This window comes from Streptomyces sp. NBC_00029 (assembly GCF_045160505.1).
Taxonomy (GTDB): Bacteria; Actinomycetota; Actinomycetes; order Streptomycetales; family Streptomycetaceae; genus Streptomyces.
In genome coordinates, this window is record NZ_CP108292.1 from 2,520,001 (window position 1) to 2,632,800 (window position 112,800).

109 protein-coding genes, 1 pseudogene and 1 riboswitch (2 of these 111 cut by a window edge) are annotated in these 112,800 nt (G+C 72.2%); of the genes and pseudogenes, 47 read left to right on the forward strand and 63 right to left on the reverse strand.

What is annotated here, in order from left to right:
• From OG753_RS12100 to OG753_RS12110, 3 genes are all read left to right on the forward strand, one after another.
• Positions 1–551: the 3' portion of a sporulation protein gene (locus tag OG753_RS12100; RefSeq protein ID WP_327261810.1), read on the forward strand. 232 nt of this gene lie to the left of the window's left edge; only the last 551 of its 783 coding nucleotides appear in the window; the start codon falls outside the window, past its left edge; its stop codon occupies positions 549–551.
• A gap of 49 nt (positions 552–600) precedes the next feature.
• Complete coding sequence (locus OG753_RS12105) at positions 601–1,134, forward strand: YbhB/YbcL family Raf kinase inhibitor-like protein (RefSeq protein ID WP_327261811.1); 534 nt, start codon at positions 601–603, stop codon at positions 1,132–1,134.
• A 149-nt stretch (positions 1,135–1,283) separates the two neighbouring features.
• Positions 1,284–1,787, forward strand: coding sequence for an HNH endonuclease (locus OG753_RS12110; RefSeq protein ID WP_327261812.1), 504 nt, complete (start codon positions 1,284–1,286; stop codon positions 1,785–1,787).
• A 60-nt stretch (positions 1,788–1,847) separates the two neighbouring features.
• On the opposite strand, the gene OG753_RS12115 is transcribed toward OG753_RS12110, so the two are convergent.
• The 4 genes from OG753_RS12115 to OG753_RS12130 form a co-directional block, all read right to left on the reverse strand.
• Positions 1,848–2,618, reverse strand: coding sequence for a sulfite exporter TauE/SafE family protein (locus tag OG753_RS12115; RefSeq protein ID WP_327261813.1), 771 nt, complete (start codon positions 2,616–2,618; stop codon positions 1,848–1,850).
• A gap of 89 nt (positions 2,619–2,707) precedes the next feature.
• On the reverse strand, positions 2,708–3,694 hold the full coding sequence (locus tag OG753_RS12120) for an SPFH domain-containing protein (RefSeq protein ID WP_327261814.1): 987 nt from the start codon (positions 3,692–3,694) through the stop codon (positions 2,708–2,710).
• A gap of 84 nt (positions 3,695–3,778) precedes the next feature.
• Entirely contained in the window at positions 3,779–4,207 is a 429-nt protein-coding gene (locus OG753_RS12125; protein ID WP_327261815.1) for an NfeD family protein, read from the reverse strand.
• Between the two features lie 74 nt (positions 4,208–4,281).
• Positions 4,282–5,076 (reverse strand): ABC transporter ATP-binding protein, encoded by a 795-nt coding sequence (locus tag OG753_RS12130; protein WP_327261816.1) that lies wholly within the window; start codon positions 5,074–5,076, stop codon positions 4,282–4,284.
• Positions 5,077–5,214: 138 nt separating this feature from the next.
• Here OG753_RS12130 and OG753_RS12135 point away from each other — a divergent pair, with 138 nt between their 5' ends.
• Complete coding sequence (locus tag OG753_RS12135) at positions 5,215–5,997, forward strand: hypothetical protein (RefSeq protein ID WP_405788395.1); 783 nt, start codon at positions 5,215–5,217, stop codon at positions 5,995–5,997.
• An 87-nt stretch (positions 5,998–6,084) separates the two neighbouring features.
• On the opposite strand, the gene OG753_RS12140 is transcribed toward OG753_RS12135, so the two are convergent.
• The 4 genes from OG753_RS12140 to OG753_RS12155 form a co-directional block, all read right to left on the reverse strand.
• A complete protein-coding gene (locus OG753_RS12140) occupies positions 6,085–7,077 on the reverse strand; it encodes a beta-propeller fold lactonase family protein (protein WP_405788397.1) in 993 nt (330 codons plus the stop codon).
• A 134-nt stretch (positions 7,078–7,211) separates the two neighbouring features.
• A complete protein-coding gene (locus OG753_RS12145) occupies positions 7,212–7,457 on the reverse strand; it encodes a chaplin (protein WP_030012639.1) in 246 nt (81 codons plus the stop codon).
• A gap of 149 nt (positions 7,458–7,606) precedes the next feature.
• Positions 7,607–8,272, reverse strand: a complete 666-nt coding sequence (locus tag OG753_RS12150) for a response regulator transcription factor (RefSeq protein ID WP_327261819.1) — start codon at positions 8,270–8,272, stop codon at positions 7,607–7,609.
• A complete protein-coding gene (locus OG753_RS12155; protein ID WP_405788398.1) occupies positions 8,265–9,428 on the reverse strand; it encodes a GAF domain-containing sensor histidine kinase in 1,164 nt (387 codons plus the stop codon). Before OG753_RS12155 ends, OG753_RS12150 begins: the two co-directional genes overlap by 8 nt.
• Positions 9,429–9,585: 157 nt before the next feature.
• Here OG753_RS12155 and OG753_RS12160 point away from each other — a divergent pair.
• From OG753_RS12160 to OG753_RS12170, 3 genes and pseudogenes are all read left to right on the forward strand, one after another.
• Positions 9,586–10,278: pseudogene (locus OG753_RS12160) on the forward strand (SDR family NAD(P)-dependent oxidoreductase); the annotation flags it as partial.
• A gap of 137 nt (positions 10,279–10,415) precedes the next feature.
• Positions 10,416–11,525, forward strand: coding sequence for an S-adenosylmethionine:tRNA ribosyltransferase-isomerase (locus tag OG753_RS12165; protein WP_405788400.1), 1,110 nt, complete (start codon positions 10,416–10,418; stop codon positions 11,523–11,525).
• 297 nt (positions 11,526–11,822) lie between these two features.
• Complete coding sequence (locus OG753_RS12170; protein WP_327261821.1) at positions 11,823–12,512, forward strand: transglycosylase SLT domain-containing protein; 690 nt, start codon at positions 11,823–11,825, stop codon at positions 12,510–12,512.
• Between the two features lie 115 nt (positions 12,513–12,627).
• On the opposite strand, the gene OG753_RS12175 is transcribed toward OG753_RS12170, so the two are convergent.
• Positions 12,628–15,135, reverse strand: coding sequence for an FHA domain-containing protein (locus OG753_RS12175; RefSeq protein WP_405792620.1), 2,508 nt, complete (start codon positions 15,133–15,135; stop codon positions 12,628–12,630).
• A 253-nt stretch (positions 15,136–15,388) separates the two neighbouring features.
• On the opposite strand from OG753_RS12175, the gene OG753_RS12180 reads away from it, so the two are divergent.
• Positions 15,389–16,966 (forward strand): streptophobe family protein, encoded by a 1,578-nt coding sequence (locus OG753_RS12180; protein WP_405788402.1) that lies wholly within the window; start codon positions 15,389–15,391, stop codon positions 16,964–16,966.
• Positions 16,967–17,057: 91 nt separating this feature from the next.
• Positions 17,058–18,257, forward strand: a complete 1,200-nt coding sequence (gene serB / locus OG753_RS12185; protein WP_327261823.1) for a phosphoserine phosphatase SerB — start codon at positions 17,058–17,060, stop codon at positions 18,255–18,257.
• Between the two features lie 108 nt (positions 18,258–18,365).
• On the opposite strand, the gene OG753_RS12190 is transcribed toward serB, so the two are convergent.
• From OG753_RS12190 to OG753_RS12205, 4 genes are all read right to left on the reverse strand, one after another.
• Positions 18,366–18,887, reverse strand: a complete 522-nt coding sequence (locus OG753_RS12190; RefSeq protein WP_327261824.1) for a histidine phosphatase family protein — start codon at positions 18,885–18,887, stop codon at positions 18,366–18,368.
• 83 nt (positions 18,888–18,970) lie between these two features.
• Entirely contained in the window at positions 18,971–19,201 is a 231-nt protein-coding gene (locus OG753_RS12195) for a hypothetical protein (protein ID WP_327261825.1), read from the reverse strand.
• 153 nt (positions 19,202–19,354) lie between these two features.
• Positions 19,355–19,474 (reverse strand): SGM_5486 family transporter-associated protein, encoded by a 120-nt coding sequence (locus tag OG753_RS12200; protein ID WP_327261826.1) that lies wholly within the window; start codon positions 19,472–19,474, stop codon positions 19,355–19,357.
• Between the two features lie 5 nt (positions 19,475–19,479).
• Positions 19,480–20,793 carry a CynX/NimT family MFS transporter gene (locus tag OG753_RS12205; RefSeq protein WP_405788403.1) on the reverse strand — a complete coding sequence of 438 codons (1,314 nt, stop codon included), beginning with the start codon at positions 20,791–20,793 and terminating at the stop codon, positions 19,480–19,482.
• A gap of 57 nt (positions 20,794–20,850) precedes the next feature.
• Between OG753_RS12205 and OG753_RS12210 the strand changes: the two genes are divergently transcribed.
• Positions 20,851–21,561 carry a FadR/GntR family transcriptional regulator gene (locus tag OG753_RS12210; protein ID WP_327261828.1) on the forward strand — a complete coding sequence of 237 codons (711 nt, stop codon included), beginning with the start codon at positions 20,851–20,853 and terminating at the stop codon, positions 21,559–21,561.
• On the opposite strand, the gene OG753_RS12215 is transcribed toward OG753_RS12210, so the two are convergent.
• The 3 genes from OG753_RS12215 to fabG all read right to left on the reverse strand — a co-directional run bounded on the left by OG753_RS12215 (position 21,542) and on the right by fabG (position 23,673).
• Positions 21,542–21,850 carry a hypothetical protein gene (locus OG753_RS12215; protein WP_405792622.1) on the reverse strand — a complete coding sequence of 103 codons (309 nt, stop codon included), beginning with the start codon at positions 21,848–21,850 and terminating at the stop codon, positions 21,542–21,544. The two genes, OG753_RS12210 and OG753_RS12215, sit on opposite strands and share 20 nt — an antisense overlap.
• A 327-nt stretch (positions 21,851–22,177) precedes the next feature.
• The gene (gene fabI, locus OG753_RS12220; protein WP_327261830.1) at positions 22,178–22,948 is read right to left on the reverse strand and encodes an enoyl-ACP reductase FabI; all 771 of its coding nucleotides are present in this window, start codon (positions 22,946–22,948) and stop codon (positions 22,178–22,180) included.
• Between the two features lie 5 nt (positions 22,949–22,953).
• On the reverse strand, positions 22,954–23,673 hold the full coding sequence (fabG, locus tag OG753_RS12225; protein WP_327261831.1) for a 3-oxoacyl-[acyl-carrier-protein] reductase: 720 nt from the start codon (positions 23,671–23,673) through the stop codon (positions 22,954–22,956).
• A gap of 146 nt (positions 23,674–23,819) precedes the next feature.
• On the opposite strand from fabG, the gene OG753_RS12230 reads away from it, so the two are divergent.
• From OG753_RS12230 to tyrS, 3 genes are all read left to right on the forward strand, one after another.
• Positions 23,820–25,382, forward strand: a complete 1,563-nt coding sequence (locus OG753_RS12230) for a TldD/PmbA family protein (RefSeq protein WP_401702963.1) — start codon at positions 23,820–23,822, stop codon at positions 25,380–25,382.
• Positions 25,379–26,779, forward strand: a complete 1,401-nt coding sequence (locus OG753_RS12235) for a metallopeptidase TldD-related protein (RefSeq protein WP_405788405.1) — start codon at positions 25,379–25,381, stop codon at positions 26,777–26,779. The genes OG753_RS12230 and OG753_RS12235 overlap by 4 nt, the downstream gene beginning before the upstream one ends.
• A 70-nt stretch (positions 26,780–26,849) precedes the next feature.
• Positions 26,850–28,118 carry a tyrosine--tRNA ligase gene (gene tyrS, locus OG753_RS12240; RefSeq protein ID WP_327261834.1) on the forward strand — a complete coding sequence of 423 codons (1,269 nt, stop codon included), beginning with the start codon at positions 26,850–26,852 and terminating at the stop codon, positions 28,116–28,118.
• A 96-nt stretch (positions 28,119–28,214) separates the two neighbouring features.
• Here tyrS and OG753_RS12245 read toward each other — a convergent pair whose 3' ends face one another.
• Positions 28,215–28,490, reverse strand: a complete 276-nt coding sequence (locus tag OG753_RS12245) for a GlsB/YeaQ/YmgE family stress response membrane protein (protein ID WP_327261835.1) — start codon at positions 28,488–28,490, stop codon at positions 28,215–28,217.
• A gap of 239 nt (positions 28,491–28,729) precedes the next feature.
• On the opposite strand from OG753_RS12245, the gene OG753_RS12250 reads away from it, so the two are divergent.
• Positions 28,730–29,008: a DUF3099 domain-containing protein gene (locus OG753_RS12250; RefSeq protein WP_327266715.1), complete on the forward strand. Its 279-nt coding sequence runs from the start codon at positions 28,730–28,732 to the stop codon at positions 29,006–29,008.
• Positions 29,009–29,144: 136 nt separating this feature from the next.
• A complete protein-coding gene (locus tag OG753_RS12255; RefSeq protein WP_393851204.1) occupies positions 29,145–29,396 on the forward strand; it encodes a hypothetical protein in 252 nt (83 codons plus the stop codon).
• An 18-nt stretch (positions 29,397–29,414) separates the two neighbouring features.
• On the opposite strand, the gene moaA is transcribed toward OG753_RS12255, so the two are convergent.
• The 3 genes from moaA to OG753_RS12270 all read right to left on the reverse strand — a co-directional run bounded on the left by moaA (position 29,415) and on the right by OG753_RS12270 (position 32,572).
• Positions 29,415–30,404, reverse strand: coding sequence for a GTP 3',8-cyclase MoaA (gene moaA, locus OG753_RS12260; RefSeq protein WP_327261837.1), 990 nt, complete (start codon positions 30,402–30,404; stop codon positions 29,415–29,417).
• 177 nt (positions 30,405–30,581) lie between these two features.
• A complete protein-coding gene (locus tag OG753_RS12265; protein WP_327261838.1) occupies positions 30,582–32,210 on the reverse strand; it encodes a cation acetate symporter in 1,629 nt (542 codons plus the stop codon).
• The gene (locus OG753_RS12270; RefSeq protein ID WP_327261839.1) at positions 32,207–32,572 is read right to left on the reverse strand and encodes a DUF485 domain-containing protein; all 366 of its coding nucleotides are present in this window, start codon (positions 32,570–32,572) and stop codon (positions 32,207–32,209) included. The genes OG753_RS12265 and OG753_RS12270 overlap by 4 nt, the downstream gene beginning before the upstream one ends.
• Positions 32,573–32,829: 257 nt before the next feature.
• On the opposite strand from OG753_RS12270, the gene OG753_RS12275 reads away from it, so the two are divergent.
• On the forward strand, positions 32,830–34,383 hold the full coding sequence (locus OG753_RS12275; protein ID WP_405788408.1) for a S8 family serine peptidase: 1,554 nt from the start codon (positions 32,830–32,832) through the stop codon (positions 34,381–34,383).
• Between the two features lie 58 nt (positions 34,384–34,441).
• Here OG753_RS12275 and OG753_RS12280 read toward each other — a convergent pair whose 3' ends face one another.
• Genes OG753_RS12280 through OG753_RS12290 form a run of 3 tightly spaced genes read right to left on the reverse strand, consistent with a single transcriptional unit; the run spans position 34,442 to position 37,229 of the window.
• Positions 34,442–35,485: a zinc-dependent alcohol dehydrogenase family protein gene (locus tag OG753_RS12280; RefSeq protein WP_327261841.1), complete on the reverse strand. Its 1,044-nt coding sequence runs from the start codon at positions 35,483–35,485 to the stop codon at positions 34,442–34,444.
• Between the two features lie 56 nt (positions 35,486–35,541).
• A complete protein-coding gene (locus OG753_RS12285) occupies positions 35,542–36,252 on the reverse strand; it encodes a lysoplasmalogenase (protein ID WP_405788410.1) in 711 nt (236 codons plus the stop codon).
• Positions 36,249–37,229 (reverse strand): sterol desaturase family protein, encoded by a 981-nt coding sequence (locus OG753_RS12290; RefSeq protein ID WP_405788412.1) that lies wholly within the window; start codon positions 37,227–37,229, stop codon positions 36,249–36,251. Before OG753_RS12290 ends, OG753_RS12285 begins: the two co-directional genes overlap by 4 nt.
• Positions 37,230–37,343: 114 nt before the next feature.
• On the opposite strand from OG753_RS12290, the gene OG753_RS12295 reads away from it, so the two are divergent.
• Complete coding sequence (locus OG753_RS12295; protein ID WP_405788414.1) at positions 37,344–40,415, forward strand: NACHT domain-containing protein; 3,072 nt, start codon at positions 37,344–37,346, stop codon at positions 40,413–40,415.
• A 22-nt stretch (positions 40,416–40,437) separates the two neighbouring features.
• Here OG753_RS12295 and OG753_RS12300 read toward each other — a convergent pair whose 3' ends face one another.
• Genes OG753_RS12300 through OG753_RS12315 form a run of 4 tightly spaced genes read right to left on the reverse strand, consistent with a single transcriptional unit; the run spans position 40,438 to position 44,676 of the window.
• Positions 40,438–41,661 carry an amidohydrolase family protein gene (locus OG753_RS12300; protein ID WP_327261844.1) on the reverse strand — a complete coding sequence of 408 codons (1,224 nt, stop codon included), beginning with the start codon at positions 41,659–41,661 and terminating at the stop codon, positions 40,438–40,440.
• Positions 41,658–42,968, reverse strand: coding sequence for an amidohydrolase family protein (locus tag OG753_RS12305; protein ID WP_405788416.1), 1,311 nt, complete (start codon positions 42,966–42,968; stop codon positions 41,658–41,660). The genes OG753_RS12300 and OG753_RS12305 overlap by 4 nt, the downstream gene beginning before the upstream one ends.
• 12 nt (positions 42,969–42,980) lie before the next feature.
• On the reverse strand, positions 42,981–43,865 hold the full coding sequence (locus OG753_RS12310) for an SDR family NAD(P)-dependent oxidoreductase (protein WP_327261846.1): 885 nt from the start codon (positions 43,863–43,865) through the stop codon (positions 42,981–42,983).
• A 1-nt stretch (position 43,866) separates the two neighbouring features.
• Positions 43,867–44,676 carry an acetoacetate decarboxylase family protein gene (locus tag OG753_RS12315; protein WP_405788418.1) on the reverse strand — a complete coding sequence of 270 codons (810 nt, stop codon included), beginning with the start codon at positions 44,674–44,676 and terminating at the stop codon, positions 43,867–43,869.
• A gap of 126 nt (positions 44,677–44,802) precedes the next feature.
• Between OG753_RS12315 and OG753_RS12320 the strand changes: the two genes are divergently transcribed.
• The 6 genes from OG753_RS12320 (at position 44,803) to OG753_RS12345 (ending at position 51,246) form a co-directional block, all read left to right on the forward strand.
• On the forward strand, positions 44,803–45,483 hold the full coding sequence (locus OG753_RS12320) for a TetR/AcrR family transcriptional regulator (RefSeq protein WP_405788420.1): 681 nt from the start codon (positions 44,803–44,805) through the stop codon (positions 45,481–45,483).
• 152 nt (positions 45,484–45,635) lie between these two features.
• Positions 45,636–48,224, forward strand: a complete 2,589-nt coding sequence (locus OG753_RS12325) for an MXAN_6230/SCO0854 family RING domain-containing protein (protein ID WP_405788422.1) — start codon at positions 45,636–45,638, stop codon at positions 48,222–48,224.
• A 53-nt stretch (positions 48,225–48,277) separates the two neighbouring features.
• Positions 48,278–49,255: a DEDDh family exonuclease gene (locus tag OG753_RS12330; protein WP_327261850.1), complete on the forward strand. Its 978-nt coding sequence runs from the start codon at positions 48,278–48,280 to the stop codon at positions 49,253–49,255.
• A gap of 93 nt (positions 49,256–49,348) precedes the next feature.
• Positions 49,349–49,582: a hypothetical protein gene (locus OG753_RS12335; RefSeq protein WP_078938101.1), complete on the forward strand. Its 234-nt coding sequence runs from the start codon at positions 49,349–49,351 to the stop codon at positions 49,580–49,582.
• 107 nt (positions 49,583–49,689) lie between these two features.
• A complete protein-coding gene (locus OG753_RS12340) occupies positions 49,690–50,481 on the forward strand; it encodes an SURF1 family protein (RefSeq protein ID WP_327261851.1) in 792 nt (263 codons plus the stop codon).
• A gap of 9 nt (positions 50,482–50,490) precedes the next feature.
• Positions 50,491–51,246 (forward strand): SDR family oxidoreductase, encoded by a 756-nt coding sequence (locus OG753_RS12345; protein ID WP_405788424.1) that lies wholly within the window; start codon positions 50,491–50,493, stop codon positions 51,244–51,246.
• A 17-nt stretch (positions 51,247–51,263) separates the two neighbouring features.
• Here the strand turns inward: OG753_RS12345 and amaP are convergent, their stop codons facing one another.
• From amaP to OG753_RS12385, 8 genes are all read right to left on the reverse strand, one after another.
• Positions 51,264–51,818: an alkaline shock response membrane anchor protein AmaP gene (gene amaP, locus OG753_RS12350; protein ID WP_405788426.1), complete on the reverse strand. Its 555-nt coding sequence runs from the start codon at positions 51,816–51,818 to the stop codon at positions 51,264–51,266.
• Between the two features lie 5 nt (positions 51,819–51,823).
• Positions 51,824–52,378 (reverse strand): DUF6286 domain-containing protein, encoded by a 555-nt coding sequence (locus OG753_RS12355; RefSeq protein ID WP_327261854.1) that lies wholly within the window; start codon positions 52,376–52,378, stop codon positions 51,824–51,826.
• A complete protein-coding gene (locus OG753_RS12360; RefSeq protein WP_327261855.1) occupies positions 52,375–52,752 on the reverse strand; it encodes a hypothetical protein in 378 nt (125 codons plus the stop codon). Before OG753_RS12360 ends, OG753_RS12355 begins: the two co-directional genes overlap by 4 nt.
• Before the next feature lie 7 nt (positions 52,753–52,759).
• Positions 52,760–52,945, reverse strand: a complete 186-nt coding sequence (locus OG753_RS12365; RefSeq protein ID WP_030762666.1) for a hypothetical protein — start codon at positions 52,943–52,945, stop codon at positions 52,760–52,762.
• A 15-nt stretch (positions 52,946–52,960) separates the two neighbouring features.
• Positions 52,961–53,392: an Asp23/Gls24 family envelope stress response protein gene (locus OG753_RS12370; RefSeq protein WP_327261856.1), complete on the reverse strand. Its 432-nt coding sequence runs from the start codon at positions 53,390–53,392 to the stop codon at positions 52,961–52,963.
• Between the two features lie 127 nt (positions 53,393–53,519).
• Complete coding sequence (locus OG753_RS12375; RefSeq protein ID WP_327261857.1) at positions 53,520–54,299, reverse strand: enoyl-CoA hydratase/isomerase family protein; 780 nt, start codon at positions 54,297–54,299, stop codon at positions 53,520–53,522.
• A 160-nt stretch (positions 54,300–54,459) separates the two neighbouring features.
• Positions 54,460–54,681, reverse strand: a complete 222-nt coding sequence (locus tag OG753_RS12380; protein ID WP_030010789.1) for a helix-turn-helix domain-containing protein — start codon at positions 54,679–54,681, stop codon at positions 54,460–54,462.
• Positions 54,682–55,045: 364 nt separating this feature from the next.
• Positions 55,046–56,644 (reverse strand): ABC-F family ATP-binding cassette domain-containing protein, encoded by a 1,599-nt coding sequence (locus OG753_RS12385; protein WP_327261858.1) that lies wholly within the window; start codon positions 56,642–56,644, stop codon positions 55,046–55,048.
• 290 nt (positions 56,645–56,934) lie between these two features.
• Between OG753_RS12385 and OG753_RS12390 the strand changes: the two genes are divergently transcribed.
• Together OG753_RS12390 and OG753_RS12395 are read left to right on the forward strand one after the other, a co-directional pair.
• Complete coding sequence (locus OG753_RS12390; protein ID WP_405788430.1) at positions 56,935–57,825, forward strand: neutral zinc metallopeptidase; 891 nt, start codon at positions 56,935–56,937, stop codon at positions 57,823–57,825.
• Between the two features lie 63 nt (positions 57,826–57,888).
• On the forward strand, positions 57,889–58,284 hold the full coding sequence (locus tag OG753_RS12395; protein WP_327261860.1) for a VOC family protein: 396 nt from the start codon (positions 57,889–57,891) through the stop codon (positions 58,282–58,284).
• A 71-nt stretch (positions 58,285–58,355) separates the two neighbouring features.
• On the opposite strand, the gene OG753_RS12400 is transcribed toward OG753_RS12395, so the two are convergent.
• Positions 58,356–59,798 (reverse strand): hypothetical protein, encoded by a 1,443-nt coding sequence (locus tag OG753_RS12400; RefSeq protein ID WP_405788432.1) that lies wholly within the window; start codon positions 59,796–59,798, stop codon positions 58,356–58,358.
• A gap of 179 nt (positions 59,799–59,977) precedes the next feature.
• Positions 59,978–61,108, reverse strand: a complete 1,131-nt coding sequence (locus tag OG753_RS12405; RefSeq protein ID WP_327261861.1) for a hypothetical protein — start codon at positions 61,106–61,108, stop codon at positions 59,978–59,980.
• A 310-nt stretch (positions 61,109–61,418) separates the two neighbouring features.
• Here OG753_RS12405 and OG753_RS12410 point away from each other — a divergent pair, with 310 nt between their 5' ends.
• From OG753_RS12410 to OG753_RS12440, 7 genes are all read left to right on the forward strand, one after another.
• Positions 61,419–62,708 carry an anion permease gene (locus OG753_RS12410; RefSeq protein ID WP_327261862.1) on the forward strand — a complete coding sequence of 430 codons (1,290 nt, stop codon included), beginning with the start codon at positions 61,419–61,421 and terminating at the stop codon, positions 62,706–62,708.
• Positions 62,709–62,733: 25 nt separating this feature from the next.
• Complete coding sequence (locus OG753_RS12415) at positions 62,734–62,955, forward strand: hypothetical protein (RefSeq protein ID WP_327261863.1); 222 nt, start codon at positions 62,734–62,736, stop codon at positions 62,953–62,955.
• 119 nt (positions 62,956–63,074) lie between these two features.
• Positions 63,075–63,218, forward strand: a riboswitch (cobalamin riboswitch).
• A 37-nt stretch (positions 63,219–63,255) separates the two neighbouring features.
• Positions 63,256–64,218: a cobalamin biosynthesis protein gene (locus tag OG753_RS12420; protein ID WP_327261864.1), complete on the forward strand. Its 963-nt coding sequence runs from the start codon at positions 63,256–63,258 to the stop codon at positions 64,216–64,218.
• Complete coding sequence (locus OG753_RS12425) at positions 64,215–65,735, forward strand: cobyric acid synthase (protein WP_405788435.1); 1,521 nt, start codon at positions 64,215–64,217, stop codon at positions 65,733–65,735. Before OG753_RS12420 ends, OG753_RS12425 begins: the two co-directional genes overlap by 4 nt.
• A gap of 157 nt (positions 65,736–65,892) precedes the next feature.
• Entirely contained in the window at positions 65,893–68,034 is a 2,142-nt protein-coding gene (locus OG753_RS12430; RefSeq protein ID WP_405788437.1) for a putative cobaltochelatase, read from the forward strand.
• Positions 68,034–68,633: a cob(I)yrinic acid a,c-diamide adenosyltransferase gene (cobO, locus tag OG753_RS12435; RefSeq protein ID WP_161296251.1), complete on the forward strand. Its 600-nt coding sequence runs from the start codon at positions 68,034–68,036 to the stop codon at positions 68,631–68,633. The genes OG753_RS12430 and cobO overlap by 1 nt, the downstream gene beginning before the upstream one ends.
• Positions 68,627–70,018: a cobyrinate a,c-diamide synthase gene (locus OG753_RS12440; protein ID WP_405788439.1), complete on the forward strand. Its 1,392-nt coding sequence runs from the start codon at positions 68,627–68,629 to the stop codon at positions 70,016–70,018. The genes cobO and OG753_RS12440 overlap by 7 nt, the downstream gene beginning before the upstream one ends.
• Before the next feature lie 20 nt (positions 70,019–70,038).
• Here OG753_RS12440 and OG753_RS12445 read toward each other — a convergent pair whose 3' ends face one another.
• Positions 70,039–70,776: a ZIP family metal transporter gene (locus OG753_RS12445; RefSeq protein WP_327261868.1), complete on the reverse strand. Its 738-nt coding sequence runs from the start codon at positions 70,774–70,776 to the stop codon at positions 70,039–70,041.
• A 143-nt stretch (positions 70,777–70,919) separates the two neighbouring features.
• Here OG753_RS12445 and cobC point away from each other — a divergent pair, with 143 nt between their 5' ends.
• Together cobC and OG753_RS12455 are read left to right on the forward strand one after the other, a co-directional pair.
• Positions 70,920–72,341: an Rv2231c family pyridoxal phosphate-dependent protein CobC gene (gene cobC, locus OG753_RS12450; protein WP_327261869.1), complete on the forward strand. Its 1,422-nt coding sequence runs from the start codon at positions 70,920–70,922 to the stop codon at positions 72,339–72,341.
• Positions 72,342–72,466: 125 nt separating this feature from the next.
• A complete protein-coding gene (locus tag OG753_RS12455) occupies positions 72,467–73,720 on the forward strand; it encodes a CapA family protein (RefSeq protein ID WP_405788441.1) in 1,254 nt (417 codons plus the stop codon).
• Positions 73,721–73,912: 192 nt separating this feature from the next.
• On the opposite strand, the gene OG753_RS12460 is transcribed toward OG753_RS12455, so the two are convergent.
• From OG753_RS12460 to OG753_RS12505, 10 genes are all read right to left on the reverse strand, one after another.
• On the reverse strand, positions 73,913–74,839 hold the full coding sequence (locus OG753_RS12460) for an SCO1860 family LAETG-anchored protein (protein WP_405788443.1): 927 nt from the start codon (positions 74,837–74,839) through the stop codon (positions 73,913–73,915).
• Positions 74,840–75,122: 283 nt separating this feature from the next.
• A complete protein-coding gene (locus OG753_RS12465) occupies positions 75,123–76,226 on the reverse strand; it encodes an amidohydrolase family protein (protein WP_405788445.1) in 1,104 nt (367 codons plus the stop codon).
• 30 nt (positions 76,227–76,256) lie between these two features.
• On the reverse strand, positions 76,257–77,318 hold the full coding sequence (locus OG753_RS12470) for an aminotransferase class V-fold PLP-dependent enzyme (RefSeq protein WP_405788446.1): 1,062 nt from the start codon (positions 77,316–77,318) through the stop codon (positions 76,257–76,259).
• Positions 77,319–77,388: 70 nt separating this feature from the next.
• A complete protein-coding gene (locus tag OG753_RS12475) occupies positions 77,389–78,096 on the reverse strand; it encodes a DsbA family oxidoreductase (RefSeq protein ID WP_327261874.1) in 708 nt (235 codons plus the stop codon).
• Positions 78,097–78,204: 108 nt separating this feature from the next.
• Entirely contained in the window at positions 78,205–78,705 is a 501-nt protein-coding gene (locus OG753_RS12480) for a GNAT family N-acetyltransferase (protein ID WP_405788448.1), read from the reverse strand.
• Between the two features lie 62 nt (positions 78,706–78,767).
• Positions 78,768–80,216 (reverse strand): peptidoglycan D,D-transpeptidase FtsI family protein, encoded by a 1,449-nt coding sequence (locus OG753_RS12485; protein WP_405788450.1) that lies wholly within the window; start codon positions 80,214–80,216, stop codon positions 78,768–78,770.
• Positions 80,217–80,278: 62 nt separating this feature from the next.
• Positions 80,279–80,899 carry a response regulator gene (locus tag OG753_RS12490; RefSeq protein ID WP_383190285.1) on the reverse strand — a complete coding sequence of 207 codons (621 nt, stop codon included), beginning with the start codon at positions 80,897–80,899 and terminating at the stop codon, positions 80,279–80,281.
• Positions 80,900–80,958: 59 nt separating this feature from the next.
• Complete coding sequence (locus OG753_RS12495; RefSeq protein WP_327261877.1) at positions 80,959–82,239, reverse strand: histidine kinase; 1,281 nt, start codon at positions 82,237–82,239, stop codon at positions 80,959–80,961.
• Positions 82,236–83,234, reverse strand: coding sequence for a hypothetical protein (locus OG753_RS12500; protein WP_327261878.1), 999 nt, complete (start codon positions 83,232–83,234; stop codon positions 82,236–82,238). The genes OG753_RS12495 and OG753_RS12500 overlap by 4 nt, the downstream gene beginning before the upstream one ends.
• A gap of 156 nt (positions 83,235–83,390) precedes the next feature.
• On the reverse strand, positions 83,391–84,173 hold the full coding sequence (locus OG753_RS12505; protein ID WP_327261879.1) for an IclR family transcriptional regulator: 783 nt from the start codon (positions 84,171–84,173) through the stop codon (positions 83,391–83,393).
• Between the two features lie 128 nt (positions 84,174–84,301).
• Here OG753_RS12505 and OG753_RS12510 point away from each other — a divergent pair, with 128 nt between their 5' ends.
• From OG753_RS12510 to OG753_RS12520, 3 genes are all read left to right on the forward strand, one after another.
• Positions 84,302–85,825, forward strand: a complete 1,524-nt coding sequence (locus OG753_RS12510) for an aldehyde dehydrogenase (NADP(+)) (protein ID WP_327261880.1) — start codon at positions 84,302–84,304, stop codon at positions 85,823–85,825.
• Between the two features lie 276 nt (positions 85,826–86,101).
• Entirely contained in the window at positions 86,102–87,358 is a 1,257-nt protein-coding gene (locus tag OG753_RS12515; protein WP_327261881.1) for a TerD family protein, read from the forward strand.
• Positions 87,359–87,460: 102 nt separating this feature from the next.
• The gene (locus OG753_RS12520) at positions 87,461–87,637 is read left to right on the forward strand and encodes a hypothetical protein (protein WP_327261882.1); all 177 of its coding nucleotides are present in this window, start codon (positions 87,461–87,463) and stop codon (positions 87,635–87,637) included.
• Between the two features lie 39 nt (positions 87,638–87,676).
• Here OG753_RS12520 and OG753_RS12525 read toward each other — a convergent pair whose 3' ends face one another.
• On the reverse strand, positions 87,677–89,116 hold the full coding sequence (locus OG753_RS12525) for an alkaline phosphatase PhoX (RefSeq protein ID WP_327261883.1): 1,440 nt from the start codon (positions 89,114–89,116) through the stop codon (positions 87,677–87,679).
• 246 nt (positions 89,117–89,362) lie between these two features.
• On the opposite strand from OG753_RS12525, the gene OG753_RS12530 reads away from it, so the two are divergent.
• On the forward strand, positions 89,363–89,908 hold the full coding sequence (locus tag OG753_RS12530) for a hypothetical protein (protein ID WP_405788454.1): 546 nt from the start codon (positions 89,363–89,365) through the stop codon (positions 89,906–89,908).
• A gap of 122 nt (positions 89,909–90,030) precedes the next feature.
• On the opposite strand, the gene OG753_RS12535 is transcribed toward OG753_RS12530, so the two are convergent.
• A complete protein-coding gene (locus OG753_RS12535) occupies positions 90,031–91,530 on the reverse strand; it encodes a hypothetical protein (protein ID WP_327261885.1) in 1,500 nt (499 codons plus the stop codon).
• 396 nt (positions 91,531–91,926) lie between these two features.
• On the opposite strand from OG753_RS12535, the gene OG753_RS12540 reads away from it, so the two are divergent.
• From OG753_RS12540 to OG753_RS12550, 3 genes are all read left to right on the forward strand, one after another.
• A complete protein-coding gene (locus tag OG753_RS12540; RefSeq protein WP_327261886.1) occupies positions 91,927–93,768 on the forward strand; it encodes an endonuclease/exonuclease/phosphatase family protein in 1,842 nt (613 codons plus the stop codon).
• Positions 93,769–93,972: 204 nt separating this feature from the next.
• The gene (locus OG753_RS12545) at positions 93,973–94,227 is read left to right on the forward strand and encodes a hypothetical protein (RefSeq protein WP_405788457.1); all 255 of its coding nucleotides are present in this window, start codon (positions 93,973–93,975) and stop codon (positions 94,225–94,227) included.
• A 404-nt stretch (positions 94,228–94,631) separates the two neighbouring features.
• Positions 94,632–95,198, forward strand: a complete 567-nt coding sequence (locus OG753_RS12550) for an RICIN domain-containing protein (protein ID WP_383190165.1) — start codon at positions 94,632–94,634, stop codon at positions 95,196–95,198.
• A gap of 129 nt (positions 95,199–95,327) precedes the next feature.
• Here the strand turns inward: OG753_RS12550 and dapD are convergent, their stop codons facing one another.
• Both dapD and OG753_RS12560 read right to left on the reverse strand, forming a co-directional pair.
• Complete coding sequence (gene dapD / locus OG753_RS12555; protein ID WP_327261889.1) at positions 95,328–96,308, reverse strand: 2,3,4,5-tetrahydropyridine-2,6-dicarboxylate N-succinyltransferase; 981 nt, start codon at positions 96,306–96,308, stop codon at positions 95,328–95,330.
• A gap of 9 nt (positions 96,309–96,317) precedes the next feature.
• Positions 96,318–97,604: an MFS transporter gene (locus OG753_RS12560; RefSeq protein WP_405788459.1), complete on the reverse strand. Its 1,287-nt coding sequence runs from the start codon at positions 97,602–97,604 to the stop codon at positions 96,318–96,320.
• Positions 97,605–97,673: 69 nt separating this feature from the next.
• On the opposite strand from OG753_RS12560, the gene OG753_RS12565 reads away from it, so the two are divergent.
• Positions 97,674–98,549 (forward strand): winged helix-turn-helix transcriptional regulator, encoded by an 876-nt coding sequence (locus OG753_RS12565; protein ID WP_405788461.1) that lies wholly within the window; start codon positions 97,674–97,676, stop codon positions 98,547–98,549.
• An 85-nt stretch (positions 98,550–98,634) separates the two neighbouring features.
• Here OG753_RS12565 and OG753_RS12570 read toward each other — a convergent pair whose 3' ends face one another.
• On the reverse strand, positions 98,635–99,237 hold the full coding sequence (locus tag OG753_RS12570) for a TetR/AcrR family transcriptional regulator (RefSeq protein WP_405788462.1): 603 nt from the start codon (positions 99,235–99,237) through the stop codon (positions 98,635–98,637).
• Entirely contained in the window at positions 99,237–99,557 is a 321-nt protein-coding gene (locus OG753_RS12575) for a multidrug efflux SMR transporter (RefSeq protein ID WP_327261892.1), read from the reverse strand. Before OG753_RS12575 ends, OG753_RS12570 begins: the two co-directional genes overlap by 1 nt.
• A 125-nt stretch (positions 99,558–99,682) precedes the next feature.
• Between OG753_RS12575 and OG753_RS12580 the strand changes: the two genes are divergently transcribed.
• On the forward strand, positions 99,683–100,831 hold the full coding sequence (locus tag OG753_RS12580) for a hypothetical protein (protein ID WP_405788465.1): 1,149 nt from the start codon (positions 99,683–99,685) through the stop codon (positions 100,829–100,831).
• Between the two features lie 85 nt (positions 100,832–100,916).
• On the opposite strand, the gene OG753_RS12585 is transcribed toward OG753_RS12580, so the two are convergent.
• The 8 genes from OG753_RS12585 to OG753_RS12620 all read right to left on the reverse strand — a co-directional run bounded on the left by OG753_RS12585 (position 100,917) and on the right by OG753_RS12620 (position 107,518).
• Positions 100,917–101,261 carry a metal-sulfur cluster assembly factor gene (locus OG753_RS12585; RefSeq protein ID WP_030009139.1) on the reverse strand — a complete coding sequence of 115 codons (345 nt, stop codon included), beginning with the start codon at positions 101,259–101,261 and terminating at the stop codon, positions 100,917–100,919.
• Positions 101,258–101,719, reverse strand: coding sequence for a Fe-S cluster assembly sulfur transfer protein SufU (gene sufU, locus OG753_RS12590; protein WP_030292254.1), 462 nt, complete (start codon positions 101,717–101,719; stop codon positions 101,258–101,260). Before sufU ends, OG753_RS12585 begins: the two co-directional genes overlap by 4 nt.
• A gap of 22 nt (positions 101,720–101,741) precedes the next feature.
• Positions 101,742–102,998 carry a cysteine desulfurase gene (locus OG753_RS12595; protein WP_327261894.1) on the reverse strand — a complete coding sequence of 419 codons (1,257 nt, stop codon included), beginning with the start codon at positions 102,996–102,998 and terminating at the stop codon, positions 101,742–101,744.
• Positions 102,995–103,762 (reverse strand): Fe-S cluster assembly ATPase SufC, encoded by a 768-nt coding sequence (sufC, locus tag OG753_RS12600; RefSeq protein ID WP_030720347.1) that lies wholly within the window; start codon positions 103,760–103,762, stop codon positions 102,995–102,997. The genes OG753_RS12595 and sufC overlap by 4 nt, the downstream gene beginning before the upstream one ends.
• Positions 103,763–103,769: 7 nt before the next feature.
• Entirely contained in the window at positions 103,770–104,087 is a 318-nt protein-coding gene (locus OG753_RS12605) for a bifunctional 3-phenylpropionate/cinnamic acid dioxygenase ferredoxin subunit (RefSeq protein WP_030009135.1), read from the reverse strand.
• The gene (gene sufD / locus OG753_RS12610) at positions 104,087–105,265 is read right to left on the reverse strand and encodes a Fe-S cluster assembly protein SufD (RefSeq protein ID WP_327261895.1); all 1,179 of its coding nucleotides are present in this window, start codon (positions 105,263–105,265) and stop codon (positions 104,087–104,089) included. The genes OG753_RS12605 and sufD overlap by 1 nt, the downstream gene beginning before the upstream one ends.
• 79 nt (positions 105,266–105,344) lie before the next feature.
• Complete coding sequence (sufB, locus tag OG753_RS12615; protein ID WP_327261896.1) at positions 105,345–106,760, reverse strand: Fe-S cluster assembly protein SufB; 1,416 nt, start codon at positions 106,758–106,760, stop codon at positions 105,345–105,347.
• Complete coding sequence (locus tag OG753_RS12620) at positions 106,757–107,518, reverse strand: MarR family transcriptional regulator (RefSeq protein WP_327261897.1); 762 nt, start codon at positions 107,516–107,518, stop codon at positions 106,757–106,759. Before OG753_RS12620 ends, sufB begins: the two co-directional genes overlap by 4 nt.
• 469 nt (positions 107,519–107,987) lie before the next feature.
• On the opposite strand from OG753_RS12620, the gene OG753_RS12625 reads away from it, so the two are divergent.
• The 4 genes from OG753_RS12625 (at position 107,988) to OG753_RS12640 (ending at position 111,873) form a co-directional block, all read left to right on the forward strand.
• Positions 107,988–108,914: an ABC transporter ATP-binding protein gene (locus OG753_RS12625; RefSeq protein WP_405788469.1), complete on the forward strand. Its 927-nt coding sequence runs from the start codon at positions 107,988–107,990 to the stop codon at positions 108,912–108,914.
• Positions 108,911–109,678: an ABC transporter permease gene (locus tag OG753_RS12630; protein WP_327261899.1), complete on the forward strand. Its 768-nt coding sequence runs from the start codon at positions 108,911–108,913 to the stop codon at positions 109,676–109,678. Before OG753_RS12625 ends, OG753_RS12630 begins: the two co-directional genes overlap by 4 nt.
• A gap of 67 nt (positions 109,679–109,745) precedes the next feature.
• Positions 109,746–110,879: a hypothetical protein gene (locus tag OG753_RS12635; RefSeq protein WP_327261900.1), complete on the forward strand. Its 1,134-nt coding sequence runs from the start codon at positions 109,746–109,748 to the stop codon at positions 110,877–110,879.
• Positions 110,880–110,883: 4 nt separating this feature from the next.
• Complete coding sequence (locus tag OG753_RS12640) at positions 110,884–111,873, forward strand: COX15/CtaA family protein (RefSeq protein ID WP_327261901.1); 990 nt, start codon at positions 110,884–110,886, stop codon at positions 111,871–111,873.
• Between the two features lie 10 nt (positions 111,874–111,883).
• Here the strand turns inward: OG753_RS12640 and OG753_RS12645 are convergent, their stop codons facing one another.
• On the reverse strand, positions 111,884–112,800 hold the 3' portion of the coding sequence (locus OG753_RS12645) for an amidohydrolase family protein (RefSeq protein WP_405788471.1). The gene runs 193 nt beyond the window's last position; only the last 917 of its 1,110 coding nucleotides appear in the window; the start codon falls outside the window, past its right edge; its stop codon occupies positions 111,884–111,886.

Below are 112,800 nucleotides of genomic sequence, written 5' to 3' on the forward strand. Positions count from 1 at the left end.
TGGGCGGTGCCTTCAAGGTGCAGCCCGGCGCCCTTCACGTGGTGCCGTTCGGGCTGGAGATCCCCTGGGAGACGCCGATCACCCACTTCGGGGGTCAGCACCTGCACGGGATGAACATCGGGGTCAGCACCGAGCTGGAGATCGCGCGCGCCGTGGACGCCGGCGACCTCGACCCGATCAACGTGCACCCGGTGCCGGCGCAGCAGGCGATCCTGGACGCCTTCCGGCAGCTCGGCTTCACCTTCCGCAGTGCGGACATGGAGCGCGGCCACATCCGTGGGACGCGGCAGTCGCTGCCCTTCTACCAGGAGATCGAGTTCCTGCCGCCGTCGCAGTACCGCGGCCTGCACCAGGTCGAGCTCACCTTCATCTCGGACGGCCGGGAGATGGACGTCGTTCTGGAGATGGACAAGAAGCCGGGTCTGTTCACCGAGGGCAGTGACACCTACCGCTGCTTCCAGGTGGGTCTGCAGTCGTACCAGGACACTGACTGGGCGGCGTACCTGAATCAGTGGATCGCCTCTGTGGGTTCGCAGCGCAACTGGTTCTAGCCAGTCCTAGGCTCGGAGCCGTATCCGCGAGCGATCAGGAGGGTCAGCAGTGACCGAGCAGAACAGGCCGCCTCTTCCGCACGACTTCCACCCCGAGGTCCACGCCTTCACCGTGACCAGCACGGACCTCGCGCCCGGGGCCGATCTGGGCGAGGCGCAGGTGTACTCGGGTGGGAACGTCTCGCCGCAGTTGCGGTGGGAGGGTTTCCCGGAGGGGACGGAGAGCTTCGCCGTCACGTGCTTCGACCCGGACGCGCCGACGGGCAGCGGGTTCTGGCACTGGGTGCTCTTCGATCTGCCGGTCTCGCTGACCGAGCTGCCGGCCGGTGCGGGCAGCGGGAAGTTCGAAGGGCTGCCCGCCGGGGCCGTGCACGTGCGCAACGACTACGGGTCGCGCGACTTCGGCGGGGCGGCGCCTCCCGCCGGGGAGCGGCACCGTTACGTGTTCACGGTGTACGCGGTCGACCGGGCGAAGCTCGGTCCGGGTGCGGATGCCTCGCCGGCGGTCGTCGGGTTCAATCTGCGTTTTCACACGCTCGGGCGGGCCCAGTTGATCGGTGAGTACGAGGCGCCCGTCGGCTGATCGTTCTCCCGGTGTTTGCCCGGTCCTGGTCTAAAGAAGGCCAGGACCGGGCATTTTTATTGCGTTGTCCCGCGTGGCACGCGCGGCCAGAGTGGTCGCGGGCCCTGCCGCCATGGTGGTCGCGGGCCTGCACACGGGAGGTGGGCGAGATGCGGGACACGCTGGTGCTGAATGCGAGCTTCGAGCCGCTGTCGACGGTGACCCTGAACCGGGCTGTGGTCCTGGTGCTCCAGGACAAGGCCGTCGTCGAACAGTCGCACCCCGAGCTGCGTGTGCGCGCGGCCACCATGGATCTTCCGATGCCCAGGGTGATCAGGCTCTGCAGGTACGTCCGGGTGCCCTTCCGAAGACATGCTCCCTGGTCGCGGAGGGGGGTGCTGGTCCGGGACCAGCACCGTTGCGCGTACTGCGGGAAGCGCGCGACGACCGTGGACCACGTACTGCCGCGGGCCCAGGGAGGTGGCGACACCTGGCTGAACACGGTGGCGTCCTGCGCCGAGGACAACCACCGCAAGGCGGCCCGGACTCCGGAGGAGGCGGGGATGCCGCTCCTCCGGAAGCCCTTCGTGCCGTCGCCGGCGGACGCGATGCTGCTGGCCCTGGGGGTGGCCGGGCGGGAGGCGCTCCCGGAGTGGCTGGAGCGCACCGCCTAGGCGGATTCCCCGCTTTCGGTGGAGACGCCTGCGCTGGGCGACGTAGTTCTGCTACGTCGCTCAGCTGACGAGCAGTTGGACGATGGCGAGGATGCCCACCGTCACGATGACCGCCCGCAGGACGGTCGGCGAGAGTCGTCGGCCGACCTTGGCGCCGATCTGGCCGCCGATGGTCGAGCCGACGGCGATGAGGACGACGGCCGTCCAGTCGAACTCGGCGACGAAGAGGAAGAGGACGGCGGCGATGCCGTTCACCAGAGCGGCGATGACGTTCTTGACGGCGTTGATGCGCTGCATGTCCTCGCGGAGCAGCAGGCCCATCAGGCCGAGGTAGAGCACGCCCTGAGCGGCGCCGAAGTAGCCGCCGTACGCGCTGGAGAGCAGCATGCCGCCGAGCAGGGCCGGTCCGCCGTCGGGGTGGCCGGTGTCGCCTCCGGCGGCTTCCTGGCGTCGGCGCAGGGCGGCGGCGAGCCGCGGCTGGAGGATGACGAGGACGAGGGCCAGTCCGATCAGGACGGGCACGATCGTGTCGAAGGAGTCGGACGGCAGGGTGAGGAGCAGGATCGCGCCCGCGAGTCCGCCGACGAGGGAGACGGAGCCGAGCCGCAGGATGCGGGAGCGCTGGCCCTGGAGCTCCTTGCGGTAGCCGATGGCTCCGCTGATGGAACCGGGCACGAGGCCGAGGGTGTTGGACACGTTGGCGGTGACCGGGGGCAGGCCCGTGGCCAGCAGCACCGGGAAGGTGATCAGGGTGCCGGAGCCGACGATGGTGTTGATCGTGCCCGCGCCGATGCCGGCGGCGAAGACAGCGAGTGATTCCCAGATGGACATGGACTGTGCCATCCCCTTTGCATGAGTGAGTCGCCTCCCCGCCATGAAGGTCGAGGGGCCTCACCGATCATGCAGGAAGGGGTGGCGGGTCAGTCGATGGGGGGCTGTTCGCGGCGCTCCGCGCCGTCCTTGTCCCGTGCGGCCGGGATGCCTGCGCCGTCCTTGCCGGAGTTCCCCGGGTTGAAGCCCGAGCCGCCGCCCATGGGACCGAAGTTGCCCATGGCGCCGGACAGGCCCTTGAGGGCGTCGCCGATCTCGCTCGGCACGATCCAGAGCTTGTTGGCGTCGCCCTCGGCGATCTTCGGGAGCATCTGGAGGTACTGGTAGGCGAGGAGCTTCTGGTCGGCGTCGCCGGCGTGGATGGACTCGAAGACCGTACGGATGGCCTGCGCTTCACCCTCGGCGCGCAGGGCGGCGGCCTTGGCGTCACCTTCGGCGCGCAGGATGGAGGACTGCTTCTCACCCTCGGCGCGCAGGATCTCGGACTGACGGACACCTTCGGCCTGGAGGATCGCGGCGCGCTTGTCACGGTCGGCGCGCATCTGCTTCTCCATCGAGTCCTGGATGGAGGTCGGCGGCTCGATGGCCTTGAGCTCGACGCGGTTGACGCGGATGCCCCACTTGCCGGTGGCCTCGTCGAGGACGCCGCGCAGGGCCGCGTTGATCTCCTCGCGGGAGGTGAGGGTCCGCTCCAGGTCCATGCCGCCGATGATGTTGCGGAGCGTGGTGACGGTGAGCTGCTCGATGGCCTGGATGTAGCTGGCCACTTCGTAGGTCGCGGCGCGCGCGTCGGTCACCTGGTAGTAGATGACGGTGTCGATGTTGACGACCAGGTTGTCCTGGGTGATGACGGGCTGCGGCGGGAACGGTACGACCTGTTCGCGGAGGTCGATCCGGTTGCGGATGGAGTCGATGAACGGGACGACGATGTTGAGGCCCGCGTTGAGGGTGCGGGTGTAGCGGCCGAACCGCTCGACGATGGCGGCGCTGGCCTGCGGGATCACCTGGATCGTCTTGACCAGTGCGATGAAGACCAGAACCACCAGAATGATCAGGACGATGATGATCGGTTGCATGCGGTTCCCCGTGCCCTTCCGGCTGTCTGTGCTGCCCCGTTGATCGGAGTCTCGCAGACCTTGGGGCCGCGAGCAGGCTGGTTGTCACATGACGACGGCGGTCGCCCCGTCGATCTCCACGACGTCGACGGACTGGCCGGGCTCGAAACTGGTGTCCGCGTCGAGGGTGCGCGCGGACCAGACTTCACCGGCGAGCTTGATGCGGCCGCCGCTGCCGTCGACCCGTTCCAGGACGACGGCGGTTCTTCCCCTCAACGCGTCGATGCCGCTGCGGTGTTGGGGGCGCTGGTCGCGGTGCCGGTTGGCGATCGGGCGTACGACGGCGATCAGCGCGACCGACACGATGACGAAGACCAGGACCTGCGCCACCACTCCCCCGCCGACGGCAGCCGTGACGGCGGCCGCGACCGCGCCCACGGCGAACATGCCGAACTCCGGCATGGCGGTCAGGACGAGGGGGATGCCCAGTCCGACCGCGCCGATGAGCCACCACACCCACGCGTCGATGTCCACGTGGTCATGGTAGGTCGGGTGGGCGCGGTCGGGACAGGGTGCGGGACCCCGTGAGCGACGGTCCGGCCGGGGGCCTAACCGAGCGGCAGGCCCTGGGCGGTCCAGCGGTCGCTCCCGTTGCGCTCGACGACCAGCGGGAGGCCGAAGCAGAGGGAGAGGTTGCGGGACGTCAGTTCGAGGTCGATCGGGCCCGCGGTGACGACCTTGCCCTGACGGATCATCAGGACGTGGGTGAAGCCGGGGGCGATCTCCTCGACGTGGTGCGTGACCATGACCATCGACGGGGCGAGCGGGTCGCGGGCGAGGCGGCCGAGGCGGCGTACGAGGTCCTCGCGGCCGCCGAGGTCGAGACCGGCGGCGGGCTCGTCGAGGAGCAGCAGCTCCGGGTCGGTCATCAGCGCGCGGGCGATCAGCGTGCGCTTGCGCTCGCCCTCGGAGAGGGTGCCGAACTTGCGGTCGAGGTACTCGGTCATGCCGAGGCGGTCGAGGAAGGCGCGGGCGCGCTGCTCGTCGACCTCCTCGTACTCCTCCTGCCAGGTGGCCGTCATGCCGTAGGCGGCGGTGAGGACGGTCTGCAGGACGGTCTGCCGCTTGGGCAGCTTGTCGGCCATCGCGATGCCGGCGACACCGATGCGGGGGCGCAGCTCGAAGACGTCCACCTTGCCGAGGGTGCTGCCGAGGATGGTGGCGGTGCCCTTGGTGGGGAAGAGGTAGCTGGAGGCGAGGTTCAGCAGTGTGGTCTTGCCGGCGCCGTTGGGGCCGAGGATCACCCAGCGCTCCCCCTCCTTCACCGACCAGGAGACCTGGTCCACCAGAGCCCGGCCCTCGCGGACCACGGATACGTCCACCAGCTCCAGAACATCGCTCATGAGCGTGTTGTCACCCCTTGCAGTCACGGTTCGGCTCTCTGTGCGCCGGTAGACGCAGCCCCAGGGGAAAACCTACGCCACTCGGAGAGGCCTCCGGGGCCGGGGCCCGGTGCCGGGGCCGATCCGTAAAGTAGGGGGATGCTTTTCGAACCACGTTCAGGGCGCTTGGCCGCCTGGGGGAACGCACTGCTGGCCGGTCTGGTCTCGCCCGACGAGGCCGTGTTGTCGATCGTGGGCGAGGACGCCGTGCACCGGGTGGAGGGGCTGCCGGATGAGTCGGGCCCGGTGGGGCTCACCCTGGCGCTCGGCCGCCTGCGGGCGCTGGGGGCGACGGGGCTGCGGGTGGCGCTGCCGGCGCCCGGGCATCCGCTGGGGCTGAGCGGGCCGCCGGAGTTCAATGCGCGGGCGCTGGAGGCCGAGGAGGCGGTCGTCGCGGTGGGCTCGGCGCTGGGTCTGGTGCCGGAGGTGTCCGAGGCCGGGCCGCCCGGGGACGTGCACGTGTCGGTGACCTGGCACGTGCTGCCGGTACGGGAGGCTCCGCCGGCGGACGTGCCCTCGCTGAGCGAGGCGGAGCGGGAGCTGGCGGAGGCGCTGCGCGAGGCGACCGAGGTGCTGACCCGGCTGGACGTGGCGGGGTCGGGGCCGGTGGCGGAGGCCGCGCTGTCGGCGTACCGGGCGCGGGCGGAGGCCGGCCGGGAAGCGCTGGCGCCGGGGTATCCGCCGCGGGCGGTGCGGGTGCTGGCGCTGGCGCAGCGGGTGGACCTGATGGTGTCGCTGGCGTACGAGAACGGGCACGGGGGTGCGGTGGCCGCCTCGGAGATGGCGGCGCGGGCGGAGGCGTTGCGGCCGGTCGAGCGGGTCGCCCGGCGGGCGCTCGTGGCGGCGTACAACTCGGCCGTCGAGGCGCGCGAGCGGGGCTGAGCCCCGGGTCGCCCGGGGCCGGGGTCGATGCGCGGGCGGCCGCGGGCTGCGCCCGGGCTTTCGGGGCTCCGCCCCGGACCCCGCGCCTCAAGCGCCGGCGGGGCCGAGTGCGTGCGCCGCGACGCCGGTCGGGCCGTCTCCCACCGGGACGGTGGCCGTCGCGGACGTGCTGGTGTCGATCACCGACAGGGTGTCCGACTCGAAGTTGCTGACGTGGACGGTGCAGCCGTCCGGGCCGACGGCGAGGCCGTTGGGGCCGTCGCCCACGGGGACGGTGTCCGTGACGGTGCGGCTGCGGGTGCTGATCACCGACACGTCGTCCGACCCGAGGTTGGCGACGTAGACGCGGCGGCCGTCCGGCAGGACCCCGATGCCGGTGGGTTGGTCGCCGACCGGGATGCGGTCGGTCTCCGTGCCGTTCCGGGTGTCGACCACCGACACGTCGTCCGAGGTCAGGTTGGAGACGTAGAGGTGGCGGCCGTCCGGGGCGAGGGCCAGGGCGGTGGGTCCGCCGCCGACACGGAAGGCGCCGGTGACCGTGCCGGTGTCGGTGCGGACCACCGAGACGCTGTCGGCGCCGGCGTTGGCGACGTACAGGGTGCGGCCGTCCGGTGTCACCACCAGGCCCAGAGGTGCGTCGCCCACGGCGATGGTGTCCGTGACGGCGAGGGTGCGGGCGCTGATCACCGACACGGTGCCCGCGCCGACGTTCGCCACGTAGACGCTCCTGTGGTCCGGGGAGACGGTCACCCTGCTCGGTTCGCGCCCGACTCCGACGGTTTCGACGACCGCCCTGGTGCGGGTGTCGACCACGGAGACGGTGTCCGCCGCCGAGTCGGTGACGTAGAGGCGGGAGCCGTCGGGGCTGAGGGCCGCGCTGTCGGGTCCGTCCCCCACGGGGATGCTGTCCACGACGGTACCGGCGCGGGTGTCGACGACCGAGACCGTGTCGGAGTGGAGGTTCGCGACGTAGACGAGAGGACCGAGCCGCTCGGGCGGGGCGGCCGCCAGTCCCGTCAGGGCGATCGTCGCGCAGAGCACGGCGGTGGTCCGTCCTGCGATGTGCCGGTTCCTCGTCATGCGGGCAAAGCTAGGGCTGCCGGTGGCGCTGCGGGGTGAGGCTCGCGCCGGGGGTGCGCGACGGCCCCCGGATGCACCGACGCGGCCCCGCTTCCAGGGGAGAGGGGGAAGCGGGGCCGCAGGTCGGGGTGGGGTCAGGCGTTCACGCCGGTGTTGCCGAAGGCGCCGTTCAGCAGACCGATCACGTTGACGGTGTTGCCGACCACGTTCACGGGGACGTGCACGGGGACCTGGACCTGGTTCCCGGAGGCCACGCCGGGCGAGTTCAGGGCCTCGCCCTCCGCCGACGCACCGCCGTGCGCCGAGGAGACACCGGCGCCGGCGGCGAGGAGGCCGCCCGCGATCATGGTGACGGCTGCGGCCTTCTTGAAGTTCTTCACGTTCTCGTCCTCCAGTGCGTCTGCCGCGACCAGCCGTCGCGGCACGCCATGGAGAACGGCCGGCCGGTGTTCGGGATACGCCATGTGGGCTACATACACCCGACCGTATGAATCTCAGTCCGGAGCGAGACGATCCGATTTACCTCTGATCACTCGGCGATTCCGTGCCTGACCGCCCACAACGCGGCCTGGGTCCGATCGGAGAGGTCCAGCTTCATCAGGATGTTCGAGACGTGGGTCTTGACCGTCTTCTCGGACAGGACCAGGGCGCGGGCGATCTCCCGATTGGAGCGGCCGTCGGCGATCAGGCCGAGGACCTCGCGTTCCCGGTCGGTCAGCGAGCCGGGCCGGCCCGCCGAAGAGCCCTGCTCGTCCTGGGAGAGCAGGGCGAGGGCCACCTCCGGCTGGAGGAGGACGTGGCCCGCGTGGACGGAGCGGATCGCCGCCGCCAGCGCGTCGGGGTCGATGTCCTTGTAGACGTATCCCGCCGCGCCGGCCCGCAGGGCGGGGACCACGGTCCGCTGCTCCGTGAAGCTGGTGACGATCAGCACCCGGGCCGGATTCGCCAGCTCGCGCAGCCTGCGCAGCGCCCCGATGCCGTCCGTGCCCGGCATCTTGATGTCCATGAGGATCACGTCCGGCCGAAGTTCCTCGGCGTGGGTGATGCCCTCCTCGCCGTCCGATGCCTCGCCGACCACCTCGATGTCCTCCTGGATCTCCAGGAAGGTGCGCAGGCCCCGCCGGACCACCTGGTGGTCGTCGACCAGCAGTACACGGATGCCGTTGCCGCTGCCGCGGCCGGTGCTGTCAGCCACCGGGGACCTCCATCTCGATCGTGGTGCCCCGTCCGGGCTCCGAGTGCACGGCGAGCCGGCCGCCGACGCCGCTCGCGCGGTCCCGCATGGAGACCAGACCCAGGTGGCGGCCCGCCCGGCGGACGGTCCGGGGGTCGAAGCCGCTGCCGGTGTCGAGGACCTTCAGGACGGCGCCCCCGGCGGGGGTCCGGGCGAGGGTGACCTCGACGCGGTCGGCGCCCGAGTGGCGCAGGGCGTTGTGGAGGGCCTCCTGGGCGACGCGGAGCAGGGCTTCCTCCTGGGTCGCGGGCAGGGCCCGTACGCCGTCACAGGTGAAGGTGACGTGCGCGGTGTGGGCGCGGTCCAGTACGTGGACGTGCGTGCGCAGGGTGGCGACCAGCCCGTCCTCGTCCAGGGCGGCCGGGCGCAGCTCGGTCACGGCGGCGCGCAGTTCGTCGGCGGCCTCCGCGGCCAGGGCGGCCACCTGCTGGAGCTCGTCCTTGGCCCGGTCCGGGTCGCGGTCGACGAGGGCGGCGGCGGCCTGGGCGGTGAGACGGAGCGAGAAGAGCTTCTGGCTGACGGCGTCGTGCAGTTCGTGGGCGAGCCGGGAGCGCTCCTCGGCGATGGTGAGCTCGCGGCTGCGCTCGTAGAGCCGGGCGTTGGTGAGGGCGATCGCCGCGTGCTGGGCGAGGAGGGAGAGGAGTTCCTGGTCCTCGTCCGTGAAGCCCTGCCCGCCGCCCGGGGCGTCGCTGCGCTTGTTCGCGAGGAAGAGGGCGGCGAGGGTCTCCTCGCCGTCGCGTACGGGCATGCCCAGGAAGTCGGCCATGTCCGGGTGGGCGGACGGCCAGCCCTCGAAGCGCGGGTCCTCGCGTACGTCGGCCAGTCGCTCGGGGCCCTCTTCGTGGAGCATCGCGGCGAGGATGCCGTGCTGGCGGGGCAGCGGGCCGATCCGGCGCCACTGCTCGGCGCTGACGCCGTCCACGACGAACTGGGCGAAGCCGCCGTGGTCGTCCGGGACGCCCAGGGCCGCGTACTCGGCGTTCAGGAGCTCTCGGGCGGAGGCGACGATCGTGCGCAGGACGTCGCGGACCTCCAGGCGGCGGCTCATGGCGAGCAGTGCGGTGCTCACGGCGGCCAGGCCGCCGGTGGGCTCGCCGTGCGGGGGGCTACCGGTCATGGCCTCACCGTACCCGGGGCCGTGACCTGCGGGATCGGGCCTCGGACGTAGGTCCAACGGACGTGCGCGGGTGGGGCTCGTGGCCGACGCGGCAGGGGGTGGCCCGTTCCTAGGTTGGAGGCATCTGCTGATCGGAACGGAAGGCGAGGGTGTTGTCATGTCGGTGGCGATCGTGACGGGGGCGTCCAGGGGGCTCGGCCGGGCGCTGGCCGGGGAGCTGGCGGCGCGGGGCTGGGACCTGGTGCTGAGCGCACGGGGTGCGGCGGCGCTGGAGGAGACCGCGGCAGGGCTCGGGCGGCCCACCGGCGGGCGGGTGGTGGCGTTGGCCGGTGACGTGTCCTCGGCGGCGCACCGGGCGGCGCTGGTGGCCGCGGCGCGGGAGCTGGGCGGGCTGGACCTGCTGGTGAACAACGCGGGGGTGCTCGGGGCCGAGCCGTTGGTGCCGCTGGCGGAGCATGCGCTGGGCGGGCTGCGCGAAGCCTTCGAGGTCAATGTGGTGGGGCCGCTGGGGCTGGTCCAGGAGGGACTGCCGCTGTTGCGGGCCTCGCGGGCGGGCGTGGGCGCGGTGCTGAACATCAGCTCGGACGCGGCGGTGGTGCCGTACGCGACGTGGGGGGCGTACGGAGCGACGAAGGCGGCCGGGGATCTGGTGTCGGCCGTGCTGGCGGTGGAGGAGCCGGGGCTGCGGGTGTGGTGGGCGGACCCGGGGTCGATGCGGACGCGGATGATGGCGGCGGCCGAGCCCGGCGAGGACCTGACGGGGCTGCCGACGCCCCAGGAGGTGGCTCCGGCGCTGCTGCGGCTGGTGGAGCTCGGGCTGCCGAGCGGGCGGTACACGGCCGAGGAGCTGGCGGCGCGGACCACCCCCGGGGCGGCCTCGGAGCCGGGCGCCGAAGCAGGCACGGGGGCGGACGTGGAAGCGGACGTGGAAGCGGGTGCGGACCCGGGTGTTGAAGCGGGCGCCGGGACGGGTGTGGGGGCCGGGCGGTGAGCGGGCGCCGGGTCCTGCAGAAAACAGGACTGTATATAACGGACATACCCCCTCAATTGCTGGCCCGGGTTCCGGCCGAGCAGCGGGGCCCCGGGCTGGGGCGGGATGCCGTGCGGCTCCTGGTCTCCCGGGGCGGCGAACCGGTGTCCCTGCACCCCTTCCGGGAGCTGCCGGAGCTGATGCGGCCCGGGGACGTGCTGGTGGTGAACACCTCGACCACACTGGCGGCCGCCGTGGACGCCCGGCTGGGCGGCGAGGACCTGGTCGTGCACTTCTCCACCCGGGGCGACGGCGGCCGCTGGGCGGTGGAGCTGCGCACCCCGGCAGGCGGGGGCACGACCCGGCCGCGCCCCGGGGGCCCGGCCGGGGCGGTGGTGGAGCTGCCGGACGGGGGCCGCCTGCTCCTGGAGGAGCCGCTGGCGGCGGGAGCGGACCGGCTGTGGTGGGCACGGCCGCTCCCCGCGCCGTACGAGGTGCCGGCGCTGCTGCGCGCGTTCGGGCGGCCGATCCGGTACGCGTACACGGAGCGGGACCAGCCGCTCTCGGCCCACCAGACGGTGTTCGCGGTGCCGGCCGCCGACGGGTCGGGCTCGGCGGAGATGCCGAGCGCGGGCCGGCCCTTCACCGCAGAGCTGGTGGCGCGGCTGGTGAGCCGGGGGGTTCAGTTCGCCCCGCTGGTCCTGCACACGGGGGTGGCCTCGCAGGAGTCGCACGAGCCGCCGTACCCGGAACGGTACGAGGTCTCCCCCACGACGGCGGGGCTGGTGAACGCGGCCCGGGCCACCGGCGGGAGGGTGATCGCGGTGGGGACCACGGCGGTACGGGCCCTGGAGTCGGCCGCGGACGAAGCCGGGCGGGTGCGCCCGGCCGCCGGGTGGACCGATCTGGTGGTGACCCCCGAGCGCGGGGTACGCGTGGTGGACGGGCTGCTGACCGGGCTGCACGAGCCCGGCGCGTCCCATCTGCAGATGCTGGAGGCGGTCGCTGGGCGGGACGCCGTACGGCTCGGGTATGCCGAGGCACTGGCCCGTCTCTGCCTCTGGCACGAGTTCGGGGACGTCCATCTGCTACTCAAGGATGAGATCCGTAACCAACCGCATTGCTGAAGCAACGCACGGTGAGACCGCAACATGCCCGATGTGACCCCGCACATAGGACCCACATCACTTACGAAGCCGCCTAGTGGACGGATAAAGACCCTGTCAGCGCTGTCCCACCTAGCGCCGGGGCCCGAAATGGGGCCTCGGCGCCGGTGCGTGATCCACTAAGCGGGATCGTACGTCACACCTTTGCCACAGGATTTTGCCGCCGCTAAGAATTGCTCCCGTCGCACAGCACCGCGGATCCCCGGATCCACAAAGCGCCTTCCTGCGACTCCCGCTATTCGAAGAGGTTGCCCCGCCATGTCTGCTTCCCGCACCCCTGGTCACAGTCGTCTGACGAAGGCACACAAGCTGTCCATCGCCGGTGTCGCCACGCTGAGCGCCGCCGCCGTCGCCTTCTCCCTCGTCCCGGCCGACGCCGGTGAGGTCGAGACGGTCGCCGTCGCCCCCGTCGCCTGGACCCAGGCCGTGGGTGGCGCGCAGACGAAGACGCTGCAGGGCCACCTCTCCGCACAGCAGGTCATCGCCGACGCCAACGCGAAGGCCGCGGCCAAGATCAAGGCCGACGCCGCCGCCGCCGACGCCAAGGCCAAGGCCGAGGCCGCCGCGAAGAAGGCCCGCGAGCAGAAGGCTGCCGCCAGCCGTTCCGCCGCCCGCACCCCGGTCTTCGCGAACAACCTCGACGGCTGGATCAAGGAAGCCCTCTTCATCATGAAGAAGGAGGGCATTCCGGGCACCTACGCCGGAATCCACAAGAACATCATGCGTGAGTCCAGCGGTAACCCGATGGCGATCAACAACTGGGACATCAACGCCCAGAACGGCATCCCCAGCAAGGGTCTGCTCCAGGTCATCCTTCCGACCTTCAAGGCGTACCACGTCAAGGGCACCAAGTTCGACCAGTACGACCCGGTCGCCAACATCGTCGCCGCCTGCAACTACGCGGCCGACCGCTACGGCTCCATGGACAACGTCAACAGCGCCTACTAGGCCCTGGCGTAGCCAGACCCCATGCGCCTCAGGGCGGCACCCGGACTTCCGGATGCCGCCCTGAGGCGTTTGCCGTGCACGCGTGCGGTCGTTCCGCCCGCCCGCCCGGGTCCTGCTACTTGCCCGCGCGCATGACCTCGGGCTCGTGGCGGCGCAGCAGGCGCTGGACCGCGAAGCCGCAGGCGATGCCGAGGAGCAGCAGGATGGTGATGTTCAGGCTCCACTGCCCGACGGTGGCGTCCCAGAGCGGGTCGGTGTTGGTCGGGTTGTCGGCGTCCCACGGCGGCATCAGCGCGCCGAGGTTCAAGGTGGTGCCCGCGGCGGCGATGGCCCAGCGGGACGGCATCAGCCAGGCGAACTGCTCCAGACCCGGGGAGTCGTACACCTGGAAGAGGATGCCGGTGAAGACGACCTGGACGATCGCGAACATGACCAGCAGCGGCATGGTCTTCTCGGCGGTCTTCACCAGCGAGGAGATCACCAGGCCGAACATCATCGACGTGAAGCCGAGCGCGATCACCGACAGGCAGATCTCCACCGCGGGCGGCATGAGCAGGCCCTCGGCGGGCAGGTCGCGCGGGTAGAAGCCGATCCCGCAGATGATCACGCCCTGGATGGCCGTGATGACGCCGAGGACGATCACCTTCGACATGAGGTAGGCCGAGCGCGACAGGCCGGTGGCCCGCTCGCGTTCGTAGATGACCCGTTCCTTGATCAGCTCACGGACCGAGTTGGCGGCGCCCGAGAAGCACATGCCGACCGCGAGGATCAGCATGATCGTGCCCGCGTCGCCGTTGAAGCGGGACGGGGCCACGGGCGGGGCGAGCCCGAACTTCGCGGGGATGACCGTGGAGACCACGCCGAGGACGGCGGGCAGGATCAGCATCAGGCCGATGAAGCCCTTGTCGGAGGCGATCACCGAGACGTAGCGGCGGATCAGCGTCCACAGCTGCGAGCCCCAGCCCTGCGGCTTCGGCGGGCGCATCTGCTGGGCGGGCGGCATCGCGACCGACTGCGGGGCGACGGCGTCGATGTCGGCGGCGTACAGCTGGTAGTGCTGCGAACCCTTCCAGCGGCCGGCCCAGTCGTAGTCGCGGTAGTTCTCGAAGGCCGAGAACACGTCCGCCCACGTGGTGTAGCCGAAGAAGTTCAGCGCCTCGTCCGGCGGGCCGAAGTAGGCGACCGAACCGCCCGGGGCCATGACCAGCAGCTTGTCGCAGATGGCCAGCTCGGCGACCGAGTGGGTCACGACGAGGACGGTGCGGCCGTCGTCGGCGAGGCCGCGCAGCAGCTGCATGACGTCGCGGTCCATGCCCGGGTCGAGGCCCGAGGTGGGCTCGTCCAGGAAGATCAGCGAGGGCTTGGTGAGCAGCTCCAGGGCCACGGACACGCGCTTGCGCTGACCACCCGAGAGCGAGGTGATCTTCTTGTCCTTGTGGATGTCGAGCTTGAGCTCGCGCAGCACCTCGTCGACACGGGCGGCGCGCTCGGACTCGGCGGTGTCGCCCGGGAAGCGGAGCTTGGCCGCGTACTTCAGGGCCGTGCTGACCTTCAGCTCCTTGTGCAGGATGTCGTCCTGCGGGACCAGGCCGATGCGCTGGCGGAGCTCCGCGAACTGCTTGTACAGGTTGCGGTTGTCGTAGAGGACGTCGCCCTGGTCGGCGGGCCGGTAGCCGGTCAGCGCCTTGAGCAGGGTGGACTTGCCGGAGCCCGACGGTCCGATGACGCCGATCAGCGACTTCTCCGGCACGCCGAAGGTGACGTCCTTGAGGATCTGCTTGCCGCCGTCGACCGTGACCGTGAGGTGGCGGGCCGAGAAGGAGACCTCGCCGGTGTCGACGAACTCCTCGAGGCGGTCGCCGACGATCCGGAACGTCGAGTGGCCGACGCCGACGATGTCGTTCGGGCCGAGCAGCGCGGTGCCGGACTTCGCCAGCGGCTGGCCGTTGACGTAGGTGCCGTTGTGGCTGCCGAGGTCGTGGATCTCGAAGCGGCCGCCGGGCATCGAGCGGAACTCGGCGTGGTGGCGGGAGACCTGGAGGTCGGAGACCACCAGCTCGTTCTCCAGCGCACGGCCGATCCGCATGACGTGGCCCAGCGAGAGCTGGTGGAACGTCGTCGGGCTGCGGTCGCCGTAGGCCGGGGCTCCGCCCTGCGCCGGACGGGCCGCGCCGCCGCCCTGCTGGTGCGGGAGGTGGGCCTGCGGCTGCTGCTGCGGCTGCGCGTACTGCTGCTGCTGTTCCCAGGCCTGCTGCTGGGGCTGCTGCTGTTGCGGGGCCTGGTAGGCCGGGGCCTGCGGCTGGGCGTACGCCTGCGCCGGGGCCTGCTGGGCCACGGCGGGCTGCGGCGCGGCTGCGGCGCTCAGGTTCAGCCTCGGTCCGTCCGTCGCGTTGCCCAGGTGGACCGGCGTGCCGGGCACGAGCTCGGTCTGCTGGACCCTGGCCCCGTGCACGTAGGTGCCGTTGGTGCTGCCGTGGTCCTCGATGCCCCAACCCCGGCCGTTCCAGGTGATGGTGGCATGCCGCCACGACACCCGGGCATCGTCGATCACCACGTCTCCCTGGGGGTCGCGCCCCAGCGAGTACGACCTGGACGGATCGAGCGTCCAGGTCCTTCCATTCAATTCCAGTACGAGTTCCGGCACTCCAGCCCCACTTAAGTCCCCCGAGAATCCCCCATGACGTCAGGGAGTCTAGGGATGGCGAACATCCGGGGGAACTATTTCAGGCCCACCGCCGTATGTGGAATCCGGGCCTTGCCGGGGCGTCTACGTCTGCCCGTTGACGGGGTCGAAAGTCACCCGGAGAGTGAGATACGGGACTTCTCGCCCGGTGGTCCCGTCGCGTACCGCTCGGTAGGCATCGGGGGTTCACCGTATGCGCCGCATCCGTTGGGGAGACGTGCTGCTGTCCGCCGTCGCCGCCGTGGGCTGGGCCCTGATCGTGATGGCCGGGGTGGCCGGACTCGGCCTGCACCTGCTGGGCGCCGACGCGGCGGGAGGCTCGCTCGCGGCGATGACGGCCGCCGCCGTGGCCCTCGCGGTCGGCGGAACCGTGACCCCCTCGGGTGACGTCTCGGTCCTCGGAGTCACGGGGGCGAGCGCCGAAGCCTCCCTGGACGTGATGCCCTTGGGAGTGTCGCTGGCCGGGGCGCTGGTCCTGGCGTTCCTGTTCCTGCGTTCGCTGCGGGCCGGGGCGGGCCACGGCGAGACCGCGGCCAGGGTGGCGGCTCTCGCGGCGCTGTTCGTCGCGACGGCGGGCGCTCTGGCGTGGGCCGGGCACGACATGGTCACCCTCGACGGGACGACGCCGCTGCCGAGGACCCCGGCGAAGGTCGAGATCCCGGGGATCGGGGACATCGGCGGGCTGCTCCCCGACCGCGTCGGGGACCTGATCGGGACCCGGACCCGGGTCGGGTTCGCGGTGCAGACCGGGCCGACCCTGCTGGGTGCGGGGGTGTGGGTGCTCGCCGTACTGGCTCTCGCGCTGCTGGTCTCACGGCACGGGCCGGCGGCGACGGCCCGGCTGCGTCCGGCCGTCTCGGCCGCGGTGACGGTGCTGCTGGTCTCGGTGGCGGCCGCGTGGGCCGCGGCGGTGTGGGCGGCGCTGGGCGACGAGCATCCCCGGCGGGTGCTGGGCGGGGCGCTGCTGGGGGCGCCGAACGGAAGCGGGCTGGGGGTGCTGCTGGGGCTGTTCGTGCCGCTGCGCGGCGGGGTCACGGGGGCGCCGGCCGGGCTGCTGCCCGATCCGCTGGACGATCTGCTGGCCGGCTCCGCGCGGGAGCAGGTGACGATGGCGGGGCTCGCCGCGTACGACGAGCGGGTCTGGCTGCTGGTCGCGGGGGCGGCCCTGCTGCTGCTCGCCGCGGGGGTGCTGGCCGCCGTACGGACGCCCGTGCGCGGGATCCCCGGGTGTGCGGCGCGGCTGTCTGCGGTCACCGCGGTGACGCTGGCGTTGCTGGTGCGGCTGACGGGGTTCTCGGCCGGGGGAGCCTCTCCGGCGGTGCCGGGTTTGGGCCCGGTGGACGTGGGGGTGGAGCTGCGGGGGGACGTGTCGTACGCGCTGGTGCTGGGCGCGCTCTGGGGTGCGCTGGCCGGTGGGGCGGGCGCGCTGCTGACCCGTCGGCGGCGGGCGGCGGATCCGGCTGCCGGGGACGGCGGAGCGGGCCGGCGGGGGTGGCCGCAGGTCCCGGCCCCGGATGCGCCCACGGCCCCGTACGCGAGCGGCCCGGCCGGCCGGGGCGGGCAGGGGCCGCCGCCCGGGTGGGCGAACCCGTACCTGGATCCGGACGTCTCCTGGGACGTGACGGTCACCGGGATGCCGCCGCGCCCGCCGAGGCCCGCGCGGACCGCGCACCGGCCGCCCTTCACCCCGCCCCCGCCGCCGGGCGCCCCGCCGCCTCCCCCGAGGCCCCCCGGACCGCCGGGGCCGCCGAAGCCGCCCGGGCAGAGGTGACCCGTCGGCCCGCCCGGCCGGGCGACCGGTACGTTCAGGAAGTGGGACGGGGGTCCTGTCATGTGGGCCGGGAAGATACGGTGAGGGCACCATGAGCGCATCGCAGACCTCCGACGTCCCCACACTCCTCGTCAAGATCTTCGGCAAGGACCGTCCCGGGATCACCGCCGGGCTGTTCGACACCCTCGCCGCCTACTCCGTCGACGTCGTCGACATCGAGCAGGTCGTCACCCGTGGCCGCATCGTCCTGTGCGCCCTCGTCACCAAGCCCGCCAACGGCGCCGAGGGCGACCTGCGGGCCACCGTCCACAGCTGGGCCGAGTCCCTCAAGATGCAGGCCGAGATCCTCTCCGGTACCGGTGACAACCGGCCGCGCGGCGTCGGCCGCTCGCACGTCACCGTGCTCGGACACCCGCTCACCGCCGAGTCCACGGCCGCCATCGCAGCCCGGATCACCGCGACCGGCGGCAATATCGACCGTATCTTCCGCCTCGCCAAGTACCCGGTGACGGCGGTGGAGTTCGCCGTCTCCGGCGTCGAGACCGAGCCGCTGCGCACCGCGCTGGCCACCGCGTCCGCGCACATCGGTGTGGATGTGGCCGTGGTTTCGGCCGGGTTGCACCGCCGGGCCCAGCGCCTGGTCGTCATGGACGTGGACTCGACCCTCATCCAGGACGAGGTCATCGAGCTGTTCGCCGCGCACGCCGGGTGCGAGGCCGAGGTCGCCGAGGTCACCGAACGGGCCATGCGCGGCGAGCTGGACTTCGAGCAGTCGCTGCACGCCCGGGTGGCGCTGCTCGCGGGCCTGGACGCGTCCGTCGTGGACAAGGTCCGTGCCGAGGTGCAGCTCACCCCGGGCGCGCGGACCCTGATCCGCACGCTCAAGCGGCTCGGCTACCAGGTGGGCGTGGTCTCCGGCGGCTTCACCCAGGTGACGGACGATCTGCGGGAGCGGCTGGGGCTGGACTTCGCCTCGGCCAACACCCTGGAGATCGTCGACGGGAAGCTGACGGGCAAGGTCACCGGCGAGATCGTGGACCGGGCGGGCAAGGCCCGGCTGCTGCGCCGCTTCGCCGCGGAGGCCGACGTACCGCTGTCCCAGACGGTGGCCATCGGTGACGGCGCCAATGACCTGGACATGCTGAACGCGGCCGGGCTGGGCGTGGCGTTCAACGCCAAGCCGGTGGTCCGCGAGGCCGCGCACACCGCGGTGAACGTGCCCTTCCTCGACGCGGTGCTGTACCTGCTCGGGATCACCCGTGAGGAGATCGAGGCCGCCGACCTGGCCTGACCCCCGCACCCGCACGAGCGGGCCCCGGCAGCCGCATCGGCTGCCGGGGCCCGCTGGTGTCGTGGGGCCGGCGGTGTCGCAGGCCCACCGGTCTCGCGGGGCGTCCGGTCAGAGGCCCTTGGGGGTCCAGTAGTCGAGCAGTGTGCCCACACCGTGCTCCACGGACTTCCACGATCCGGTGAAGGAGACCACGGCGAGGGCCGCGGTCGGGAACCCCGTACGGGTCATCCGCGCGAGGGTGTCGCCCTCCGAGCGCCCGGAGAGGGCGTCGGCGAGGGCGTGCATACCGGGGTTGTGCCCGATGACGAGGAGGTCCGCGACCTCGTCGGAGGTCTCGTTGAGCAGGGCGATGAGCTCGCCCAGCGAGGCGTCGTAGAGCCTCTCCTCGTAGTGCGTCTTCGGCCGGTGCGGCATCTCCTGGACGGCGAGCTTCCAGGTTTCGCGGGTGCGGGCGGCGGTGGAGCACAGGGCCAGGTCGAAGACGATGCCGGTTTCGGCGAGCTTCAGACCGACGGCCGGCGCGTCCTTGCGGCCTCGTTCCGCGAGCGGGCGATCGTGGTCGGACACCTCGGGCCAGTCGGCCTTGGCGTGCCGGAGGAGGGCGATCCTGCGGGGTGTGTCGGCGCTCATGACTCCCAGCTTCGCATGAAACGAGCCATGGGGCGCAGGGTGTTGGGGGGGCTCACCCTCCCGGTCGAGGGGCGCGCGGGAGGTCAGCCGACGGCGCGCAGGAGCTGCTCGGCGACCTGGACGAGGCCCGGGACCTCGCCGGTGGCGGCGTGGGCCTCGCCGGATCCGGCGAGGAGCAGCAGCAGGAGCCCGAAGGCGAGGGCGGGCAGGGCCAGCGCCCACCAGTGCAGCCGGGTGCTGGCGCGGGTGGCCGCGCGGGCGCGGGGGCGGGACGGGCCCGACGGGAGGGGCCTGGTGTGCGTGGGGGCCGACATGGCCGCCTCCGTGGGTGTGGACCGGACTGACTCGCTGCCTACGAATCTATGGATCCGGGCCGGCGGTTCCCATCCGGGGCGCACCCCACTTCACCCTGAGCATTACCCCCTAGGGGGTGGTGGGGTTAGCCCCACCCTCCCGGGGGAGCGGGTTCACGGGGAGGCGATCGTGGCGATGACGGAGATGATCACGGTCACGGCGAGGATCGCGCCGAGCACGAGGCCGAGCTTCTTACGGCCGTCCTGCGGGTTCGGTTCAAGTACGGGCGACATGCAGGTCAGTCTCGCATGCCGCATTCGTCCTCGATCGTGCGGTCCCGTCCGGCGAGGACGCCGAGCGCGATCTGCGGGACGAGCAGGCCGGCCATCAGGGCGAGCGGCAGGTCCCAGCCCCCGCTGTGCTGGTAGAGGGCGCCGATGACGAGCGGGCCGGGGATGGAGATGAGGTAGCCGGTGCTCTGGGCGAAGGCGGAGAGCTTGACCACGCCGGCCGGGGACTTGGCGCGCAGCCCGATGAGGGTGATGACGAGGGGGAAGGCGCAGTTGGAGATGCCGAGCAGGAGCGCCCAGGCCCAGGCTCCGGCGGCGGGGGCGAAGTAGAGCCCGAGGTAGCCGGTGAGGCCGAAGAGGCCGAGGGTGACGGCGATGGCGCCCTGGTTCTTCATCCGGGCGGCCAGGCCCGGGATGACGAAGGCGAGCGGGACGCCCATGACCATGGTGACGGCGAGCAGCACGCCGGCGGTGGAGGCGGAGACCCCGGCGTCGCGGAAGATCTGCGGGAGCCATCCCATGGTGATGTAGGCGCCGGTGGCCTGGAGGCCGAAGTAGCAGGCCAGGGCCCATGCGGTGCGGCTGCGGACGACCCGCGGGCCGGTGTCGGCGCCCGCGCCGGACCGTGCGCCGGACGCGGCCGCGGCGGTCTCGGCCGCTCGGTCGGCCCGCCGGGAGGCGCGGGCGACGGGCAGCCAGGGCAGTACGGCGACCAGGGCGAGCACGGCCCAGACCAGCAGGCCGGTGCGCCAGCTGCCGCCGAGGGCGCCGGTCAGCGGGACGGTCGCGGCGGCGGCGAGCGAGGTGCCGGCGGCCAGGGACATGGAGTACAGGCCGGTCATGGTGCCGACGCGGTCCGGGAAGTAGCGCTTGACGATCACCGGGAGCAGCACGTTGGTGAGGGCTATGCCGGCCAGCGAGAGGGCGCTGGCGGCGAGGAAGCCGGTGGCGCCGGTCGCGAAGGGGCGGATCAGCAGGCCGGTGGCGACGGCGGCCATGCCGGCGCAGACGACGGCGGCCGGGCCGAAGCGGCGGGAGAGGCGGGGCGCGGTGACGCCGAAGACGGCGAAGCAGAGTGCCGGGACGGAGGTGATCAGTCCGGCGACCGTGCCGCTCATGCCGAGACCCGTGCGGGTCTCCTCGAAGAGGGCGCCGAGGCTGGTGATGGCGGGCCGCAGGTTGAGGGCGGCCAGCACGATTCCGACGATGAGCACCGGACCGAGCCAGGTCGGGGCGCCCTGAGCGGCAGCAGGAAGGTGCTGGTCAGGGGCGGTGCGCACGACCGCCGGGCGGTTCATGGTCTGGATTTCTTCGTCGGCCATTCAACCATCATAGAATCATGGGATGATTGGTTGTCCAGTCGCTCTCGAGAGGAACCCATGCCGCTGACCTCGCCCCGGCGCTCCGCGCTCGTCGATCAGGTGATCGCCCAGCTGCGGAACCAGATCACCTCCGGCGAGTGGCCGGTCGGCGCCCGCATCCCGACCGAGCCCGAGCTCGTCGAGCTGCTCGGCGTCGCCCGCAACACGGTGCGCGAGGCCGTGCGGGCGCTGGCGCACAACGGCCTCCTGGACATCCGGCAGGGCTCGGGTACGTACGTCATCGCCACCAGCGAGCTGGCCGGTGTCATGCACCGCCGCTTCGCCGGGGCCCAGCCGCGGCACATCGCCGAACTGCGGTCGACGCTGGAGTCCTCGGCGGCCCGGCTGGCGGCGGAGCGGCGCACCGAGCGGGACCTGGTACAGCTGGACGCCCTGCTGGCGCGCCGGGAGGAGGCCTGGGCGGGCGGGGACGCGGAGGTCTTCGTGGCGGCGGACGTGAGCCTGCACATGGCGGTGGTGACGGCCTCGCACAACGACGTACTGATCGAGCTGTACGCGGACCTCGGCGACCTGGTGGCCGACTGGCTGCGGGCGGACGTCGGCACCGAACTGCACCCTTCCGCGCACCTGGACCACGCGCGGCTGATCGAGGCGATCCGGCGGGGGGACGGGGACGCGGCGGCCTCTGAGGCGGCGGGCTACCCCTTCGCCTGTCTCGGCGGGAACCCGCAGGAGGACCGGGGCCCGCTCACGGGCGCCGGTGGCTGACCCAGGCCGAGCGGACCTCTTTCCAGCAGCGGCCGACGAGCTCGACCCGGCCGGCCGGCCCGACGGTCACGGCGACGCCGTCGCCGTCCACGTCCCACCAGCGGTCGCACTCGACGTGCAGCCGCACCTGGTCGGTCTCCGGGTAGGCGTTGTGGCAGTACGCCGTGACCTGCGAGCCCTGGATCGCGGTGTCGCAATCGGCGCCGAAGAGTTCACCGCCGGCGAGCGGCGCGGGCTGGGCGGGAGGCTCGGCGGGAAGGTCGGCGAGCTCCACGACGGCCGGGGCCACCGCCTCGGGGCCGGGCACGCTCTCGTCCTCCACGGGCTGCGCGGCCGCTCCGGGGACCAGGAGTCCGGTCACGATCACGGAGGTGACCAGCACGGATACGACTCGGCTCGGTCTCGCGCGCACTCCTACCTCCTCCCCGCAGGAGCCGAGAAGATCCCGGCATCGTCAGTTTGCAGGCATCTGTCCCGGTTTTCGACTCGGGAAGATCCGGTCGGCCGGTGAACATGCGATCGAGCGGGCCCCGCGGAACGCGGAACGGCGACGGCCGCGCCTCCCGGAGGGGAAGCGCGGCCGCCGCCGTACGGACACGGGAGAGCCGATCGGGGATCAGGCACCCATCGCGTGCAGGCCGCCGTCCACGTGGACGATCTCGCCGGTGGTCTTCGGGAACCAGTCGGACAGCAGGGCCACGACGCCCTTGCCCGTCGGCTCCGGGTCGCTCATGTCCCACTGCAGCATGGAGCGGCTGTTCCAGACCTCGGCCAGCTCGCCGAAGCCCGGGATGGACTTCGCGGCCATCGAGCCGATCGGACCGGCCGAGACCAGGTTGCAGCGGATGTTGTCCTTGCCCAGGTCACGGGCGAGGTAGCGGCTGGTGGCCTCCAGGGCCGCCTTGGCCGGGCCCATCCAGTCGTACTGCGGCCAGGCGAACTGCGCGTCGAAGGTGAGGCCGACGATGGCCGCGCCCTCTTCCGGGAACAGCGGCTTGCAGGCCATGGCCAGCGACTTCAGCGAGAACGCCGAGACGTGCATGGCGGTGGCCACCGACTCGAACGGGGTGTTCAGGAAGTTGCCGCCGAGGGCGTCCTGCGGTGCGAAGCCGATCGAGTGCACGACGCCGTCGAGGCCGCCGAGCTCGTCACGGACGAGGCCCTCCAGGCGGGCGAGGTGCTCGTCGTTGGTGACGTCGAGCTCGATCACCTTGACCGGCTTGGGCAGCTTCTTGGCGATGCGCTCGGTCAGGCTCGGGCGGGGCCACGCGGTGAGGATGACCTCGGCGCCCTGCTCCTGGGCCAGCCTGGCGGTGTGGAAGGCGATGGACGACTCCATCAGCACCCCGGTGATGAGGATGCGCTTGCCGTCGAGAATTCCGCTCATGGTGATCAGTGACCCATGCCCAATCCGCCGTCAACGGGAATGACGGCTCCTGTGATGTACGCGGCGTCGTCGGACGCCAGGAAGCTGACGGCTGCCGCGATCTCCTCGGGCTGCGCGTAGCGGGCGAGCGGCACCTGAGCCACGATGCCCGCGCGCTGCTCGTCCGTGAGCACCTTCGTCATGTCGGTGTCCACGAAGCCGGGGGCGACGACGTTGAAAGTGATGTTGCGGGAGCCCAGCTCGCGGGCGAGGGAACGGGCGAAGCCGACCAGCGCGGCCTTGGAGGCGGCGTAGTTGGCCTGGCCCGCCGAGCCCATGAGCCCGACGACCGAGGAGATCAGGACGACGCGGCCCTTCTTGGCACGGAGCATGCCGCGGTTCGCGCGCTTGACCACCCGGAACGTGCCGGTGAGGTTCGTGTCGAGGACCGAGGTGAAGTCCTCCTCGGACATGCGCATCAGCAGCGTGTCCTTGGTGATGCCGGCGTTGGCCACGAGGACCTCGACCGCGCCGTGCTTCTCCTCGATCTCCTTGTAGGCCTGCTCCACCTGCTCGGAGTCGGTGATGTCGCACCGCACCGCCAGAACACCGAGCGAGGTGAGCGCCTCCGGCGGCTCACCCGACCGGAACGTGATCGCGACCTTGTCGCCGGCCTCCGCGAAGGCTCGGGCGATGGCGAGGCCGATGCCCCGGTTTCCTCCGGTGACGAGAACCGAGCGGCTCAACGGATCACCCTTTCGCTAGCGGTCTTGAATACCAAAAACCTATAGGTCGCAGCCGTCCTACGGAGAATCGACCCCCGACAGGGCCTTGCGACGGGCTCTGTCGAGTCCCTACAGAAAGATGTAGGCACAAGGGCTCCGATCGCGACATGATCGGGGCGACCGGCTCCGACCACGGGAGGACTTCCGTGCCCCATTCCATCGATGCGGCCTTCACCGCGCTGCCCTTGCGGGCGCTCGCCGACGCGGCGCTCGCCCGGGCCCGCGCGCTGGGCGCCGACCATGCCGACTTCCGGCTGGAGCGGATCCGCAGCGCCTCCTGGCGCCTGCGGGACGCCAAGCCCTCCGGCGGGTCCGACACCACCGATCTCGGGTATGCGGTCCGGGTGGTGCACGGGGGCAGCTGGGGATTCGCCTCCGGTGTGGACCTGACCATGGACGCCGCCGCCAAGGTGGCCTCGCAGGCCGTGGCCATGGCGAAGCTGTCCGCCCAGGTGATCAAGGCCGCCGGTTCGGACGAGCGCGTGGAGCTCGCCGACGAGCCGGTGCACACCGACCGGACGTGGATCTCCGCGTACGACGTGAACCCCTTCGAGGTGCCGGACGCGGAGAAGGCGGCGCTGCTCGCCGACTGGAGCTCGCGCCTGCTGGCGGCCGACGGGGTCGCCCACGTGGACGCCTCGCTGCTCGCCGTGCACGAGAACAAGTTCTACGCCGACACCGCGGGCACCTCGACCACGCAGCAGCGGGTCCGGGTGCACCCGCAGCTGACCGCGGTCGCCGTGAACGGCACCACCGGCGAGTTCGACTCGATGCGCACCATCGCCCCGCCCGCGGGCCGCGGCTGGGAGTACCTGACGGGCACCGGCTGGGACTGGAACTCCGAGCTGGAGCAGATCCCCGGTCTGCTCGCCGAGAAGATGCGGGCGCCGAGCGTCGAGGCCGGGCGCTACGACCTGGTCGTCGACCCGTCCAACCTGTGGCTCACCATCCACGAGTCCATCGGCCACGCCACCGAGCTCGACCGGGCACTGGGCTACGAGGCGGCGTACGCGGGGACCTCCTTCGCCACCTTCGACCAGCTGGGCAAGCTCAAGTACGGCTCCCCGATCATGAACGTGACGGGTGACCGCACCGCCGAGCACGGGCTGGCCACCGTCGGCTTCGACGACGAGGGCGTCCAGGCGCAGAGCTGGGACCTGGTCAAGGACGGCACCCTGGTCGGCTACCAGCTGGACCGGCGGATCGCGAAGCTGACCGGCCTCGGGCGCTCCAACGGCTGCGCCTTCGCCGACTCCCCCGGGAACGTGCCCGTCCAGCGGATGGCGAACGTGTCCCTCCAGCCGGATCCGGGCGGGCTCTCGACCGAGGACCTGATCGGCGGGGTGGAGCGCGGGATCTACGTGGTCGGCGACCGCTCCTGGTCGATCGACATGCAGCGCTACAACTTCCAGTTCACCGGGCAGCGGTTCTTCCGGATCGAGAACGGCCGGCTGGCCGGGCAGCTGCGCGATGTCGCCTACCAGGCCACCACCACCGATTTCTGGGGCTCGATGGAGAAGGTCGGCGGTCCGCAGACCTATGTCCTGGGCGGCGCCTTCAACTGCGGCAAGGCCCAGCCGGGCCAGGTCGCGGCGGTCTCGCACGGCTGCCCGTCCGCGCTGTTCCGCGACGTGAACATCCTGAACACCACGCAGGAGGCCGGGCGATGAGCTCGTCGATTCGCATCACCAAGCCCCACGAGATCGTCGAGCGGGCCCTGGAGCTGTCCACCACCGACGGTTGCGTCGTCATCGCCGACGAGGGGTCGACCGCCAATCTCCGCTGGGCCGGCAACGCCCTGACGACGAACGGCGTGACCCGCGGCCGGACCCTGACCGTCATCGCCACGGTCGACGGCAAGGAGGGCACGGCCTCGGGGGTCGTCTCGCGCTCCGCCGTCACCGCGGACGACCTGGAGCCGCTGGTGCGTGCCGCCGAGGCGGCCGCCCGCGGGGCGGGCCCGGCCGAGGACGCCCAGCCGCTGGTCACCGGGACCCCGTCCTCGCCGGACTTCACCGACGCCCCGGCCGAGACCGGCTCCGCGGTGTTCGCGGACTTCGCCCCGGCCCTCGGCGAGGCGTTCGCCCGGGCCCGCGAGGGCGGCCGGGAGCTGTACGGCTTCGCCTACCACGAGCTGGTCTCCACGTACGTCGGCACCTCCACGGGCCTGCGGCTGCGGCACGACCAGCCGAAGGGCACCCTGGAGCTGAACGCGAAGTCCCCGGACCGGCAGCGCTCCGCCTGGGCGGGCCGCTCGACCCGGGACTTCAAGGACGTGGACCCGACCGTGCTGGACGCGGAGCTCGCCGTGCGCCTCGGCTGGGCGGAGCGGAAGATCGACCTGCCCGCGGGCCGGTACGAGACCCTGCTGCCGCCGACCGCCGTGGCGGACCTGCTGATCTACCAGATGTGGTCGGCGGCGGCCCGGGACGCGGTGGAGGGCCGTACGGTCTTCTCCAAGCCCGGCGGCGGCACCCGGCTCGGCGAGAAGCTCTCCGACCTGCCGCTCTCCCTGCGCAGCGACCCGAACGCGCCGGGCCTGGAGTGCGCCCCGTTCGTGATCGCGCACAGCTCCGGCGACGACGCCTCGGTGTTCGACAACGGCCTGCCGGTCCCGTCGACCGAGTGGATCGCGGACGGGCACCTGAACCGGCTGTCCACGACCCGGCACACCGCGGGCCTGACCGGCATGCAGCTCTCCCCCGGCTTCGGGAACCTGATCCTGGACGCCGGCGGCGAGAAGTCGCTGGAGGAGATGGTCGCGGGCACCGAGCGCGGACTGCTGCTGACCTGCCTCTGGTACATCCGCGAGGTGGACCCGGCGACGCTGCTGCTCACGGGCCTGACCCGGGACGGCGTCTACCTGGTGGAGAACGGCCAGGTGGTCGGCGAGGTCAACAACTTCCGGTTCAACGAGTCCCCCGTGGACCTGCTGTCGCGGGCCTCGGAGGCCGGCCGGACCGAGAAGACCCTCCCGCGCGAGTGGAGCGACTGGTTCACGCGCGCGGCGATGCCGGCGCTGCGCATCCCGGATTTCAACATGAGTTCGGTAAGCAAGGGCGTCTGACCACCTAGAATGTGCGGGTAACCCCCTCATCCACGTCCCTACTCACTCCATCCCAAGGAGAGTCACGACCGTGACTGACATCGTCGACGAACTGAAGTGGCGCGGGCTCTTCGCCCAGTCCACCGACGAAGAAGCGCTGCGAAAGGCCTTCGCGGACGGTCCGGTCACCTTCTATTGCGGCTTCGACCCGACCGCGGCCTCGCTGCACGTGGGGCACCTGGTCCAGGTGCTCACCGTGCGCCGGCTCCAGCAGGCCGGGAACCGGCCGCTGGCGCTGGTCGGCGGGGCCACGGGACAGATCGGCGACCCGCGACCGACGGCCGAGCGGACCCTGAACGACCCGGAGACGATCGCGAACTGGGTGACGCGCCTGCGCACCCAGATCGAGCCGTTCCTGTCGTTCGAGGGCGAGAACGCGGCCCTCATGGTGAACAACCTGGACTGGACGGCGGGCATGTCCGCCATCGAGTTCCTGCGGGACATCGGCAAGCACTTCCGGGTCAACAAGATGCTGACGAAGGACTCGGTCGCCAAGCGGCTCGACTCCGACCAGGGCATCAGCTACACGGAGTTCAGCTACCAGCTGCTCCAGGGCATGGACTTCCTGGAGCTGTACCGGCGCTACGGCTGCGTGCTGCAGCAGGGCGGCTCCGACCAGTGGGGCAACCTGACGGCAGGGCTCGACCTGATCCACCGGGTCGAGGCGGGCGCGGTCGTGCACGCGCTGGCGACCCCGCTGATGGTCAAGGCGGACGGCACCAAGTTCGGCAAGTCCGAGAGCGGGGCCGTGTGGCTCGACCCGGAGATGACCACGCCTTACGCGTTCTACCAGTTCTGGCTGAACGTGGACGACCGGGACATCTCCACCTACATGCGGATCCTGTCGTTCAAGTCCCGCGAGGAGCTGGAGGCGCTGGAGGCGCAGACCGCCGAGCGGCCGCAGGCGCGCGCCGCCCAGCGGGCGCTGGCCGAGGAGCTGACCACGCTCGTGCACGGCGCCGACCAGTGCGCCGCGGTCATCGCCGCGTCGAAGGCGCTGTTCGGCCAGGGCGACCTGGCCGAGCTGGACGAGGCCACGCTCGCCGCGGCCCTGTCCGAGCTGCCGCACGCCAAGGTGGCGGAGCTCGGCCTCGTGGTGGACCTGCTCGCGGAGACCGGCCTGGTCGCGAGCAAGTCGGCCGGCCGCCGGACCGTGAAGGAGGGCGGCGCCTACGTGAACAACGCGAAGGTCACCGCCGAGGACGCGGTCCCCGCCGTGGAGGAGCTGCTGCACGGGCGCTGGCTGGTGCTGCGCCGGGGCAAGAAGAACCTGGCTGCGGTGGAGGTCACCGGCGCCTGACGCGCCGTAGGACGCCACGGCACGCCGCGGAACACGGCGGAGGGGCCGGTTCGGACCACTCGGTCCGGCCGGCCCCTCCGTCATGACCGCGGCGGGTCACGTCATCTGCCGCTTCCCCTTGATCGCTCCGTACATCATCTCGCCGAGTCCGACGACGAGGACCGCCCCGACGATCTGCAGCAGGTGCCGGGTCCAGTCGATGCCCTTGGTCTCGCCGACGCCGATCCAGGTGGCCACCGCATTGCCGAGGACGGCACCGGCGATGCCGAAGAGGGTGGTCAGCCACAGCGGCTGGTGCTGCTTGCCCGGCAGGATGGCCTTGGCTATCAGCCCCAGCACGAAACCGACGATGATCGCCCACAACCAACCCATGTCGAGCCTCCTCCTGGCGCGTTGTGCGCACGTGGGCCCAGTTTCGGCCCATCCGGCGTACGGCGCATTCCGGACGGCGCCGTCAGGGGGTCCCCGCTCTCCGCGCGGGACGGGGGCGGGCGTACCGTGGGAGGGTCCGGGCCGGGAGTGCCCGGCGGGCGATCGGGTGGTGGAACGTGGAGCGGACGAAGCGGCAGAAGCGGAACGGGGCCGAGGTCTTCCGGATCACCGGCGCGCGGATGGGTCTCGCCGAGGACGTGCGGGGCCGTCAGCGCCGGTACGTGATCTCGATGGCGGTCAGGACCCTGTCGGTCATCGCCACCGTGCTGTTGTGGAACGTGCAGCGCCCGGTGGCCGTCGTGACGCTCGTGGCCGGCGCCCTGCTCCCGTACGTGGCCGTGGTCATCGCCAACGCGGGGCGCGAGTCGACGCCCTCGCTGCCTTCGCACTTCGTACCGGCCCCGGTACGCCCGGTTCTGGACGCCGGAAACCTCAAGAAAAGCTCAGATCAATCATGAAGTTCCGGTGCACTGTACCGGGTCCTGCGTGACATACTGCTCACGCGCTCCGCATCCCCCGTCGGAGCGACGGACCGACGCCGGGCAGCTCCCCCCGTGGCTGCTCGGCGTCGCCATTCCGTTCTAATGTGGGGCTGTGACTTCCTCCAGCGCCTCCGGCCCCGACGAGACCCCCACCTGCTCCGCCAAGGGCTGCCGCGACGCGGCCGTCTGGGTCCTGGCGTGGAACAACCCGACGCTGCACACGCCCGAGCGGCGCAAGACCTGGCTGGCGTGCGAGGAGCACCGCGAACACCTCTCCCAGTTCCTGGGGGTCCGCGGTTTCCTCAAGGACGTCGTGAAGCTGGACGAGTGGGTGCAGCCGGAGGGGTCGGAGCGCCTCCGCTGACCGCACCCGGCTCCCGGGTCAGCCGCCGATCGCCGACATCGGGCGGTCGGGCTGCAGGAAGGACGGGTCGTCGAGACCGGACCCGGCCTTCTTGCCCCACATCGCGACCTTCCACAGCCGGGCGATCTCCTCGTCCGGGGCGCCCGAGCGCAGGGCGGCGCGCAGGTCCGACTCCTCGGTCGCGAACAGGCACGTACGTACCTGGCCGTCGGCCGTGAGCCGCGTACGGTCGCAGGCGCCGCAGAACGGGCGGGTGACCGAGGCGATGACGCCGACGGTGGCCGGGCCCCCGTCGACCACCCAGCGCTCGGCCGGGGCGGAGCCGCGCTCGGCGGCGCCCTCCTCGGTGAGTGTGAAGCGGGTGCGCAGGGACTCCAGGATGTCCCCGGCGGTGATCATGCCGTCGCGCTTCCAGCCGTGCTGGGCGTCGAGGGGCATCTGCTCGATGAAGCGGAGCTCGTACTCGTTCTCCACGGCCCAGGCCAGCAGGTCGGGGGCCTCGTCGTCGTTGAGGCCGGGCATGAGCACGGCGTTCACCTTGACGGGGGTGAGGCCGGCGTCGCGGGCCGCGGCCATGCCCTCGATGACGTCCTTGTGGCGGTCGCGGCGGGTGAGGGTCTTGAAGACCTCGGGCCGCAGGGTGTCCAGGGAGACGTTCACCCGGTCCAGGCCCGCGGCCTTCAGGGCCTGCGCGGTGCGCTTCAGGCCGATGCCGTTGGTGGTCAGCGACATCCTGGGGCGGGGCTCCAGGGCCGCGCACTGCTCGACGATCCCGACCAGGCCGGGGCGCAGCAGCGGCTCGCCGCCGGTGAACCGGACCTCGGTGATCCCGAGCTGCGTGACCGCGATGCGGATCAGCCGGACGATCTCGTCGTCACTGAGCAGGTCCGACTTGCCGAGCCACTGCAGCCCTTCTTCGGGCATGCAGTAGGTGCAACGCAGGTTGCACTTGTCGGTCAGTGAGACGCGCAGGTCAGTGGCCACGCGGCCGTAGGTATCGAGAAGCACTGTGGGCCCCCTCCCCTGTCCGGAAGTAGAGGTACGCGCGGGATTGGATCTACTTCACGCGTTCTATTTCGAGACTACGTGACGCTCGTGCCATCCAGAGCTGCCCGAATGAACGAGACGTGACGTGGCCGCGTCGTAGGGATCTACGACGCGGCCACGTTACGTGTTCGGACGATGTCAGTGCGCCCCTGTTCCGGTGAGGGAGCGCACCTCCAGCTCGGCGAACTTCTGGGGGTCGGCCTTCTCCTTGGTGAGGACGGTTCCCAGCCAGCCCAGCAGGAAGCCCAGGGGGATCGAGATGATGCCCGGGTTCTCCAGGGGGAACCAGAAGAAGTCGGCGTCCTTGAACATCGAGGTGGGCTTTCCGGACACGACCGGGGAGAACAGCACCAGGCCGACCGCCGAGATCAGTCCTCCGTAGATCGACCAGAGCGCGCCCTGGGTGGTGAAGCGCTTCCAGAAGAGGCTGTAGAGGATCGTCGGGAGGTTCGCGGAGGCGGCGACCGCGAAGGCGAGTGCGACCAGGCCGGCCACGTTCAGGTCGCGGGCCAGCGCGCCGAGGCCGATGGCGACGGCTCCGATGACGACGGTGGACCAGCGGGCCGCGCGCATCTCCTCCTTCTCGGTGGCCTTGCCCTTGCGGATCACGTTCGCGTACAGGTCGTGCGCGAAGGACGAGGAGGAGGCGAGGGTGAGGCCCGCGACGACGGCCAGGATGGTGGCGAAGGCGACCGCGGAGATCACGGCGAGCAGGATGGCGCCGCCGGTGGAGTCGGGCCCGCCGCCGACGGCCTGGGCGAGCAGCGGGGCGGCGGTGTTGCCCGCCTTGTTGGACTTGATGATCTCGTCGCGGTCGAGCAGTGCCGCGGCGCCGAAGCCGAGGGCGATCGTCATCAGGTAGAAGCCGCCGATGATGCCGATGGCCCAGAGGACGGACTTACGGGCGGCCTGCGCGGTGGGCACCGTGTAGAAGCGGATCAGGATGTGCGGCAGGCCTGCGGTGCCGAGGACGAGGGCGAGGCCGAGCGAGATGAAGTCCAGCTTGGAGGTCGAGTCCTTGCCGTACTTGAGCCCTGGTTCGAGGAGCTTCGCCCCCTGTCCGCTGTTCTCGGCTGCCTTGCCGAGCAGGTCGGAGATGTTGAAGTTGAACTTCACCAGCACCAGGAAGGTGATCAGCAGGGCGCCCGCGATCAGCAGCACAGCCTTGATCATCTGGACCCAGGTGGTGCCCTTCATGCCTCCGATGGTCACGTAGACGATCATCAGTACGCCGACCAGCGCGACGACGGCCACCTTGCCGCCGTCACTGGTGATGCCCAGGAGCAGCGAGACGAGCACGCCGGCGCCGGCCATCTGGGCGAGCAGGTAGAAGATCGAGACCACGATGGTGGAGGTGCCGGCGGCGGTGCGGACGGGCCGCTGGCGCATCCGGTACGCGAGGACGTCGCCCATCGTGTAGCGGCCGGAGTTGCGCAGCGGTTCGGCGACGAGCAGCAGGGCGACCAGCCAGGCGACGAGGAAGCCGATGGAGTAGAGGAAGCCGTCGTAGCCGAAGAGGGCGATGGCTCCGGCGATGCCGAGGAAGGACGCGGCGGACATGTAGTCGCCGGAGATGGCGAGGCCGTTCTGGAAGCCGGTGAACTGGCGGCCGCCCGCGTAGAAGTCGGCGGCGCCCTTGGTCTGGCGGCCGGCCCAGACGGTGATGACCAGGGTGGCGACGACGAACAGCCCGAACAGGGTGATGATCAGCGGGCGGTGCTCGGAGGCGCCCGCGGCGAGCGTCGTCAGCGGGAGCGTGCTGCTCATTCGCCGGCCTCCATCCGTGCCTTGATGGCCTCGGCCTTGGGGTCGAGCTTCGCGGCGGCGTGGCGCGCGTAGAGCCAGGCGATCAGGAAGGTCGTCGCGAACTGGGCGAGTCCGAGCACGAGGGCGACGTTGATGTTGCCGAAGAGCTTGGTCCCCATGAAGCCGCCCGCGTAGTTGGACAGCAGGACGTAGAGCAGGTACCAGGCGATGAAGGCCACGGTGAGCGGGAAGGCGAAGGAGCGGTAGGAACTGCGCAGTTCGGCGAACTCGGCGCTCTGCTGGACGCTCGCGTAGTCATCGGCGGTGGGGCCCGCCACGGGCGTTCCCGCGCTGCCCGGCGGCGGCGCTGCTTCGGTGGTCACGGGGGGATCTCCTTGTGACGCGGGTGCGGTGGGGACGACGGACAAAACAACCTCCGTGTGGGGGACGGTGGCGCTGATCCCCCCTGTCCAACGGCACGGCCGGCGCGGCGGGACGGTTCAACACCCGGTGATTCTTGGGGAACTGATTTCTCGAACAGATGGCGCAGAGGGGAACGGCGACGCTAGGTTCCCTTGTCATGAACCCGCCCTACGCGACCGCGTACGGGCGGCTTTTTCGAAGATGATCTGGAGAACCCATGGATCAGCCGGGGTCACCTGCGCCCAAGAAGCGCGGCCGTGCTCTCGCCGTACCGGTCGGCCTGGCGCTCACCGCTTCGCTCGCCTTCCTGCCCGCGGTCTCGGCCTCGGCCGCCCCGCTGGGAACGGCCGAAGCGGCGACGGCATCGAAGGCCGACACCTCCGGCCCCAAGCTGTCGTACGTGGCCAACCTGAACACGTACGCCACGGTGAAGGCGGCGAAGAAGGCCGTCGAGCGGGCCGGTGGAACGGTGGTGACGGCCTATGAGCAGATCGGGGTCGTCGTCGCACACTCCCAGAACCCGGACTTCGCCAAGCAGCTTCGCGCCCAGCGCGGCCTGTTCGTGTCGGTCGGCGCCACCCGGACGGCCCCGATGTCGGCGGTGCAGACCACCGACGAGGGCGCGACCCAGCAGCTGAGCGCGGCGGACGCCGCCAAGGCGGCGGCAGCGGCCCAGGAGGGTCAGGAGCCGCTGGAACCCAACCAGTGGGACCTGCGGACGATCAAGGCCGACAAGGCTCACAAGATCAACGATGGCAGCCGGAACGTCACCGTGGGCATCATCGACACGGGTGTCGACGACACCCACCCCGATCTCGCCCCCAACTTCTCCAAGGGCCAGTCGGCGAACTGCGTGGGCGGCGTCGCCGACACCACCGAGGGCGCCTGGCGCCCGTACGCCGACGGCAGCGACCACGGCACGCACGTGGCCGGCACCATCGGGGCGGCGCGCAACGGGATCGGCGTCAGCGGTGTCGCGCCGGGCGTGCAGATCGCCGCGATCAAGGTGAGCGAGCCCGGGACCAGCCTCTTCTACACCGAGGCGGTCGTCTGCGGCTTCATGTTCGCCGCGGAGAAGGGGATCGAGGTGACCAACAACAGCTACTACGTCGACCCCTGGCTCTTCAACTGCAAGTCCGACGACGACCAGAAGGCGCTGGTGGAGGCCATCGGCCGGGCCACCAAGTACGCCGAGCGCAAGGGCACGCTCCACGTGGCCTCGGCGGGCAACTCCAACCAGGACCTGGCGGCCGACTCCCTCGTCGACGACACCAGCCCGAACGACACCACGCCGGTGCCCCGCACCATAGACCCGAAGGTCTGCCTGGACCTGCCCACGCAGCTGCCGGGTGTGGTCACCGTCTCTGCGACCGGCGACAAGGGCCTGCGCTCGTACTACTCCAGCTACGGCCTCGGGGTCGTGGACGTCGCCGCCCCCGGCGGCGACAAGTGGCAGGTCCCGGAGACCCCGGACGCCAACGGGCGCGTGCTCTCGACCGTCCCGGGCGGGCTCTACGGCTACAAGCAGGGCACCTCGATGGCCGCCCCGCACGTGGCGGGCGTCGCGGCGCTGCTCAAGAGCGCCCACCCGTCGGCCACGCCTTCGCAGCTCCAGGCGATGCTCAAGGCCCAGTCGACGAAGGCGGCCTGCCCGACGCAGATTTACGACGCCGCGGGCGCCCTGATCGACGCCACCACCTGCCAGAGCAAGTGGGGCCAGACCGGCTACTACGGCTACGGCGTGATCGACGCGCTCAAGGCCGTGAAGTAACGGCGTCCGCAACGCAGAGGACGGGCCGGGCGGGTCTTCCGCCCGGCCCGTCCCTCGTTCACGGCTTGATCATCACCTTGAGCGCGCTGCGGTCGTCCATCGCCCGGTAGCCGGCCGGGACCTCGTCCAGGGACACCGCCCGGTCGAAGACGGGCGCCGGATCGATCACGCCGCCGAGCACGTCCGCCAGCAGCTCCGGGATGTACGCGCGGACCGGGGCCACGCCCCCGCGCAGGGTGATGTTGCGGTCGAACATGACACCGAGGTCCAGGCCGGTGCCGCTGCCGTGCGGGACGCCGACGTAGCCGACGGACCCGCCGTCGCGGGTGATGTTCACGGCGGTGCGCATGGACTGCTCGGTACCGACCGCCTCGATGACCGCGTGCGCGCCCCGGCCGCCGGTGAGCTCGCGCACGGCCGCCTCGGCGGCCTCGCCGCGCTCGGCGACGACGTCGGTGGCCCCGAAGAGCTTGGCGATGTCGGTACGGGCGGTGTGGCGGCCCAGTGCGATGATCCGCTCGGCGCCCAGCCGCTTGGCGGCGAGGACGCCGCACAGGCCGACCGCGCCGTCGCCGACGACGGCGACGGTGGAGCCCTCGCGGACGCCGGCGCCCAGCGCCGCGTGGTGGCCGGTGCCCATGACGTCGGACAGTGCGAGCAGCCCGGTCAGCAGGTGGTCGTCGGAGACGGCCTCGGCGGGCAGCTTCACCAGGGTGCCGTCGGCGTGCGGGACGCGGACGGCCTCGCCCTGGCCTCCGTCGTGGCCGACCGAGCCCCAGAAGCCGCCGTGGTCGCAGGAGGTGAACAGCCCCTCGACGCAGTACTCGCAGGTGCCGTCCGACCACATGAAGGGCGCGACGACCAGGTCGCCGGCGCGCAGGCCCGACACGGCGGAGCCGGTCTCCTCGACGATGCCGAGGAACTCGTGGCCGATGCGCTGGCCGGGCTGACGCGCGGCCTCGCCGCGGTAGGCCCACAGGTCGCTGCCGCAGATACAGGCACGCAGGACGCGGACGACGGCGTCCTCGGGGCGCTGGATCGCAGCGTCGGGCACCTCCTCCACGCGTATGTCGTGCGGGGCGTGGATGACGGTGGCGCGCATGGTGGTGCAGTCCTCCGGATCGGGATCGTTCAGTCTTGTACGACTGTGGAACCGTCCTACCGTACGCCTGCTTCCCGATCGGTCGAACCAGTGGCCAGCAGGTACTGGGCGGCCAGGTAGGTGGCCATGATCCAGAAGTCCGGGCGGGGCAGCTGGGGCCACTCGGCGACACCCGACGCGATGAGGGTGTCGGAGAGCAGGAACAGCGCGCCGCCGATCCCGGCGCGCAGGCCGAGGGCGCTGGAGCGGAACGCCATGGCGGTGAGCAGCAGGCTGTATCCGGCCACGGGGATCCGCAGGTCGGCCGGCAGGTCGGACCACAGCAGGGCGACGGTGCCGAGGAGCGCGAGCAGGTACGCGCCCCCGAGCAGCGGGTTCGCGGGCCGCTTGCCGAAGAGGACGAGGTAGCAGACGTGCCCGACGGCGAAGGAGCCCATGCCGATGAGGAAGGCGGCCTCGGCGTCGAAGAGCAGGGCGAGGTCACCGCCCCAGCCGAAGAGCAGGGCGGCGAGCAGCAGGCGGGGTGCGCCGCGGGTGGCCATGTGGGTCACCAGCAGCGGCATCAGCAGCGGCTTGGCGATCACGTGGCCGAGGTGCCAGCCGGCCAGCAGCGAGACGAGGTCGACGGCAGCGGCCACGGCGAAGGCCACGAGGGCGAGGCGGCCGATGCGCGACCCGCCGGCGCTCTCGCGGTCGGCGACCCAGGAGGGGGCGGGCCGGCCCGCGGACTCGGCGGTGCTGCCGGCCGTGCTGTCTGCGGTGCTCACGCGGTGGTCTCCTGCACGGAGGGCCGGGTCTCGGCGGGTGCGGCGGCAAGGGTCTCGGAGGCGGGGGCGGCCGGGGCATCGACGGCCGGGGCCGGGGCGGCGGGTTCGACGGCCGGGGCCGGGGCCGGGGCGGCGGTCTGCCCGGCCGGTGCCGGCTGCCAGCCGGGGCCGCGGAAGACCCTGCCGGCGCGCTCGCTCCAGGTCCCGGCGGCACGCACGTCGCGGGCGATGGCGGCGTACTCGTGGGTGGCCACGCGCAGCGGGTTGTGGGTGCCGATGTTCTTGGTGAGCCCGTAGACGGGCTTGTCGGTCTCCCCCACCCAGGACCCGAACATCCGGTCCCAGAGGATCAGGATGCCGCCGAAGTTGCGGTCCAGGTAGCCGCCCTGCGAAGCGTGGTGGACGCGGTGGTGGGAGGGGGTGTTGAAGACGTACTCGTAGGGACGCGGGAGCTTCCCGATGCGCTCGGTGTGGACCCAGAACTGGTAGAGCAGATTGAGTCCGTAGCAGAACGGGATCGCCGCCGGGTGCACGCCGAGGGCCACCATGGGCAGGTAGAACCACCAGGTGGTGGCGCTGGTCCAGGGCTGGCGCAGGGCGGTGGTGAGGTTGAACCGCTTGCTGCTGTGGTGGACCACGTGGCAGGCCCACAGGATGCGGATGACGTGGTGGAGGCGGTGCTGCCAGTAGTACAGGAAGTCCTGGACGAGCAGCATCAGCAGGGCGGTCCACCACAGGAACGGCACCCGCAGCGGGGTCAGTTCGTAGACCGCGGTGAAGACTGCCACGACCGGGATCTTCCAGAGCAGGTCGAACCCGATGCTGCCGAGCCCCATGGTGATGCTCGTGGCGGCGTCCTTGGTGTCGTAGCCGGCGGCATCCTCGTCCGGATGGAGCCGGTAGCTCACCACCTCGATGACGGTGAGCAGCACAAAGGCAGGTATGGACCACAGCACGACATCGGGCAGGTTCGGCATGTGGGCACCATAGAGGCGCCTTCCGGGATGCCGCTAGAGGTTGTTACCGATCGGTATCCATCGGGGTTACCGGCGGTTCACGAGATGATGTCCGCGCCAAGGGGAGGGCGGGGTATGACGGGCTTCGAGACGGTTCTCTTACGGGTGGCGGGAACGGCGGCGGGGGCGCTGGTGAAATCCCTCCTGGCAAGGGTTCCGGGGGCGGGCCTGACGCCCGACCCGGCCCGGCCGGTGCAGCGGTGGCGCAGACCCCCGGCGGAACTGGGCGACAGCGAGATGCGGCGCCTGGCGGCCGCACTGGCGGCCCGGATCGACGAGGCGACGGTTCGGGTGCCGGAGCACGAACGGCTGGCGGCGGTGACCGCGGTCGGCGACGCCTTCGCGGCGCTCGGCCCCTTGGGCGCGGAGGCCCTCTTCGCGGCGGACCTCGACCCGGCGGCCGTGGCGGCGGCGGTCCCGCCGCCCCCGGCGGGCCTGAACGAGGCGGCCGAGGCCCTGTACGGGCGGCTGGTGCGGCTGTGCTGCGCGCACGCGGTGGAGTACGTGACGACCCTGCCGGGCTTCGCGGCCCGGGCGGACGTGGAACTGGTCCGGCGGACGGGCGAGCTGGCGCGAGCGGTGGACCGGCTGGCCGACCGGCCGGAGGGGGCCTCGTACGCGTTCGAGGAGCGGTACGCGCGCTACGTGGCCGAGACCCACGGCCGCCTCCGGCTGTTCGGCCTGACCCTCAGCCGCTCCCGCCAGGAATGGCCGCTGGACGTGGCGTACATCAGCCTGGCGGTCAGCGGTGAGCAGCAGCTGGTGCCGGGCGAGCCGGAGCTCCGTCAGACCCAGCTCCGGGCCGAGCAGGCCCTCGCCTCCGCCGACCGGGTGCTGCTGCGCGGCCCGGCGGGCTCGGGAAAGTCGACCCTGGTCCAATGGCTGGCCCTCACCGCGGCCCGGCAGGCGGAGGGCTCCTGGGGCACGTGCGTGCCGTTCGTACTGCGGCTGCGCGCCTTCACTTCGGCGGAGAGCCTGCCGCTGCCGGAGGAGTTCCTCCGCGCCTCGGGCGTACCGCTCTCGGCGCCGGCCGGGTGGGTCGAGGACCTCATGCTGAGCGGCCGGGCGCTGGTCCTGGTGGACGGGGTGGACGAGGTCCCGCAGCGGCTGCGCGCCCGCACGGAGACCTGGCTGCGCTCGCTGATCTCGGCGTTCCCCAAGGCGCGGTACGTGGTGACCACCCGCCCGTCGGCGGTCCCGGAGGACTGGCTCGCGGGACAGGGCTTCGCACCGCACTCGATGCTGCCGATGGAGCAGCAGGACATCCGGGCCTTCGTCGCGCACTGGCACGCGGCGGCGCGCGCGGAGGGGCAGGAGCTGGACGCGTACGAGGCTTCGCTGCTGGAGGCGGTCTCCTCCCGGCGGGACCTGGCCCGGCTCGCGACGAACCCGCTGATGTGCGCCCTGCTCTGCGCCCTGAACCAGGACCGGCGGATGCAGCTGCCGCGGGCCCGCAAGGAACTCTACGACGCGGCGCTGGACATGCTGCTGGTCCGGCGGGACACGGAACGGGAGATCTGCGGGGTCGAGGGGGTCTACCTGACCCGCGAGGAGCAGGTCGCGCTGCTCCAGCGGTTCGCGTACTGGCTGATCCGCAACGGGCAGTTGGAGGCGGGCCGGGACGAGGCCGTCGAGATGGTGGGTGAGTGGCTCGACGCGATGCCGCAGGTGCGGGCGCAGGGCGGGGCCGAGCAGGTCTTCGCGCACCTGCTGATCCGCAGCGGCCTGCTCCTGGAGCCGTCCCCGGGCTCGGTGGTCTTCGTGCACCGCACCTTCCAGGACTACCTGGGCGCGAAGGCGGCGGTCGAGTCGCGGGACTTCGGCGTGCTGGTGAAGAACGCGCACGACGACTCCTGGGACGACGTGGTCCGCATGGCGGTGGGCCACGCCCGCCCGGACGAACGGCTCCGCATCCTGCGTGGCCTGCTGCGCCGGGCCGACAAGGTGAAATCGGCCCACGACCGTCTCGTCCTGCTGGCGGCAGCCTCCCTGGAGCACGCTCCGGAGCTGGACCCGGTCGTGCACGCCGACATCCAGTCGCGCACGGCCGGGCTCCTGCCACCCCGTACCCCGCAAGAGGCAGAGCAACTGGCCAAGGCCGGGGAGCTGGTCCTGGACCTGCTCCCGCGTCCCGAGGGCCTGGCCGAGGCCGAGGCGGCGGCCTGCCTGCGGACGGCGGCACTGGTGGGCAGCCCGCGGGCGCTGGGCGCCGTTGCCCGCTTCCGCCACGACACCCGCTCGGCGGTGTGCCGAGAGCTCTCGCGGAGCTGGGGCGCCTTCGACGCCCGGCTGTACGCGGACGAGGTACTGGCCGACGCTTCCCTGGGCGACACGGTCCTCGAAGTCCGAAGTCCCGAACAGGTGGCCGCCCTCGCCGGTCTGCCCCACATCCGCAAGCTGTACATCAGCGAGGCGGAGGGGATCCCGGACGTCCTGGAATCCCAGCGGCAGCTGGAGGCGCTGACCCTGTACCGGAGCGGTGTGACGGGCCTCGACGCCCTCACCCGCCACCAGGGGCTCCGCTACCTGGGACTCTTCACCTGCCTGCAGCTGTCCGGGCTGGAGCCGCTCACCAGGCTGCCGGTCCTGGACAGCCTGACGCTCGCGGAGGTCCCCCGGGACTTGGACCTCGCCCCGCTCGCGGACCTGCGCGCGCTCACCGAGCTGGCGCTCAACTACGGCCTCCGCGCGGCGGGCGTCTCGGCTGTCCCGGCCCCGAAGACACTGACCCGACTGGGGCTGTTCTCTCCCGACATCGGCCTCGACTCCCTGGACCGGTGGCCCGCATTGGACTGGATGACCGTCACCGGCGACCGGCAGTTCGCCGAGCTGACGGCGCTGCTGCCGCTGCCCCGGCTGCGCACGCTCCAGCTGGTGGAGCAGGCCGACCTGGACCTCTCGCCGCTGCTCGACCAGCCCCAGATCTTCGAGCTGGCACTCGTCCAGTGCCACTGCCGGGACGGACTGGCCGCGCTCTCCGGTCTTCCCGCGCTTCGGAACCTCACCCTGAGCGGGGTCGGCGTGAGTTACGACGTGACTCCGCTGGCCGGCCTGGACCAGCTGAACATCGTGATGACCGACTGGGCCGAAGTCCGCGGCCTGGACCGCATCCCGCCCGAGCGGATCCGGCGCCTGGGCGCCTTCTGATCCGCCCGGCGGGAAGCGGGTGTCACCAGACCCGGACCGACCCCCCTCGGGCGAACGCCGGGCTGGTGGCCTCCGGCGGGATCTCCGTCAGGGGTTCGGCGATCTCCGAGACCAGCGGGCCGTGCTTGGCCGCCACCGCGTCCAGCAGGGCGAGGTCGAAGCCGTACACGCGGGCCGCGTTGCCGCCGACCATCGCGGCGACCTCCTCCCGCGGGAGGCCCGCGTAGGCGATGCGGAGGCCTTCGCGGGAGAAGGGGGTGGTGCCCTCGTCGTGGGGGTAGTCCGCTCCCCACATGATCTTGTCGAGGCCGATCCGGTCCCGCAGCGGGACCTCGTGGGGGCGCATGAAGCTCGCTCCCACGAAGCAGTTGTCCCGCCAGACCTCGCTCGGGCCCCGGCCCATCGACTCCGCGAGGCCCGCTCCGAACTTGGACTCGGCCGTGGCCGATGCCGCGACCAGGCGGCCGTGGTAGTAGTCCAGCATCTCCAGCACGCCCGGGATCCATCCGGAGCCCTGCTCCGTCAGGACCAGCTTGAGACCCGGGTGGCGGCGGAAGGCCCCGCCGAAGACGAGGTGCCACAGGGCGCGGTGCGAGAACCAGGTCGTCTCCACCATGAAGACGGCCCTCGCCGCGGGTTCGTCGCCCAGCGGCGGCGACGCCGAGCCGCCGTGGTGGTTGACCGGGACGTCCAGCTCGTCGCACACCGCCCAGATGGGGTCGTAGGCGGCGGAGTACAGCTCCGGAACCGTGGAGCCGGGCGGAACGCCCGGCAGCAGGATGCCGCCCGTCAGGCCGGCCGCCCGCACCCGGCGGATCTCGCCCACCGCCGCGTCCACGTCGTTCAGCAGGATCTGCGCCACCCCCGCCCGCCGCCCCGGTGCGTCCGCGCAGAAGTCGGCCAGCCAGCGGTTGTGCGCCTGGAGACCCGCCCACCGCATCTCGTACTCGGCGGCGGTCGGGGGCTGGGCCATCAGGGAGGCCTTGGGGAAGAACGGCGGGATGGTGTTGGGGAACAGGACTTCCGCGACGATGCCGTCCGCTTCGAGTTCGGCGAGGCGGCGCGCCGAGTTCCAGTTGCGGTCGGCGGTGTCCGCGAGAAGGTCCTCGTACGGGTTCACGTACGAGGCGGCCCAGGCGTCGAAGTCCTCGTGGTGGCGCTTGGCCAGGTACGGCTTGTAGTCCAGCAGGTCGGCGCCCGCGTGGCAGTCCGCCGAGATCACCGTGTAGCGGTCGTCGGCCGTCACGCGTTCACCCCCAGTACGGGGAAGTCGTTGTCGGTGAGCCAGTGGCGGCCCACCTCGCGGGAGCGGGCCCAGGAGGCCTCCACCGTCGCCTGGTCCGGGGACTGGCCCAGTTCCGCCGGGGTGGGGCCGATCCGGCGGGCGACCGGGGCCAGCTTCGCGGTGTCGAAGCCGAAGACCTCGGCCGCCGCCAGGCCCAGCATCCGGCGGGTCTCCGCGACCGGGATGTCGTGGAAGGTGTTCTTCAGCCAGGCCCGGGTGTTGGGCCAGGTGCCCTCGGGGTGCGGGAAGTCCGAGCCCCACAGGATGTTGTCGACGCCGATCTCGTACCGCTGGGCGAGCTCGCGCCGCTTGGTGTTCGTCGCGCAGATGAAGACCTGACGGTCCAGGTACTCGCTGGGCGGCCGCTTCAGCTCCTCGAACGGCGAGAGCTTCTTGCCGCCGTGCGCGCCGAGGTAGAGCCGGTCCATGAACCACAGCTGGTTCGGCAGCCACCAGCAGCCCGCCTCGGCGACGCCGAACCTCAGGCCGGGGTGGCGCTCGAAGACCCCGGACCAGAGCAGGAACCACAGCGGGCGGGCCGGCCACCAGGTGACCTCGGAGACGAAGATGCCCAGGTGGTCTCCGTACTCGTGGCGCGGCGAGGACCCGGAGTGGGTGACGATCGGCATCTGCGTCTCGGCGGCCGCCGCCCAGACGGGGTCGTAGCGGCGGTCGTGGTAGGGCGCCTTGTCCACCCACATCGCGGGGATCATCAGCGCGCCCAGCCCGGACTCCTTGGCCCGGTGGATCTCGGCGACGACCTTCTCCGGCTCGCCCGTGATGGGGAGCAGCGCGACTCCGCAGTGGCGTTCCGGGTTCTGGCCGACGAACTCCGCGAGCCAGCGGTTGTGCGCCTGGGCGCCCGCCATGCCGAGCTCGGGGTCCTGGTCGCCGGAGAGGCCGAGGCCGACGCCGAAGGGGGCGGCGGTCTGGCTGTCGACGGCGTCCGCGTCGGGGAAGACGACCTCGGCGGCCACGCCGTCGCCGTCGAGTTCCTTCAGCCGCTGCCCGGTGTCCCAGCCGCCCTTGAGGCCTTCCTCGTGGTCGTGGAACCACTTCTCGGCGAAGGCCTCGTTGCGGACGCCGAGTCGGGTGGCCTCGGCGCGGCGGGCGTCGCGCTCGCCGAGGAACTCGTCGAACTGGGGGTGGAAGCGGGAGTCCAGGTAGGGCCGGTACTGCTCGGTGGGCAGGCCGGCGTGGCAGTCGGAGGAGATGATCAGGTACGGGTCTTCGGTCCGGGCTTCGGTCCGGTCTTCGTGCGTACTCACCACAGACGCCCCTCAGTCGAGGATGAAGCTTTCCAGGTAGGCGGGGTTGGACCGGTCGAGCATCGACTGCGACCGGGCGCGGATCTGCCGGTCGCTGTGCTCGCCGGCCGGGAGCATCCAGAAGCGGTCGGCGCGGATGCCGTCGACGACGTGCTCGGCGACCTCCTCGACCGGTGTGAAGCGCACCTCGTGGCCGGCCTGCTTCATCGCCGCCTCGTACTGGTCGAGGCTGCGGTACGGGGCCTTGCGCGGCCGTTCCTTCGCGTACCGATCGGGCCGGTTGCGGTGCGACTCCCACAGCCCGGTGCGCAGCATGTGCGGTCCGGGGAAGAGGACGGAGGCCCCGACGGCGGCGCCCTCCGCCTTGAGGTGGGCGTAGAGCGACTCGGTCATGGTGACCACGGCCGCCTTGGTGACGGCGTACACGGAGGCGGTGGGGAGCGGGGCGATGCCGCCGTCCCCGGAGGAGGTGTTGACGATGTGGCCCGGGCCGTCGGCGGCGATCATGCGGGGGACGAAGGCCTGGATGCCGTGGAAGACCCCCCACACGTTGACGGAGAAGGCCCACTTCCAGTCGTTGGGCTCGTGCTCCCACATGCGGCCCTCGGCGCCGGAGCCCACGCCCGCGTTGTTGCAGAGCACGTGCACGGCGCCGAAGGTCTCGTAGGCGGCGTCGGCGAGCGCGATCACGGAGTCGCGGTCGCTGACGTCGACCACCTTGGCGAGGACCTGGGCCCCGTCCGCGACGAGGTCGTCGGCGGCCTTGCGCAGGGCGCCCTCCTCGACGTCGGCGAGGACCACCTTCAGTCCCTCGGCGGCGAAGCGGCGGGCCATCGCGAGGCCGATTCCGCTCGCGGCCCCGGTGACCACGGCCACCTGTCCTTCTTCGAGCCGCATGTCAGCTCCTCCCCCCTGACGATCCCTCCGGGGGCGCGTCGAGGATCTGCAGGGGGTCGTCGTAGCGCTGGTGGATGTACGGGAGCAGGGCCTGGGCGCTGACCCGTTCCACGACCCGGCCCTTCTGGTCGGTGGTCTTCTCGCCGATGGTGATCTCCACGATCCGGCGGACGGGCAGGTCGGCCACCGGGTCGAACATGGACTCCCGCAGGACGACGTCCCCGGTGACGTGCTCCAGCCTGCGGACCTTCTCGTTGCGCGTGCAGTGCACGAGCACCGGATCCCCGTCCAGGCCCGAGCCGTCGACGGCGGGCAGGAACTTGAAGTAGAAGTCGGTCTTCTGAGTGGGCTCGGGCAGCGGCAGCGCGCGGTCCACCGCCCCGCGCACCTCGACGAAGGCGATCCCGTGCCGGGCGAGGGAGGCCCGGACGACGATGCCGTCGCGCTCGACGGTGACCTCGCCCAGCTTCTTCGGTTCGCCGAAGACCTCGCGGCCCCCGGTCAGGGCGCGCTCAAGGGTCATCGGCATGACCAGGGGGTACCAGCCCTCGATCCCGCCGTGCCGGGCCGCGACGGCCACCGAGCCGGCGCCGAGCGGGTAGCCGGGCAGGTCGACCTTGCTGATGTTGGCCCGTACGAGGGGCCGCTCGGCCGGTTTGAGCGGCGGCGGCAGGACCGCCGCGACCACGTCGGGGTCGCTCTCCCAGACGGCCACGACACCGGTGGACCAGATGTCGGGGAGCTTGGAACTCTTCTCGCGCGACGCCGCGATCTCGGCCTCGGTCCGCGCTCCGTACCGTACGCGTGCCATGTCTCGCACCATCCCTCGTCTCGGGGGCGTTCGGTTCTGTAACACAGTTACACCGCTGCCGATGAAGGGTAAAGACCCCTGCACGCACGAGAACTGACGCTCCAACAGATTGGCGGTGGGACGGCCGTGGCCAGAACCACGCTCACTCGCGACGAGGTGCTGGACGCCGCCGCGTCCCTGGTCATGCAGCACGGTCCGGCCGCCCTCACGATGCGCAAGCTGGCCGCCGAGCTGGGCACCGCCGTGACGTCCATCTACTGGCACGTCGGCAACCGCGAGTCGCTGCTCGACGCCCTCGTGCAGCGCACCGTGGAGGAGGTGGGTGCGATCCGGCCCACCGGGCGCACCCCGGCGGAGCGGATCCTGTCGGTGGCCCGGATCCTGCGCCGCGAGCTGCGGGCACGTCCGCACCTGATCGCGATGGTCCACGAACGCGGGCTCACCGAGCGGATGTTCCTGCCGGCCCAGCAGGCCCTCGTCCACGAGGTGCACGCCGCGGGGCTGCGCGGCACCCGGGCCGCGGACGCCGTGCGCGCCGTCCAGTTCCAGGTCGTCGGGTACCTGCTCGTCGAGCGCAACCGTGAACGCGCTCCCGCCCAGTCCCCGGCCGAGAGCGAGCTCTGGGACCCGGCCGCGGCCCCCCACGACCCGGGCCTCGCCCGCGCCCTGGCCCGCCCCGCGGACCCGGACCGGCTGTTCCTGCTGTCCGTACGCGCCCTGGTGCACGCCCTGCTCGCTCCGGACGCGGCCGGCGCCGCCGGCCCGGCCGATGCGGCCGATCCGACCGGCGCCGCCCCGCCGCGGTAAATCGGTTGGCGCTCCCCCGCGCCCGTGGTTGTATCTGCGGCGCGGGGGCGGCTCCGCGACGTGCTTCCTTCTCACCTTCACTGACACCCGTAGCGCGTCCCCTCTCCGCCTCCGCCCACTTCCCCCTTTCCGGTTCCGGAGGAATCCCCCCTTTGCCCGAGCTGTCGACCGTCCTGTTGCGCCGTCTGCACACCGTCTACGTCGACCAGGCCGGGCCGCGCCCGGGCGACCCGTCGACGACCGAGGGCCTGACGGCGCTGGAGGCCGAACTGCTGGACCGGGGCTACGCCCTGTCGGTTCCGCTGCGTTCGGCGCTCGCCTGGCTCGGACCCACCGGACTCGCCGCCGCCGGAGCGCAGTTGATCCGGGACATCGACATCCTGCTGGGCGCGGACCGCACCCACATGCCGCTGTTCCGCTCGTTCCCGGCCTCGGTGCCCGACGACACTCTCGGACTGTGGATCGACCGGGTCCTCACGCTGCTCCTGCAGTGGCCGGACCAGCCGTGCGTGCTGTGCGCGACCGTGGGCAGCGTCCACCCCGTCGCGCCGTGCGCCCATCTGGTGTGCCGGACCTGCTGGGACGGTGCCGACTACACCGGCTGCCCGGTCTGCCACCACCGCATCGACGCCGCGGACCCGTTCATCCGGCCGTCCCCGCACCCGGGGGACGTTCCCCCCGGAGGCGGCCCGCTGCGGCTGCTGGCCTTCGCCGCCGACCGCGCGGCCGACTCCGTCACCGCCCTCGGGAAGCTGCTCGCCCGCCGCACCCCGCTCTCCCCGCAGGACAAGGAGGAGACCCGGGTGCTCCTCGCCCACGCGCCGGCCGGCCTCGACTGGCTCCCGGACGAGATACCGGTACGGGAGACCAAGGCCCTGGTCCTGGGCACCCTGCTGCGCGAGCGCCGCACGCGGGAGGCCGTACGGGCCCTGCTGCCCGGGCGGCTCACCACCGCCACCGACGTGCTGCGGCTGCTCGCCGTGTGGTCCGGCGGGGAGGCCGATCTCCTGGAACCCCCGCGCGTACGCTCCCTGCCTCGCCCGCTGCGGCGCGAACTGCTGGCCGTCCTGGACGGGCTCGATCCCGCGCTGCTCGTCGAGGACGTACTGCGCCACGAGGACCTGTGGAAGCGGGCCGCCGAGATCCTGCACCCCTTCGAGCAGCACGCCCGTCACCCGCGGGCCGCCCTCGCCTTCGCCGTGCTGCGCGGCACCGACACCGCCGGTACCGCCCTCGGCGCCGCGCTGCTCGCCACCGCCGCCGCGTACCCGCACGCGGTCCGGACCGACGGATCGCGCGTCCGGGCGGCCACCTGGCTGGCGCGCGCCGAGGAGGCCCTGCGCGGCGGGGATCCGGACCGGGCCCTGGCCGTACTGGCCGAACGCCCCGGCGAACTCGTCCGGCGCCTGGACCACCTGCTGCGGCTGTACGCGGCCGACACCCTGGCGCCGCGAGTCGCCGAAGTACTGGCCGAGCGGCTGCCGAAGGCCGGGCCCGGGCCCCTGCTGTCCGCGCTCGGACGGCTGCGGATCCGCCACCTGCCCGGCACCCGGCGGGTGTTCTTCCCGCGCGGGCAGGTCGCGCACTCCTTCACCGTCCCGGACGACCGGGCCCCGCTGGCCGAGGCGGTGACCCGTTCGGTGTGCGAGCTGTTCGAGAACGAGGTGCTGCGCAGGCTGGCCGCCGCCGACCCCTGCGACATGGCGGTCCTCGACTCCCGCCTCGCCCACCTCCACGTCCCCTCCGCCGAGCGTGCGGCGGCCAAGGCGCTGGTCACCGTACCCAAGGGCAGCTTCCAGGCGCTGCCGGACGGCGAGGTGCTGCGCATGTTCCTGCACTGGATGGAGCCGGCGCGGGGGCGCGTGGACCTGGACCTGTCGGTGGTGCTGTTCGACACCGACTGGAACTACGTCGGTCTGTGCGACTACACGAACCTCGTCCACGGCGAGCGGGCCGTCGTCCACTCCGGCGACCTCGTCTCGGCGCCGGCGCCCCACGGCGCGAGCGAGTACGTGGACATCGACCTGGACGCCCTCGCCGACACCGGCGTGCGCTTCGCCATGCCGGTCGTCTTCAGCTACAACAACATCCCCTTCGAGCTGCTGCCCGACGCCTTCGCCGGGTTCATGGCCCTGCCCACCCGCTCCGGCCGCACCGCCCGCTACGACCCCCGGACCGTGCGCCAGCGCTACGACCTGGTCGGCAACTCCCGGATCCACGTGCCGCTCCTCGTCGACCTGGAGCGGCGCGGCTTCCTGTGGACGGACGTCCACCTGCCCGACGACGAGGGCTACCACAGCGTGCGGGAGCACCAGGAGGACCTGGCCCGGATCGGCCGCGACCTGTTCCAGTACTTCTCGACCGGCCGCACCACCCTGTGGGAGCTGGCCGGCTGGCACGCGGCCGCGCGCTGCCGGGAGGTGGCCGTGCTGCGCCGGACGCCCCGTCCGAGCGACCCCGACGAGCTGTGGAGCTACCGCCGGGGCTCCGGAGAGGACACCGCGGCCTTCGCCGCCCGGCTCGTCGGCCTGCGCGATCCGGACGCCGTGCTGGCCTCCGCGGAGGTCGACGCCCTCGCGGGGAGCGCCGCCTCGGGACGGTCGGTGTTCCTCGCGCTGGTGGACGGCGGGGTCGCGCCCGCCGGCGCGAGCGGCTCCGCATACCGGCTGCTGCCGGGGCCGGTTGACGGCTGCGGCCTCGAACAGCTCGCGGCGGGCGACCTGGTCGCCGCTCTCGGCTGACGGCCGGGAGTCGCCGGCGCGGACACGGGTGTCAGTCGGGGCCGATATCCTCTGTGACCATGCTCGACGACCGTACGACCGCAGAGACGATGTGGCCGACCGCGTACCCACAGGGGTACGCGGTCGTCGACGTGGAGACCACCGGGCTCGCTCGCGACGACCGGATAGTCTCCGCCGCCGTCTACCGGCTCGACGCCCAGGGCAATGTGGAGGACCACTGGTACACACTGGTCAATCCGCGGCGGGACCCGGGACCGGTGTGGATCCATGGGCTGACGAGCGCGATGCTCTCCGACGCACCGCTGTTCGAGGACATCGCCGAGGAGTTCGCCGACCGGCTCGCGGACCGGGTGCTGGTCGCGCACAACGCCATCTTCGACTGGCAGATGATCGCCCGGGAGTACGCGCGGGCGGCGGCGACGGCGCCGGTCCGTCAGCGGCTGTGCACCATCGCCCTGTCGAAGGAACTGAACCTGCCGCTGCCCAACCACAAGCTGGAGTCGCTCGCCGCGCACTTCGGGGTGGTCCAGCAGCGCGCCCACCACGCGCTCGACGACGCCCGGGTGCTCGCGGAGGCGTTCCGCCCCTCGCTGCACGCGGCCGCGGAGGGCGGCGTACGGCTGCCGCTGCTGGAGTGCCGGCCGCTGACGGAGTGGTCGGACTCCGCCGTCACCCCGCGGGTCGGGTACCAGGCCTCCTACCGGGGCGGCAGCTGGCGGCCCTCGCGCAAGCGGCCGCCGTGCCCGCACCCCAATCCGGGGCGCTTCGAGGACGGCAAGCCGCTGAAGCAGGGCATGCGGATCGCCTTCTCCGGTGACACCTCGGTGGAGCGGGAGCTGCTGGAGGACCGCGCCGTCGAGGCGGGCCTGCACATCGCGACGAGTGTGTCGCGGCTCACGAGCCTCCTCGTGACGAACGACCCCGACTCGGCGACCTCCAAGACGGTCAAGGCGAAGAACTTCGGCACGCCGGTCGTCGACGAGGCGGCCTTCACCCAGCTGCTGCGGGACGTGGCCCCGGCCGAGTCCTGAACCGGAGGGTGCGTTGCGCCGGCCGGGTGCAGGCACGGCGACTCACCCCGCTGGATCTTGTTCCGTACCGTCCCCGTGCGCAGCATTCCGCCCATGGCACGTTGTGAGGTCTGCGGAAACGATTACGGCATGTCCTTCGAGGTGCACGCGCAGGGCGCCGTGCACGTCTTCGACTGCTTCTCCTGCGCCATCCACCGCATGGCGCCCGTCTGCGAGCACTGCCGGGTCTCGATCATCGGCCAGGGCGTCGAGGTGGAGGGACAGTGGTTCTGCGGGGCGCACTGCGCCCGGGCGGAGGGGAAGGTGGGCATCGTCGACCGCGTCTGACTCCCCCGCGTTCCGATCGCCGGCCCGCCACCCCCGTTCCGTACGCCACGACCCCGGACGGCCACCCGGCCTCCGGGGTCCTTCGCGCTGCAGGTACCGTCGTGGGCGTGTACCGCTTTGTGCTGACCCGGCAGTGGGTGTTCCTCACCCTGATCGCCCTCGCCCTCATCCCCGTGATGATCAAGCTGGGGTTCTGGCAGTACCACCGCCATGAGCACCGCGTCACGCAGAACCAGCTGATCGAGGCGAACCTGCGGGCGGAGCCGGTCCCCATGGCCGAGGTCACCTCCCCCGGTCACCGGGTCCCGCGCGCGGACTTCTGGCGCGCCGTCACCGCGACCGGCACGTACGACTCCGCGCACGAGGTCGTCGTACGGATGCGCACCGACGCCGACGACAAGGTCGGCTTCCACGTCCTGACCCCGCTGGTCCTCTCCGACGGCCGGGTGGTCCTGGTCAACCGGGGCTGGGTGCCCGGCGGCGACGACCCCCGCGCCTACCCGCCGGTGCCGGCTGCACCCACGGGCGAGGTCACGGTCACCGGCCGGCTCAAGGGCGACGAGACGAGCGGCGGCAGCGGGATCAAGGACCGCAAGGGCCTGCCCGACCGCCAGGTGATGCTGATCAACAGCACGCAGCAGGCGCAGTACCTGGGCAGGCCGGTCCTCGGCGGGTACCTGGAACTCACCGCTCCGGCCCCGGCGGACGGCGGCCCGGAGACCATCCCCGACCCGGACCACGACTCGATCGGCCCGCACATGGCGTACGCCGTCCAGTGGTGGCTGTTCACCGGCGCCGTTCCGGTGGGCTGGGTGATCCTCGTACGGCGCGAGAAGCGCGAGCGCGAGGAGGAGGCGGCCGGGGCCGAAGCCGCCCGGCAGGAGCCGGCGACGGCGTAGCGTGTCGGCATGGATCTTGGACTGAAAGACCGTGTCTACATCGTCACCGGGGCCACGCGCGGCCTCGGCCTCGCCTCCGCCCGGGAACTGACCGCCGACGGCGCGAAGGTCCTCCTGACGGGCCGGGACGAGAAGCGGGCGGCCGACGCCGCCGCCGGGCTCGGCCCGAACGCGGCCGGCGTGGCGGCCGACAACTCCGACCCGGAGGCGGCCGCGCGCCTGGTGGCCACCGCCCGGGAGCGCTTCGGCCGCCTCGACGGAATCCTCATCAGCGTCGGCGGCCCCACGCCGGGCTTCGCGGCGGACAACACCGACGAGCAGTGGGCCGCGGCCTTCGAGTCGGTCTTCCTGGGCGCGGTCCGCCTCGCCCGGGCGGCGGCCGCCGAGCTGGGCGAGGGCGGGGTCATCGGCTTCGTCCTGTCGGGCTCGGTCCACGAGCCGATCCCCGGCCTGACCATCTCCAACGGCCTGCGCCCCGGCCTCGCGGGCTTCGCGAAGTCCCTCTCGCTGGAGCTCGGACCGCGCGGGATCCGCGTCGTCGGCCTGCTTCCGGCGCGCATCGACACCGACCGCGTGCGCGAGCTCGACGCGCTGTCCGGTGACGCCGCAGCCGCACGGACGGGGAACGAGTCCCGCATCCCGCTGCGCCGGTACGGCGCCCCGGAGGAGTTCGGCCGCACGGCGGCCTTCCTCCTCTCCCCCGCGGCCTCGTACCTGACGGGCGTCATGCTCCCGGTCGACGGCGGCTCCCGGCACGGCTTCTGACCGGTCGCGACCTTCGGCTACGTCACGCGCTGGGCCCGGTGGGACGTCACTTTGAGGCGGGCCTCCGCGGGCAGTTCCGGGAGGCCCGCCGAGGTCCGGGCGTGGGTCAGGACCGGTCCGGCCACGGCGGCCAGGGCGTCGGCGGGCACCGCGTGGGGTTCCAGTTCCAGCGCGACCCGCAGTGCGGGCGAGTCGCGCCGCCCGCGCAGTGCGACCCGGCAGCCGGCGACGCCCTCCAGGGCGCCGGCCTCCGCGGCCACCGCTTCCTCCAGGGCGCGCCCGCGCAGCAGGGCGAACGCCCCGTCCCCGGTGTCCACGACCACCGCCGACAGCCGTGAGCGCCGCAGTTGGGACAGCAGCCACCACAGCGCGAGCAGCACGCACACCGCGAGCCCGGCGAGCACCGCCCACCACCAGCCGCCCGCGTGCCAGTACCGGTCCCTGGTCTCCTCGCTCAGCAGCGGCACGTGGCGGCCGTGCAGCGGCCACCGGCCCGTCAGCACCACTACGCCGGCCGCCAGCAGGACCGCTCCGGTCGCCGCCAGCAGGATCCGGTTCACCGTCCCGAGCATCCCGCTCACCTCCTGACCCGTACCCTCGGCTGCGGCGGGTGCGCGAGGCCCAGTTCCTCGATGCCGACGGCGAGCACCTCGTCCAGGTCGGCCCGTACGTCGTCCAGGTCGCGGAAGTGCGAGGTGGCCCGCACCCCGACGCGTTTGCGGCCCACCTTGACCCGGACCGACCGCACTCCGGACACCTCCATGGCCCGGTCCCGCAGGATCTGCGCGGCGTCCTTGCGGCCGAGCCCGGCCCGTACGCCCGTCCCCGGCTCCGGAGGCCGCATCGCCAGGACCCCGCGCAGCCCGGGGGCCAGGGCCAGCAGCAGGAGCACCGCCCCGGCCAGCACCAGGGCTCCCGCGACCAGCTGGACGCCCAGGTCCGCGGGGGTGTGCACGGCCAGCCGGTCGGCGAGGTCGCGGCGCCAGCTCATGCCGGGGCGGTCGGCCCGCAGGGCGGCCAGGTCGTACAGGAACAGGGCCGTCACCCCGAGCACGACCAGGGCGGTGAGCGCGGCGGGCACCCGCCGGGCCGAGCGGAACCGGCGGACCGGGCCGGTACCGGGAGCCGTCACCGCAGCCGCCTGTCCCGCCCGGCGGCGGTCCGGGTGTGGGTGGAGTGCAGGTGCTCGATGTCGATGTCCACCTCGGGCACGGACATCGACGCGCACTCCTCGATGCGCAGGGCGACCTGGCGGCGTACGGCCGCGCACTGGGCGGCCAGGTCGGAGGGGTAGTCCAGCTCCAGGCTCACCCGGACCCGTGCGATGTCGTGGTGCACGGTGACGGTGGCGTGCGCTGGCGCGCCCGAGGCCGTGTCGAGCACTTCACGGGCGGCCTGGGCCGCGATCTTGGCGACGACCCGGTCGGCGATCCGGGTGGCACCGCGGTCGGCGGCGGCGACCCGGGGCGGGGCGGAGCGCGGTGGGCTGCTGCTACTGCTGCTCATCCGCGCCTCACCCGCGCCGGTCGTCACGGCGGCGGAACAGGTCACCGGGTTCCAGGTCTCCGTCGAGGAAGCGTCCAGCGACGAAACCGATGGCGCCGAGGGCCGCCACCAGCAGAAAGGCTCCGAAGCCGCCGAAGTAGCCGGCGAACGCCAGGGCCATGCCGGCGAACATTCCGGCGATCGCCATGCTCATGCGGGCTCCTCTCGGCTACTGGAGACGGGATTCCGGCTCCTCGTCGGGCTCATCGGGCAGCTTGACGTCGCTGACCGCGATGTTGACCTCGACGACCTCCAGGCCCGTCATCCGCTCGACCGCCGAGATGACGTTCTCCCGCACCGCCCGCGCGACGTCGCGGATCGACACGCCGTAGTCCACGACGATCTCCAAGTCGAGGGCCGTCTGGACCTCGCCCACCTCCGCCTTGACCCCGCGGCTGACCCCGGACTTCCCGCCACCGGGCACCCGGTCGCGGACGGCGCCGAAAGTGCGGGAGAGGCCGCTGCCGCTGCCCATGGCGTGCACGCCGACCACCTCGCGGGCGGCCAGACCGGCGATCTTCTCGACCACCCCGTCGGCGATGCTCGTGCGTCCCCGGTCGCCGGGCTCCTTGCCGGAACCCCCGGATGCGGATTCGGTCATCGCGTGTCCCTTCGCATGGGTGGCGGACTCACTCCGCTCCACGTTAGGCGCCCGACCGCTCCGGCGCCCCGGGACTACGCCGGTCGGCTGGCCGACTTTCCCGGGGCTCCGGCCGTACCGCGGACCGTCAGTCGGACAGGCCCGCCAGGTCCCGCAGGCGGCGGGCCTGGGCCGCACGCTCGGCGGCGCGCTGGTCGTCGTAGGGGCGCGACTGCGCGGCGCGCAGCAGCGCCTTCGTCTCGATCACGGCGTCGCGCGGCGGGGCCACCAGGGCCGTGGTGAGGTCCTGGACGGCTGCGTCGAGCTCGTCGGCCGGGACCACGAGGTTGGCGAGGCCGACCCGCTCCGCCTCCTCGGCGTGCACGAAGCGGCCCGTCGCGCAGATCTCCAGCGCGCGGGCGTAGCCGACCAGGGAGGTCAGGGGCTGGGTACCGGCCAGGTCGGGGACCAGACCCAGGCTGGTCTCGCGCATGGCGAACTGCACGTCGTCCGCGACCACGCGCAGGTCGCACGCGAGCGCGAGCTGGAAGCCGGCGCCGATCGCGTGCCCCTGCACGGCGGCGACGGAGATGATGTCGTTACGCCTCCACCAGGTGAATGCCTCCTGGTACTCGGCGATCGTGGAATCGAGCAGTTCGTCCGAACCGCGTGCCAGATCGAGGAAGGACGGCTCGCCCTCGAAACCTTCGGGGGTGAACGCCTGCCGGTCGAGCCCGGCGGAGAAGGACTTGCCCTCACCGCGCAGCACGACGACCCGGACGGTGCCCGGCAACAACCTCCCGGCCTCGGCCAAAGCCCGCCAGAGCGCGGGGGATTGGGCATTTCGCTTGGCCGGATTGGTCAGTGTCACCGTGGCGACCGTGTCGTCGACGGTGAGTCGTACGCCGTCCTTGTCGAGCAGAGCCATCACTCATGCCTCCGGTGTGCAGTCGGCCGCAAGCTCGGCCTAAGTGACTGCACAGTAACCACCCAGCCGACCGGAAGGCCGACCGGGGGTCACCGAAGGAACCGTCGGATCATGATGAACCTTGGAGCAGGTGAAGCGTCGGAACCGATGGGACCGGGGGTCAGGCCGTTGCCGCCTTCTTGCCGCGTGTCGCGCCACCGCGACCACGTAGCGATACCCCGGACTCACTGAGCATCCGGTGGACGAATCCGTAGGACCGGCCGGTCTCTTCGGCCAGCGCCCGGATACTCGCACCGGAGTCGTACTTCTTCTTCAGGTCTGCCGCGAGCTTGTCGCGCGCGGCGCCGGTTACCCGGCTGCCCTTCTTCAGAGTCTCGGCCACCCGTGCCTCCTCATGGGAAGTGCGCTCTGGACTTCTCATGATCACCCCTCCCACGCTTCCTGGCCACCCATTCAGCAAGGTCGGTACGACGGCATTTCCCGAGCGGTGGACACACGAGCAGAACGGAATCTCCTCTTCCGCCGCATGACTTCCGTCACACTCCGCTGCCCCCGTCGGGAATCGCCAGGTCAGGGGCGCGGAAGCAGAAAACGAACGGCCCCGGGCGCGCACCCTGACGGGTGCGGCCGGGGCCGTCGTACGACGCGCAACGGTACGAGACCGTCTCACTCAGATGATGGATCACCCGTGAGCCGAATGATCCATAAGGAATTGGATCAGAAGCGGAACGGGAACCGGAACCCGGTCAGGCGAGGGCCACCAGGTCCCGGTAGTCCGGTCCCCACAGGTCCTCGACGCCGTCCGGGAGCAGGATGATCCGCTCCGGTTCCAGCGCCTCGACGGCGCCCTCGTCGTGCGTGACGAGGATGACCGCACCCTTGTACGTGCGCAGCGCGCCCAGGATCTCCTCGCGGCTGGCCGGGTCGAGGTTGTTCGTGGGCTCGTCGAGGAGCAGCACGTTCGCCGAGGAGACGACCAGCGTGGCCAGGGCCAGGCGGGTCTTCTCACCGCCGGAGAGCACCCCGGCGGGCTTGTCCACGTCGTCCCCGGAGAAGAGGAAGGAGCCGAGCGTCTTGCGTACGGCGACCAGGTCCAGGTCGGGCGCGGAGGAACGCATGTTCTCCAGGACCGTGCGCTCCGGGTCCAGGGTCTCGTGCTCCTGGGCGTAGTAGCCGAGCTTGAGGCCGTGGCCGGGGACGACCGTGCCGGTGTCCGGCTTCTCGGTGCCCGAGAGCAGGCGGAGCAGGGTGGTCTTGCCGGCGCCGTTGAGGCCGAGGATGACGACGCGGGAGCCCTTGTCGATGGCCAGGTCGACGTCGGTGAAGATCTCCAGCGAGCCGTAGGACTTCGACAGGCCCTCCGCGGTCAGCGGGGTCTTGCCGCACGGCGCCGGGTCCGGGAAGCGGAGCTTGGCGACCTTGTCGGACACGCGGACGGCGTCCAGGCCGGCCAGCAGCCGGTCGGCGCGCTTGGCCATGTTCTGCGCGGCGACCGTCTTGGTGGCCTTGGCGCGCATCTTGTCGGCCTGCGAGTTCAGGGCCGCGGCCTTCTTCTCGGCGTTCTGGCGCTCGCGCTTGCGGCGCTTCTCGTCGGCCTCGCGCTGCTGCTGGTAGAGCTTCCAGCCCATGTTGTAGACGTCGATCTGGGAGCGGTTGGCGTCCAGGTAGAAGACCTTGTTGACGACCGTCTCGACCAGGTCGACGTCGTGGGAGATGACGATGAAGCCACCGCGGTAGGTCTTCAGGTAGTCGCGCAGCCAGACGATCGAGTCGGCGTCGAGGTGGTTGGTCGGCTCGTCGAGGAGCAGGGTGTCGGCGTCCGAGAAGAGGATCCGGGCCAGCTCGACGCGGCGGCGCTGGCCGCCGGAGAGGGTGTGCAGGGGCTGGCCGAGCACGCGGTCGGGCAGGCCGAGGGCGGCCGAGATGGTCGCGGCCTCCGCCTCGGCGGCGTACCCGCCCTTGGTCAGGAACTCCGTCTCCTGGCGCTCGTACTGCTTCATCGCCTTGTCGCGGGTGCCCCCGCTGCCGGTCGCGATGCGCTCCTCGTTGGCACGCATCTTCTTGATCAGCACGTCGAGGCCGCGCGCGGACAGGATCCGGTCGCGGGCCAGCACGTCGAGGTCGCCGGTGCGCGGGTCCTGCGGGAGGTAGCCGACCTCGCCCGAGCGGGTGATCAAGCCGCCGGCGGGCTGGCCCTCGCCCGCGAGGCACTTGGTGAGCGTGGTCTTGCCCGCTCCGTTGCGGCCGACCAGGCCGATGCGGTCGCCCTTGGCGACGCGGAAGGAGGCGGACTCGATGAGGATGCGGGCGCCGGCGCGCAGCTCGATGCCGGTGGCGGTGATCACGGAAATACTCCAGGGCGGGTGGGGACGGCGGAAGGGGGGCAGGACGCGATGCTTCGACGCCGCTAATCCGCGAGGAGATTTGCCATGAGAGACATTCTAGCGGGGGTGTGCAACTGGTTTCGGGGCGCGGGCCGGGCCGGCCGGCACGCCGGGGCCACCGCTTCGTATCCCCCGTTCGGCCCAGCGGCGCCCCGGGGCGGCTGAAGCGCGTACCAGGATGAATGGGTTGATACTCGCCGCATGGGCGCAGCCGCGAGCGTGCCCGTTCCACCAGCGGAGGGCGGTGCGGGATGCAGTTCGACGACGACGCCAGACTCGACGGCTCCGGAGTCGAGGACAGGCGCGGCGGCAGCCGCATCCCGGGAGGGAAGGCCACCGTCGGCGGCGGCATCGTCGGGCTCATCGCGCTGATCATGGGGCTCCTGTTCGGGGTGGGTCCGGACCAGCTGGGGCTGGCCCCCACCGAGGAGCCGGTGCCGACGGCCTCGACCGCCGAGCAGATGCGGCAGGCCTGCGCCTCGGGCAAGGACGCGAACACGCGGGAGGACTGCCGGCTGGAAGCGGTCACCCGGAGCACCCAGGACTTCTGGAGGCAGGAGTTCGCCAGGCGCGGCGGCCGGTACAGCCCGTCGACGACGGTGTTCTTCGAGAACCGGACGAACACCGGGTGCGGGATGGCCACCGCGGCGGTGGGCCCCTTCTACTGCCCCGCGGACCGGAAGGTCTATCTGGACCTCGACTTCTTCAACGACCTGCGGACGAAGTTCGGCGCGAGCGGCGGCCCCTTCGCACAGGCGTACGTGATCGCCCACGAGTACGGGCACCACATCCAGAACCTGACCGGAACGCTCCAGCGGGCCCAGGACGGCCGGCAGGGCCCGAACAGCAACGCGGTCAAGGTCGAGCTCCAGGCCGACTGTTACGCCGGGGTGTGGGCGCACAACGCGACGAACGTCGCGGACGCCTCCACCGGGCGGCCGCTGATCAAGCTCCTGACCGAGGACGACATCAGGGACGGGCTGGACGCGGCGGCGGCGGTCGGCGACGACCGGATCCAGGAGAAGTTCCAGGGCCGGGTGACCCCGGAGTCCTGGACGCACGGCTCGGCCGAGCAGCGCCAGCAGTGGTTCTACCAGGGCTACCGCACGGGCGACATGGCCCGGTGCAACACCTTCCGCTGACTGTCGGTCCCGCCTGCCATGCTGGTGTGACGCGGGTCACCGTCACGAGAGGGAGTGATCGTCATGGCAGGCGTTCCGTCCATCTGTCCCACCCTGGTCTACCGCGACGCGAAGGCGGCCATCCGGCTGCTGACCGAGGCCTTCGGATTCAGCCAGATCGCCGTCTACGAGGGTGAGGACGGGTCGGTGACGCACGCCGAGCTGGCATACGGCAACGGCGTGGTGATGCTGGGCAGCTCGGGCACGGGCGGGGTCTTCGACAAGGCCATGGAGGGCGCCGGCCCCTCGGGGGTCTATGTCGTCGTCGACGACGTGGACGCCCACCACCGTCGGGCCGTCGAGCACGGCGCGGAGATCGTGATGGAGCCCACCGACCAGGACTACGGCTCGCGCGACTACATGGCCCGGGACGCCGAGGGCAACGTCTGGAGCTTCGGGACGTACGCGCCGCAGGTCTGACCCCGCGGCGCGCCCGCCCCCTGCCCGATTCCCGCGGTGCCGGCTACCCGCGGAGCAAGCTTCCTACGGAGTCACTCGCCGCCGGTGTGGACCTGGAAGGCCGCCCTGCGGACCGCTTTGGCCAGCGTCGGGTCGGGGTGGGCCGCGGCCAGCGCGACCAGCACCTGCACCGTGCGCGGATGGCCGACCGCACGGACCTCGTCCAGCAGCCGGGGCACGGTGGTCCGGACGGCCGAGTCCAGGTGCCGGGCCAGCAGTTCGGCCTCACCGTGGTCGGCGATGGCGGCCGCGGTGTCCACCCAGAGCCAGGTCGACTCCTCGGCGGTCAGGACGTACTGCGCCTCGTCCGGGTCGATCCCGTCGTGCTCGGCGAGCCAGAGCAGGGCGTAGGGACGCAGGGCGGGCTCGCGCACGGCGGAGCGCACCTCGGGTTCGGCGGGGGCGCCCACCACGCGCAGCGCCTCGAAGGCGAGGCCGCGCAGCAGGGCGTCCTCGCCGCGGGCGGCCTGCAGGAGCTCGGCCACGGCATGGCCGACGGGCCGGGCGGCGAGCCATGCCTGGTACTCGGCGCGGGCCGGGCCCGGGGTGAGGCGTGCGCAGCCGTGCAGCATGGCGGCGGCGGACTGCTCGATGTTCCCGGCGGGGCTCTGCGCCGCGACGCAGATCTGCTCCAGCTTGACCCAGACGGCCCAGCTGCCGAGCGGGGTGAGCGCGGCCCGGGCGGGACCGAGGGTGACGGCGTCCACGGCGGCGAGTCCGCCGAGCGCCCAGCGCAGCAGCCGGGCGAGCGGGACGGGGCGGGCCTCCGCGGAACCTGCGGCCGAGGTGAGCGCCACCGCGGAGGTCGGCGCCACCGCGGGCTCGGCCTCGTAGGGGATCTCGCACCGTTCGTCGCGCAGTTCGGTGACGCGCTGCCCGAGCAGGTCGAGCAGGTCGGGGACGGTCACCGGGCCGGCGGACAGCTGGAGGAGGGAGAGGAGTTGGGGCATCGCCTCGACGACCTCGGCGACGGCCGAGGGGGCGATGTCCGCGGGAGCGGGGTGGACCAGCGACCAGGCGTCGAAGAGCGCGACCCAGCCGCGCAGTACGGCGGTGTCGTCCCGGTCCCAGGCGCGCAGCCGCCAGCCGGGCCGGGCGTGACCGCCGTGCACCTCGACCAGTCCGGCGAGCCGGGCGCGGTCCCAGCCGACCTGGATCTGGCCGTGCGTCAGTCCCAGCTCTCCGGCGGCGCGTTCGACGTCGGCCGGGGGCAGGGCGCCCGTCGGGGCGGGCCGGCCGCCGTCTCCGGCGCCGAGGTTGTGCTCGGCCCAGCGGGTCAGGCGTACGGCGTCGGCGAGCGAGGCCCGGGCCCGGTTCGCGAGGTCGGCCGTGGCGGGTGTACCCGCCGGGGGCCGGGGCGCGGGACGGGTGCGTCGGTCGGTCACCGCCTTGCGGGCCGCGGCGACGGAGCGCGGCGAGACGAGTCGGAGTCTGGAGTCGCGAGCCAACTGCTCATCAGGCTTTCGGGACGTCACGGAAGCAGTCTCGCCCGTCACTGGCCGAAAGCCCAAACGGAACCAGCCGTTGCCACCGGCCGCCCGCAGTGCAGACCGGGACAAGCCGCCCGCAGGGCCCTGTCCCTCACAGGGCCTTCACATGACGGGCCTTCATCCTGGCCCTCGTCCGGGCCTTCTCGCGGGCGTTCACCCGGCCTTCACATGAGGGGGGTGAGGAAGCGGCGCAGGGCTTCCTCGTAGCCGGCCGGGTCGGCGTTCCACATCGCGCCGTGGCCGGCCCCGTCCACGGCGTGCAGGGTGACGAGGTCGGGGCGGGCGGCGGCGAGCCGCCGGGAGGGCTCCCAGGGGGCGAGCGCGTCGTCCGGGCCGTGGAAGATCAGTACGGGGACGCGCAGCGCGCCGGGGTCCGCGCCCGCCGGCCGGCGGTCGACGCGCAGGCCCGCGCGGCCCTCTGCGGCCCGCACCGCCAGCGGAAGCAGCACGGACGGAGTGCCGCGCGCGGCCGCGAGTCCGCGCAGGGTGGCGTGCCAGTCGAGCACCGGCGAGTCCAGCACCAGTCCTGAGATCACATGGGACAGCGCCGAGCGCTCGGCGGCGTGCAGCGCCATGGTGGCGCCGGTGGACCAGCCGTGCAGGACCACGCGGCGGGCTCCGTACCGCACGGCGTAGCGGATGGCGGCGTCCAGATCCCGCCATTCCGATTCCCCGAGGTGACCGAGGCCGTCCGGGGAGGCGGGGGCGCCGAGGTCGCCCCGGTAGCCGAGGTCCAGGACGGGCAGCTGGTGGCGGTGCAGGAAGGGCATGACGACCATCGGGTGCTCGCGGCTGCTGCCGAGGCCGTGCACGGTGATCACCCAGGTGTCCCGGACCGCGGGCACGAACCAGGCGGGCAGGGCGCCGAGCTCCCCGGGGACGTCCACGTCGGCGTGCTCGAGCCCGAGGGCGGTGCCCGGGTTGCCGACGTACACCTGGGGGGTGAGGGAGACCCGCGTGCCGGGGCCGAGGGTGCCGTGGGTGACGGAGACGAGCCGCCGCACGACGGCGTCCGGGCCGGGGTCGGCGTCGGGGAGCACGGGTCCGACGACGGCGTGCACGCCGGGTGCGACCAGGCCGTAGGTGCCGGGGCGCAGGGAGGCGAGCGAGCGGGTGAGGGTGATGCGGTCGGCGGCGGCCGAGTGGACGCTGAGCTTCGGCCCGCCGGGGAGCGGACGTCCGGGTTCGGGCCGCAGGGCCGCGTCGGCGGCGTGCCTGCCGACGGCGACGGCGGCCGCGCCGGCAACCAGGAGGGTCGTGGTGACGGCCGCAGCCGTTGCTGTCGCGGTTCGCACGGCTCCAGTGTCGCGGCGCGGCCTCGGGCGGGCCACCGGAGGAGATCCCTCCGCCATCTGCGAGGGTGGAGTGATCTGGGTCTCATTCGGGGCCGGAGAGGGGGGATCGTATGCAGGGCGGAGTGCCTGCGGAGGGGTTCATTCACCCGCCTTTGACGTGCATTAATGGCGTTATCTGCGCCAGAATCAGGACGAATGACCCGATCACCCCCCGGGCCAGTACACCGCCCCGCCCGAGTCAGTTCATCTTCCGTTCATCCAGGTTGCCTACGGTCGCCGAGCCACTGACGTCAAACAGAAGCCTGGGTAAATGGAGCACATAACGCTTCTCCTCGGGATCGTGATCATTACCGCTCTCGTGTTCGACTTCACGAACGGTTTCCACGACACGGCCAACGCGATGGCCACCACCATCTCGACCGGCGCCCTCAAGCCCAAGACGGCGGTGGCCATGTCCGCCGTGCTCAACCTCGTCGGCGCGTTCATGTCCGTGGAGGTCGCCAAGACGATCTCCAAGGGACTGGTCAACGAGGACGGCATCCAGCCAGAGGTGATCTTCGCCGCCCTGGTCGGAGCGATCCTCTGGAACCTCGTCACCTGGCTGGTCGGGCTCCCCTCCAGCTCCTCGCACGCCCTGATGGGCGGCCTGATCGGTGCCGCGGTCGCCTCCGCCGGCCTCGGCGCGGTCAACGGCAGCGTCATCGTCACCAAGGTCCTCATCCCCGCGATCGCCGCCCCCCTGGTGGCCGGCATCGCCGCGTACCTGGCCGCCAAGGTCACGTACCGGATGGGGAACAAGGTCGGCGAGAAGACCTCCGCCAAGGGGTACCGCGCCGGTCAGATCGCCTCGGCCGGTCTCGTCTCCCTCGCGCACGGCACCAACGACGCTCAGAAGACGATGGGCATCATCACCCTGGCCCTCATCGCCGGCGGCGCGATCGCGCCCGACGCGAACCCGCCGGTCTGGGTCATCGTCTCCGCCGGACTCGCCATCGCGATGGGCACCTACCTGGGCGGCTGGCGCATCATCCGCACCATGGGCAGTGGCCTGACCGACCTGCAGCCGCAGCAGGGCTTCGCCGCCCAGACCTCGGCCGCGTCCGTCATCCTCGCCTCCTCCAACCTGGGCTTCTCGCTCTCCACCACCCACTCGTGCTCCGGTGCGGTCATGGGTGCGGGCCTGGGCCGCAAGGGCGGTGTGGTCCGCTGGTCCACCGCGACCCGCATGTTCGTCGCCTGGGGCCTGACCCTGCCGGCCGCCGCGCTGGTCTCGGCCGGTGCCGAACTGGTCATGCGCATCGGTGACGTCGGCATCGCCGCGGTCACGCTCTTCCTGATCGGCTCCTGCCTGGCCATCTGGCTCATCTCGCGCCGCCAGGTCGTCGACCACAACAACGTCAACGAGGTGGAGCCGGCCCACGCCGAGGAGCCGGGTGTCGTCACCACGGCGATCGCCGCGGTCACCGTCCCGCCGACCGTCGCCGCAGCCGGCATCGGCACCCCCCTCGCCGGTACGACCGCCGCGGTCACGGACGAGGACCTGAAGGCCACCATCCCGGCCGCGACGCAGACCCCGGCGGCTCCGGCCGCCGCGGTCTGACCGAGACACACAGAGGAACGGCAGTATGAAGATCGACTGGGAAGCGCTCGGCTCCGTCTTCGGGGTCAGCCTCCTCGCCACCGTCGCCCTCGTGGCCCTCTTCACCCTGGGCCTGGTGGGCCTGTCCAAGCACGAGACCGCGACCGAGCAGGGCGGCACCGCCACCCTCGCCCGTACCGGCGCGTACGCCTGCTTCGCGCTCGTCGCGGCGGCCGTGACGTACGGGATCTACCTGATCGTCGCCTGATCCGCCGCCCCGCGGCCGGCCAGGCGTGAAGGCTCCCTCCGGGTTTGTCCCGGAGGGAGCTTTTCGCATCCCGGGCCCCCCACGGCACCGCAGGTCAACGGCGAGTTGACGGGCTTCGCGGTGCATGGTGGACTGCCCGAGCCATTACGGCGGCATGGAGAGGAAGTCCGGTGCGAATCCGGCGCGGTCCCGCCACTGTCACCGGAGCACTCGGGCCGAGTGCGACCGGGAGCCAGGAACTCTCGCCGCCGGACACGTCGAACCAGGGCGCGGACCCTGAGTGAGGACATACCTGTCACCATGCGTGCCGATCGCGTTTTCGCGTACGGCGCCACGGCGGGCCTGATCGGCGACCGGATCCTCGGTGATCCGCGCCGAGGGCACCCCGTGGCCGCCTTCGGAAAGGCCGCCGCCGCCGTCGAGCGCTCCCTGTGGCGCGACGACCGCTCCCGGGGCCTCCTGCACACCCTGGTGTGCGCCGGGGGCGCGGCCGCCGTCGGGGCCCTGGGCGCCCGCGCCGTGCGCTCCCGGCCCGCGGCCGCCCGTATCGCCCTGACCGCCGCCGCCACCTGGGCCGTCGTGGGAGGCACCTCGCTGGGCCGGGAGGCCCGCGCCATCGGCGGGGCGCTCGCCGCCGGGGACATCGAGGTGGCCCGGGAGCGGCTGCCCCACCTGTGCGGGCGCGACCCGCAGGCCCTGGACGGGCAGCAGATGGCCCGCGCCGTCGTGGAGTCCGTCGCCGAGAACACCTCCGACGCGGTGGTCGGGGCCCTGGTGTGGGGCGCCGTCGCCGGAGTCCCCGGCCTGCTGGCCTTCCGCGCCGTGAACACCCTGGACGCGATGGTCGGCCACAAGTCCCCCCGCTACCTGCGCTACGGCTGGGCCTCCGCCCGACTCGACGACCTGGCGGGCTGGCCGGGGGCCCGGCTGACGGCGGTCGCCGCCGTACTGGCCGGCCCCGACCGGCGGGGCGCCGTACGGGCCTGGCGCGCGGACGCCGCCGCCCATCCGAGCCCCAACGCCGGACCCGTCGAGGCCTCCTTCGCCGGGGCGCTGGGCGTCAGACTGGGCGGGACCCTCGCGTACGGCGGCCGGGTCGAGCACCGGGCGGTATTGAACGGCGGGGCGGGGCGGCCGGTGGAGGTCGCGGACATCGAGCGGGCGGTACGGCTGTCGCGGCAGGTGAGCTGGCTGGCGCTGGGTGCCTGTGTGGCCGTCCGGCTGCTGGTCTCCCGTACGACGAAGAAGGGGCGGCGCGCATGAGCGGCGCGAAGCGCGGCGGGGGTCTGCTGGTCGCGGGCACCACATCGGACGCGGGGAAGAGCGTGGTCACGGCGGGGATCTGCCGCTGGCTGGCCCGGCAGGGCGTGAAGGTGGCGCCGTTCAAGGCGCAGAACATGTCGCTGAACTCCTTCGTGACCCTGGAGGGCGCCGAGATCGGGCGCGCCCAGGCGATGCAGGCCCAGGCGGCCCGCGTGGAGCCGACCGCGCTGATGAACCCGGTGCTGCTCAAGCCCGGCAGCGACCGCAGCAGCCAGGTGGTGCTGCTGGGCAAGCCGGTGGGCGAGATGAGCGCCCGCGGCTACCACGGCGGGCGCCAGGAGCAGTTGCTCGGCATCGTCACGGACTGCCTGGAGCAGCTGCGGGGCACGTATGACGCCGTGATCTGCGAGGGGGCGGGGAGTCCGGCCGAGATCAACCTGCGCCGGACCGACATCGTGAACATGGGCATCGCGCGGGCCGCGCGGTTCCCGGTGGTGGTGGTCGGCGACATCGACCGCGGCGGGGTCTTCGCGTCCTTCTTCGGTACGACGGCGCTGCTGTCGGCCGAGGACCAGTCGCTGATCGCCGGGTACATGGTCAACAAGTTCCGCGGTGACGTGTCGCTGCTGGAGCCGGGCATGGAGATGCTGCGCGGCCTGACGGGCCGGGCCACGTACGGGGTACTGCCGTTCCAGCACGGGCTGGGCATCGACGAGGAGGACGGCCTGCGGGTCTCCCTGCGCGGGGCGGTACGGGAGTCCGTGGTCGCGCCGCCGGTGGGCGAGGACGTGCTGCGGGTCGCCGTGTGCGCGGTTCCGCTGATGTCGAACTTCACGGACGTCGACGCGCTCGCGGCGGAACCGGGCGTCGTGGTGCGGTTCGTGGACCGGGCCGAGGAGCTGGCCGACGCGGACCTGGTCGTCGTACCCGGCACCCGGGGCACCGTCAAGGCCCTGCAGTGGCTGCGGGAACGCGGGCTCGCGGACGCACTGCTGCGCCGGGCCGCCGAGGGGCGGCCGGTCCTGGGCATCTGCGGCGGGTTCCAGGTGCTCGGCGAGCGGATCTCCGACGAGGTCGAATCGCGGGCGGGCGAGGTCGACGGCCTCGGACTCCTCCCCGTACGGATCCGGTTCGAGCGGGAGAAGACCCTGGCACGGCCCTCGGGGACGGCGCTCGGCGAGGAGGTCTCCGGCTACGAGATCCACCACGGCGTGGCCGAAGTGCTCGGCGGCGAGCCCTTCCTGGACGGCTGCCGGGTCGGCCCGGTGTGGGGCACCCACTGGCACGGCTCACTGGAGTCGGACGGCTTCCGCCGGGCGTTCCTGCGGGAGGTGGCCGCGGCGGCGGGCCGGCGCTTCGTCCCGGCGCCGGACACGTCGTTCTCCACCCTGCGGGAGGAACAGCTGGACCTGCTGGGCGACCTGATCGAGGAACACGCGGACACGCATGCGCTGCTGAAGCTGATCGAGGGTGGATCCCCTGCGGGCCTGCCCTTCATCCCTCCGGGCGCACCATGACGGGCTCAGCCCCGCACATTCGGCCCCGCCGGCGACCCGGGCGCGGGGGGCCGGGGGCGGAGCCCCCGCAACGGCGCCGCAGCGGCACCCGTACCGGCCCGCGCACTCGTACGGGCCCGCGCACACCGACACGTACCCGCACTGAGAGAGGCAACGCATGAGCACGCCCTACCCGTTCACCGCAGTGGTCGGCCAGAGCGACCTGCGGCTGGCGCTCCTGCTCAACGCCGTGAGCCCGGCGGTCGGCGGGGTGCTCGTGCGCGGCGAGAAGGGGACCGCCAAGTCCACCGCCGTCCGCGCGCTGTCCGCGCTGCTGCCGCAGGTGGACGTCGTATCGGGTTGCCGGTTCAGCTGCGCGCCCGCCACGCCGGACCCGGCCTGCCCGGACGGCCCGCACGAGTCCGGCCCCGGCGGCGCTCGGCCGGCCCGCATGGTGGAGCTGCCCGTCGGCGCCTCCGAGGACCGTCTCGTCGGCTCGCTCGACATCGAACGGGCCCTCGCCGAGGGCGTGAAGGCGTTCGAGCCCGGACTGCTCGCCGACGCCCACCGCGGGATCCTCTACGTCGACGAGGTCAACCTGCTCCACGACCACCTGATCGACCTGCTGCTGGACGCCGCCGCGATGGGCGCCTCGTACGTGGAGCGCGAGGGCGTCTCGGTCCGGCACGCCGCCCGCTTCCTGCTCGTCGGCACGATGAACCCCGAGGAGGGCGAGCTCCGCCCGCAGCTCCTCGACCGGTTCGGGCTCACCGTCGAGGTGGCCGCCTCCCGCGAGCCCGCCCAGCGCGTGGAGGTGGTCCGCCGCCGGCTCGCCTACGAGGACGATCCCGCGGGCTTCGCGACCCGCTGGGCCGGGGACGAGCACGAGGTCCGCGCCCGTGTGGTGGCCGCCCGGGCGCTGCTCCCGAAGGTCTCGCTCGGTGACAACGCGCTCCTGCAGATCGCGGCGGCCTGCGCCGGGTTCGAGGTCGACGGCATGCGGGCCGACATCGTGATGGCGCGGACCGCGACCGCCCTGGCCGCCTGGGCCGGGCGTACCGAGGTGCGCAAGGAGGACGTCCGGCGGGCCGCCCTGCTGGCGCTCCCCCACCGCCGGCGCCGCAACCCCTTCGACGCGCCCGGGATCGACGAGGACCTGCTCGACCGGATCCTGGACGAGTTCCCCGACGAGGAGCCCGAGCCGGAGCCCGAGCCGGACCCCGAGCCCGGTCCGGGCACCGAGGGCCCCGAGGACGACGGCCCGGGGGACGGCGGTCCTGACGGCGGTGGCGGCCTGCCCCCGCAGGGCGGCGAACCCCAGGACCCCGGCCCCTCGGCCGAAACCCCCGAGACCCCCGGAACCCCCGAAACCGGCGAGGCCCCCGCCGAGGCCCCGCAGCCCTCCGCCCAGGAGGCCGGCGGGCCCGAGCAGGCCGCCGTGCGCGCCGCCGAGCCGTTCCGGACCAGGATGCTCAGCGTGCCCGGCCTCGGCGAGGGCGCGTCCGGACGCCGGTCGCGCGCCCGCACCGCCCACGGCCGCACCACCGGCGCCCAGCGTCCGCGCGGGCACCTGACGAAGCTGCACCTGACCGCGACCATCCAGGCCGCCGCCCCGCACCAGAGGGCGCGTGGCCGCGACGGGCGCGGTCTGGTGATCCGCAAGGACGATCTGCGCCAGGCCACGCGGGAGGGCCGCGAGGGCAACCTCGTGCTCTTCGTCGTCGACGCCTCGGGCTCCATGGCCGCCCGGCAGCGCATGAGCGCGGTCAAGGGCGCCGTGCTCTCGTTGCTCCTCGACGCCTACCAGCGCCGGGACAAGGTCGGCCTGATCACCTTCCGCGGGGCCTCGGCCGAGCTGGCCCTGCCGCCGACCTCCTCGGTGGATGCGGCGGCTGCCCGGCTGGAGCAGCTGCCGACGGGCGGCCGCACCCCGCTGGCCGCCGGACTGCTCAAGGCCCACGAGGTGCTGCGGATCGAGCGGCTGCGGGATCCCTCGCGCCGACCGCTGCTCGTGGTCGTCACCGACGGGCGGGCCACCTCGGCCGGGAACGCCGGGGGCCGTACGGACAGCAGCCCGCGGGAGCTCGCCGGGCACAGCGCGCGGCTGCTGCAGGCCGCAGGCGTCGCCTCCGTCGTCGTGGACTGCGAGTCCGGGCCGGTCCGGCTGGGGCTGGCGGGCGTACTGGCGCGGGACCTCGGCGGACCCTCCGTCACGCTCGACGGGCTGCGGGCCGACTCGCTGGCCGGGCTCGTGAAGAACGTACGTACCGCGGTGGCATCCACCGCTTCACCCAACAGCAGCAACAGGAGGGCCGCTTAATGCCTCAGGGACAGCCGTCCGTCGTTCCGGACGACGGGCTCACGACGCGCCAGCGCCGCAACCGTCCGCTGGTCTTCGTCCACACCGGCCCCGGCAAGGGCAAGTCGACGGCGGCCTTCGGGCTGGCGCTGCGCGCCTGGAACCAGGGCTGGCCGATCGGGGTGTTCCAGTTCGTCAAGTCGGCGAAGTGGAAGGTCGGCGAGGAGAACGCGCTCAAGGTCCTCGGCGCCTCCGGCGAGGGCGGCTCCGTCGTCTGGCACAAGATGGGCGAGGGCTGGTCCTGGGTCCAGCGGGACGCGCAGCTCGACAACGAGCAGGCGGCCAAGGAGGGCTGGGAGCAGGTCAAGCGCGACCTGGCCGCCGAGACGCACAAGCTGTACGTGCTCGACGAGTTCGCCTACCCGATGCACTGGGGCTGGATCGATGTCGACGAGGTCATCGAGGTGCTCCGCAACCGGCCGGGCACGCAGCACGTGGTGATCACGGGCCGCAACGCGCCGGAGAAGCTGGTGGAGTTCGCGGACCTCGTCACCGAGATGACCAAGGTCAAGCACCCGATGGACGCCGGCCAGAAGGGCCAGAAGGGCATCGAGTGGTGACTTCGTTCGACATCCCCCGGCTGGTCATCGCCGCTCCGTCGTCCGGCAGCGGCAAGACCACCGTCGCCACGGGCCTGATGGCGGCCTTCTCGGAGCGCGGCCTCGCCGTGTCCCCGCACAAGGCCGGGCCCGACTACATCGACCCCGGCTACCACGCGCTGGCCACCGGCCGCCCGGGACGCAACCTCGACGCCTTCATGTGCGGGCCCGACCTGGTCGCCCCGCTGTTCGCGCACGGGGCGGCCGGGTGCGACCTGGCCGTGGTCGAGGGCGTGGTGGGGCTCTACGACGGGGCCGCGGGCCGGGGTGAACTGGCGTCGACGGCGCAGGTCGCGAAGCTGCTGCGGGCGCCGGTGGTGCTCGTGGTCGACGCGTCCTCGCAGTCGCGGTCGGTGGCGGCCCTGGTGCACGGCTTCGCGTCCTTCGACCCGCAGGTGCGGCTGGGGGGCGTGATCCTGAACAAGGTCGGCTCCGACCGGCACGAGGTGATGCTGCGGGAGGCCCTGGAGGAGGCGGGGATGCCGGTCCTCGGCGTCCTGCGGCGGGCTCCGCAGGTGGCCACGCCCTCGCGCCACCTGGGGCTGGTCCCCGTGGCCGAGCGGCACACCGACGCGCTGGCCTCGGTGTCGGCGCTGGCCGCGCAGGTGCGGGCGGGCTGCGACCTGGACGCCCTGATGGCCCTGGCCCGCACGGCCCCGCAGCTGGACTGCGAGGCGTGGTCACCGGACCGGGCCGCGCCGGCTGCCGGGGCGCCGGGTCCGGAGCGGAGCCCCGGCAGGAGGCCGGTGATCGCGGTCGCGGGAGGGGCCGCGTTCACGTTCTCCTACGCCGAGCACACGGAGCTGCTCACGGCCGCCGGAGCGGAGGTCGTCACCTTCGACCCCCTGCGGGACGAGGCGCTCCCCGAGGGCACCACCGGCCTGGTGATCGGCGGCGGCTTCCCGGAGATGTACGCGCCCGAGCTGTCCGCCAACGAACCGCTGCGGGCGGCCGTCGCCGCCTTCGCCGGGGCCGGCGGCCCGGTGGCGGCCGAGTGCGCCGGGCTGCTGTACCTCGGGCGGTCGCTGGACGGGAAGCCCATGTGCGGGGTGCTCGACGCCGACGCGCGGATGTCGGAGCGCCTCACCCTCGGCTACCGCGAGGCGGTGGCGGTGTCCGACAGCGCGCTCGCGCAGGCCGGCACCCGGCTGCGCGGGCACGAGTTCCACCGGACGGTGATCGAGCCGGGCGCCGGGGCGACCCCGGCCTGGGGGTTCACGCACCCGGAGCGCCGGGTCGAGGGCTTCGTGCAGCAGGGCGTGCACGCCAGCTACCTGCACACGCACTGGGCGGCGGAGCCGTCCGTCGCGCGCCGCTTCACGGAAGCCGCGGCAGCACGGCGGTGACCTCCGTCCCGCGCCGGCGTTCAGTCCGCGATGCCCACCACCAGCCAGATCCCGGCCACCCCGCCCACCGTGCACATCAGCGTGGACAGGGCGGGGTGCTTGTGGTGTGCCTCGGGCAGGATCTCGGCGGACGCGAGGTACAGCAGGACGCCCCCGAAGAAGCCGAGGTAGGCGCCGAGGGGTTCCTCCGGAAGTGTGAACAGCAAAGTGGACGCCGCGCCCACGACCGGGGCGACGGCGTCGGCGTAGAGCATCAGCAGGGCCTTGCGGCGGTCGTTCCCGTAGACCCTGGTGAGCGTGTACGTGTTGAACCCGTCGGCGAAGTCGTGGGTGATGACGGCCAGCGCGACGGCCACGCCCATCCCTCCGCCGACCTGGAAGGCCGCGCCCAGGGCCACGCCGTCGGCCAGGCTGTGGCCGACCATGGCCGCGGCCGCGGTCAGTCCGACCTGGGGGACGCGCGCACTGCCCTCGATGCCTTCCTCGGCCCCGTGCGCGGCCTGGCGGACGGCGAGCAGCCGTTCCACGACGTGCGCGACCAGGAAGCCGGCGACGAAGAGCAGCAGGGCGAGCGGGACCCCGAACACCTCGTCACCCGCCGCGTGGAGGGCCTCCGGGAGCAGGTCGAGGCCCACGACGCCGAGCATGAGCCCGCCGGCGAGGCCCAGCACGAGGTGGCGGCGGTCGGTGACGCGCTGCGCCGCCCAACCTCCCGCCAGGGTCATCAGGAACGCGCCCAACGCCACGATCACGGCCATGTGCCCCTGAATACAGATTCCTCGCCGCGGGCGCACGTCCGCGCGCGGGTGGTGGGCGGCGGAGTGTTGACGACCGGGCTGCGGACGCCGGTAATGGGCCGGAGGCGGTGTTGGTGACGGTGGCTACGGAGGGAGGATCCCCGGTGGGCGAGTACACGACGCAGGTGGTGGTCGGGGTCGGCGGACGCGCGGGGGTCTCCGTCGCGGAGGTCTGCGCCCTGGTCGAGGAGACGCTGCGGGGGGCCGGGCTGGCCGTGGGGGCGGTGACGGCGCTGGCCACCGTGGAGTCGAAGGCGGACGAGCCCGGGATCACCGGTGCGGCGAAACGTTTCGGCGTTCCCCTGGTGAGCTACCCGGCCGAACGGCTGGCCGCCATCGCCGTTCCGCATCCCTCGGAGGCCACGCGCACGGCCGCCGGGACCCCGTCGGTGGCGGAGGCCGCCGCCCTCGCGAACGGCGGGGAACTCCTCGTGCCCAAGAGGCGGTCGGTGGCGGCGACCTGCGCGGTGGCCACGGCGCACGCGCACGACCTGCGCCACCACGGGGACGCCGAGGTGATCGACGCGGGCTCCGCGCTGGTGGACCTGGCGGTCAACGTACGTGCGCAGACGCCGCCGGACTGGCTCAAGCAGCGGATCGCCGCCTCCCTCGGGGATCTCGCCGCATACCCCGACGGGCGGCCCGCCCGCGCGGCGGTGGCGGCTCGGCACGGGCTGCCGGTCGAGCGGGTGCTGTTGACGGCCGGGGCCGCGGAGGCCTTCGTACTGATCGCGCGGGCCCTGGGAGCCGTACGGCCGGTCGTGGTGCACCCGCAGTTCACCGAGCCGGAAGCGGCCCTGCGGGACGCGGGGCACCGGGTCGAGCGGGTGGTGCTGCGGGCCGCGGACGGCTTCCGGCTCGACCCCGCGGCCGTTCCCGAGGACGCGGACCTGGTGGTGATCGGCAATCCGACCAACCCGACGTCCGTGCTGCACCCGGCGGGAACGCTGGCGTCGCTGGCCCGGCCGGGCCGGATCCTGGTGGTGGACGAGGCGTTCATGGACGCCGTCCCGGGCGAGCGGGAGGCCCTGGCCGGCCGGATGGACCTGCCGGGGCTGGTGGTGCTGCGGAGCCTGACCAAGACGTGGGGGCTGGCGGGGCTGCGGATCGGCTACGTGCTGGCCGAGCCCGAGGTGATCGCGCAACTGGCGGCCGCGCAGCCGCTCTGGCCGGTGTCGACCCCGGCGCTGGTGGCGGCCGAGGCCTGTGTGGCTCCGGCGGCGCTGGCCGAGGCGGAGGAGGCGGCCCGGCGGATCGCGGTGGACCGGGCGCATCTGCTGGCCGGGCTGGCGGAGTTCGACGAGGTGACGGTCGTCGGGGAGGCGGAGGGGCCGTTCGTCCTGATCCGGGTGGCGGCCGGGGCCGAGGTCCGCACCCGGCTGCGCGCGCTCGGCTTCGCCGTCCGCCGCGGGGACACCTTCCCGGGGCTGGACCACTCCTGGCTGCGGCTGGCGGTGCGCGACCGGGCGACGACGGGCCGGCTGCTGCAGGCCATGGACCACGCCCTCGCACTGACCGGGCACTGACCCGGCGGCGATCGCGGGCCGGTTCCGCGCCGGTGCCCGATTCACCCGTACGGCCGCGTGCCATGGTGGAGGGCGCGGGGCCGGACGAGAATCCCCGCATCGGCGTACGACATCGGGGGTCGGGAATGAAGGCATCCGCCAGGATCGGCGCGGCGCTGGCCGGGCTGGCCGTAGTGGGCGGCGGGATCTACGCCGTACCGCGGCTGCTCGACAGCGGCGCGGCGCCCGCCACGGAACAGCGGCTCCGGGGCGAGCCGGGGCAGGGCGAGGCGGGGCAGGGCGAGGCGGGCCGGCCCGAGGAATCCGCCGCCGCTCCCGCCGCCGGGAAGCCGTTCACGCTGGTGGCGACGGGCGACATCATCCCGTACCCCTCCATAATCCAGCGGTCCGCGGACGACGCGGACACGGCCGGAGGGCACGACTTCCGGAAGATACTCGCCGGGGTCAAACCCCTGGTCTCCACCGCCGACCTTGCGATATGCCACCACGAGATACCGTACGGCCGCCCCGGCGGCCCCTACACCGGCTATCCCACCTTCAAGGCCCCGCACCAGCTCGCGGACGCCCTCAAGGACGCCGGGTACGACAGCTGTTCCACCGCCTCGAACCACACCCTGGACGACGGCTACGAGGGCCTCGCCCGCACCCTGGAGCACCTCGACCGCGTCGGCGTCCCGCACGTCGGGTCGGCCCGCAGCGCCGAGGAGGCCAGGAATCCGGCACTGATGGCGGCGGGCGGCGCGAAGGTCGCCCAGCTCTCCTACACGTACGGCACGAACGGCATCCCGCTTCCCGAGGGCAAGCCGTGGGCCGTCAACCTGATCGACAAGGACCGGATCATCGCCGACGCCCGGGCCGCGCGGGCGGGTGGTGCGAACGTGGTGGTGCTGAGCGTCCACTGGGGCACCGAATGGCAGACGGCGCCCGACGAGCAGCAGAAGGAACTGGCGCAGGCGCTGACCGCCTCCCGCTCGGCCGACGGCCTCCCCGACATCGACCTGATCATCGGCACGCACAACCACGTTCCACAGCCCTACGAGAAGATCAACGGCACCTGGGTGGTCTTCGGCATGGGCGACCAGGTCGCCAGTTTCGTCCCGGCCGACAAACTCCGCGGCAACCAGTCCTCGGTCCCCCGCTTCACCTTCTCCCCGGCGGCCGGCCGTCCTGGCCGCTGGGAGGTGGTGAAGGCCGAATTCCTCACGCAGTACTCGGACATGGGGCCTCCGTTCCGCGTCGTGTGCGCCTCCTGCGCGGCCTCGGACACCTCGCTCCCGGACGCGAAGCGGAGCGAGTACGCGCGGATCGACCGGCAGGTCACCGAAGCGGTGATGTCACGCGGCGCGGGCGGGCAGGGACTGGAGCACGCGGCCCGCTGAGCACGCCGCCCATCGAGCACGCCGCCCGCTGAGCACGTCGTCCGTTGGGCATGCCGCCCGGTTGAGCACTCCCCTCCAGGTGCTCCCCGGGACGGCACGCCGCCCGCCCGCCCCCGCCACCCGTCGAGCACTCCCCTCCAAGTGCTCCCCGGGTCGGGCACGCCGGACGGCGGCCCGGGGCTCCCGCCCGTCCTACGAGGCCCTGCCCCGCCGGGTCAGCAGGAGGGCGCCCCCGCCGATGGCGAGCAGGGTCAGCGCCCCGCCCGCGACGTAGGGAGTCAGTGAACCGCCGCCGGTCTCGGCGAGGTTGGCGCCGGTGGTACCGGACGCGATGCCGGAGCCGGTCCCCGTCCCGGCCTGCGGCTTGACGTCCGTCTTCACGGGCGGGGCCGACGCGGGCGCGGCGCCCGCCGGGGACTCGCAGCGCGCCTCGGCGAGCACGATCTCGCCGTCGACCTTGGCCACGTTCAGGTTCAGCGGGTTCACCGACACCTTCAGGCGGAGCGCGGCCGCGGCGGCCGTGGTGGAGGTGGTCTCCGTACCGGACAGCTCCAGGTGGACCTGGCCCACGCCGGGGACGTCGACCTTGGTGGGGCCGCCGGCCGTGAGGGTGACCTTCCTGCCGAGCGCGGTCACCTTGCCGAGGACGTTCGCGCTGGCCACCGGCTTCTTGCCCGCCTCGCAGACGGCCTTGGAGGTGACCTTCTCCACCTCGATCAGGGAGAGCAGCGGCAGTCCGGGCACGTGGACGGAGGCCTTGGCGAGGTTGGCCTCCGCCTCGGCCCGGGTCTTGTCGGCGGTCGCCTTGGACGTGGCGACGGTCGCGCGCAGGACACTGACCGGGCGGTTCCCCTCGACACCGTCCAGGGTGACGGCCAGCGCCGTCTTCTCGGCCGTCGCCGGGGCGCTGACCTCGTTGAGGGTCGCCTTCAGCGGGACGTGGACGGTCTTGTTGAGCAGACCCACGTCCAGCCCGGCTCGCAGGACGACCGCGTTGGCCTTGCCCTCGCCCCCGGCCCCGCCGCCTCCCGTGGCGAAGGCGGGCGGGGCGGTGAGGAGGGCGACCACTCCCGTGGCGAGCAGGACGGCCGCGGGCATGCGGAAGGTATGGCTGTTCAAGGTGGTGGAACCCCCGGGGAGTTGGGCGCCGTCGCGGCGCCAATGGGGGACATTGCGCGCGCCGACGGCCTCGACCCCGGAATCTTTACGCACTGTGGGTGAACGGGGGGCAACCTGACGTTACTTCACCCCAAAGGGTGGTTTCCGGGCGCACATTCGAATCATTGCGCCTCATGAAGAACGAGAGTTCTCCCCTTTCACGGACATCCGGCCCGTGCGGTCGTCTTCAACGACCGACGGGCCACCGATGTCACGCGACGTCAACAGGGTGCCGACGCGGGGCTCAGGCCCGGATTCCGCCGTTCACGACGACCCGCAGCGGCTGCGCGAGCGTCCGTACGTCGGCCCGCGGGTCAGCGGCGTAGACCACGAGGTCGGCGGGCGCCCCCTCGGTCAGGCCCGGCCGGCCGAGCCATTCGCGGGCCGCCCAGGTCGTGGCCGACAGGGCCTCGATCGCCGGGATCCCGGCCTTCACCAGCTCCGCGACCTCTGCAGCGACCAGGCCGTGCGGCAGGGAACCTCCCGCGTCGGTGCCGACGTAGACCGGGATGCCCGCGTCGTAGGCGGCGCGGACGGTGTCGTACCGCCGTTCGTGGAGCCTTCGCATGTGCCCGGACCAGCGCGGGAACTTCGCCTCGCCGCCCGCCGCCATCTTCGGGAACGTCGCGATGTTCACGAGCGTGGGGACGATCGCGACCCCGCGCTCCGCGAACAGCGGGATGGTGTCCTCGGTGAGGCCGGTGGCGTGTTCGATGCAGTCGATGCCCGCCTCGACCAGGTCGCGCAGCGAGTCCTCGGCGAAGCAGTGCGCCGTGACCCGGGCTCCGAGCCGGTGCGCCTCGGCGATGGCCGCCTCGACCTCGGCGCGCGGCCAGCAGGCCGCGAGGTCACCGGCGTCGCGGTCGATCCAGTCACCGACGAGCTTGACCCAGCCGTCGCCGCGCAGCGCCTCGCGGCCCACGTACTCGACGAGGTCGGCGGGCTCGATCTCGTGGGCGTAGTTGCGGATGTAGCGGCGGGTGCGCGCGATGTGCCGGCCGGCCCGGATGATCTTCGGCAGGTCCTCGCGGTCGTCGATCCAGCGGGTGTCCGAGGGCGATCCGGCGTCCCGGATGAGGAGGGTGCCCGCGTCGCGGTCGGTGAGGGCCTGGCGCTCGGCGGTCTCGGCGTCGACCGGGCCGTGGGCGTCCAGCCCCACGTGGCAGTGCGCGTCGACCAGTCCGGGCAGGGCCCAGCCGGTCACCGTGGTGATCTCGCGGGCGCCGGGCGGGCGCTCGTACGAGATCCGGCCGCCCACCACCCAGAGCTCGTCACGGACCTCGTCGGGCCCGACCAGTACCCGCCCCTTCACGTGCAGCACATCGCCCACGGCGCTCACATCGCTCATGGCGGCACTGTACGCGCGGGCTCCGCGGCGTCAGGAGGCGGAGAGGGCGTCCAGGAGCCGGTCCACGTCCGCCTCGGTGTTGTAGAGGTGGAAGGAGGCCCGCAGCAGGCCCGCACGGGCGGACGTGGCGATGCCGGCCGCCTGCAGGGCGGGCCGGCGGTCGGCGAGACCCGGCACGGAGACGATGGCGGAGTCCCCGGGGACGGGCTCGTGGCCGAGGCCGGCGAGCCCGGCCCGGTAGCGGGCGGCGAGGGCGGTGTCGTGCGCGTGCACGTTCTCGATGCCGATCCGCTCCAGCAGGGCGAGCGCGCGCTCGGAGGCGTGGTAGGCGAGGAAGGCCGGGGACTCGTCGAACCGGCGCGCTCCGCGGGCGAGTTGCGGCATCGGACCGTAGGTGGAGTCCCACATCGACTCGGCCGCCACCCATCCGGCGTGCAGCGGGGTCAGCGTGTCCTGGGCCTTCCGCGACACCGTCAGGTACGAGGCCCCGCGCACGCCGAGCAGCCACTTGTAGCCCCCGGTGACCGTGTACTCGTACGGCGAGGCATCGAAGGGGAGCCAGCCCGCCGCCTGGGTCGCGTCGACGAGCATCCGGGCCCCGTGGGCCGTCGCCGCCGCGCGCACCGCGGCCAGGTCGGCCTTGCGGCCGTCCGCGGACTGCACGGCGCTCAGCGCGACCAGGGCGGTGCCGGCACCGACCGCCCCGGCGACGGACTCGAGGGGCGCGAAGCGCACCTTGAGGTCGCCCCGGACCACGAAGGGATTGATCACCGAGGCGAACTCACCCTCGGGGCAGAGCACTTCGGCGCCGGGCGGGAGCGAGGCGGCGACGAGACCGACATGGGTGGACACGGCCGAGCCGACGGACACGCGCTCGGGGTCCACGCCGACCAGGCGGGCGAAGGACGCCCGGGCCCCGTTCACGCGGTCGAAGTCACCGAAACCGGCGGGGACCCCGGCCCCCGCCGCCTCGGCCAGCTCCCGTACGGCCGCGACGGCGGAACGCGGGACGACTCCGCAATTGGCGGTGTTCAGGTAGGTGGTGGAGTGGGCGAACTCGGCACGGGTCGCTTCGGCGAGCGGAAGATCCATGCCTTCAACTCTCCTCCAGGAGCAACCCAAAGTCCATTGCCGAGTTTCCTGCCCCCGCTCAAAGTATTCCTTATGCCTGCGGGACCGCGCACGCCCCGTCGGGCTCGCAGGCCTCGGCCGCTGCGGCCGGTTCCTCGACCTCGCGCCCGGCCCACGCCTGCTCCAGGGCGCGGGTGAACACCTCGGCCGGCTGGCCGCCGGAGATCCCGTAGCGGCGGTCGAGGACGAAGAACGGCACGGCGTTCGCACCCAGCTCGGCGGCCTCGCGCTCGTCGGCCCGGACCTCGTCGGCGTAGGCGGAGTCGTCGGCGAGGACGGAGCGGGCCTCGGCCTCGTCCAGCCCGGCCTCGACGGCGAGCGCGATCAGCACCTCGGGGTCGAAGACCGAGCGCTCCTCGCCGAAGTTGGCCCGGTACGCGAGGTCGAGCAGCTGCTCCTGGCGGCCGCGGGCCGCGGCCAGGTGCAGCAGCCGGTGGATGTCGAAGGTGTTGCCGTGGTCGCGGCCGTCGGTGCGGTAGGTGAGCCCCTCCGCACGGGCGCTGGCGGCGACGTGCTCCTCCATGCCGCGCGCCTCGTCGAGGGTGCGGCCGTACTTCTTGGCGAGCATCTCCACGACGGGGGCGGTGACACCCTTCGCGCCGTTCGGGTCGAGCTCGAAGGACCGGAAGACGACCTCCACCTCGTCGCGGTGCGCGAACTCGGCCAGGCCCTTGGTGAAACGGGCCTTGCCGATGTAGCACCAGGGGCAGGCGATGTCGCTCCAGATCTCGACGCGCATGATCCTTCTTTTCTCCGGGTTCGGATGGGGAATGAAACGGTTTGCGGTTCAACCGTCCGCTGCCCCGTCTCATTCCCCGGACTCAGCCCCCGGGATGATTCCCCGGGCTCAGTCCCCCGACGGGTCCGGCACGTCGCCCAGCTGCAGCCAGAGGGTGACGTGGGTGCCGGCGTGGGGGGCCGACGGGTCCGCGAGCCAGCCCCGGGTCGCGTAGAAGGCCCGGGCGCGGAGGTTGTGCTCGTAGACCTCCAGGCGGACCCGGTCGATCCCGGCCCGCCGCCAGAGCTCCACGCAGGCGGCGTGGAGGGCGGCTCCCGTGCCGTGGCGCCAGTGGACCGGGTCCACATGGAGCTGGGTGAGCGTGGTCTCGCCGTCCTGTGTGCGGTACGCGGCGACCCCGGTCAGCTCACCGTCCTGCTCGGCGCAGAGCACGCCTCCTTCTGCGGCGTCCCGGGATATGGCCCGCGACCAGCCCTCGCGGGTCCGCTGGAGTTCGGCGTCACCCAGGTACGCCTGCTCGGGAATGTGTCCCTGGTAGTAGGTGGCACGGGCCCTGGTGTGCAGGGCGGCGATCGCGGGGAGGTCGGCTGCCTGTGCGGTTCTGATCATGGGAAAGGAAACGCGCCGGGCCCCTCGGCGGTTCCCGGCGCGTCACAGTGCGGCTCCCGCCGCTACTTCTTCAGCCAGGCCGCCATCATCTTCTGGGCGATGGGTGCGGCCAGTTTGCCGCCGCCGATCTCGGAGCGGTCGGTGTCGGAGTTCTCGATCACCACGGCCACCGCGATCTGCTTGCCGTCCTGCTTGCCGTAGGAGGTGAACCAGGCCAGCGGGGCGAGGCTGTTGTTCACGCCGCGCTGGGCGGTACCGGTCTTGCCGCCCACCTCGGCCCCCGACACCTGGGCCGGCTTGCCGCCGCCCTCGGTGGCGACCGTGCGCATGGCGTCGCGGATCATCGAGGCGGTCTTCGCGTCCATGACCTGCTGGGACTTCGGATCCTTGAAGCTCTCCAGCACGTCGCCGCCCGCGTCGGTGACCTCGGAGACCATGTGCGGGGCGACCAGCTTGCCGCCGTTCTCGATCGCGGCCGTGACCATCGCCATCTGGAGCGGGGTGGCCTGTACGTCGAACTGGCCGATGCCGGTCTGTGCGACCTGGTCGACCGACATCTTCTTCGACGGGTACTTGCTCGACGGGTTGGTGCGCACCGGGGTGTCGATCTGCACGTTGAACCCGAGCTTCTCGGCCGTCGCCCGCATCTTGTCCTGGCCGAGCTTGGAGGCGAGCTCCGCGAAGACGTTGTTGCAGGACAGCCGCAGGGCGGTGCGCACCGAGACGTTGTTGCAGGCCGCGGAGCCGGCCTCGCTGGGCAGCGCGGTGCGGGTGCCGGGGATCGTGTACGGGTCGGGGATTCCGGTCTGCCGGTCGATGTCGGTGACCAGACCGTTCTCGATCGCCGCGGCGAGGGTGACCAGCTTGAAGGTGGAGCCGGGCGCCTGGGGCTTGCGCAGGGCCACGTTCTCCATGGCCTTGCCCTTGTCGGCGGAGAGCTCGGTCCAGGCCTTCTCGTCGTTGGCGCCGGTGATGGTGCCCGGGTCGAAGGAGGGGTTGTTCACCACGGCCAGGATCTCGCCGGTCCTGGGGTCCAGGGCCACGGCGGCGCCCTGCTTGCCCTGGAGCGCGTCGTAGGCGGCCTTCTGGACGTCCTTGTCGATGGTGGTCAGGACGTTCCCGGGAGCTGCCCGCTTGTTGGTGAGCATGTCCATCACGGTCTTCAGCCGGCTGTCGGAGCCGTTGAGCACGTTCTTGTAGATGCCCTCCAGCATGGTGGTGCCGTAGGCCTGGGAGCTGTAGCCCGTGATCGGTGCGTAGAGGGGGCCGTCGACGTACGTCCGCTTGTAGGCGAAGTCCTTGCCGCCCGTCTTCACCGAGCCGGTGATCGCCTCCCCGCCCACGATGATGTTCCCCAGCGGGTTCTCGTACTGCCCGATGAGGTTCCGGCGATTGTGCTTGTCGTCTGCGAGGGCCTGGCCTTGGTATGCCTGCACCCAGGTGACGCGGACCAGCAGGGCCAGCACCAGGAGCAGACAGAAGACCGACGCACGCCTGATCGTTTTGTTCATCCCCCAGAAGGACGTCCCTGGCTTCCCCGCCGTTCCGCTCTGCCCCGATTGTGGCGGGGTTCTCAGCCTTTCTTCATGATGAAGCCCCCCTCGTAGGCCGCGATGACCGCCTGGGTGCGGTCGCGGGAGCCGGTCTTGGTGAGGACCGACGCGACGTGCGTCTTGACCGTCTGGGGCCCGACCCCGAGGCGCTCGCTCATCTCGTGGTTGGACAGCCCGGTGGCCATCAGACGCAGTACGTCGGCCTCGCGGTCGGTGAGCCGGGCCACCCAGGGCGCGTCTGCGGGCGGGGCGCCGGCCGTGCGCGTGGCGGCGAGGGAGCGGACGGCGGCCGGGAAGAGCAGGGAGTCGCCGCGGGCGACGAGCCGGACCGCGCCGATCAGCTCGTCGGGGTCGGCCCGTTTGAGGAGGAATCCGACGGCTCCCGCACGCAGCGCGTCATAGACGTAGGCGTCGTTCTCGAAGGTGGTGACGACCACGATCCGGGGCGGCTCGGCCATGGTGGCGAGGATCTGTTCGGTGGCTCGGATGCCGTCGATCTCGGGCATCCGGACGTCCATCAGCACCACGTCGGGGGTCAGCGAGCGGACCAGCGAGACCGCCTCGGCCCCGGTGGCCGCCTCACCGACGACCTCCAGATCGGCTTCGGCCTCCAGGATGACCCGCAGCGCGGTGCGGACCATCCGTTCGTCGTCGCAGAGCACGATGCGCAGCGGCGGCCGGCCCGCCGGGGCGGGGCCGGTCACCGGTCGCCCCCGGCGAGCGGGAGGACGGCCCGCAGCCGCCACAGGCCCCCGTGTGGGCCGGCCACGACGCTGCCGCCGAGCAGCGCGGCCCGTTCCGCGGAGCCGCGCAGGCCGCGGCCCCCGGTGGTACGGGGCTCCCGGTCGTCGGGGGCGGCGGGCGGATTGGTCATGGTGATCTCCAGTTCACGGGATGCGGTGCCGGCGCCGGGGCCGTCGTGTACGCGGATCCGCAGATCCACCGGGCCCGCGCCGTGGCGCAGGGCGTTGCTGAGACCCTCCTGGACGATCCGGTACGCCTCGCGGGAGGCGATCGCCGGGAGCGCGGCCCAGTCCCCGACGGGTCCGGGGGCCTGGTGCGCGGTGACGGTGGTGCCGGCGGCCCGGGTGCGGGCCAGCAGCCCGTCGAGGTCGGCGCCGAGGGTGGGTGCGGGCGCGGCGTCCGGCCGGGCCGGGTCCCCGTCCCGCAGCAGACCCAGTACGGCGTCCAGCTCGCCCACCGTCCGCCGGGTGGTGTCCTCGATCGCGGCCAGCGCCTCCCGTACGAACTCGGGATCGCGCTCCAGCATCCGCCGGGCGGCGACCGCCTGGAGGGTGACGGCGCTCAGCGCGTGCCCGACCGCGTCGTGCAGCTCCCGCGCGAGCCGGTTGCGCACGGCCAGGTCGGCGGCCCGCTCCTCGGCCGCGGCCAGCTTGTCCGCGGCGGTCGGCCCGAGCAGGACGGGAGCCGTGCGGGCCATCAGCTGCCCGGCCCCGGCGGCGCACAGGACGAGCCCGGCCAGCAGGCCGATCCCGAGCAACGGGGCGCCGTACGGGCCGGCGTCCGTCGCGAACCAGCCGTACCCCAACCGGACGTCCTCCAGGCCGCCCACGATCGGAACCGCGATCAGCATGACCGCCATGGGCGGCACCGCGAGGGTCATTCCGCTGATCAGTGCTCCGGTCCCCAGGTGCAGGGTCCACCAGGCCGAGGCCCGTCCCCGGGCGGCCCAGGATTTCGCCGGCCCGTCGGCCAGCCGCTCCCCCGGCACCGCGCACATGGCCCGGACGGCGGTCACCGACATCGGCCGGACCGGCCCGAACAGCCCCGTGACGGCGACGAGGGGCAGGGAGAGCCCGTAGGCCAGGAAGGTGAGCCGCGCCGAGTTGAGCGCGTTGACCCCGCCGGCGGCCACGCCGACCACCACCTGCGTGAGCAGGAAGTACGGCATGAGCAGGGCGCCGCCGAGTATCAGGTGCACCCAGCGCCACCGGGCCCCCGCGCCCAGCAGCCGGGTCACACCGCGCGTGGTGCGGTGAGGAAGCGTATGAGGACGGTGCCGGTGAGCAATCCGGTGATCACCTGGCCAGCATAGATCAACACCATGGTGGCGGGAGGCCCTTCGCCCCCGGCCGGCTGCGGCCCCGTCGAGGCGATCAGCATCCACGCCCCCCAGCTCAGCGTGGCCGCCCCGCCGATCCAGGCGAGGCCGAGCGGCCGGCTCGCCGGGAGCGTTCCACCGCGGGCGAGCAGCAGGGCTCCCGCCGCGGCGGCGAGCGCGCACAGCGCGTGGGTCGCGGACCCCACGGCCGTGTCCGAGGACCGGTCGGCCACATGTGCGGCGCCCAGACCTGCTGTCCCGCCGAAGGTCCAGTACCCGTACACCGCCGCGATCGCCAGGCTGCCGACCGCCGCGGCTGCCGCCACCACCCCCGTGGACGGCGGCAGCCGCTTCCCCGTCACGCCCTGCCACCGCCGCCCCCAGCGCTCCCGCGCGTAGGGCACGAACAGCCCGGCCAGGGCGAGTCCTTGAACGATGAACCCGGTGTAGACAACCACGAACACCCATGGGTCCAGGAAGGGTGCGCGCGCCGCCTCCACCACCGGGTCGGGTCCGAACCCGAGTGCCCGCAGGAGCAGTTGTCCGGGGTACGCGACGACGATCGGGGTCAGCAGACCGGTGGCCACGAACACCGGGACGGTCAGCAGCCAGGCCGGCACCCGTATACCCCAGGGCCTGGTGAGCACGAGCACGAGCAGGATCACGCAGGCGTCCATGGCCAGCGTCACGGAATTGGCCACGGTGAAGAACGGGCCCTGCTCGCGCAGGACGCTTCCCTCGGGTATCCCGAGGCTGCTCCCGGCCAGCCAGGCCGCCTTGAGCCCCACATACGGCACGGTGGCGGCCACGGCCACCGCCCGCAGGATCCGCTGCCCGGTCCCCGGGCGGAAGGGCAACGGCTGCTTCGCGCCCGTCACCTCACTCGACTGCGACTGCACCTCTCGCGTGTTCATGACTCAACGGTCGCGGCTGCGCGCCCCCGCCACCTCCCCCTTGAAGGGGAACCGCCTCCCCCACGCGGGGGAGGACCACGCCCGCATCACACCCATCACACCCATCGCGCCCCGTGCGGCCTCGGATACTCACCACCTGCGGCCTCGGCCGCGGCCTCACATGCGGCGCGTCACGACCGACAGCCGGTCCCGCGCCTCGAACAGCGCCGCCTTGATGAGCTGTTCGTGCTCCCCCGTCAGCCGCGCCACCGGCACCGAACAGCTGACCGCGTCCCGGGCCGGCGTCCGGTACGGCACGGCCACCCCGAAGCAGCGCAGCCCGAGCGTGTTCTCCTCCCGGTCCACCGCGTACCCCTGCTCCCGCACCAGCGCCAGCTCCTCGATCAGCCGCTCCCGGTCGGTGATCGTGTGCTCGGTGACCGCCTCCAGCCGGCGCGGCAGCAGCCCCCGTACCTCTTCGTCGGTGTGCGTGGCCAGCAGCGCCTTGCCCAGCGCCGTCGAGTGCACGGGCAGCCGCCGCCCGACCCGGGTGAAGGGCCGCAGGTAGTGCTGGGACTGCCGGGTGGCGAGGTAGACCACGCTCGTTCCGTCCAGCCGGGCCAGGTGGATGGTCTCCGTCGTGTCGTCGGAGAGCCGGTCCAGGGTGGGCCGGGCGGCGGCGACGACCTCGTCCCCGTCGATGTACGAGCTGCCGACCAGCAGGGCCCGTACGCCGATGCCGTACCGCGTGCCCGTCGCGTCCGTCTCCACCCACCCCAGGTTCACCAGGGTGCGCAGCAGCATGTAGAGGCTGGACTTGGGCAGGGAGAGGTCGCTCTGGATGTCGGCCAGGCTGTGCAGCCCGGGCCGCGCCGCGAAGTGCTCCAGGAGCAGGACGGTCCGCACCGCCGATTTGACCGGCGCCGCCTGGGCCGGGATCCCCGCCTCGGTCGTCGTCATACGCCTGCTTCCCCCTCTGATCGCCTCTTGTCACGCCGAGGACGCGGAAATAGAGTCCACAGCAGATGTGATCATTCATCCACCGGAACAGCGTTCAGAATACTGAACGATCCAGGAGGCAGCGGGCCATGACAACGACATCAGTCTGGAGTGTGGACCCCCGCACCGGGAAGCAGCGCGAACAGGTTGCGGTGGAGGCCACATCCCAGGAGGTGGACGAATCCGTACGGGCGGCCCACGCCGCCCGCGGCGCGCTCGCCGACGCCACCGTCCGCGCCGCCTTCCTGCGCGCCGCCGCCGCACTGCTGGACGAGGCCGCCGCCCACGTCATCGAGGCCGCCGACGCGGAGACCGCGCTCGGACCGGGCCGCCTCACCGGCGAACTGGCCCGCACCACCGGCCAGCTGCGCGCCTTCGCCGACGCCGTGGACGCCGGGGCCTACCTCGACATTCGCATCGACCGCGCCGACCCCTCCCTCAGCCCGCCGCGCCCCGAACTGCGCCGCTACAAGGTTCCGCTCGGCGTGGTCGCGGTCTACGCCGCCTCCAACTTCCCGCTCGCCTTCTCCGTCCCCGGCGGCGACACCGCGAGCGCGCTGGCCGCCGGCTGCCCGGTGGTCGTCAAGGCGCACCCGGACCACCCCGCCACCTCCGAACTGTGCGCCTCGCTGCTGCGCCGGGCCGCGGTCGCCACCGGTCTCCCGGCCGAAGTGGTGAGCGTGGTCCACGGGTTCGACGCCGGCCTGGAGCTGATCCGCCACCCGCTGGTGGCGGCCGCCGGATTCACCGGTTCGATCCGGGGCGGGCGGGCCCTGTTCGACGCGGCCGCCGCCCGGCCCGTGCCCATCCCCTTCCACGGCGAACTGGGTTCCCTCAACCCCGTCGTGGTCACCCCGGCCGCCGCCGCCGAACGCGCCGAGGAGATCGGGGCCGGGCTCGCGGGCTCGGTCACCCTCGGCGTCGGCCAGTTCTGCGTGAAGCCCGGCCTGGTGCTGGTCCCCGAGGGGGCGGACGGCGACCGGGTCACCGGCGAGCTCACCAAGGCGCTCGGCGAGACCGAGCCGGGGGTGCTGCTCGACCACCGGATGCGGGAGAACTTCGTCTCCGGGGTGCGGCAGCGGGCCGCGCTGCCGGGCGTCGAGGCCCCCGTCACCCCCGGATCCGGCGGGGAGCACACCGTCGGAGCGGGCTACCTGACCGTGGGCGCCGGGCACCTCCTGGAGGGCGGCGCCTACGACCTCCTCCTCGAGGAGTGCTTCGGTCCGGTCACCGTCGTCGTGCGGTACGCCGACCAGAGCGAGGCCGGCGCGGTGCTCGGGCGCCTCGGCGGGAACCTGAGCGCCACCCTCCAGCTGTCGGCCGCCGAGACCGAGGGCGCGCCGGGCCCGGCCACCGAGCTGATCGGTCAGGTCACCGGGCTCGCGGGCCGGATCGTGGTCAACGGCTGGCCGACCGGGGTCGCGGTGGCCCCGGCCCAGCACCACGGCGGTCCCTACCCGGCGGCCACCTCGCACTCCACCTCGGTGGGCGGTACGGCGATCGAGCGCTGGCTGCGGCCGGTGGCCTACCAGTCCGTGCCGGACGCGCTCCTTCCGGCGGAGCTGCGCGAGGCCAACCCGCTGCGGCTGCCGCGCCAGGTCACCGGGGACTGAGCGGGGCCCGCCCGCGACGGCGCCCCGACGCGGGTGCCTTACCGGTGTCCCGGCGCCGGTGCCCCACCGGTGTCCCGCCGCCGCTGTCCCCCGGTGCCCGCGGTGTCCCGACGGCGGCTGACAGCCCGCCGCCGGGACACCGGCCCGCCGCAACGGCGCGTACACGTTCGAAAACGAACGCGTCGCGCTCGGCCATCCGGGCAATCAGCGCTGAAATATCCCGAATATCCCGCGAGGGTAAGGGAACGGCAAAGCACCTCCGGTCGTTCTCCCGGCATGACCGCTATGACCCCTGGATCCAACCTGCCGCTCAACGCCGTTCGTGTGACGGTCGACGTGGCTGCGCCGGTGCGTCTCGACGTATCGGCCCTGCTCCTCACGGCGGACGGCAAGGTGCGTTCCGACGCCGACTTCATCTTCTTCAACCAGCCCACCGGGCCCGGTGTCACCTACCGGTCCGGCGGTGGTTCGACGCCGGACTCGATCACCGTGGACACCGGCGCGCTGCCCCCCGGCATCGAGCGGATCGTGGTCACGGCCAGCCCCGACGCCGCCGGGCAGAGCTTCCAGGGCATCGAGCCCACCGCCACCGTGCGCAACGCCGACGGCGGCACGGTGATCGCCGGCTTCACCCCGCCGCAGCTGGGCACCGAGACCGCGCTGGTCGTCGTCGAGATCTACCAGCGCGGAGGCGTGTGGAAGGTGCGCGCGGTCGGCCAGGGGTACGCGAACGGCCTCGCGGGCATCGCCACCGACTTCGGGGTCTCCGTGGAGGAGGAGCCCGCGCCGGCCCAGGCCGTGGCCCCGCCCGCCGCCCCGGCGCCCGTCGCGCCCCCGGCCCCGCCGGCCACCTATCCGGCCTCGCCCTGGCTCGGCGGCGCGACCACCCCCTCGGCGCCCGCGGCCCCCGCCCCGGTGGCACCCTCCGCGCCCCCGGCCGCCGCCCCCGCCACCGGAAAGATCAACCTCGACAAGGGCCGGGTCAGCCTCCAGAAGAACCAGACCGTCTCCCTGGTCAAGGGCGGCCGCCCGCTGCTCTCCCAGGTCAAGATGGGCCTCGGCTGGGAGCCCGCCTTCCGCGGCCGGGACATCGACCTCGACGCCTCCGTCATCGCGTACGGCCCCCAGCGCAACCACATCGACAGCTGCTACTTCGGCAAGCTGTCCATCCTGGGCGGCGCGATCAAGCACTCCGGCGACAACCTCACGGGTGAGGGCGCGGGCGACGACGAGGTGATCGTCGTCGACCTCGGCCGGATCCCCGCCGACGCGACCGGCCTGGTCTTCACGGTCAATTCCTTCTCCGGCCAGAAGTTCACGGACGTGGCCAAGGCCTACTGCCGCCTGATCGACGCGGCCAGTGGCGAGGAGCTGGTGCGCTTCGACCTCACGAGCGCCGAGCCCCAGACCGGCGTGATGATGGCCAAGCTGATCAAGCAGTTCTCCGGTGAGTGGGAGATGACCGCCATGGGCGACTTTGTGAAGTCGCGCACAGTGCGCGGCATGGTCAAGCCGGCCTCACAGGCACTCTGAGCAGGTGGGCGGGCACATGCGGCCACCGGTCCGGATCGCGGGTGATGGATGCCACGCGTAATCCGTAGGTGGCTGTCAGTGCCCGCCCGTAGCCTTGAAACCATGCACGAGACACTCACACCCGCAGGGCCCGCCCGCCCGTCCGCCGCCGAGGCGAACGAGGCGATACGGCACCTTGTCGAGACCCGGGTGGACGGCGAGTGGCCCTCGGAGGCGTATGAGTTCCTGCTCGCCGAGTGGGCCGAGGCCTCCCACGCGGAGGTTTCCCCGGCCCAGTGAGGCGTGGGCGCCGGGCGGGTTCCGGCGCCGGCGCACGCGTCAGTGCGTGCGCCGCCACGGCCCGGTGATGGCCAGCATGATCCCCGGGTCCTGGATGTTGGCGTACAGCGTGCGCCCGTCCGGTGCGAAGCAGACACCGGTGAATTCGGAGTACTCCGGCTCCTCGGCCGATCCGATGTTCAGCTCGTTGCGCGCCAGCGGGTAGGTGCGGCCCGACGCGGTCGCGCCGAACAGGTGCTGCAGCCCCGAGCCGTCCTCCGCGATGATCAGACCGCCGTACGGGGACACCGTGATGTTGTCGGGGCCGTCGTAGCCGCCGTCCGCCGACGGATCCGCGTTGACCCCGATCAGGACGGTGAGCCGGATCGTGCGCCGCTTGGGGTCGTAGAACCAGACCTGGCCGTCGTGGGCCGTGCCCGGGCTCTCCTCACGGGCGTAGGAGGAGACGAAGTACGCGCCGCCGTCGGCCCACCACATGCCCTCCAGCTTGCGTCCGCGCGTCACCACGCCGTCCGTGAACTGCTTGCGCACCGGAACGGTCCGGGCGTCGCGGTCGGGCACGTCCACCCAGTCGACCCCGTAGACGGTGCCGATCCTCGCGGCGCGCGAGAGGTCGTCGACGAACCGGCCGGTGCTGTCGATGCACTTGGCGGCCTGCAGCACGCCGGCGTCGGCCGCGAGCGTACGGAGCCTGCCGCGCCCGTGGCGGAAGCCGCGGGGCGGGGTCCAGCGGTAGAGCAGGCCGTTGGGGCCCGAGGCGTCCTCGGTCAGGTACGCGTGGCCCTGGCGCGGGTCGATGACCACGGCCTCGTGGTCGTAGCGCCCGAACGCCTTGACCGGCCGGGGATCCTGGTTGGCGCGCCGGTCGTGCGGGTCGACCTCGAAGACGTAGCCGTGGTCCTTGGTCATGCCGTTCTTGCCGGCGAGGTCCGAGTTCTCCTCGCAGGTCAGCCAGGTGTCCCAGGGAGTGGCGCCGCCCGCGCAGTTGGTCGACGTACCGGCGATGCCCACCCATTCGGCGACCTCGCCGCCGCGGCGGACCTCGACGACCGTGCAGCCGCCGGCCGCGGCCGGGTCGTAGACCAGGCCCTCGGCGAGCGGGACGGGGTGGGCCCAGCTCTCCCGCCTGCCCTTGAGCTCGTGGTTGTTGACGAGGAGGGTGACACCCCGGTGGCCCTCGAAGGCGGCCGTCCCGTCGTGGTTCGACGGGGTGCTCTCGCCGGAGTCCAGCTTCGTGACACCGCAGTGCGTGATGACGCGGTACGTGAACCCGGCGGGCAGGGCGAGAAGACCGGCCGGGTCGGGGACGAGCGGGCCGTAACCGGGCTCGCAGGGCCGCCCGTGCTCGTCGCGGCCGGTGCCGTCCTCGGCGGCGAGCGCACCGGGGGCGGTGGCCAGGGCGCCGACCGTCCCGGTGAGCGCGACTCCCGCGCCGGCGATGACGGTACGGGCGGTGAAGTCTCTGCGGGTGAGCGGCATCGGGGCTCCTGGGGTGGGGAGGTGGTGCGTCTGTCGTGCGGTCGTCGGCGCACACGCTCCCGCCCGCACGTGAACGGCGGCTGAACTACCCACCAAGGGGAACCGACCCCTTGGTCCGCCCCGGAATGGCCAACTCCGGCCCCAGGAACGGCGCATTGTCACCGCCCTGCGGGTGCCTTCCCGGGCATCCGGCCCGGGCACCACCCGGCCCTGCGGTCGGGGGCACGGGTTCTGGCAGGTGCGCTGGTGGAAGAACTCATAGGAACCCAGAAGCCGGTACGCAGGATCCTCGACCCGGAGGAGGCGATCGCCGCCCTGGAGCGCGCTGTTCCCGGGCTGGTGGAACTGCGTCGCAGGGACCGGGCCGCTTTCGACTGGCCCGCGGTCGAGGAAGAGCTCAAAACGGCTCTGCCCTCCGACTTCAAGGCCCTCGCCGAGTGGTATCCGGCCTTCGAACTGGACGACTTCCTGGCCCTCACCGCCCCTTTGCCCGGCGAGGAGAGCGACCGGGCCAAGGAGTGGGCCAGGGAGCTCGGGGGAGAGGGTCCCGAGCTGCGTCCCGCCGAGCTCGCCCCGACGGTCCTGATGCTCTGGGGGAACTCGAGGGAGGGCGACGAGTTCTTCTGGAGCGTGCTCGGGGACGATCCGGACCGCTGGCCCGTCACCATCAGCTCCCACAACAGCGCCTGGTGGCACTACGAGGGCGGAATGGTCCAGTTCCTGGCGGAGCTCTGCGACGGAACGCTGGAACCCTGGGCGCTCCCTGTGGTCAGGCCCGAACTCACCGGCTGAGGCGTTGCGGGCGGCGGCTGGCACAGAACGGTCTGAGTCGTCCCTGCCGGACCCCTGCCGGACCCCTGCCGGGCGGTGGGGGCCGGGCGGGGTCCGGCAGCGACGACCGGGAAGCCCCTCGATCAGGCCGGGCGGCGGGAGCGCGCCTTGAACGCGGCCTTACGGGCCTCCTTGGCCGCCTTCTTGTCCGGGTGCAGCCGGCCCATGGCCTCCAGGACGTACGCCGTCGCCGGGTGCTCCACCCGCCACACCTGATCGAAGAAGCCCGTGTGATGAGCGGTCAGGGTCTCCATCAGGAGCGGCAGCTCCTCCGTCTCCACGTCGGTGGCGAGCTGCGCCGCGATCGTGTCGACGGTCAGCCAGAACACCATCTCCGCGTCCGGCGCCGGTACGTCCCTCATCCCGCGCTCCGCCAGCCAGACCCGGGCGAGCCCGCCGAGCTCCGGGTCGTCCAGCACCGAGCGGACCGCGGGCTCGGCCTCCGGCCCGGCCGGTGCGAGGGCCTGCTGGCACCGGAGCCGGCGCAGCGGGCCGCCCTCGTCGTCCCCGCGGGCGGCGGCCAGCAGTTCGGCGGCCGCGGCGGGCAGTTCGCGGCCGGCCAGCCACTGCTCGATCTCGGCCTGGGCGGCGCTCTCGGAGTAGAAGGAGACCGCGTCCAGCAGGGCGTCGGCGCCCTTCTCGGCCAGTTCGCCGACCGCCGGGGCATCGACCCCGGCCTCCAGCATCCGGGCCCGGATCCCGTACAGGCCGAGGGGGGTCAGCCGGACCATCCCGTAGCGGGAGACGTCCTCGTCGTCCACGGCGCCCGCTCCGCCCGCCCCGCCGCCGGTCCCCGGCTCCAGGGGGCCGTCGGCCTCCGCCATCAGCTCCTCGTCGACGGGCCGGAACTCCACCAAGCCGATCGGCTCCAGCTGCCGGAACTGGTCGTCGAGGCGCATCATCGCGTCCGAGACCTGCTCCAGCACCGCATCGGTCGGCTCGCCCATGTCGTCGGGCACCACCATCGACGCGGCGAGCACCGGCAGCGGAATCGGGCCGTCCGCCGCCCCGTGCTCGGTGACGGTGAGCAGGTAGAGGTTGGCGAGAACCCCGTCGAGGAAGTCGGCCTCGCGCCCCGGGTTCCAGTCCAGCCGGTCGAAGTCGACCCCGCCGCCCGCGTCGAGGGCGTCGACGAGGTCGTCCAGGTCGGGCACGGCGGCGTCGGCGAGCACCGTGTCCAGGGCCGCCAGCCAGAGGTCGAGTACGTCGCCGGGCGCACCGCTCGTCACCAGTGCGAGGTCCTCGCCGGGCGCGGCCGTGCCGAAGCGCTCCTCGTCGCCCTCCCCGTTGTCGTCCTCCGGCTCGGTCACGTCGACCAGACCGGTGTCCACGGCCACGCGCCAGGCCTGGCTCGCGTACCCGTCGCCGTCCTCGTCGGCGGGGTCGAGGCCGAGCACCGCGGCGGCCTCGGGCAGCTGGTCGACGGCGAGCTCACCGCCGACGCCGACGCGGGTGCCGGGTCCGGCCCAGCGGGCGAGCCGTACGGCGCGCGCGAACAGCGGGGCGCCGAGGGCGTCGCGGGCCAGCTCCGCATCGGAGCGCAGCCGTACCGGCGGCAGCGTGGGGTGCGAGTCTGCGGACATGGGGCGGTTCTCCTCGCGGACGCGGTGGGGCGGGGCGTTTCGGCGTGTTTCGGGGTGTGGCGTTGGTGACACGGGCCGCGCGCCGGCCGGACCGTCATGTGCGCCCGGATTTCGATGACATGGCCGACATGACGGGCAGTACGGCATGACGGATGTGGCGCAGACGACAGACGTGGCCTTCGTGCGGCGCTCCAGCGTAGACGCATTTCGGGCGTGTCCGGCGGGCCATCGTCTTTGGTTCATCCCACAGTCAGCTGTCGTATTCCCTGGAGGGCTTGACAACTTTGCTGGCCGCACAGGAAATTGACGCGCGTAGATGTATCGGGAGCGGCAAACCTGCCGCAGATCTCGCTGCCGCACACCTCCTTCCCCTCTCCCACACCGGAGTTCCTGCCCATGCGCTCCTCGCATCCCCGTTCCGCCGCCGTCGCGGCCCTCGTCGCCACCGCACTGGCCACCGGCCTGCTCGCGGGCTCCGCCGACGCGGCCGAAGGCGCCGTGTCCGCCGATCCGATACGCATCCACGACATCCAGGGCACCACTCGGATATCCCCGCTGAACGGCAAGCAGGTCACCGACGTCGAGGGCATCGTCACGGGCGTGCGTACGTACGGCTCGCGCGGCTTCTGGATCCAGGACCCGGACGCGGACGACAACGACGCCACCAGCGAAGGCGTCTTCGTCTTCACCAACGCGGTCCCGACCGTCGCCGTCGGCGACGCGGTCAAGGTCTCCGGCACGGTCGGCGAGTACATCCCCGGCGGCCTGACCTCCGGCAACCAGTCGGTGACCCAGATCTCGAAGCCGACGGTGACCGTGGTCTCCTCCGGCAACGCGCTGCCCGAGGCCACCGCCATCAACGAGTACTCGGTGCCCGCCGAGTACGCCCCGGCCGGCGACCCGGCCGCCGGCGGCAGCATCAACGGCCTGACCCTGGAGCCCTCGCGCTACGCCCTGGACCACTACGAGTCGCTGGAGGGCATGAACGTCAAGATCGGCACCTCCCGCGTGGTCGGCGCCACCGACCCGTACTCGGAGCTGTGGGTCACGGTGAAGGGCTGGGAGAACACCGCCAAGCGCGGTGGCACCGTCTACGGCTCCTACGAGTCCCAGAACACCGGCCGCCTGCAGATCCAGCAGCTCGCGCCCCTCGCGCAGCAGCCCTTCCCGGTGGCCAACGTCGGCGACAAGCTGACCGGCACCACGGAAGGCCCGCTGGACTTCAACCAGTTCGGCGGCTACACGCTGGTGGCCCGCACCCTCGGCACCGTCAAGGCGGGCACCCTCGCCCCCGAGAAGACCAAGCCGCAGGCCGAGCAGGAGCTCGCGGTGGCCACGTACAACGTCGAGAACCTCGACCCGACCGACCCGCAGGAGAAGTTCGACGCGCTGGCGAAGGCCGTCGTCGAGAACCTCGCCTCGCCCGACATCCTCGCCCTGGAGGAGATCCAGGACGACAACGGCGCCAAGAACGACGGCACCGTCTCGGCCGAGCAGACGCTCACGAAGTTCACCGCGGCGATCTCGGCGGCGGGCGGCCCGGCCTACCAGTGGCGGACCGTCAACCCCGAGGACAAGAAGGACGGCGGCGAGCCCGGCGGCAACATCCGCCAGGTGTTCCTCTTCAACCCGGCGCGGGTCTCCTTCACCGAGCGCGCCCCGGGCGACGCGGTGACGGCGACCGGCGTGACCAAGGTCAACGGCAAGGCCGCCCTGACCCACTCCCCCGGCCGCGTCGACCCCGCCAACCCGGCGTGGGCGGACAGCCGCAAGCCCCTCGCCGGCGAGTTCGTCTTCCGCGGCAAGCCGGTCTTCGTGATCGCCAACCACTTCGGCTCCAAGGGCGGCGACGAGGGCCTGACCTCGCACCACCAGCCGCCGGTCCGCTCCTCGGAGGCCAAGCGACTGCTGCAGGCGCAGGCCGTGAACGGCTTCGTGAAGCAGATCCTGGCGGAGGACAAGAACGCCAACGTCCTGGTCCTCGGTGACATCAACGACTTCGAGTTCTCGGCGACGACGGACGCGCTGGCGGACGGCGGGGCCCTGTACCCGGCGATCAAGTCGCTGCCGAAGGCGGAGCGGTACTCGTACGTCTACCAGGGCAACGCACAGGTGCTGGACCAGATCCTGACCAGCCCGGCGATCAAGAAGTTCACGTACGACAGCGTCCACATCAACGCGGAGTTCGCGGCGCAGAACAGCGACCACGACCCGCAGGTGCTGCGCTTCCGCCCGTAACCCTTCGGGTCCGAAGCCGCAGGGGTCCGGCCGCCGTCCCGGCCGGGCCCCCGCAGCGGGGGCGGGTCTTCCCGGGGAAGACAGGGACTTTCGGCCCTGGCGTGACGCTCGACACATCTCTACCGAAACGACCGGTAGTGGTGTTGAGTATCTCCACGCCCGATCTTGTACCGGCTTGTACCGACCGCATTCCGGAGGATCCTCGTGTTCCCCTCCATCCCCCTCGCTCAGGAAACCGGCCTCGCCGTCCTGCTCGCGGCCGCGATCGTCTGGGTCACCGGCCTCGGCCACATGCTGCGGAACAGCCGCTCCCGCCACCCGGAGCCCGCCCCCGCCGAGAGCCTGCCGATGATCCCGTCCCAGCGGACCTCCGCCGCGCACCCGATGGAGTCGGTGGAGCTGACCGAGGCGGAGAAGCAGGCCTTCGCGGGCCTGGTCCGCACGATCCCCCTGCACTGACCCGCCCCCGGTCCGGCGTGAACAGACGCCCGGCTCCCGCGAGCCGCAACGCCCCTCTCCCCCTGCGGGCCGAGGGGCGTTCCGCATGTGCAGGACCGCGGTGGCCCGCTCGGTTGCGGGTCGGGCCACCCACATCGATAGTGGGAGAGGCAGCCGCACCTTGATCGGCGGCCCACCGGAGGGCGGCCACTCGGCGCCGGACCGGACCGTGGACCTGACCACCGGCAAAGCGCCCGTGGATGAACCGGTCGGCCACGGCGACAGGAGGCCCGGAGAGAGGCCCCCCGCCCCCACGCCTCACGCCCGCCCCGTCATCGGAGCTGCGCACAGGGCTGCCGAGCGGGACCCCCGATCTCGGCGCGCCTCCTGATCCCACCTCGCGGAATCAAGACAGGAGTGCTCCCATGCGCAAGAACACCCGGGCACGTCGCCTCCTGGCGGCCTCGGCGGCCTTCGCGGCCGGCGGCCTCATGCTTCTGCCCGCTCCCACCGCGGCACAGCCGGCATCGCTCGACATCGCTGCGGCCAGGATCTCGGGAGGCACCGTCCAGATCATCAACGTACAGACCGGCAAGTGCGCGACCGTCGCCGGCGGGTCTCTCACCACGAACAACCACCCGCTCGTCCAGTTCGACTGCGACTCGCACCCCTCGCGCCGCTGGAACGTCACCAACTGGAACGGCAGCTCCTTCCAGATCGTCAATGTCCAGACCGGCAAGTGCATGACGTTCGCAGGCGGGGTCTCCGACGCGAACAACGTCGAGATGCTTCAGTTCGACTGCGACTCGCACCCGTCACGCCGCTGGAACATCACCAACTGGAACAGCGCCTCCTACCAGCTGGTCAACATGCAGACCGGCAAGTGCGCCACCGTCGCGGGAGGAACCCTCACCACGAACAACCACCCGCTCGTCGTGTTCACCTGCGACAGCCACCCCTCGCGCCGCTGGTTCCTGCGCCTTGCGGGCTGAACCCCGGCCCGGCCCGACCGGGTGAACCGAGCGCCCTCCCCGGGCAGTGGTGAGACCGCGGGAGGGCGCTCGGTGGTGACCGGCGTCGGCGGCTGGTGAACCTCAGCCCCGCGCCAGGCCGGCGGAGCGTCAGTTGTGGCTGTGCAGGACCTCGTTCAGGCCGCCCCAGGCCGCCTTGTACGGGCGGGCCTCGACGGCGCCGGTGACCGAGTTGCGGCGGAAGAGGATGTTGTTGGCGCCGGAGAGCTCCAGGGCCTTGACGATCTGGCCGTCCGGGAGGGTGACGCGGGTGCCCGCGGTCACGTAGAGGCCGGCCTCGACCACGCACTCGTCGCCCAGCGCGATGCCCACGCCCGCCTCGGCGCCGATCAGGGTGCGCTCGCCGATCGAGATGATCTGCTTGCCGCCGCCCGAGAGCGTGCCCATGGTGGAGGCGCCGCCGCCGATGTCGGAGCCGTCGCCGACCACGACGCCCGCGGAGATGCGGCCCTCGACCATGGAGGTGCCGAGGGTGCCGGCGTTGAAGTTGACGAAGCCCTCGTGCATGACGGTGGTGCCCTCGGCGAGGTGCGCGCCGAGGCGGACGCGGTCCGCGTCGGCGATGCGCACGCCCTTGGGGGCGACGTAGTCGGTCATCCGCGGGAACTTGTCGATCGAGGTGACCTGGAGGTGCAGGCCCTCGGCGCGCGCGTTGAGGCGGACGGTCTCGACCTGGTCGACGGCGACCGGGCCCAGCGAGGTCCAGGCGACGTTGGCCAGCAGGCCGAAGACGCCGTCGAGGTTCTGGCCGTGCGGCTTGACCAGGCGGTGGCTCAGCAGGTGCAGGCGCAGGTACGCGTCGTGCGCGTCCAGCGGCTTGTCCTCCAGGGAGGAGATGACGGTGCGGACGGCTACGACCTCGACGCCGCGGACCGCGTCCGTGCGGATCGCCCTGGCCGCGGCCGCGCCGAGGTGCTCCACGGCCTGGTCGGCGGTGAGGCGCTCGGTGCCGGCCGGGCCGGGCTCGGCGACCAGCCCGGGGGCGGGGAACCAGGTGTCGAGGACGGTGCCGTCGGCGGTGATGGTGGCAAGTCCGGCGGCGACGGCGCCGGTGGTACGCGTAGCAGTCATATCCGAAACCTAACCGGCGACGGCCTTTGGTTGCGAACCGGTCTCATGTGCCGGTCGTACGGGTCGCTCCGCGGGCTCCGCCGCATGCCGGGCCGCGTGCCGGGCCTGCCGGACGTGCGCCCACAGGAGCGCCGCGCCCGCCCCGGCGGCCAGCACCGCGCACAGCGGCCACAGCAGCCCGGGCGCGGCGGAGTACAGGGCTCCGCCCAGGGGCGGGCCGAGGACGACCCCGCTGACCGAGACCCCCGCGTACAGGCTCTGGAACCGGCCGATGGCGTGCTCGGGCGACTGGTCGGCCACGTAGGCGGTGGCGGTGGTCTTGTAGAGGATCTCCCCCAGGCTCAGCAGGATCATCATCGCGACCGCGGTCGCGATCCCGGCCCCGAGCAGCAGCGCCGCGTAGCCGGCCCCGACCAGGACCAGCCCGGTGCCGATGACCGGCAGCGCCGGCCGCTCGCGCAGTGCGACGGCCGCGGGGAGCTCCAGCAGCAGGATCACCCCGCCGTTGAGGGCGATGACGAGCCCGAAGGCCCGTGCGTCCAGGCCGTGGTCGGCGAGGAAGACGGGGAAGGTGAAGTACTGCTGGCGGTAGACGATGTCGGTCACCAGGATCGCGCCGAGCAGGACCAGCACGGCGGGGCGGGCGCGCAGTTCGGCGACGAGTCCGCGGCCCGGACCCCCGTCCCGGGCCGCGGAGGTCGTGCGGGACGCGCCGCGGGCCGGGACGACCCGCGCGGTCCAGAGGGCGAAGAAGAGCGTGCCGAGGCCGTCACCGAGGAAGAGCCAGTCGTACGAGAGCCCGGTCGCGACCAGTGCGCCCAGCGGCGGCCCGAGGGTGAACCCGCCGTTGGAGACGCAGCGCACGACGGCGAAGGCCTGGCGGCGGGCTCCCTCCGGGACGGCGACCGCGACCAGCGCGGCGTTGGCGGCCCGGATCACGCCGGAGGCGTACTGGGCGACCGGGAGGGCCGCGTAGAGCAGCGGGGTGGGCAGCAGCGGGACGGCTGTCAGGGCGAGGCCGCCGAGCGCGGAGGCGACGAGGAGCACCCGGCGGTGGCCGAAGCGGTCGCCGTACCACCCTCCGGTGAAGTTGCCGGCGACCAGGCCGATGCCGCCGATTCCGGTGACCAGGCCGGCCTCGGCGGCCCCGAGGCCGCGCGGGCCGGTCAGATAGAGGAAGACAAAGACGAAGGTGAAGCTGACGACGGCGTTGACGAAGACCCCCGCAGCCAGCAGCCACACAACCCTCGGTATGTCCTTGAACCCCTGCAGCACACCCGTGTCCCCCTGATCCATGAGTAAGTTCCCTTTGGGAACGGACTATGTCAGCATGACAGCCTTGGGTCAACGGACGAAGGAGTTCCCATGGCCCAGCGCACACACCTCGGCGACGCGGACTGCGCCATCGCCCAGGCCCTCGACGTGGTGGGCGACTGGTGGACGCTGCTGATCGTGCGCGACGCCGCGCGCGGCCTGCACCGCTTCGACGAGCTCCAGCGCGAGCTGGGGATGTCCCGCAAGGTGCTGGCGGAGCGGCTGAAGCTGCTGGTCGAGGCCGGGGTGCTGTCGCGCGAGCCGTACCAGGAGCGACCGGTACGGCACGAATACCGGCTGACCCCGCGCGGGCGGGGGCTGCTGCCCGTCCTGGTGGCCCTCCAGGACTGGGGCGACACCTGGATCCTGGGAGAGGGAGAGATGACGGCGACGACGGACGAGGCCTCGCGCGAGGCGGACCGGGTGCACGCGCTGCGCGGCACCCGGGTGCCGGAACTGCTGCTGCCGGACCGTTTCGGCGAGCTGCGCGACCCGGTGGCGGACACCCCGTTCACGGTCCTGTACTGCTTTCCGGGCGCGTACGCGCGCGCCGAGTCCTACCCGCCCGGCTGGGCCGGGATCCCGGGCGCCAAGGGCTGTACGTTCGAGTCGTGCACGTACCGCGACCAGCTCGCGGAGTTCACCGCGGCCGGCGCCACCGTGCACGGGGTGTCGACCCAGCGCCCGGACGAGCAGCGGGAGTTCGCGGAGCAGGAGGGCCTGCGGTTCCCGCTCCTCTCGGACGCCGGCCTGGCGCTGACGGCGGCGCTGCGGCTGCCGACGTTCCGTGCGGCGGGCACGAGCCGGATCAAGCGGCTGACGCTGGTCATCGACCGTGACCGCACGGTCCGCGAGGTGATCTACCCGATCCGCGACATCGAGGCGAGCGTGCAGACGGCCCTGGCGGCCGTGCGCTCCGCGGATTGACCTCGCCACCGCGCGGCTCCCCAGGGGTGTCCTGCCGATCGGGCCGGATCGGCCCGCGAGCCCGGCATGATCGGCAGAACATTTCTTAGGAGGAGGGCCGCAGCATCCGTGCGAGCACCTCGCGGGCGTACGCCTCGTCGTACGCGCTGTCCGTCAGCAGGACCTGCAGGCCGATCCCGTCCATGACCGCCACCAGCGCCCGCGCGGTCACCGGGTCGGTCCGCGGGACCAGCGCCGCCGCGAACGCCTCGCACCACTGCGCCGCCACCGGCCGCAGCGCCGGGCGGCGCAGGGCCGCGAGGTAGAGCTCGTACTCCAGCTCGACCCGGCCCCGGTCCGCGCCCAGCAACTCCCCGAGCAGCCGGGCCAGCGCCCCGGCGAGGTCCGCACCCGGGTCCGCGCCGGGGTTTCCGTCCCCGTCCGGGGCCGGGTCCCGGTCCAGGTCCGCCAGTGCGGCCGAGCCCTCCACCGCCTGCGCGAAGCCCTCGTTGGCCTGCTGCAGCGCGGCGACCAGCAGGTCGTCGAGCGTCTTGAAGTGGTACGTCGTCGATCCGAGGGGTACGTCGGCCTCGGCGGCAGCGCTGCGGTGGCTCAGCCCCGCGATGCCCCGCTCACCCACCACCCGGATCGCCGCGTCGATGATCCGCTGGCGGCGGTCCGGGTCGTAGCGCCGCGTCCCGGGGGCCATCAGTGGGCCCCGCCGAGATTCAGCAGGACCACCCCGCCTATCACCAGGGCGATCCCGGCGATCTTGGCGGCGGAGGCCGCCTCTCCCAGGAACACCATGCCGATGGCGGCGATCGCGGCCGTGCCGACGCCCGCCCATATGGCGTACGCCGTGCCGACCGACATCGACTTCAGCGTCTGCGCGAGCAGGGTGAAGGCGATGGCATAGCCCAGCAGGGTGCCCAGCGACGGCCACAGCTTCGTGAAGCCGTCGCTGTACTTCATGGCGGTGGTTCCGGCGACCTCGGCGGCGATGGCCGCGGCAAGCATGACGTAGGGCATGTGTACAACAGTACACATCGATGCGTACGTGCGTACACATCCGTGCAGGAAACCCGATGCCATGCTCCTGACATGCTGATATACGGTGTGCGTCCGACGGGGGAACGAGAAGACGGAGCACACGCATGACGCAGAACACAGGGTGGGGACCGACGGGGGCCCCCGGGCCGGGCGGCCCGGGGGCGCCGCAGTGGGGAGGGTGGGCTCCGCCGCCACCGCCGCAGCCCGGGGTGATACCCCTGCACCCCCTGGGCCTCGGGGACGTCGTGAGCGCCTCCTTCGCCACCCTCGGCCGCTACTGGAAGCAGATGGCCGGCGTGATGCTGGCCGTGCTGGGCGCCTGCCTGCTGGTCATGGCCCTGCTGGCGGGCGTCGCCGTCGCAGCCGTGTACGACCACATCGAGCCGGTCTTCGACCCGCCCTTCGGGCAGGACCCGTCGGCCGAGCACCTCACGCCGTTCCTCGTCGCGGCCATCACGCTGTTCGTGCTGCTGCTCGCCGTGGGGCTGCTGGCCACGGCCGTGGTCACCGCGCTGTGCCCGGCGGTCCTCCACGAGGCGGTCTTCGGCCGGCCCACCACCTTCCGCGCGATGTGGCGCACGGCCCTGCAGCGGACTCCCTCCGTGCTGGGCACGCTGCTGCTCACGGGGCTGATCGCGGGCTCCCCCGTGCTCGCCGCCGTACTGGTGTGGATTCCGGTGATGATCGTCTCCGTCTCCGGCGACGACCCGTCACCCGGGATCGTGCTCCTCCTGCCCGCGTTCATACTGGCCGCCGCCCCGGTGTCCGTCTGGCTCGGCACCCGGCTCGGCCTGGCCCCCGCCGTGGCGGTCATGGAGAAGGCCGGCCCCGTCACCGCGCTGCGCCGCTCGGCCGCACTGGTCAAGGGCGAATGGTGGCGGATCTTCGGCATCACCCTGGTCGGCAGCATGATCGCGATGAGCATCGCCTACATGATCCAGATGCCCTTCCAGCTCGTCGGCATGTTCGGCATGATCCCGCTCATGGCCGAGGGCGGTGCCACGGCCGAGCTGTCGACGGGCATGATCGTCGGCCTCGCGTTCGGCTTCCTGTGCATCATGGCCGGCGGCGGCGTGAGCCAGATGTTCCAGATCGGGTGCACCCAGCTGTTCAGCAGTCTGCTGTACGTGGACCAGCGGATCCGGCGCGAGAACCTCGCCCCCGCCATCCTCGCCGAACTCGCCGCGCAGGCCCCCGGCACCGGCCCCACGCCCACGGACGCACCCGGCCCGGACGCACCCGGCCCCGCCTGAACCGCGGACCGGCCCGCACTCATCGGGCGGAACACGCGAAGGGCCCCCGGCGCGATGCCGGGGGCCCTTCGTCGTTCACAACGGCTCAGACGTTGAAGCCGAGCGCGCGGAGCTGCTCACGGCCGTCGTCCGTGATCTTGTCCGGGCCCCACGGCGGCATCCAGACCCAGTTGATGCGAAGTTCGCTGACGATGCCGTCCGTCGCCGACTTCGCCTGGTCCTCGATGACGTCCGTCAGCGGGCAGGCCGCCGAGGTCAGCGTCATGTCCAGGGTGGCGATGTTCGCGTCGTCGATGTGGATGCCGTAGATCAGGCCCAGGTTGACGACGTCGATGCCCAGCTCGGGGTCGACCACGTCGTAGAGGGCCTCGCGGACCTCCTCCTCGGTGGCCGGCTTGATCGACGCCTCGGGCGTCGCGTTCTCGGTCATGCCGTCTTCCTCTCCGCGTCGCCCAGAGCCTGGGCGGTCGCGTCCTTCCACGCCATCCAGCTCAGCAGAGCACACTTCACACGGGCCGGGTACTTGGAGACGCCGACGAACGCGACCGCGTCCTCCAGCACCTCCTCCATGGCCTCGTCGGGCTCGATCTTGCCCTTGGACTGCATCATCTCCAGGAACACGCCCTGGATCTTCTGCGCCTCGGCCAGTTCCTTGCCCACGAGCAGCTCGTTCAGTACGGACGCGCTGGCCTGGCTGATGGAGCAGCCCTGGCCCTCGTAGGAGACGTCGGTCAGCGTCTCGCCGTCGTACTTCACGCGCAGCGTGATCTCGTCACCGCACGTCGGATTGACGTGGTGCACCTCGGCGTCGCCGTCGCGCAGGCCACGCCCGTGCGGGTGCTTGTAGTGGTCCAGGATCAGTTCCTGGTACATCGAATCCAGCTTCACTGCGTCCTCGTCGCCTCGTCCGTCAGCCGAAGAAGTTCCGTACGTGCTCCAGCCCGTCGATCAGCGCGTCGACCTCGGCCGGAGAGGAGTACAGGTAGAAAGACGCTCGCGTCGTCGCAGGAATTCCGTAGCGCAGGCAGACGGGGCGCGCGCAGTGGTGTCCCACGCGGACCGCGATGCCCTGCTCGTCGAGCACCTGGCCGACGTCGTGCGGGTGGATGTCGCCCAGGACGAAGGAGATCGCGGCGCCGCGGTCCTCGGCCGTGGTGGGGCCGATGATCCGCAGGTCGGGCACCTCGGCGAGACGCTTGATCGCGTACTCGGTGATCGCGTGCTCGTGCGCGGCGATCTTGTCCATGCCGATCGCGGTCAGGTAGTCCACGGCCGCGCCGAGGCCGACGGCCTGGGCGATCGGGGGCGTACCCGCCTCGAACTTGTGGGGCGCCGGGGCGTAGGTCGAGGCGTGCATCGACACGGTCTCGATCATCTCGCCGCCGCCGAGGAACGGGGGCAGGTCCTCCAGGAGCTCCTGGCGGCCCCACAGGACGCCGATGCCGGTCGGGCCGCACATCTTGTGGCCGGTGAAGGCCACGAAGTCGGCGCCGAGCGCCTGCACGTCCAGCGGCATGTGCGGAGCGGCCTGGGAGGCGTCGATCAGCACGAGGGCGCCGACGTCCTGCGCGCGCCGGACGATCGCCTCGACCGGGTTGACCGTGCCCATGATGTTGGAGACCAGCGTGAAGGAGACGATCTTCGTCTTCTCCGTGATGACCTCTTCGATGTTGGACAGGTCGAGCCGGCCGTCGTCGGTGAGGCCGAACCACTTCAGCTTCGCGCCGGTGCGCTGCGAGAGCAGCTGCCACGGCACGATGTTGGAGTGGTGCTCCATCTCCGTGATGGCGATCTCGGTGTCGCGGTCGACCCGGTAGGGCTCGTCCGCCCAGCCGAGCATGTTCGCGACCAGGTTGAGCGACTCCGAGGCGTTCTTGGTGAAGATCACCTCGTCGCGGCTCGGCGCGTTGATGAAGGCGGCGACCTTGTCGCGGGCGCCCTCGTACAGCGCCGTGGCCTCCTCGGCGAGCACGTGCACGCCGCGGTGGACGTTGGCGTTGTGCTGCTCGTAGTACTCGTTCAGCGCGTCGAGCACCTGGCGCGGCTTCTGCGAGGTCGCAGCGTTGTCCAGGTAAACGATCTTCTTCCCGTCGTGGACCACACGATCCAGAAGGGGGAAGTCCTTTCGGATCGCCTCGATGTCGAGGAGGCCAGGCAACTGTGTCACGCGGTCGCGCCACCCTTCGTGCTGTACGACTCGTAGCCTTCGGCCTCCAGCTTGTCGGCGAGCTCGGCGCCACCGGACTCGGCGATGCGGCCCTCGGAGAAGACGTGGACGAAGTCAGGCTTGATGTAGCGGAGGATCCGCGTGTAGTGCGTGATCAGCAGCGTGCCGACCTCGCCGGTCGCGCGGACGCGGTTGACGCCCTCGGAGACCTGGCGCAGGGCGTCGACGTCGAGACCGGAGTCGGTCTCGTCGAGGATCGCGATCTTCGGCTTCAGGAGCTCCAGCTGCAGGATCTCGTGGCGCTTCTTCTCACCGCCGGAGAAGCCCTCGTTGACGTTGCGCTCGGCGAAGGCCGGGTCCATCTGGAGCTGCTCCATCGCGGACTTGACCTCCTTCACCCAGGTACGCAGCTTCGGCGCCTCGCCGCGGATCGCGGTGGCCGAGGTGCGCAGGAAGTTGGACACCGAGACACCGGGGACCTCGACCGGGTACTGCATCGCGAGGAAGACGCCGGCGCGGGCGCGCTCGTCGACGGACATCTCCAGGACGTCCTCGCCGTCGAGGGTCACGGTGCCACCGGTGATGGTGTACTTCGGGTGACCGGCGAGCGAGTACGCCAGGGTGGACTTGCCGGAGCCGTTCGGACCCATGATGGCGTGCGTCTCACCCTGCTTGACGGTGAGGTCGACGCCCTTGAGGATCTCGCGGGCGCCGTTCTCGGCCTCGACGGAGACGTGCAGGTCGTGGATTTCAAGCGTTGCCATGGATACCTCAGGACTCCTGGGTGAGGGAGACGAGCACGTCGTCCCCTTCGATCTTTACGGGGTATACGGGTACGGGGCGCGTCGCGGGCAGACCCGAGGGCTTGCCGGTGCGCAGGTCGAAGGCCGACCCGTGCAGCCAGCACTCGATCATGCAGTCTTCGACCTCGCCCTCCGAGAGCGAGACGTTCGCGTGCGAGCAGATGTCGTTGATCGCGAACACCTCGCCCTCGGTGGAGACGATGGACACCGGCGTGCCGTCGAGTTCCACCCGCTTGGGGGTGTTCTCCTCCAGCTCGCTGAGCGCACAGGCCTTGACGTAATTCATCAGACGGAACCCTGGAGCTCGGTCTCGATCTTGGTGAGCAGACGCTCCTCGATGTCGTCGACACCGATCTGCTGGACGAGCTCCGCGAAGAAGCCGCGGACGACCAGGCGGCGGGCCTCGTCGGCCGGGATGCCACGGGCCTGCAGGTAGAAGAGCTGCTCGTCGTCGAAGCGGCCGGTCGCGGAGGCGTGGCCGGCGCCGACGATCTCGCCGGTCTCGATCTCCAGGTTCGGCACCGAGTCGACCCGCGCGCCGTCCGTGAGGACGAGGTTGCGGTTCATCTCGTAGGTGTCGGTGCCCTCGGCGGTCTTCTCGATGAGCACGTCACCGATCCAGACGGCGTGGGCGTCCTGGCCCTGGAGCGCGCCCTTGTAGACCACGTTCGACTTGCAGTGCGGCGCGTCGTGCGTGACCAGGAGGCGGTGCTCCTGGTGCTGGCCGGCGTCGGTGAAGTACAGGCCGAAGAGCTCCGCCTCGCCGCCGGGGCCGGCGTAGCTGATGCGGGGGTGGATGCGCACGACGTCGCCGCCGAAGGTGACCACGATCGACTTGAAGGTCGCGTCACGGCCGACCAGCGTGTTGTGCTGGGAGCAGTGGACGGCGGTGTCGTCCCAGTCCTGCACGGACACGACGGTGAGCTTGGCGCCGTCGCCGACCAGGAAGTCGACGTTCGCGGCGCGCACGCCGTCACCGGTGTGGTCGATGACGATGACGGCCTCGGCAAAGGCCTGCACGTCGAAGACGGTGTGGCCGAAGGTGGTGCCACCCTCGCCGTGCAGCGTCACGCGCACCGGCTCGGTCAGGACCTGCTCCTTGGGCACGGTGACGACCGTGGCCTTCGCGAAGGACGAGAACGCCTGGGCGGCGATCCGGTCCACCGGGGTGCCGGCCTTGCCGATGCGCGCGTCGCCGCGCTCCACCGACTCGACCGTGACGCCCTCGGGCGCGTCGATCTGGGCCTTCATGCTGCCGTTGGCGACCGCGGTGCCGTCGTGCAGGCCCTTGAGACGGGCGAGCGGGGTGAACCGCCACTCCTCCTCGCGGCCGTTCGGGACCGGGAAGTCCGCCACGTCGAAGGACGGGGGCGCACTCATCCGGGTGGCAACGGTGGACTCGGCGGCCACCGCGATCGCGCCGGCGGTGGTCGAACCCGCCGGAATGTTCTGAGCCTCAGCCATGGCTGTCGTCTTGCTCACTCTCTTTAAAGAACACTGCCTACGTCAAAGGAGGTGCGGCGGGGGCGCCGCGTGGCCGGCGTCAGCCGACCGATCCCTCCATCTGCAGTTCGATCAGCCGGTTCAGCTCGAGGGCGTACTCCATGGGCAGCTCGCGCGCGATGGGCTCGACGAAGCCGCGCACGATCATGGCCATGGCCTCGAACTCCGTCATACCGCGGCTCATCAGGTAGAAGAGCTGGTCGTCGGAGACCTTGGAGACCGTGGCCTCGTGGCCCATGGAGACGTCGTCCTCGCGGACGTCCACGTAGGGGTACGTGTCCGAGCGGGAGATGGTGTCGACCAGGAGCGCGTCGCACAGCACGTTGGACTTCGAGCCGTGGGCGCCCTCGCCGATCTCGACCAGGCCTCGGTAGGAGGTGCGGCCGCCGCCTCGCGCCACCGACTTGGAGACGATGTTCGAGGAGGTGTTCGGCGCCATGTGGACCATCTTGGAGCCGGCGTCCTGGTGCTGGCCCTCGCCCGCGAAGGCGATGGACAGGGTCTCGCCCTTGGCGTGCTCGCCCATCAGGTAGACGGCCGGGTACTTCATGGTGACCTTGGAACCGATGTTGCCGTCGATCCACTCCATGGTCGCGCCCTCGTACGCCACGGCGCGCTTGGTGACCAGGTTGTAGACGTTGTTCGACCAGTTCTGGATCGTCGTGTAGCGGCAGCGGCCGCCCTTCTTGACGATGATCTCGACCACGGCGCTGTGCAGCGAGTCCGAGGAGTAGATCGGGGCGGTGCAGCCCTCGACGTAGTGGACGTAGGCGTCCTCGTCGACGATGATCAGCGTCCGCTCGAACTGACCCATGTTCTCCGTGTTGATACGGAAGTAGGCCTGGAGCGGGATGTCGACCTTCACGCCCTTGGGGACGTAGATGAAGGAGCCGCCGGACCACACCGCGGTGTTCAGCGACGCGAACTTGTTGTCGCCGACCGGGATGACCGTGCCGAAGTACTCCTGGAAGAGCTCCGGGTGCTCCTTGAGCGCGGTGTCCGTGTCGAGGAAGATGACGCCCTGCTCCTCCAGGTCCTCACGGATCTGGTGGTAGACGACCTCGGACTCGTACTGGGCCGCGACACCGGCGACGAGGCGCTGCTTCTCCGCCTCCGGGATGCCGAGCTTGTCGTACGTGTTCTTGATGTCCTCGGGCAGGTCCTCCCACGAAGCGGCCTGCTTCTCGGTGGAACGCACGAAGTACTTGATGTTGTCGAAGTCGATGCCCGAGAGGTCGGAACCCCAGTTCGGCATCGGCTTGCGGTCGAACAGCTTCAGGCCCTTGAGACGGAGGTTGAGCATCCACTCCGGCTCGGACTTCTTCGCCGAGATGTCGCGGACGACCTCTTCGGACAGACCCCGCTTGGCAGCGGCACCGGCCGCGTCGGAGTCGGCCCAGCCGTATTCGTAGGTGCCCAGGCCATCGAGCTCAGGGTGAGCGATCTCCGTGGTCATGCGGGGTTCCTCCCGGCCGTACTTGCAGATACTGATGTGTCGGTCTGTGCGGTGCTCGCGCTACGCGGAATGAACGTCGTGCACACCCCGTCGCCATGGGCGATCGTGGCGAGGCGCTGCACATGGGTCCCGAGCAGGCGGGAGAAGACCTCGGTCTCCGCCTCGCACAGCTGCGGGAACTGCTCGGCGACGTGCGCGACCGGGCAGTGGTGCTGGCAGAGCTGTTCACCGCTGTGCGGACCGGGAGCGCTCTTCGCCGTAGCAGCGTACCCGTCCACGGTCAACGCCCTGGCAAGGGCCTCCGCGCGCTCCTGGGGAGCGGCGGCCTCGACGGCTTCCTTGTAGGCCTGCGCCTGCGCTTCCATCCGCGCCCGGGCGAAGGCGGCGACGGCCACCTCGCCCTGCTCGCCGCCGCCGACCGACTGCGCAATCCAGCGCAGGGCGTCCGCGGCGAGCGTGTCGTAGGACTGGTCGAAGGCGTCGCGGCCACAGTCGGTGAGCGCGAAGACCTTGGCGGGCCGACCCCGGGTGCGCGCACCGTACACACGCTGCTCACGGGGTTCGACCACGTCGTCGGTGACGAGCGTGTCGAGGTGGCGGCGGACGGCGGCCTGGGTGAGGCCGAGACGCTGGGCGAGGTCGGCGACGGTGGAAGGACCGTGGTCCAGGATCGAGCGCGCCACGCGGTTGCGGGTTGACCGCTCCCCGGTGCCGAGCTCCCCCTGAGGGGTGTCGATCTGCCGTTCGCCGTATTTCACAACGCCATTGTTGCGTAATTAACCGAGCGGCGACAAGCCGTGATGGACGCCACCCCTGGTGGCCTCCATCACTAAGGGTTACCTTATTTATCGACGGAGAGTTATTCGGAGGGGGGCATTCCGCAACCTTTCCGGGTGCGGCCGGTGAGCCGGCAAACCGCTCCCCACCAGCACGGCTGCGCCCGTATTCACACTCCGCGACCGTGAACACCGAGTTCCGGAAAAGATCACCGAAAGATTCCGACCGGTTCAGGACCACCAGGCTGAAAAAGAACCGAATTCGCGACGCGAGGTCCGGATCCCGGAGGGACGCAGCGGGGTCGCAGGGGTGCGGAGGGGGTTCGGAACGGGGTCGGATCGGGGTCGGAACGGGATCCGGTCGGGGGGCGGCAGGGGCCGGGGCGAGGGCGGAGGGGCCTCGACCCCCGGGACCCGCAGCCCCTCCCCCGGCTCCGTAGACTCACCCCCCATGAGCAACGACCCCGCCGTGGAGATCCGCGGACTGGTGAAGCGGTACGGCACCAAGACCGCGGTGGACGGCCTGGACCTCACCGTCCGCAGCGGTTCCGTCACCGCCGTCCTCGGTCCCAACGGCGCGGGCAAGACGACCACGGTGGAGACCTGCGAGGGCTACCACCGCCCCGACGCCGGCACCGTCCGCGTCCTCGGCCTCGACCCGGTCGCGCAGGCCGAGGCCCTGCGCCCGCGGATCGGCGTGATGCTGCAGTCCGGAGGCGTCTACTCCGGAGCCCGCGCCGTCGAGATGCTGCGCCACATGGCCAAGCTGTACGCCGATCCGCTCGACGTCGCCGCCCTGGTGGAACGCCTCGGGCTCGGCGGCTGCGGCCGCACCGCCTACCGCCGGCTGTCCGGCGGCCAGCAGCAGCGCCTCGCCCTGGCCATGGCCGTCGTGGGCCGCCCCGAACTGGTCTTCCTGGACGAACCCACCGCCGGCCTGGACCCGCAGGCCCGCCGCGCGACCTGGGACCTCGTACGGGAACTGCGCACCGACGGGGTCACCGTCGTCCTCACCACGCACTACATGGACGAGGCCGAGCAGCTCGCCGACGAGGTCGCCATCGTGGACGCCGGCAGGGTCATCGTGCACGGCAGCCCCGAGCAGCTGTGCCGGGGCGGAGCCGAGAACACCCTGCGCTTCACCGGCCGCCCCTCCCTCGACCTCGCCTCGCTGCTGAAGGCGCTGCCCGACGGCACCGAGGCCGCCGAGCTCACCCCTGGCGTCTACCGCGTCACCGGCGACGTCGACCCCCAGCTGCTGGCCACCGTCGCCTCCTGGTGCGCGCAGCACGGCGTGATGCCGAGCAGCCTCACCGTGGAGCGGCACACCCTCGAGGACGTCTTCCTCGAACTGACCGGTAAGGAGCTGCGCGCATGAGCGCCGGTACGTTCACCCCCAGCCCGGGGGCCGCGCCCGTGTCCCGCATGATCCTCGCGCAGACGGCGCTGGAGACCCGGATGCTGCTGCGCAACGGGGAGCAGCTGCTGCTGACCGTGATCATCCCGGCGCTGCTGCTGACCCTCTTCTCCGCCGTCGACATCGTGGACACCGGCAGCGAGAAGTCCGTGGACTTCCTCGCGCCCGGGATCCTGGCGCTCGCCGTGCTGTCCACCGCCTTCACCGGCCAGGCCATCGCCACCGGCTTCGACCGCCGCTACGGGGTCCTCAAGCGGCTCGGAGCCTCCCCCCTGCCGCGCTGGGCCCTGATGGCCGCCAAGACCCTGTCGGTGATGGTCACCGAGGTGCTGCAGATCGCCCTGCTGACGGTGATCGCGCTCGCGCTCGGATGGTCCCCGCAGGGCAACCCGCTGTCGGTGGCCGCGCTGGTCCTGCTGGGCACCGCCGCCTTCTCCGGGCTCGGGCTGCTGATGGCGGGCACCCTCAAGGCCGAGATGACCCTGGCCGCCGCCAACCTGGTCTTCCTGCTCCTGCTGGTCGGCGGCGGGGTGATCGTCCCGCTGGAGAAGTTCCCGGACGCCGTGCAGTCCGTACTGGGACTGCTGCCCATCTCGGCCCTGTCCGACGGGCTGCGGGAGGTCCTCCAGCACGGGGCCGCATTCCCGTGGGGCGACGCGGCCGTGCTGGCGGGCTGGGCCGTACTCGGTCTGGGCGCCGCCGCGCGGCTCTTCCGCTGGGAATGAAATCCCGCCCGCCCCGACGGCACAGCGGCGAGGATGGTCGCCTCACACATGAAGCCGGGGGGCGGACATGGTGCAGCGGGAGGCCGTTCTACGGCTGGACGATCAATGGGCACGGGTGCGCTCGGGGGCGGAGCACGCGGCGCCCGGGGAGCGTGACCGGCTCCTCGACGAGCTGATCGGCGCCCTGCGCCCGTTCGACGACGATCCGCGGTGCACCGCCCTGCTCGGGCTGCGCCTTGCCGACCGCGCTGCCCTGAGGTTCGCCGCGGGGGACCGCGCGGGCGCCCTCGCCACGATCGAGGAGGGGCTGCGCAGCTCCGAGCGCGCGGCCGGCCAGTCCCCCGAATTCGCCCGCTGGTACGCCCGCGGGCTGATCAACCACGGGGTGTGGCTGGCCTGGCCGCTGAGCGACGGCGCCCGGCTGCCGAAGCACCCGCTGGGCCCGGCGGCCGGCGAGGGGCCGAGCGCCATGGAGCGGGCGGCAGGTGAGCGTGCCCGCGATCTGACCCGGACCGCGGTGGGGGTGTGGGCGGCACTGGACCAGCAGGATCCGGTCAACCGGCGGGGCCTGGCCCAGGCCAAGGTGTTCCTCGGGGACCGTCTCGCCGAGCTGGGGTCCGCCGAGGAGGCCGTGGCCTGGGCCGTGGCCGCCGAGTCCGACTTCCGGCAGCTGCTGCTCGCGGACCCGGCCGCGGAGGAGTCGGGGGAGGCGGAGGAGGCTCTTGATCACATCGGTCGCCAGCTGGAACTCCGCCTGCGCTTCCTGGCCTTCGACTCCCTGGTCAGCCTGCGCGCGCAGGGGCTGCTGCCCGAACGGCTGCTGCCCCGGGCCGTGGTGGCCGCACGGATCCAGGGGGTGGAGGAGCCCGGGATCGCCGCCGGGCTGGGTCTCGGCGTCGAGCAGGTGCGCACGATGCTGGAGGTCACCCCGTGGCTCGCGGTGTGGCGCTTCGAGGTCCGCGGACCTGACGGACTATGGAACGTACTGCCTCATCCCTGGCACAGCGCCACAGAAGTAAGGAATAGGACAGCCGAGGACGTAGCGGGCGAATTACTGCGCGGATTCACCGACTCCGCGGACTACCCGGGCGACGGAGGCCATTGGCGCATCCTCCTGTGGTGGCACGAGGAGGGCGACCCCGTGGGGGCCAGGTTCCGGCTGGTCGTCGGCCCCGACGCCCCCATGGCCACCCCCTCGTGAAACTTTGCACAAGGGGTCGCCTACGATATGGGGCGTGTTGAACCCCCTCGCCCACATCGCCAGCCGCTGGACCCCGTCACCCCGGACCGTCCAGCGGGCCGCACTCGCCGCGCTCGTCATGAGCGTGGTCATCGTCGTCACCGGCGGAGCGGTACGGCTGACCGGATCCGGCCTCGGCTGCGACACCTGGCCCAAGTGCACCGACGACAGCCTGCTCGTGACACAGGAGCAGGGCTTCCACGGCGCCATCGAATTCGGCAACCGCATGCTGACCTACGTGCTCAGCGCGGCCGTCGGCTGGGCGATCATCGCCGCCCGCTCGGCCAAGCCGTGGCGGCACTCCCTGACGAAGCTCGGCTGGGTGCAGTTCTTCGTCGTGATGGCGAACGCCGTACTCGGCGGCATCACCGTCCTGACGGGGCTCAACCCCTACAGCGTGGCCGGGCACTTCCTGCTCGCCACGGCACTGATCACCGTGACGACGCTCACCTGGCAGCGCACCCGCGAGGGCGACGGCGCACCCAGGCCGCGCGTGCCCGGCCCGGTGCGCAAGCTGTCGTGGGCGCTGCTCGCGACCACCCTCGTCCTGATCGCGGCGGGCACCGTCGTGACCGGTTCCGGCCCGCACGCCGGTGACAGCAGCGAGATCAAGCGCATGCCCTTCGACTGGGACACCACGGCCCACGTGCACGCCGTCTCGGCCTGGGTGGTGTGCGCGCTCGCGGTCGCGATGTGGCTGGTCCTGCGCATCGTGGACGCCCCCGCCGACACCCGGGCGCGCGCCCGCGACCTGCTGCTCGTCCTGCTCGCCCAGGGCGCCATCGGTTACGTGCAGTACGCCACCCAGGTCCCCGAGGCCCTGGTCGCCGCGCACATGCTGGGCTCGTGCCTGGTGTGGATCGCCGTGCTCCGGGTCGCGCTGAGCCTGCGCGAGCGGCCGGCCGAGCAGGCCGGGGTCCCCGCCCAGGGCGACCCGCAGCTCTCCGCGGTCTGAGCCGGGCCCGTCAGGGCCGGTCCAGCCGGTAGACGCGGCGGGCGTTGCCCGCCGCGACCATGGCCGCCACCCGTTCCGCGTCCCGCCAGGACCAGGACCCCTCGGCGACCCACCCGCCCAGCGCCCGGCCCAGCGCCTCGCGGAACACCAGGGCGCCGATCGCGTGCAGCTCGGGCAGGCGTCCGCCCCCGCTGGAGAACAGCACCTTCCCGAACGGTGCGATCTCCAGCAGCTCCGTCAGGGCCGCCGCGGCCCGCGACCCGGTCCGCCCGAGGGCCGCGCCCGTATCGGCGTAGACGTGCGGGAAGGCCGCCGCGAGCTGCGCGCTGCGGCGGTGGTCCGGATGTCCCCCGAGCAGCACCAGCCGCGCACCGAGGCCCGCGGTGGCCCGTACGAACCCGGTCAGCGGCGCAGGATCCGCCGCTCCGGTGTGCAGCTGGAGCGGCAGCCCGGACGCCACCGCGCTCCACAGCAGGTGCGCCAGGAGTACGGGGTCCCGTACGGCTCCGCCCCGCGGCCGCCCGGCCAGCCACCGTCCGGCCGCCCCGCGCACCGCGCCGGGACCGGGCGGCTCGGGCCCGACCGGCGGGGTGTCCGCAGGGTCCGCGCCGTCCGGGCGGGTGAAGGCCGTGGCGCAGGTGAAGGCGGCGGCCCCGGCGGCGGCGTGGTGGATCGCCTCGGCGAGGTTGGCGAGGAAGGCGCCCACCGTTCCGGAGGTGTCGGCGACCTGCTTGGCCAGTAACTCCAGCCGGACGGCCTCGAAGACCTCCGCGTCCCCGGCGAGCGCCAGTTCCTTGGGGCCGGTGAGGTCCCCGGCCACCCCGGTGTCGACCAGGTAGGCGGCGACCGGGGATCCCCTCAGCAGCCGCCGGGCGGTTTCGGCCGCGCCGAGCTCCCGCCGGCGCGCCAGATAGCGGGCGGGGGTGG

Bases quoted from the DNA above. Each gene is read 5' to 3' on its own strand.
- OG753_RS12390 (WP_405788430.1), top strand. From the start codon at position 56,935: ATGCAGTTCGACGACGACGCCAGACTCGACGGCTCCGGAGTCGAGGAC.
- OG753_RS12425 (WP_405788435.1), top strand. From the start codon at position 64,215: ATGAGCGGCGCGAAGCGCGGCGGGGGTCTGCTGGTCGCGGGCACCACA.
- OG753_RS12575 (WP_327261892.1), bottom strand. From the start codon at position 99,557: ATGCCCTACGTCATGCTTGCCGCGGCCATCGCCGCCGAGGTCGCCGGA.
- OG753_RS12235 (WP_405788405.1), top strand. From the start codon at position 25,379: ATGAGCTCGTCGATTCGCATCACCAAGCCCCACGAGATCGTCGAGCGG.
- OG753_RS12580 (WP_405788465.1), top strand. From the start codon at position 99,683: ATGACGCAGAACACAGGGTGGGGACCGACGGGGGCCCCCGGGCCGGGC.
- OG753_RS12570 (WP_405788462.1), bottom strand. From the start codon at position 99,237: ATGGCCCCCGGGACGCGGCGCTACGACCCGGACCGCCGCCAGCGGATC.
- OG753_RS12510 (WP_327261880.1), top strand. From the start codon at position 84,302: ATGACAACGACATCAGTCTGGAGTGTGGACCCCCGCACCGGGAAGCAG.
- OG753_RS12130 (WP_327261816.1), bottom strand. From the start codon at position 5,076: ATGAGCGATGTTCTGGAGCTGGTGGACGTATCCGTGGTCCGCGAGGGC.
- OG753_RS12550 (WP_383190165.1), top strand. From the start codon at position 94,632: ATGCGCAAGAACACCCGGGCACGTCGCCTCCTGGCGGCCTCGGCGGCC.
- OG753_RS12230 (WP_401702963.1), top strand. From the start codon at position 23,820: ATGATCGGGGCGACCGGCTCCGACCACGGGAGGACTTCCGTGCCCCAT.
- OG753_RS12370 (WP_327261856.1), bottom strand. From the start codon at position 53,392: ATGACCGAATCCGCATCCGGGGGTTCCGGCAAGGAGCCCGGCGACCGG.
- OG753_RS12410 (WP_327261862.1), top strand. From the start codon at position 61,419: ATGGAGCACATAACGCTTCTCCTCGGGATCGTGATCATTACCGCTCTC.
- OG753_RS12540 (WP_327261886.1), top strand. From the start codon at position 91,927: ATGCGCTCCTCGCATCCCCGTTCCGCCGCCGTCGCGGCCCTCGTCGCC.
- OG753_RS12195 (WP_327261825.1), bottom strand. From the start codon at position 19,201: ATGTCGGCCCCCACGCACACCAGGCCCCTCCCGTCGGGCCCGTCCCGC.
- OG753_RS12265 (WP_327261838.1), bottom strand. From the start codon at position 32,210: ATGAGCAGCACGCTCCCGCTGACGACGCTCGCCGCGGGCGCCTCCGAG.
- OG753_RS12465 (WP_405788445.1), bottom strand. From the start codon at position 76,226: ATGAGCGATGTGAGCGCCGTGGGCGATGTGCTGCACGTGAAGGGGCGG.
- OG753_RS12470 (WP_405788446.1), bottom strand. From the start codon at position 77,318: ATGGATCTTCCGCTCGCCGAAGCGACCCGTGCCGAGTTCGCCCACTCC.
- OG753_RS12445 (WP_327261868.1), bottom strand. From the start codon at position 70,776: ATGGCCGTGATCGTGGCGTTGGGCGCGTTCCTGATGACCCTGGCGGGA.
- amaP (WP_405788426.1), bottom strand. From the start codon at position 51,818: ATGCTCGGGACGGTGAACCGGATCCTGCTGGCGGCGACCGGAGCGGTC.
- OG753_RS12360 (WP_327261855.1), bottom strand. From the start codon at position 52,752: ATGAGCAGCAGTAGCAGCAGCCCACCGCGCTCCGCCCCGCCCCGGGTC.
- OG753_RS12395 (WP_327261860.1), top strand. From the start codon at position 57,889: ATGGCAGGCGTTCCGTCCATCTGTCCCACCCTGGTCTACCGCGACGCG.
- OG753_RS12430 (WP_405788437.1), top strand. From the start codon at position 65,893: ATGAGCACGCCCTACCCGTTCACCGCAGTGGTCGGCCAGAGCGACCTG.
- OG753_RS12345 (WP_405788424.1), top strand. From the start codon at position 50,491: ATGGATCTTGGACTGAAAGACCGTGTCTACATCGTCACCGGGGCCACG.
- OG753_RS12485 (WP_405788450.1), bottom strand. From the start codon at position 80,216: ATGAACAAAACGATCAGGCGTGCGTCGGTCTTCTGTCTGCTCCTGGTG.
- OG753_RS12515 (WP_327261881.1), top strand. From the start codon at position 86,102: ATGACCGCTATGACCCCTGGATCCAACCTGCCGCTCAACGCCGTTCGT.
- OG753_RS12525 (WP_327261883.1), bottom strand. From the start codon at position 89,116: ATGCCGCTCACCCGCAGAGACTTCACCGCCCGTACCGTCATCGCCGGC.
- OG753_RS12180 (WP_405788402.1), top strand. From the start codon at position 15,389: ATGCGCCGCATCCGTTGGGGAGACGTGCTGCTGTCCGCCGTCGCCGCC.
- OG753_RS12110 (WP_327261812.1), top strand. From the start codon at position 1,284: ATGCGGGACACGCTGGTGCTGAATGCGAGCTTCGAGCCGCTGTCGACG.
- cobO (WP_161296251.1), top strand. From the start codon at position 68,034: ATGCCTCAGGGACAGCCGTCCGTCGTTCCGGACGACGGGCTCACGACG.
- OG753_RS12420 (WP_327261864.1), top strand. From the start codon at position 63,256: ATGCGTGCCGATCGCGTTTTCGCGTACGGCGCCACGGCGGGCCTGATC.
- OG753_RS12415 (WP_327261863.1), top strand. From the start codon at position 62,734: ATGAAGATCGACTGGGAAGCGCTCGGCTCCGTCTTCGGGGTCAGCCTC.
- sufC (WP_030720347.1), bottom strand. From the start codon at position 103,762: ATGGCAACGCTTGAAATCCACGACCTGCACGTCTCCGTCGAGGCCGAG.
- OG753_RS12205 (WP_405788403.1), bottom strand. From the start codon at position 20,793: ATGGCCGACGAAGAAATCCAGACCATGAACCGCCCGGCGGTCGTGCGC.
- OG753_RS12500 (WP_327261878.1), bottom strand. From the start codon at position 83,234: ATGAACACGCGAGAGGTGCAGTCGCAGTCGAGTGAGGTGACGGGCGCG.
- OG753_RS12135 (WP_405788395.1), top strand. From the start codon at position 5,215: ATGCTTTTCGAACCACGTTCAGGGCGCTTGGCCGCCTGGGGGAACGCA.
- OG753_RS12565 (WP_405788461.1), top strand. From the start codon at position 97,674: ATGGCCCAGCGCACACACCTCGGCGACGCGGACTGCGCCATCGCCCAG.
- OG753_RS12630 (WP_327261899.1), top strand. From the start codon at position 108,911: ATGAGCGCCGGTACGTTCACCCCCAGCCCGGGGGCCGCGCCCGTGTCC.
- OG753_RS12455 (WP_405788441.1), top strand. From the start codon at position 72,467: ATGAAGGCATCCGCCAGGATCGGCGCGGCGCTGGCCGGGCTGGCCGTA.
- dapD (WP_327261889.1), bottom strand. From the start codon at position 96,308: ATGACTGCTACGCGTACCACCGGCGCCGTCGCCGCCGGACTTGCCACC.
- OG753_RS12625 (WP_405788469.1), top strand. From the start codon at position 107,988: ATGAGCAACGACCCCGCCGTGGAGATCCGCGGACTGGTGAAGCGGTAC.
- OG753_RS12315 (WP_405788418.1), bottom strand. From the start codon at position 44,676: ATGGCACGCGTACGGTACGGAGCGCGGACCGAGGCCGAGATCGCGGCG.
- OG753_RS12190 (WP_327261824.1), bottom strand. From the start codon at position 18,887: ATGAGCGCCGACACACCCCGCAGGATCGCCCTCCTCCGGCACGCCAAG.
- OG753_RS12245 (WP_327261835.1), bottom strand. From the start codon at position 28,490: ATGGGTTGGTTGTGGGCGATCATCGTCGGTTTCGTGCTGGGGCTGATA.
- OG753_RS12480 (WP_405788448.1), bottom strand. From the start codon at position 78,705: ATGATCAGAACCGCACAGGCAGCCGACCTCCCCGCGATCGCCGCCCTG.
- OG753_RS12290 (WP_405788412.1), bottom strand. From the start codon at position 37,229: ATGCCGAACCTGCCCGATGTCGTGCTGTGGTCCATACCTGCCTTTGTG.
- OG753_RS12365 (WP_030762666.1), bottom strand. From the start codon at position 52,945: ATGAGCATGGCGATCGCCGGAATGTTCGCCGGCATGGCCCTGGCGTTC.
- OG753_RS12375 (WP_327261857.1), bottom strand. From the start codon at position 54,299: ATGGCTCTGCTCGACAAGGACGGCGTACGACTCACCGTCGACGACACG.
- sufB (WP_327261896.1), bottom strand. From the start codon at position 106,760: ATGACCACGGAGATCGCTCACCCTGAGCTCGATGGCCTGGGCACCTAC.
- OG753_RS12280 (WP_327261841.1), bottom strand. From the start codon at position 35,485: ATGCGCGCCACCGTCATCCACGCCCCGCACGACATACGCGTGGAGGAG.
- OG753_RS12170 (WP_327261821.1), top strand. From the start codon at position 11,823: ATGTCTGCTTCCCGCACCCCTGGTCACAGTCGTCTGACGAAGGCACAC.
- OG753_RS12505 (WP_327261879.1), bottom strand. From the start codon at position 84,173: ATGACGACGACCGAGGCGGGGATCCCGGCCCAGGCGGCGCCGGTCAAA.
- OG753_RS12115 (WP_327261813.1), bottom strand. From the start codon at position 2,618: ATGTCCATCTGGGAATCACTCGCTGTCTTCGCCGCCGGCATCGGCGCG.
- OG753_RS12335 (WP_078938101.1), top strand. From the start codon at position 49,349: ATGGCACGTTGTGAGGTCTGCGGAAACGATTACGGCATGTCCTTCGAG.
- OG753_RS12535 (WP_327261885.1), bottom strand. From the start codon at position 91,530: ATGTCCGCAGACTCGCACCCCACGCTGCCGCCGGTACGGCTGCGCTCC.
- OG753_RS12210 (WP_327261828.1), top strand. From the start codon at position 20,851: ATGCCGCTGACCTCGCCCCGGCGCTCCGCGCTCGTCGATCAGGTGATC.
- OG753_RS12585 (WP_030009139.1), bottom strand. From the start codon at position 101,261: ATGACCGAGAACGCGACGCCCGAGGCGTCGATCAAGCCGGCCACCGAG.
- OG753_RS12275 (WP_405788408.1), top strand. From the start codon at position 32,830: ATGGATCAGCCGGGGTCACCTGCGCCCAAGAAGCGCGGCCGTGCTCTC.
- serB (WP_327261823.1), top strand. From the start codon at position 17,058: ATGAGCGCATCGCAGACCTCCGACGTCCCCACACTCCTCGTCAAGATC.
- OG753_RS12475 (WP_327261874.1), bottom strand. From the start codon at position 78,096: ATGCGCGTCGAGATCTGGAGCGACATCGCCTGCCCCTGGTGCTACATC.
- OG753_RS12520 (WP_327261882.1), top strand. From the start codon at position 87,461: ATGCACGAGACACTCACACCCGCAGGGCCCGCCCGCCCGTCCGCCGCC.
- OG753_RS12635 (WP_327261900.1), top strand. From the start codon at position 109,746: ATGGTGCAGCGGGAGGCCGTTCTACGGCTGGACGATCAATGGGCACGG.
- OG753_RS12560 (WP_405788459.1), bottom strand. From the start codon at position 97,604: ATGGATCAGGGGGACACGGGTGTGCTGCAGGGGTTCAAGGACATACCG.
- OG753_RS12490 (WP_383190285.1), bottom strand. From the start codon at position 80,899: ATGGTCCGCACCGCGCTGCGGGTCATCCTGGAGGCCGAAGCCGATCTG.
- OG753_RS12295 (WP_405788414.1), top strand. From the start codon at position 37,344: ATGACGGGCTTCGAGACGGTTCTCTTACGGGTGGCGGGAACGGCGGCG.
- OG753_RS12250 (WP_327266715.1), top strand. From the start codon at position 28,730: ATGGGTCTCGCCGAGGACGTGCGGGGCCGTCAGCGCCGGTACGTGATC.
- OG753_RS12140 (WP_405788397.1), bottom strand. From the start codon at position 7,077: ATGACGAGGAACCGGCACATCGCAGGACGGACCACCGCCGTGCTCTGC.
- OG753_RS12310 (WP_327261846.1), bottom strand. From the start codon at position 43,865: ATGCGGCTCGAAGAAGGACAGGTGGCCGTGGTCACCGGGGCCGCGAGC.
- sufD (WP_327261895.1), bottom strand. From the start codon at position 105,265: ATGGCTGAGGCTCAGAACATTCCGGCGGGTTCGACCACCGCCGGCGCG.
- OG753_RS12155 (WP_405788398.1), bottom strand. From the start codon at position 9,428: ATGACCGGTAGCCCCCCGCACGGCGAGCCCACCGGCGGCCTGGCCGCC.
- OG753_RS12120 (WP_327261814.1), bottom strand. From the start codon at position 3,694: ATGCAACCGATCATCATCGTCCTGATCATTCTGGTGGTTCTGGTCTTC.
- OG753_RS12605 (WP_030009135.1), bottom strand. From the start codon at position 104,087: ATGAATTACGTCAAGGCCTGTGCGCTCAGCGAGCTGGAGGAGAACACC.
- fabI (WP_327261830.1), bottom strand. From the start codon at position 22,948: ATGAGCGGAATTCTCGACGGCAAGCGCATCCTCATCACCGGGGTGCTG.
- OG753_RS12200 (WP_327261826.1), bottom strand. From the start codon at position 19,474: ATGTCGCCCGTACTTGAACCGAACCCGCAGGACGGCCGTAAGAAGCTC.